Annotated in this window: 91 protein-coding genes and 9 tRNA genes; 31 read left to right on the plus strand and 69 right to left on the minus strand. The window is 62.7% G+C overall.

The features are described 5' to 3' along the window. Positions 1-11: 11 nt before the first annotated feature. Positions 12-88 (plus strand) — tRNA-Met (locus O0879_RS09185). A 60-nt stretch (positions 89-148) separates the two neighbouring features. On the opposite strand, the gene O0879_RS09190 is transcribed toward O0879_RS09185, so the two are convergent. After that, entirely contained in the window at positions 149-817 is a 669-nt protein-coding gene (locus tag O0879_RS09190; RefSeq protein ID WP_289916057.1) for a hypothetical protein, read from the minus strand. 216 nt (positions 818-1,033) lie between these two features. Between O0879_RS09190 and O0879_RS09195 the strand changes: the two genes are divergently transcribed. The 3 genes from O0879_RS09195 to O0879_RS09205 all read left to right on the plus strand — a co-directional run bounded on the left by O0879_RS09195 (position 1,034) and on the right by O0879_RS09205 (position 5,158). Next, positions 1,034-1,552: a sigma-70 family RNA polymerase sigma factor gene (locus O0879_RS09195; RefSeq protein WP_289916059.1), complete on the plus strand. Its 519-nt coding sequence runs from the start codon at positions 1,034-1,036 to the stop codon at positions 1,550-1,552. A 1-nt stretch (position 1,553) separates the two neighbouring features. Further along, complete coding sequence (locus O0879_RS09200; protein ID WP_289916060.1) at positions 1,554-2,561, plus strand: FecR domain-containing protein; 1,008 nt, start codon at positions 1,554-1,556, stop codon at positions 2,559-2,561. A 101-nt stretch (positions 2,562-2,662) separates the two neighbouring features. Next, a complete protein-coding gene (locus O0879_RS09205; RefSeq protein ID WP_289916061.1) occupies positions 2,663-5,158 on the plus strand; it encodes a TonB-dependent receptor in 2,496 nt (831 codons plus the stop codon). Here O0879_RS09205 and O0879_RS09210 read toward each other — a convergent pair. Beyond that, a complete protein-coding gene (locus O0879_RS09210; protein WP_289916062.1) occupies positions 5,149-5,982 on the minus strand; it encodes a helix-turn-helix domain-containing protein in 834 nt (277 codons plus the stop codon). The genes O0879_RS09205 and O0879_RS09210 overlap by 10 nt on opposite strands. A gap of 141 nt (positions 5,983-6,123) precedes the next feature. Beyond that, positions 6,124-7,068, minus strand: coding sequence for a hypothetical protein (locus O0879_RS09215; RefSeq protein WP_289916063.1), 945 nt, complete (start codon positions 7,066-7,068; stop codon positions 6,124-6,126). Between the two features lie 56 nt (positions 7,069-7,124). Between O0879_RS09215 and O0879_RS09220 the strand changes: the two genes are divergently transcribed. From O0879_RS09220 to dbpA, 3 genes are all read left to right on the plus strand, one after another. Further along, on the plus strand, positions 7,125-8,789 hold the full coding sequence (locus tag O0879_RS09220) for an acid phosphatase (RefSeq protein WP_289916064.1): 1,665 nt from the start codon (positions 7,125-7,127) through the stop codon (positions 8,787-8,789). Between the two features lie 205 nt (positions 8,790-8,994). Then, positions 8,995-9,231 (plus strand): hypothetical protein, encoded by a 237-nt coding sequence (locus tag O0879_RS09225; protein WP_289916065.1) that lies wholly within the window; start codon positions 8,995-8,997, stop codon positions 9,229-9,231. A gap of 111 nt (positions 9,232-9,342) precedes the next feature. Then, positions 9,343-10,770 (plus strand): ATP-dependent RNA helicase DbpA, encoded by a 1,428-nt coding sequence (gene dbpA, locus O0879_RS09230; protein WP_289916066.1) that lies wholly within the window; start codon positions 9,343-9,345, stop codon positions 10,768-10,770. On the opposite strand, the gene O0879_RS09235 is transcribed toward dbpA, so the two are convergent. The 4 genes from O0879_RS09235 to O0879_RS09250 all read right to left on the minus strand — a co-directional run bounded on the left by O0879_RS09235 (position 10,757) and on the right by O0879_RS09250 (position 14,675). After that, positions 10,757-11,299: a hypothetical protein gene (locus O0879_RS09235; RefSeq protein WP_289916068.1), complete on the minus strand. Its 543-nt coding sequence runs from the start codon at positions 11,297-11,299 to the stop codon at positions 10,757-10,759. The two genes, dbpA and O0879_RS09235, sit on opposite strands and share 14 nt — an antisense overlap. Continuing rightward, a complete protein-coding gene (locus O0879_RS09240; RefSeq protein WP_289916069.1) occupies positions 11,292-11,825 on the minus strand; it encodes a hypothetical protein in 534 nt (177 codons plus the stop codon). The genes O0879_RS09235 and O0879_RS09240 overlap by 8 nt, the downstream gene beginning before the upstream one ends. 81 nt (positions 11,826-11,906) lie before the next feature. Continuing rightward, on the minus strand, positions 11,907-13,283 hold the full coding sequence (gene cysS / locus O0879_RS09245) for a cysteine--tRNA ligase (protein ID WP_289916070.1): 1,377 nt from the start codon (positions 13,281-13,283) through the stop codon (positions 11,907-11,909). Between the two features lie 240 nt (positions 13,284-13,523). After that, positions 13,524-14,675 carry an MFS transporter gene (locus O0879_RS09250; protein ID WP_289916178.1) on the minus strand — a complete coding sequence of 384 codons (1,152 nt, stop codon included), beginning with the start codon at positions 14,673-14,675 and terminating at the stop codon, positions 13,524-13,526. A 217-nt stretch (positions 14,676-14,892) separates the two neighbouring features. On the opposite strand from O0879_RS09250, the gene O0879_RS09255 reads away from it, so the two are divergent. Next, complete coding sequence (locus tag O0879_RS09255) at positions 14,893-15,723, plus strand: helix-turn-helix transcriptional regulator (RefSeq protein WP_099664735.1); 831 nt, start codon at positions 14,893-14,895, stop codon at positions 15,721-15,723. Positions 15,724-15,760: 37 nt separating this feature from the next. Here the strand turns inward: O0879_RS09255 and aqpZ are convergent, their stop codons facing one another. The 18 genes from aqpZ to O0879_RS09345 all read right to left on the minus strand — a co-directional run bounded on the left by aqpZ (position 15,761) and on the right by O0879_RS09345 (position 26,632). Further along, a complete protein-coding gene (gene aqpZ / locus O0879_RS09260) occupies positions 15,761-16,456 on the minus strand; it encodes an aquaporin Z (protein WP_289899133.1) in 696 nt (231 codons plus the stop codon). A gap of 224 nt (positions 16,457-16,680) precedes the next feature. After that, positions 16,681-17,091 carry a GNAT family N-acetyltransferase gene (locus O0879_RS09265; RefSeq protein ID WP_289916071.1) on the minus strand — a complete coding sequence of 137 codons (411 nt, stop codon included), beginning with the start codon at positions 17,089-17,091 and terminating at the stop codon, positions 16,681-16,683. After that, positions 17,091-17,549: an Ivy family c-type lysozyme inhibitor gene (locus O0879_RS09270; RefSeq protein ID WP_180278591.1), complete on the minus strand. Its 459-nt coding sequence runs from the start codon at positions 17,547-17,549 to the stop codon at positions 17,091-17,093. The genes O0879_RS09265 and O0879_RS09270 overlap by 1 nt, the downstream gene beginning before the upstream one ends. 65 nt (positions 17,550-17,614) lie before the next feature. Then, entirely contained in the window at positions 17,615-18,025 is a 411-nt protein-coding gene (locus O0879_RS09275; RefSeq protein WP_251351828.1) for a hypothetical protein, read from the minus strand. Positions 18,026-18,054: 29 nt separating this feature from the next. Further along, positions 18,055-19,203, minus strand: a complete 1,149-nt coding sequence (locus O0879_RS09280; RefSeq protein ID WP_289916072.1) for an amidase family protein — start codon at positions 19,201-19,203, stop codon at positions 18,055-18,057. A gap of 206 nt (positions 19,204-19,409) precedes the next feature. Then, complete coding sequence (locus O0879_RS09285) at positions 19,410-19,985, minus strand: elongation factor P (RefSeq protein ID WP_034758247.1); 576 nt, start codon at positions 19,983-19,985, stop codon at positions 19,410-19,412. A 135-nt stretch (positions 19,986-20,120) separates the two neighbouring features. Continuing rightward, complete coding sequence (earP, locus tag O0879_RS09290; RefSeq protein WP_289916073.1) at positions 20,121-21,290, minus strand: elongation factor P maturation arginine rhamnosyltransferase EarP; 1,170 nt, start codon at positions 21,288-21,290, stop codon at positions 20,121-20,123. 95 nt (positions 21,291-21,385) lie between these two features. Further along, positions 21,386-21,461: transfer RNA gene (locus O0879_RS09295), tRNA-Glu, on the minus strand. Between the two features lie 57 nt (positions 21,462-21,518). Next, positions 21,519-21,594, minus strand: a tRNA-Glu gene (locus O0879_RS09300). Between the two features lie 123 nt (positions 21,595-21,717). Beyond that, positions 21,718-21,793: transfer RNA gene (locus O0879_RS09305), tRNA-Glu, on the minus strand. A 241-nt stretch (positions 21,794-22,034) separates the two neighbouring features. After that, positions 22,035-23,072: a DUF5694 domain-containing protein gene (locus O0879_RS09310; protein WP_289916074.1), complete on the minus strand. Its 1,038-nt coding sequence runs from the start codon at positions 23,070-23,072 to the stop codon at positions 22,035-22,037. A 378-nt stretch (positions 23,073-23,450) separates the two neighbouring features. Further along, positions 23,451-23,526, minus strand: a tRNA-Ala gene (locus tag O0879_RS09315). A 50-nt stretch (positions 23,527-23,576) separates the two neighbouring features. Beyond that, positions 23,577-23,652: transfer RNA gene (locus O0879_RS09320), tRNA-Glu, on the minus strand. A 38-nt stretch (positions 23,653-23,690) separates the two neighbouring features. Then, positions 23,691-23,766, minus strand: a tRNA-Ala gene (locus O0879_RS09325). A gap of 134 nt (positions 23,767-23,900) precedes the next feature. Next, positions 23,901-23,976, minus strand: a tRNA-Glu gene (locus tag O0879_RS09330). 67 nt (positions 23,977-24,043) lie between these two features. Continuing rightward, positions 24,044-24,119, minus strand: a tRNA-Ala gene (locus O0879_RS09335). A 124-nt stretch (positions 24,120-24,243) separates the two neighbouring features. Then, positions 24,244-25,650, minus strand: coding sequence for a glutamate--tRNA ligase (gene gltX / locus O0879_RS09340; protein ID WP_289916075.1), 1,407 nt, complete (start codon positions 25,648-25,650; stop codon positions 24,244-24,246). A 70-nt stretch (positions 25,651-25,720) separates the two neighbouring features. Next, a complete protein-coding gene (locus O0879_RS09345; protein ID WP_099668160.1) occupies positions 25,721-26,632 on the minus strand; it encodes a LysR family transcriptional regulator in 912 nt (303 codons plus the stop codon). A gap of 101 nt (positions 26,633-26,733) precedes the next feature. On the opposite strand from O0879_RS09345, the gene lysA reads away from it, so the two are divergent. Both lysA and O0879_RS09355 read left to right on the plus strand, forming a co-directional pair. Then, entirely contained in the window at positions 26,734-27,972 is a 1,239-nt protein-coding gene (lysA, locus tag O0879_RS09350) for a diaminopimelate decarboxylase (RefSeq protein WP_289916076.1), read from the plus strand. A gap of 62 nt (positions 27,973-28,034) precedes the next feature. Further along, positions 28,035-29,600: a phospholipase D family protein gene (locus O0879_RS09355; protein ID WP_289916077.1), complete on the plus strand. Its 1,566-nt coding sequence runs from the start codon at positions 28,035-28,037 to the stop codon at positions 29,598-29,600. 15 nt (positions 29,601-29,615) lie between these two features. Here the strand turns inward: O0879_RS09355 and O0879_RS09360 are convergent, their stop codons facing one another. From O0879_RS09360 to apbC, 4 genes are all read right to left on the minus strand, one after another. After that, the gene (locus O0879_RS09360) at positions 29,616-30,548 is read right to left on the minus strand and encodes a hypothetical protein (RefSeq protein WP_289916078.1); all 933 of its coding nucleotides are present in this window, start codon (positions 30,546-30,548) and stop codon (positions 29,616-29,618) included. A 190-nt stretch (positions 30,549-30,738) separates the two neighbouring features. Beyond that, positions 30,739-32,424 carry an alkaline phosphatase family protein gene (locus tag O0879_RS09365; protein WP_289916079.1) on the minus strand — a complete coding sequence of 562 codons (1,686 nt, stop codon included), beginning with the start codon at positions 32,422-32,424 and terminating at the stop codon, positions 30,739-30,741. Between the two features lie 152 nt (positions 32,425-32,576). Next, entirely contained in the window at positions 32,577-32,984 is a 408-nt protein-coding gene (locus O0879_RS09370; RefSeq protein ID WP_289916080.1) for a DUF4399 domain-containing protein, read from the minus strand. Positions 32,985-33,071: 87 nt separating this feature from the next. Further along, positions 33,072-34,160 (minus strand): iron-sulfur cluster carrier protein ApbC, encoded by a 1,089-nt coding sequence (apbC, locus tag O0879_RS09375; protein ID WP_034758315.1) that lies wholly within the window; start codon positions 34,158-34,160, stop codon positions 33,072-33,074. A 160-nt stretch (positions 34,161-34,320) separates the two neighbouring features. On the opposite strand from apbC, the gene metG reads away from it, so the two are divergent. The 5 genes from metG (at position 34,321) to panC (ending at position 39,137) form a co-directional block, all read left to right on the plus strand. Continuing rightward, positions 34,321-36,477, plus strand: coding sequence for a methionine--tRNA ligase (gene metG, locus O0879_RS09380; RefSeq protein ID WP_289906587.1), 2,157 nt, complete (start codon positions 34,321-34,323; stop codon positions 36,475-36,477). Positions 36,478-36,496: 19 nt separating this feature from the next. Continuing rightward, complete coding sequence (locus tag O0879_RS09385) at positions 36,497-36,976, plus strand: GNAT family N-acetyltransferase (protein WP_034778216.1); 480 nt, start codon at positions 36,497-36,499, stop codon at positions 36,974-36,976. Positions 36,977-37,083: 107 nt separating this feature from the next. After that, entirely contained in the window at positions 37,084-37,293 is a 210-nt protein-coding gene (locus O0879_RS09390) for a DUF3460 family protein (protein ID WP_034778041.1), read from the plus strand. A 17-nt stretch (positions 37,294-37,310) separates the two neighbouring features. Then, positions 37,311-38,243, plus strand: a complete 933-nt coding sequence (locus O0879_RS09395; protein WP_289916081.1) for a ScpA family protein — start codon at positions 37,311-37,313, stop codon at positions 38,241-38,243. A 54-nt stretch (positions 38,244-38,297) separates the two neighbouring features. After that, positions 38,298-39,137, plus strand: a complete 840-nt coding sequence (gene panC / locus O0879_RS09400) for a pantoate--beta-alanine ligase (protein WP_289906586.1) — start codon at positions 38,298-38,300, stop codon at positions 39,135-39,137. A 65-nt stretch (positions 39,138-39,202) separates the two neighbouring features. On the opposite strand, the gene O0879_RS09405 is transcribed toward panC, so the two are convergent. Next, entirely contained in the window at positions 39,203-39,655 is a 453-nt protein-coding gene (locus tag O0879_RS09405) for a hypothetical protein (protein ID WP_289916082.1), read from the minus strand. 294 nt (positions 39,656-39,949) lie between these two features. Here O0879_RS09405 and O0879_RS09410 point away from each other — a divergent pair, with 294 nt between their 5' ends. Beyond that, a complete protein-coding gene (locus O0879_RS09410; RefSeq protein WP_289916084.1) occupies positions 39,950-40,702 on the plus strand; it encodes an SDR family oxidoreductase in 753 nt (250 codons plus the stop codon). Positions 40,703-40,775: 73 nt separating this feature from the next. On the opposite strand, the gene cheY is transcribed toward O0879_RS09410, so the two are convergent. From cheY to flhD, 14 genes are all read right to left on the minus strand, one after another. Next, positions 40,776-41,174, minus strand: coding sequence for a chemotaxis response regulator CheY (gene cheY, locus O0879_RS09415; RefSeq protein ID WP_010396677.1), 399 nt, complete (start codon positions 41,172-41,174; stop codon positions 40,776-40,778). A gap of 147 nt (positions 41,175-41,321) precedes the next feature. Next, positions 41,322-42,392: a chemotaxis response regulator protein-glutamate methylesterase gene (locus O0879_RS09420; protein ID WP_289916085.1), complete on the minus strand. Its 1,071-nt coding sequence runs from the start codon at positions 42,390-42,392 to the stop codon at positions 41,322-41,324. 109 nt (positions 42,393-42,501) lie between these two features. Beyond that, the gene (gene cheD, locus O0879_RS09425) at positions 42,502-43,110 is read right to left on the minus strand and encodes a chemoreceptor glutamine deamidase CheD (RefSeq protein ID WP_034758343.1); all 609 of its coding nucleotides are present in this window, start codon (positions 43,108-43,110) and stop codon (positions 42,502-42,504) included. 9 nt (positions 43,111-43,119) lie between these two features. Continuing rightward, entirely contained in the window at positions 43,120-43,992 is an 873-nt protein-coding gene (locus O0879_RS09430) for a CheR family methyltransferase (protein ID WP_289916086.1), read from the minus strand. 71 nt (positions 43,993-44,063) lie between these two features. Beyond that, complete coding sequence (locus O0879_RS09435; protein ID WP_289906584.1) at positions 44,064-45,785, minus strand: methyl-accepting chemotaxis protein; 1,722 nt, start codon at positions 45,783-45,785, stop codon at positions 44,064-44,066. A 180-nt stretch (positions 45,786-45,965) separates the two neighbouring features. Beyond that, positions 45,966-46,472: a chemotaxis protein CheW gene (locus tag O0879_RS09440; protein ID WP_034758356.1), complete on the minus strand. Its 507-nt coding sequence runs from the start codon at positions 46,470-46,472 to the stop codon at positions 45,966-45,968. Between the two features lie 30 nt (positions 46,473-46,502). Then, positions 46,503-48,695 carry a chemotaxis protein CheA gene (cheA, locus tag O0879_RS09445; protein WP_289916087.1) on the minus strand — a complete coding sequence of 731 codons (2,193 nt, stop codon included), beginning with the start codon at positions 48,693-48,695 and terminating at the stop codon, positions 46,503-46,505. 43 nt (positions 48,696-48,738) lie between these two features. Then, complete coding sequence (locus O0879_RS09450; RefSeq protein ID WP_034758362.1) at positions 48,739-49,104, minus strand: response regulator; 366 nt, start codon at positions 49,102-49,104, stop codon at positions 48,739-48,741. Positions 49,105-49,187: 83 nt separating this feature from the next. Next, the gene (locus tag O0879_RS09455) at positions 49,188-49,736 is read right to left on the minus strand and encodes a chemotaxis protein (RefSeq protein ID WP_077401991.1); all 549 of its coding nucleotides are present in this window, start codon (positions 49,734-49,736) and stop codon (positions 49,188-49,190) included. Positions 49,737-49,782: 46 nt separating this feature from the next. Beyond that, complete coding sequence (gene motB, locus O0879_RS09460) at positions 49,783-50,760, minus strand: flagellar motor protein MotB (RefSeq protein WP_077401988.1); 978 nt, start codon at positions 50,758-50,760, stop codon at positions 49,783-49,785. A 58-nt stretch (positions 50,761-50,818) separates the two neighbouring features. Further along, positions 50,819-51,679, minus strand: a complete 861-nt coding sequence (motA, locus tag O0879_RS09465) for a flagellar motor stator protein MotA (RefSeq protein ID WP_077401985.1) — start codon at positions 51,677-51,679, stop codon at positions 50,819-50,821. 219 nt (positions 51,680-51,898) lie between these two features. Further along, positions 51,899-52,660, minus strand: a complete 762-nt coding sequence (locus O0879_RS09470) for a class I SAM-dependent methyltransferase (RefSeq protein ID WP_289916088.1) — start codon at positions 52,658-52,660, stop codon at positions 51,899-51,901. Between the two features lie 121 nt (positions 52,661-52,781). Then, complete coding sequence (gene flhC, locus O0879_RS09475) at positions 52,782-53,345, minus strand: flagellar transcriptional regulator FlhC (protein ID WP_099664754.1); 564 nt, start codon at positions 53,343-53,345, stop codon at positions 52,782-52,784. Positions 53,346-53,393: 48 nt separating this feature from the next. Further along, the gene (gene flhD, locus O0879_RS09480; protein ID WP_034758381.1) at positions 53,394-53,711 is read right to left on the minus strand and encodes a flagellar transcriptional regulator FlhD; all 318 of its coding nucleotides are present in this window, start codon (positions 53,709-53,711) and stop codon (positions 53,394-53,396) included. A 606-nt stretch (positions 53,712-54,317) separates the two neighbouring features. Between flhD and kynU the strand changes: the two genes are divergently transcribed. From kynU to O0879_RS09505, 5 genes are all read left to right on the plus strand, one after another. Then, a complete protein-coding gene (gene kynU / locus O0879_RS09485) occupies positions 54,318-55,568 on the plus strand; it encodes a kynureninase (RefSeq protein ID WP_289916089.1) in 1,251 nt (416 codons plus the stop codon). 26 nt (positions 55,569-55,594) lie between these two features. Then, positions 55,595-56,464: a tryptophan 2,3-dioxygenase gene (kynA, locus tag O0879_RS09490; RefSeq protein ID WP_289916181.1), complete on the plus strand. Its 870-nt coding sequence runs from the start codon at positions 55,595-55,597 to the stop codon at positions 56,462-56,464. Between the two features lie 140 nt (positions 56,465-56,604). Further along, positions 56,605-57,150, plus strand: a complete 546-nt coding sequence (locus O0879_RS09495) for an alpha/beta hydrolase (protein ID WP_289916182.1) — start codon at positions 56,605-56,607, stop codon at positions 57,148-57,150. Positions 57,151-57,256: 106 nt separating this feature from the next. After that, positions 57,257-59,311, plus strand: a complete 2,055-nt coding sequence (locus O0879_RS09500) for a hypothetical protein (protein WP_289916090.1) — start codon at positions 57,257-57,259, stop codon at positions 59,309-59,311. A gap of 2 nt (positions 59,312-59,313) precedes the next feature. Next, positions 59,314-60,339 (plus strand): hypothetical protein, encoded by a 1,026-nt coding sequence (locus O0879_RS09505; protein ID WP_289916091.1) that lies wholly within the window; start codon positions 59,314-59,316, stop codon positions 60,337-60,339. Positions 60,340-60,341: 2 nt separating this feature from the next. Here O0879_RS09505 and O0879_RS09510 read toward each other — a convergent pair whose 3' ends face one another. Then, a complete protein-coding gene (locus O0879_RS09510; RefSeq protein WP_289916092.1) occupies positions 60,342-61,379 on the minus strand; it encodes a hypothetical protein in 1,038 nt (345 codons plus the stop codon). Positions 61,380-61,513: 134 nt separating this feature from the next. Here O0879_RS09510 and O0879_RS09515 point away from each other — a divergent pair, with 134 nt between their 5' ends. Next, positions 61,514-62,245, plus strand: a complete 732-nt coding sequence (locus O0879_RS09515; protein ID WP_289916093.1) for an alpha/beta hydrolase — start codon at positions 61,514-61,516, stop codon at positions 62,243-62,245. On the opposite strand, the gene O0879_RS09520 is transcribed toward O0879_RS09515, so the two are convergent. The 4 genes from O0879_RS09520 to O0879_RS09535 form a co-directional block, all read right to left on the minus strand. Further along, positions 62,222-62,596 (minus strand): hypothetical protein, encoded by a 375-nt coding sequence (locus O0879_RS09520; protein ID WP_289916094.1) that lies wholly within the window; start codon positions 62,594-62,596, stop codon positions 62,222-62,224. The two genes, O0879_RS09515 and O0879_RS09520, sit on opposite strands and share 24 nt — an antisense overlap. Further along, entirely contained in the window at positions 62,593-62,982 is a 390-nt protein-coding gene (locus O0879_RS09525) for a hypothetical protein (protein ID WP_251351884.1), read from the minus strand. The genes O0879_RS09520 and O0879_RS09525 overlap by 4 nt, the downstream gene beginning before the upstream one ends. Positions 62,983-63,130: 148 nt before the next feature. Next, complete coding sequence (gene htpG, locus O0879_RS09530) at positions 63,131-65,050, minus strand: molecular chaperone HtpG (protein ID WP_289916095.1); 1,920 nt, start codon at positions 65,048-65,050, stop codon at positions 63,131-63,133. Between the two features lie 98 nt (positions 65,051-65,148). Then, positions 65,149-66,567: a PLP-dependent aminotransferase family protein gene (locus tag O0879_RS09535; protein ID WP_289916096.1), complete on the minus strand. Its 1,419-nt coding sequence runs from the start codon at positions 66,565-66,567 to the stop codon at positions 65,149-65,151. A 129-nt stretch (positions 66,568-66,696) separates the two neighbouring features. On the opposite strand from O0879_RS09535, the gene O0879_RS09540 reads away from it, so the two are divergent. Both O0879_RS09540 and O0879_RS09545 read left to right on the plus strand, forming a co-directional pair. Then, positions 66,697-67,611, plus strand: coding sequence for a DMT family transporter (locus O0879_RS09540; RefSeq protein ID WP_289916097.1), 915 nt, complete (start codon positions 66,697-66,699; stop codon positions 67,609-67,611). A 176-nt stretch (positions 67,612-67,787) separates the two neighbouring features. Beyond that, positions 67,788-68,981, plus strand: coding sequence for a PLP-dependent aminotransferase family protein (locus O0879_RS09545; RefSeq protein ID WP_289916098.1), 1,194 nt, complete (start codon positions 67,788-67,790; stop codon positions 68,979-68,981). Between the two features lie 140 nt (positions 68,982-69,121). Here O0879_RS09545 and O0879_RS09550 read toward each other — a convergent pair whose 3' ends face one another. Beyond that, entirely contained in the window at positions 69,122-70,513 is a 1,392-nt protein-coding gene (locus tag O0879_RS09550; protein ID WP_289916099.1) for a P-loop NTPase fold protein, read from the minus strand. Between the two features lie 392 nt (positions 70,514-70,905). Here O0879_RS09550 and O0879_RS09555 point away from each other — a divergent pair, with 392 nt between their 5' ends. Next, positions 70,906-72,264 (plus strand): diguanylate cyclase, encoded by a 1,359-nt coding sequence (locus O0879_RS09555; protein WP_289916100.1) that lies wholly within the window; start codon positions 70,906-70,908, stop codon positions 72,262-72,264. A gap of 4 nt (positions 72,265-72,268) precedes the next feature. Here the strand turns inward: O0879_RS09555 and O0879_RS09560 are convergent, their stop codons facing one another. The 4 genes from O0879_RS09560 to O0879_RS09575 all read right to left on the minus strand — a co-directional run bounded on the left by O0879_RS09560 (position 72,269) and on the right by O0879_RS09575 (position 77,427). Beyond that, positions 72,269-73,849 (minus strand): FGGY-family carbohydrate kinase, encoded by a 1,581-nt coding sequence (locus tag O0879_RS09560; protein ID WP_289916101.1) that lies wholly within the window; start codon positions 73,847-73,849, stop codon positions 72,269-72,271. 3 nt (positions 73,850-73,852) lie between these two features. Continuing rightward, a complete protein-coding gene (locus tag O0879_RS09565) occupies positions 73,853-74,080 on the minus strand; it encodes a hypothetical protein (protein WP_289911874.1) in 228 nt (75 codons plus the stop codon). A 159-nt stretch (positions 74,081-74,239) separates the two neighbouring features. Then, positions 74,240-75,820: a glycerol-3-phosphate dehydrogenase/oxidase gene (locus O0879_RS09570; protein WP_289916102.1), complete on the minus strand. Its 1,581-nt coding sequence runs from the start codon at positions 75,818-75,820 to the stop codon at positions 74,240-74,242. Next, a complete protein-coding gene (locus tag O0879_RS09575) occupies positions 75,817-77,427 on the minus strand; it encodes an FAD-binding oxidoreductase (protein ID WP_289916103.1) in 1,611 nt (536 codons plus the stop codon). The genes O0879_RS09570 and O0879_RS09575 overlap by 4 nt, the downstream gene beginning before the upstream one ends. Positions 77,428-77,553: 126 nt before the next feature. Between O0879_RS09575 and O0879_RS09580 the strand changes: the two genes are divergently transcribed. The 3 genes from O0879_RS09580 (at position 77,554) to O0879_RS09590 (ending at position 80,413) form a co-directional block, all read left to right on the plus strand. Continuing rightward, positions 77,554-78,627, plus strand: coding sequence for an AraC family transcriptional regulator (locus tag O0879_RS09580; RefSeq protein WP_289916104.1), 1,074 nt, complete (start codon positions 77,554-77,556; stop codon positions 78,625-78,627). Positions 78,628-78,719: 92 nt separating this feature from the next. Continuing rightward, complete coding sequence (locus O0879_RS09585; protein ID WP_034777971.1) at positions 78,720-79,502, plus strand: 3-hydroxybutyrate dehydrogenase; 783 nt, start codon at positions 78,720-78,722, stop codon at positions 79,500-79,502. A gap of 62 nt (positions 79,503-79,564) precedes the next feature. Then, complete coding sequence (locus O0879_RS09590) at positions 79,565-80,413, plus strand: DUF2071 domain-containing protein (RefSeq protein WP_289916105.1); 849 nt, start codon at positions 79,565-79,567, stop codon at positions 80,411-80,413. On the opposite strand, the gene O0879_RS09595 is transcribed toward O0879_RS09590, so the two are convergent. The 3 genes from O0879_RS09595 to O0879_RS09605 all read right to left on the minus strand — a co-directional run bounded on the left by O0879_RS09595 (position 80,385) and on the right by O0879_RS09605 (position 83,309). After that, positions 80,385-82,037 carry a PAS domain-containing methyl-accepting chemotaxis protein gene (locus O0879_RS09595; RefSeq protein WP_289916106.1) on the minus strand — a complete coding sequence of 551 codons (1,653 nt, stop codon included), beginning with the start codon at positions 82,035-82,037 and terminating at the stop codon, positions 80,385-80,387. The genes O0879_RS09590 and O0879_RS09595 overlap by 29 nt on opposite strands. 248 nt (positions 82,038-82,285) lie before the next feature. Then, the gene (locus O0879_RS09600; RefSeq protein ID WP_099380592.1) at positions 82,286-82,882 is read right to left on the minus strand and encodes a hypothetical protein; all 597 of its coding nucleotides are present in this window, start codon (positions 82,880-82,882) and stop codon (positions 82,286-82,288) included. A gap of 61 nt (positions 82,883-82,943) precedes the next feature. Continuing rightward, positions 82,944-83,309: a helix-turn-helix domain-containing protein gene (locus tag O0879_RS09605; RefSeq protein ID WP_099380591.1), complete on the minus strand. Its 366-nt coding sequence runs from the start codon at positions 83,307-83,309 to the stop codon at positions 82,944-82,946. Positions 83,310-83,423: 114 nt separating this feature from the next. Here O0879_RS09605 and O0879_RS09610 point away from each other — a divergent pair, with 114 nt between their 5' ends. Together O0879_RS09610 and O0879_RS09615 are read left to right on the plus strand one after the other, a co-directional pair. Then, complete coding sequence (locus O0879_RS09610) at positions 83,424-84,131, plus strand: glutathione S-transferase family protein (RefSeq protein WP_289916107.1); 708 nt, start codon at positions 83,424-83,426, stop codon at positions 84,129-84,131. Between the two features lie 160 nt (positions 84,132-84,291). Then, positions 84,292-86,334, plus strand: coding sequence for a S9 family peptidase (locus O0879_RS09615; RefSeq protein ID WP_289916184.1), 2,043 nt, complete (start codon positions 84,292-84,294; stop codon positions 86,332-86,334). An 82-nt stretch (positions 86,335-86,416) separates the two neighbouring features. Here O0879_RS09615 and O0879_RS09620 read toward each other — a convergent pair whose 3' ends face one another. The 8 genes from O0879_RS09620 to O0879_RS09655 form a co-directional block, all read right to left on the minus strand. Further along, positions 86,417-88,471 carry an esterase-like activity of phytase family protein gene (locus tag O0879_RS09620; RefSeq protein WP_289916108.1) on the minus strand — a complete coding sequence of 685 codons (2,055 nt, stop codon included), beginning with the start codon at positions 88,469-88,471 and terminating at the stop codon, positions 86,417-86,419. 72 nt (positions 88,472-88,543) lie between these two features. Further along, a complete protein-coding gene (locus O0879_RS09625; protein WP_099664779.1) occupies positions 88,544-89,470 on the minus strand; it encodes an AraC family transcriptional regulator in 927 nt (308 codons plus the stop codon). A gap of 55 nt (positions 89,471-89,525) precedes the next feature. Further along, complete coding sequence (locus O0879_RS09630) at positions 89,526-90,443, minus strand: AraC family transcriptional regulator (RefSeq protein ID WP_251351900.1); 918 nt, start codon at positions 90,441-90,443, stop codon at positions 89,526-89,528. A 16-nt stretch (positions 90,444-90,459) separates the two neighbouring features. Then, positions 90,460-91,941, minus strand: coding sequence for a mannitol dehydrogenase family protein (locus tag O0879_RS09635; protein ID WP_289916109.1), 1,482 nt, complete (start codon positions 91,939-91,941; stop codon positions 90,460-90,462). After that, positions 91,941-92,990: an ABC transporter ATP-binding protein gene (locus tag O0879_RS09640; protein WP_289916111.1), complete on the minus strand. Its 1,050-nt coding sequence runs from the start codon at positions 92,988-92,990 to the stop codon at positions 91,941-91,943. The genes O0879_RS09635 and O0879_RS09640 overlap by 1 nt, the downstream gene beginning before the upstream one ends. A 23-nt stretch (positions 92,991-93,013) precedes the next feature. Next, positions 93,014-93,832: a carbohydrate ABC transporter permease gene (locus tag O0879_RS09645; RefSeq protein ID WP_034777945.1), complete on the minus strand. Its 819-nt coding sequence runs from the start codon at positions 93,830-93,832 to the stop codon at positions 93,014-93,016. Positions 93,833-93,842: 10 nt separating this feature from the next. Beyond that, entirely contained in the window at positions 93,843-94,703 is an 861-nt protein-coding gene (locus O0879_RS09650) for a sugar ABC transporter permease (RefSeq protein ID WP_289916112.1), read from the minus strand. A gap of 101 nt (positions 94,704-94,804) precedes the next feature. Next, positions 94,805-96,109, minus strand: a complete 1,305-nt coding sequence (locus O0879_RS09655; RefSeq protein WP_099664784.1) for a sugar ABC transporter substrate-binding protein — start codon at positions 96,107-96,109, stop codon at positions 94,805-94,807. 310 nt (positions 96,110-96,419) lie between these two features. Between O0879_RS09655 and O0879_RS09660 the strand changes: the two genes are divergently transcribed. After that, a complete protein-coding gene (locus O0879_RS09660) occupies positions 96,420-97,688 on the plus strand; it encodes a carbohydrate porin (protein WP_289916113.1) in 1,269 nt (422 codons plus the stop codon). Between the two features lie 79 nt (positions 97,689-97,767). Here the strand turns inward: O0879_RS09660 and O0879_RS09665 are convergent, their stop codons facing one another. The 4 genes from O0879_RS09665 to O0879_RS09680 all read right to left on the minus strand — a co-directional run bounded on the left by O0879_RS09665 (position 97,768) and on the right by O0879_RS09680 (position 110,877). Further along, the gene (locus tag O0879_RS09665) at positions 97,768-100,134 is read right to left on the minus strand and encodes a glycosyl hydrolase family 18 protein (RefSeq protein ID WP_289911892.1); all 2,367 of its coding nucleotides are present in this window, start codon (positions 100,132-100,134) and stop codon (positions 97,768-97,770) included. A gap of 112 nt (positions 100,135-100,246) precedes the next feature. Then, positions 100,247-101,734, minus strand: coding sequence for a glycoside hydrolase family 19 protein (locus O0879_RS09670; protein WP_289916114.1), 1,488 nt, complete (start codon positions 101,732-101,734; stop codon positions 100,247-100,249). 288 nt (positions 101,735-102,022) lie between these two features. Continuing rightward, positions 102,023-102,865, minus strand: coding sequence for a sulfotransferase (locus O0879_RS09675; protein ID WP_289916116.1), 843 nt, complete (start codon positions 102,863-102,865; stop codon positions 102,023-102,025). Positions 102,866-103,020: 155 nt separating this feature from the next. Continuing rightward, complete coding sequence (locus O0879_RS09680; RefSeq protein WP_289916117.1) at positions 103,021-110,877, minus strand: YDG domain-containing protein; 7,857 nt, start codon at positions 110,875-110,877, stop codon at positions 103,021-103,023. Positions 110,878-110,901: the final 24 nt, after the last annotated feature.

Here is a 110,901-nt window from a genome sequence, read left to right on the forward strand (position 1 = left end):
TATAATTCGCCTGCGGGGTGGAGCAGTCTGGCAGCTCGTCGGGCTCATAACCCGAAGGTCACAGGTTCAAATCCTGTCCCCGCAACCAATATTTGAAAACCGCTGATTCCTGCAAGGGATTCAGCGGTTTTTTCATTCCTGGCCGCCTTTATACGGCGGCGCTGGCCCTGATCTGCCTGGCCGCCGCATGCAGGCTGGCCGCCACCCGCTCCAGCTTGTCGGCTCCCGCCGTTTCGGCCAGCGCGGCAAAGGCGCTGATATGAAACGTGGCCACCATCGCCGGCGACACTTCCAGTTCCAGCGCGGTCTTGCTCAATTCCGTCGACGCTTCGAGGTAAGGCTCGCTGCCCGCCTCGAACGCCTGCTTCGTTTCCAGCAATTCCTGGCCGCCTTCCGCCTTGGCCAGGCACGCATCGACCTTTTGCTGGAAGGCCGGCAAGGTATCGCGTACGGGGCCGGCGTCCGGCGCCGCTTCGGGTTCCGGCTCCACTGGCGCAGGCGCGGCTGCGGCCGGCTTGTCCGCCGGCGGCATGTCGCGCAGGGTCAGCCAGCGCTCGACGGCGAGGAAATCGGCAAACGGCTCGGCCACCTTGGGATTCATCAGCCAGACCTCGCCCGTGCGCCAGTCGATCCGGGCGCCGCGCTCATTTCTCGCCAACAGAATATCCTTGCCGCCATCGGCATTCGACACCCGGCCGATATCGAGCCAGTTCATCAGTTCCGCCTGGCGCGACATCGCGTTGACCCGGTGGAAAAAGGCCAACCATAAGAATCGGGCGACCAGGAGAACCAGGGCACCGCCAACCATCCACATCATTTTTCGCTCCGCACCACATCGACAGCCCGCATTTTCTCACATGAAAGCTTGCGCCAAGGAAACTTTTACATCTGCCGTGCGCGGGCGCAAATCCACCGCGCGCACAACTTGGAGGGCAGTCGCATTTCAGCAACGCCGCGTTTTCCCAATTGCCTGGCGGGCGCCGCTACGCTATTATGAGAACAATTCTCATTTAGATTAAGCCGCCCCGTACGCATGCTGTCCGCCCCTTCCCCGCCGTCCGATTTCCAGTCTCTGTATGCCGAGCACCACTCCTGGCTGCTGCATTGGCTGAAGCGCCGCCTGCACGATGCGGGGCTGGCGGGCGACCTGGCGCAGGATACCTTCCTGAAGATCTTCGTTGCGCGCAGCAGTGCCGGGATCGCGCAGCCGCGCCCTTTCCTGGCCACCATCGCCAAACGCCTGCTGGCCAACCACTGCCGGCGCGAAGCGCTCGAACGGGCCTACCTCGACGCCCTGCTGCACCAGCCGCAAGCCTGCACGCCGTCGCCGGAAGCGATGTCCCTCCTGCTCGAATCGCTGCAACTGGTCGACCGCGCGCTGGACCAGCTTTCCGCCAAGGCCAGGGCCGCCTTCCTGCTGGCCCACCTGGACGGCATGACCTATGCCGAGATCGCCTCCGAACTGGATACCACCACGCATTCCGTCAAAAAATACCTGAGCAAGGCCAACCTGCTGTGCTTTTTTGCCGTGCCCGATTTTGCCGGCCCCTGACATGCGCGGCGCCACCGTCTACGCCCAGGGCCAGCCCATCGACCTGGCCATCGCCATGCAGGCGGCCGAATGGCTGGCCACCCTGATGAGCGGTGCCACCACGCCGGCGGAAAAAACGGCCTGGCAACAGTGGCGCCAGGCGCATCCCGACCACGAACGCGCGTGGAAACACATCGAAAGCGTCAGCGGCGGCTTGCGGGAACTCGATGCGCAGGCCAGCCGCAAGGCACTGCTGCAACGTCCCACCTCGCTCCCGGTCTCGCGGCGCAGCAGCCTGCGGTTGCTGGCGTGGGCATCGACCATCGGCCTCACGGGCTGGTTCGGCGCGCAGTCGGAATACGCGCCCGACTTTGCCCGCGCCGCGCTGGCAGACCTGTCCACCGGCGTGGGCGAACGCCGCGAGCTGACGCTGCCCGACGGCACCCGCTTGCACCTGAACAGCGGCAGCGCCGTCAACATCCGCTACACGGGTGCGCAGCGCCTGCTGCAACTGGTGCAGGGCGAAATCTTCATTGCCACCGCCCGCGAAACGGGCATGCCCTACCGCCCCTTCCTCGTCGAAACCGCGCACGGCCGCGCGCAGGCGCTGGGCACGCGCTACTCGGTGCGCCAGGCGGACGGCAGCACCGAGGTCGCCGTCGAAGAAGGCGCCGTCCGGCTGCTGCCGCGCCAGGGCGATGGCAATCTGCTCCTCCGCGCTGGCCAGGGCGGCGGCATGACGGCGCAGCAGGTCTTGCCCGCGCACGCCGTTTCGCCCGACATCTGGGCCTGGCGCCAGGGCTTGCTGCTGGCCGACGCCATGCCGCTGCGCGACTTCCTGCATGAACTGAGCCGCTACCGCCACGGCTTGCTGGGCTGCGACGACGCCGTCGCCGGCCTGCGCATTTCCGGCGTCTTCCCGCTGGCCGACCTGGACGCCGTGCTGCTGTCGCTGCCCGACTCCCTGCCGGTAGACGTGCGCCTGCGCACGCGCTACTGGGTGCAGGTGGAAGCGCGCCAGCAGCGCTGACCATTTATTTTGAGGCCGACGCAAAAAAAGGTACCCGCTTTCGCTTCTCGCGTGACCTGTGTAGGCAACGTCCTTTTTGACGACTACACCACAAGGTAACCATGTCTCTTGCCATTCACTACAAGCCGCGCATCAAGCGCATGGCGTATGCCATCCAACTCGTCTTCATCGGTTCGGCCCTGCTGCTGAACGCCCAGGCGCCAGCCCTGGCGCAGGAAAGCGCAGCAGCGCCAGCGGCCAGCCTCGACTTCCAGGTGCCGGCCGGCGACCTGGCGACGGCGCTGCGCCAGGTCGCCAGCCAGTCGCGGGTCATCCTCAGCTTCACGCCGGAGCAGACGCGCGGCAAGACGTCGACCGGCTTGAGCGGCCGCCACGACGTGCTGGCCGCCCTGAACGGCGTGCTGCGCGGCACGGGCCTGAAGGCCGAGCGCAGCGCCAACGGCAGCTATGTGCTGCGCCCGGCCGATGCCGCGGCGGGTGGCGAAGCGCTGTCGATGATGCCGGAAGTGTCGGTCAAGGCGCAGCAGGATGCCACCGAAGGCTCGGGCGCGTATGTCTCCACCCTGCCGATCGCCACGGCCACGCCACTGGGCCTGTCGATCCGGGAAACGCCGCAGTCGGTCAGCGTCATCACGCAGCAGCGCATGCAGGACCAGGGCTTGAGCACGATCGCGCAAGTGATGGCGCAAACGCCGGGCATCACGCTGTATTCGCTGGGCAGCGAACGCACGGGCTTTACTTCGCGCGGCTATTCGATCACCAATTACCAGCTCGATGGCGTCAGCACGCACTCGGAAACCATGGGCCTCAATGCGATACCGTCGCAAAGCCTGGCCGACATGGCGCTGTACGACCGCATCGAAGTGCTGCGCGGCGCCTCGGGCCTGATGACGGGCGCGGGCGATGCCTCGGGCGCCATCAACATGGTGCGCAAGAAGCCGACGGCGCAATTCCAGGCGTCCGTCGAGGGCGAGCTGGGTTCCCACGATGAGCGGCGCGCCATGGCCGACGTTGCCGGCCCGCTCAACGACGCGGGCACGGTGCGCGGCCGCCTCGTGACGGTGTACGAGGAAGGCGACAGCATCGTCGACGGCTACAGCCGCGACAAGAAAGTGGTCTACGGCGTGCTCGAGGCGGACATCTCAAGCGACACGAAACTGACGGCCGGCGTCACGCACCAGCGCAAGCGCTCGAACGGATCCCTGTCCTACCTGGGCTTTCCCCTGTTCTACAGCAATGGCAGCATGACGAACCTGCCCCGTTCCTTCAGCCCGGCGGCCACGTCGAATCGCTTCGACACCAATTCGACCGACGTCTTCGCCACTGTGGAACACGCGCTGGCGAACGACTGGAAGCTGAAAGTCTCGGCCAACCGCGTGCAGTCGTCGCAGGAAGAGCGCTCCGTCTACCTGAACGTCAGCGGAAGCTTGCCCAACCAGGCCACGGGCGATGGCCTGCGCCTGAACGCCGACTACCGCGACTACCAGCTCCAGGTCAACAGCGTGGACGTCAACGTGCGCGGCCCATTCAGCGCATTCGGCCGCCAGCACGAACTGGTGCTGGGCATGGACTACAGCGAATTTCAAAGCACGACGGATGCCCGTTTCGACAATAGCATCGAGCGCACGCCTGTCAACCTGTACCGCTGGAATCGCACGGCGACGCCCGTGTTTGGCGGCACCTATGGCACCAACGACAGCACGCGCCGCCAGGCCAGCGTGTATGCCGCCACGCGCCTCCATCTCTCCGAGCGCCTGAAATTGATCGCCGGGGCAAAAGTGCTGCGCTACGACGAAAATTACATCTCCGACACGCCTGCCGAGTCCTATTACAACGCGGCGCCAGCCTCGGAAAGCCGCGTCGTCACGCCGTATGGCGGTCTGGTGTTCGACATCGACGGCACGCACAGCGCCTACGCCAGTTATTCCACCATCTATCAGCCGCAAGCATCGCAAGACCGCTATGGCAAGCTGCTGGCGCCACGCGAAGGCAAGACCCTGGAAGCTGGCGTCAAGAGCGGCTGGTTCGATGGCCGCCTGAACACGGCCGCCGCGCTGTACCAGATCCGCCAGGACAATCTGGCCGAGTCGGATCCAGGTTACTACGTGCCTGGCACAAAGATTTCCGCCAACCGAGCCATCAAGGGTGCCAAAACCCAGGGCGTGGACCTGGAAGCGACGGGCGCACTGACGCCGGACTGGAACATCTCGGCCTCGTGGTCGTACAGCCAGACGGAAGACAATACGGGCAAGACCATCCTGACCACCTTCCCGCGCCACCTGGTGAAACTGTGGACCACTTACCGCCTGCCCGGCGAATTCAAGCGCCTGACGGTGGGCGGCGGCATGAACTGGCAAAGCCGCGTGTATTCCGACATCGATGCGTGGCAGGTCGACCGCACCCTGCATTGGGAACAGAAGGCGTACTCGGTGGCCAGCCTGATGGCGCGCTACGACGTCAGCGACAAGCTGTCGGCCACCGTCAACGTGGCCAACCTGTTCGACAAGCAGTACACGGCTTCCGTGTCGGACTGGTGGTTGTCGGGCATGCATGGCCCGGCGCGCAAGGTGGCTTTGACCGTGCGCTATCAGTTCTGACCCTTGCCCAGCTTGCGGATCAAGCTGGGAGGCATGCCTGCCGCGGCCTGAAAGGCGCGCGTCATGTGGGCAAGATCGGAAAACCCCTCGTCGGCGGCGATCATCGTCAGGCTATCGGCGGACGGCAGCCGATGCGCGGCACGCACGAGGCGCGCGGCCTGGCGCAACGCCTCCGCCGTCATGCCCACTTCGCGCAATCGGCGTTCCAGCGTGCGCTGATGGCAACCCAGTCTGCCGGCAAGCTGGCCGATAGGGAAGTGGCCTTCGTTTTCAAAGACGAACGCCACTTCCGCCGCCGTCGACGATTCGATGCCCAGCAACAGGGCAAGCGCACCCAGGCTGCGCTTTGGTGCGCCGTCCGGCGCAGCCGCATTGGCGCGCGTGGTCGCCAGCATGGTGTCGATGATGGCAAGGGTGCCATGGCGGCAGCTATCGGGGTCGCTGGCGGCCACGCGGGAAGCGCGCGCCGCGCCGCGCGCCACATTGCCGGCCCCTTGCCCGCCAAGACTGGTCTGCACACCCAGGTTCGCAGACTGGTTATAGGCATTGAACGCGACGAACACGTCGGCTTCGCGCCGGAATGAGGAGAGCAGCAGATAGCTGGGATTGATGTCGGTCGCCAGGAAGTCATTCACCAGGCGTTCGATGACGCCTGGTGCCGATCCTTTGGGACTCCTGGCCATGCCGGCGGCATGGTAGCGCTGATAAGGCAAATGTCCCTGGATCACGTGCGAGACGGCCGAAGCGAAGCGCGCCATGGGCGTCCAGCCGGCCCGCCCTTCCAGTGCATGGACAACCACGTGATACGCAAGCGAGTTCGACATTCCTGGCATCCTGTAGCATCGGTGAAGGGGCCGCAGGCATCTGTCTGCCCGGTCAGGCCTGCATCACGATGCCGCGTTCGTTAGTTGCCATAATACAATGAAAACATCGCGAAATGGTATTTTTGAAAACATTAGAATGTTCTATATGCCCGTCGATGCCTGTCCTGGCGCCGCCGGGCGCTGGCGCTGCATCTCCTGCAGCCGCGCACGGGCCTTTTGCCACTCTTCCTTGACACACACGGCCGTGGCGAGCGGCATGCGGAGAAAGATGGCCGAAAACGGTCCCTGTGCCTCGCTGTCGCGCAAGCGCCGTCCAGCCAATGTATGTCCCGAAAATATGGGCGACGTGATTGTCAAATCAGATTTCCCGGTTCCCTGCGTATGCACTCCGTCCGGCATTTCCACGATCACATGCTCGAAGCCGCGATCGGTGATTTCAACTGAAGGTTTCCATTTCGTCAGGTAATGCTCTACCATATTCTCAGATGCATAAATGAAAATGTTTTCAGCAGGCAAGAACACGTCGAAAGCGCCACGCCGCACCTGACGTTTGGCTCCCGAGGTAACGTAGGAACGCTTGCCCTTGGACCGGATGCGCAGCTGGGCGCTGGCATAATCGAGCTCCATCGTGAAGCGCGCCGATTCCAGGACCCACGTCCGCCCCTCTATCCCCCCGACGCTGACGACTTTGTCCCGCGCGCGCTCCGCGCGCACACGCGACCGCCACCACCACACAAGGCACAGGACAACGGGAATGGAATAGGGTAAAAAAATAAGCGTCAAGCCGAAGGCAAACGGCAGGACAAAAAAGATAAACAGCAATAACTTCAAGACCAGCCACATGAGCGCCTCCCTGCGTATATGGGTGCGCGCAGACGTCCATGCAATGACGCCGGACGTCGCGCCACGAGAATGGCGACCATCGCCATTCGGATGCCCCATCTTTTCATGCGCAGGCCAGGCAGGCTTGAATCCATGCGACACGGATGGATTATTTAGCCTGGTGCAGGACTGCGGCAACGCGAACGGCCATCGCCATGCGGCGACGTCGCCCTCCAGGCAGCCGTGAAATTTCACATTTGCCATGCCACGGTGATACAATTTTCGCGCACCAGCAAACGAATGACACCCAAGGAGAATGTGTGAAGGACCTCGCCCCCGCCCTGCCAGCCGATCCGGCCGACCAACCCGCCAATCCCTCGCGCCGGCGCATTTTCCAGGCCGCTTCCGCAGTCGGCCTGGCCGCCAGCCTGCCCGCGCTGGCCGATGCCGCGCCAGCCAGGAAGACCATCGCCAAGGGGTCGCTCGACGCGAAACTCAAGGCGCACGTCAAGAACGTGGTCGTGATCTACCTGGAAAACCGCAGCTTCAACAACCTGTTCGCCAACTTCCCCGGCACCAGCGCCCCCCTGTCCGCCGTCACGGCCGAACAGGCGCAGCAGCTGGACCGCAACGGCAAGCCGCTGGCCACCCTGCCGAAGATCTGGGGCGGCCTGGTGCCTAACCAGCAGAATATCGGCGGCATCGATTACCTGATCAAGGAAGACCAGATTTCCGGCCTGCCCAACGCGCCCTACAAATTGAGCGACGCGGCCGGCAAGCCCCTGCCCGAGAGCATCATCACGCGCGACCTCGTGCACCGTTTCTATAACAATCAGATGCAGATCAACGGCGGCAAGAACGACGGCTTTGCCGCGTGGGCCGACAGCGGCGGCCTGGTGATGGGCCATTACGGCGAAACGTCGAAAAACCTGAACCTGTGGCAGATCGCCGAACAGTACACCTTGTGCGACAACTTCTTCATGGCGGCCTTCGGCGGCTCCTACATGAACCACCAGTTCCTCGTGACGGGCCGCGCCAACGAATATTTCAATGCTTCCGAGACGGCGGCGAAGAAAAAGATCGCCGTGCTATCCGACGGCCCGCAAGGCGTGCGCCTGGCGATCTCGCCCGACTGCCCCGCCTCCGCGCTGGACGGCAAGCCGAAATACGTCAACGACGGCGCCCTGACTCCGGACGGCTATGCCGTCAACACCATGGCGCCGCCATATCAACCGAGCTACATCCGCCCGGCCTTCGATGGCGACCCGCTGCACGCCGACCCGGCCGACGCGAATACGCTGCCGCCGCAAACCTATGACACCATCGGCGACCTGCTGTCGCGCAAGGGCGTCAGCTGGGCGTGGTATGGCGGCGGCTGGCAAGCGGCGCTCGACCACAAGGGCGGCGGCAGCAAGCCGAACTTCCAGTTCCACCACCAGCCGCTGAACTATTTCAAGCAGTTCGCTCCCGGCACGGCCGCGCGCGCCGAACACCTGCGCGACGGCGGCACGGGCGACAGCCCGATCTCGAACAAATTCCTCGCCGCGGCCGTGGCGGGCAAGCTGCCGGCCGTGACCTTCTACAAGCCGCAGGGCAACCTGAACCTGCATGCCGGTTATTCGGACATCGAGTCGGGCGACCAGCACGTGGCCAACGTCATCCAGCATCTGAAGGAATCGCCGCAGTGGAAAGACATGATCGTGGTGATCACATTCGATGAAAACGGCGGCTGGTGGGACCACGTGGCGCCGCCGAAGGGCGACCGCTGGGGGCCGGGCACGCGCATTCCCGCCATCGTCGTCTCACCCTACGCGAAGAAAGGCGCCGTCGACCACAGTTTTTATGACACGACGTCGATCCTGCGCCTGATCACGCGCCTGCACGACTTGCCGCTGCTCGAAGGCCTGAAGGTGCGCAACGACGCGTTCGCGTCACGCGGCGCGCTGCCGCCAGGCGACCTGACGGGTGCCCTGAGCTTCCGCTGAGCCCCACACAGTGCGGCACGCCTGTGATACACTGCGTGCCGCACTTAAATCCGCAGGACAAGTTTTCCTGCAGGTTATCCCAACAATGAGCCCGACTCCAGTAGCCGGGCTTTTGTTTTGTGGATGAAGTTAAAGCGTATAGACATAGGCGGGCAGCACCTTGCCCGCCCCCTGGCGATCGCAAGCCAGGGACAGAGGTTAGCAAATGAGAGATAAAAAAGACAACGCCACCATCGACTTGCCCGGCTTCGGCCCGCCGCCAGCGCCCGAGGCGCCAGAGCCTGCGCCGGAACCGCAACGCCGCTCGCGCGCGCGCAAGGTGGCCTTGAAGCAGGTGCAGCTCGAACTGCTGGAGCCGACCGATGCCACGGGCCTGCCCGTGTGGACGCGCGACGCCGGCCTCGATCTGACCGGCTTGCCCATCTGGGCGCCCGACAATTAACACCCCATGCCAGCGGCCGTTTGCCGCCGGCTTCCACACCACCATCCGCACAAGGGCGTAGAACGCCTGTAGACTGTGCCCATCCACCCGCTTTTTACCGGCTCCGCCCCTATGAACACCACCACTGACACCACCACTTCCTTTGCCAGCCTGCCGCTGACGCCCGCCTTTTTGGCCAACCTGGATTCGCTCGGCTACCACGAGATGACCACCATCCAGGCGCAAAGCCTGCCGGCGGTGCTCGATGGCCGCGACCTGATCGCCCAGGCGAAAACAGGCAGCGGCAAGACGGCCGCCTTCGGCATCGGCATCCTGCACAAGCTCAATCCGGCCTGGTTTGCCGTGCAAGGCCTGGTGCTGTGCCCCACGCGCGAACTGGCCGACCAGGTGGCCAATGAATTGCGGCGCCTGGCCCGCGCGGCCGGCAACATCAAGATCCTGACCCTGACGGGCGGCGCGCCGATGCGTCCGCAAATCGCTTCGCTGGAACACGGCGCCCACATCGTCGTCGGCACGCCGGGCCGCCTGCGCGACCACCTGGGCCGCGGCACCATCAACCTGAATCACGTGCAGACGCTGGTGCTCGATGAAGCGGACCGCATGACGGACATGGGCTTTTACGAGGAAATCGCCGGCATCGTCAGCGCCTGCCCTGTACGCCGCCAGACCTTGCTGTTCTCGGCCACGTATCCGGAAGACATCCGCCGCGCCACGGCGTCGTTTCTCGTCAATCCGCTGGAAGTGACGGTCGAAGCGCAGCATGACAACGACAAGATCGAGCAGCGCTTCTATGAAATCGGCTTCGACGAGCGCAACAGCGCCGTCGGCAAGCTGTTGAAGCACTTCAAGCCGGAATCGACGCTGGCCTTCTGCAACACCAAGGTGCACTGCCGCGAACTGGCCGAAGAACTGCGCCAGCAGGGCTTTTCCGCGCTGGCCCTGTACGGCGAGCTGGAACAGCGCGAGCGCGATGAAATCCTCGTGTTGTTCGCCAACCGCAGCTGCTCCGTGCTGGTGGCCACCGACGTGGCCGCGCGCGGCCTCGATATTTCCGACCTGGGCGCCGTGATCAACGTCGACGTGTCGAAGGACACGGAAGTGCACATCCACCGCATCGGCCGCACGGGCCGCGGCAGCAAGAAGGGCCTGGCCCTGTCGCTGTGCGCGCCGAACGAGAAAAAATGGGTCAAGCTGATCGAGCAATACCAGAACAGCGCCGCCGAATGGCACGACCTGAAGGAACTGGCGGAAGATGACGGGATGGAAGCGCTGCCGGCGCCGATGGTCACCCTGTGCATCATGGGCGGCAAGAAGGACAAGCTGCGCCCGGGCGACCTGCTGGGCGCGCTGACGGGCGACGCGGGCCTCACCAAGGAGCAAGTGGGCAAGATCAACGTGTTCGAGTTCATGACCTACGTGGCGCTCGACCGCAAGGTGGCCGAAGCGGCCTTCAAGCGCCTCAACGCCGGTAACTCCCTGGGCCGCGACTTCGGCAACATCAAGGGCCGCAGCTTCAAGATGCGCTTTATCGAGGCGTAAGCCGCTGTAATGCCCGTAGGGCCGCCATGGCCCTGCTTCCCGGATAATCGTCCCATGCGGGGTAGCGCCCGCGGTAGTAGCAGTTCCAGTAGCTGACGGCGCGCCGCTCCAGCGTATCCACATACGCGGGGTTCTCCCGCAGGTAGCGCGCCAGCGCCTGCGCATTCCAGGCCGGCAGCGCCGCCCCGATTCTCTCGACGATCTCCAGCACGTATTCGCCGCACAGGTGCACGACGAACGGCACCGTCCACGCCCGCTGCTGCAGCAACAGCTGTTTTAAACACGCTTCGCGCAGATGGCCATCGTGGTGGCGCGTGCCCAGACACAGGGCGATCACGCCCGCGTCGCCGGGCAGCCGCGTACAGGCCAGCAATCGCTGGCGGTCGTAATACGTGCGCGTCGGGATCAGCAAGGCCTCGCCATCCTGGCATACGGCAAATGGCGGGTGTGCCTGGCTACTCCCCAGCGCGGGCAGCAGCTGCGCCACAGGGCCGGCCAATGCCGCCGGAAAGGCGCCTGCTTCAAGCATCGCGCTCCTCCTGGCACACTTTGCGCACGCCCAGCGCAGGTTTATCCACCTTTTCAAAGATCACATTCGAATACCATGCGGCAGGGTCGCCTTCGGTGGGCTTGCCCAGCGAAATATAGTAAGCGCCGTCGGTGAACAGGGCCGTGGTTTCCTTGCCTGGCGTCGCACCTTGCAGGAAGCCGGGCCAAGCCGCCTTGTCGACTTGATTAAAACGCGCGGCCAGCAGCGCCAGCAAGCGCGCGTGCGAGGCCGGCGCATACGGGAACAGATACAGGTATTCGACCAGTTCGCCGCCGTCAGCCAGGCGCGTGACGGCGGCCGTCGCCGCCTCGACCTCACCACCAAAACTGCACAGCACTCCGCCGCTGTAGGCGAAATCGATGACGGTCGCCGGCGCACACGCCTGCCGTTCGCGGTCGACGCCGACGGGCGGCAGTGCGCGCACTTGCGCCAGCAGCGCCTCGCTCGATGTAGCCAGCGCGGGAAAACCGGGGCAGGCACTGGCCGCCTGGACGGAGTTCGACAAGGCAAGGCAACAACTCAATAGCAGCAAACGACGCTTCACGGCATCTCCAGTTTCATCAGGCGGCCATTATGCAGGACATCTTCACAAAAGCCGCGCCTGTTGCCCCTGCGGCGTATCGTCGATCTCATAGCCGGCCGCGCGCGCCAGTGCGCGCAAGCGGTCCGCCTCGGCCCACTGGCGCTCCAGGCGGGCGGCAGCCCGTTCCGCCATCCACGCCTGCACCTGCTGCGGCACTTCCACCTGCGCCAGCTGCCAGGCCAGCAGATCGAGCCCCAGGGCCGTATCGAAGCGGGCCATGGTGGCCTTTTTCACGCCGTCGGGCATCTCGCTTTTCAGCAGCTCCCAGGCCACGGCCAGCGCGCGCGGGTAGTTCAGGTCGTCGTTGACGCAGGCCGCAAAACGCGCCAGCCACGCGGGGTCGGCCTCGCCATCCGCCTGGCCCAGGCCATGCACGGTAGAGCGCATGCGCGCCAGACCGCTGGCAGCAGCGCGCAAGGCATCGTCCGTGAAATTGAGGCTGCTGCGGTAATTGGCGCCCAGGCACAGGTAGCGGTAGGCCAGCGGATCGACACCCTGCTCCACCAGGCTGTGCAAACGTAAAAAGTCGCCCGAGGATTTCGACATCTTCGCCTCCCCGGTTTTCAGGAAGGCGCCATGCAGCCAGAAGTTGGCCAGGCGCGTGCCATGGCGCGCTTCCGTTTGCGCGATCTCGTTGCTGTGGTGGACGGCCACATGGTCTTCACCGCCGCAATGGATGTCGAAATACGCACCCAGGTGTTTTTCCGCCATGGCCGAGCATTCGATATGCCAGCCAGGGAAACCCAGGCCCCAGGGACTGTCCCACTCCATTTGCCGCCGGCCCGGCACGCCGCTGAACTTCCACAGCGCGAAGTCGCAGATATCGCGCTTCTCGCCCAGGTCTACCCTCTTCCCTGCCTGCAGGCCGTCGCGGTTCAGGCGTGCCAGTTTCCCATAGCTGTCCTGGCGCGTCGTATCGAAATAGATGCCGTCGTCCGTGCGGTAGGTATAACCCTTCGCTTCCAGGTCGAGGATGAATGCGATCTGCTCCGCAATGTGGTCGGTGGCGCGGCACCAGACGGTGGGCGGCAGGATATTCAACTGGCGCAGATCCCCCTCGAACGCGCGGGTGAATTCGGCGGCGATATCCCAGGCGGACTTGCCGCTGCGGGCGCTGCGGGCCTCGATCTTGTCGTCGCCGCTGTCTGCATCCGACGTCAGATGGCCCACGTCCGTGATATTCATCACGTGGCGCACCTGTAAACCGTTGAACTCGAGCGCGCGGCGCAAGCCGTCGACGAACAGATAGGTGCGCAGGTTGCCGATGTGCGCGTAGTCATAGACGGTGGGGCCGCAGGCGTACAGGCCCGCCTGGCCGGGGGCGATGGGATCGAACGGACGCAGGCTGCGGCTATACGTATCGTACAAATGAAGTGTCATGCGGGGCTCTCATGCGCGTTGCGGAAAAAGAAAATGGCCACAGGTTTTTCAACACTGTGGCCATCGGAATGAGGAGTAAAAGTTTAACGGCGCCGGGCCGCATCCTCACGAAGCCAGGTACACGGACACAGCGCAGCGGCGGCGCGGCGGTATGCAAGGACTGGATGGAAGATGGAAGAAATCATGATGAGAATATCGCATGCACGCGGGCGGGCCGTCAAGCCCTCCCGCAATGCGCTCTTATTTTTTCGCCTGCTCGATATGCGGCAGCAGCACCGTCAGGATGCCCAGCAGCGGCAGGTAGGAGCAGATTTTATACACATAGGCGATGCCCGACACGTCAGCCAGGTGGCCCATGGCGGCGGCGGCGATGCCGGAGACGCCGAACATCAGGCCAAAGAAGATCCCCGCGATCATGCCCACCTTGCCCGGCACCAGCTCTTGCGCAAACACAACGATGGCGGAAAACGCGGACGAAATGACGAAACCGATGATCACCGTCAATACAGCCGTCCAGAACAGGTCGACATACGGCAGCAGCAGGGTAAATGGCGCGGCGCCCAGGATGGAAATCCAGATCACGCGCTTGCGGCCGATGCGGTCGCCGATGGGGCCGCCCATGAAGGTGCCGGCCGCCACGGCGGCGAGGAAGAGGAACAGGTACAGTTGCGCCGCGCCGATCGACAGGTGGAACTTGTCGATCAAATAAAACGTGTAATAGCTCGACAGGCTGGCCATGTAGATGTATTTCGAGAACACCAGCAAGGCCAGCACGCCCAGGGCACCCATCACCTTGTTGCGCGACAAGTTCGGTCCATGGCCGCCCGCCTTCGGCTTGAAGCTGGCCAGGTGGCCGCTATACCAGTGGCTGACCTTGTACAGCACGCCGATGGCCAGCACGGCAAGCAAGCTGAACCAGGCGATATTGCCCTGCCCGCGATTCACGATGACGGCAGCCGCCAGCAGCGGCCCCAGCGCGGAACCGACGTTGCCGCCCACCTGGAACAGCGACTGGGCAAAGCCGTAGCGTCCGCCCGACGCCATGCGGGCCACGCGCGACGCTTCCGGGTGGAAAGTCGACGAACCGACGCCGATCAGGCCCGATGCGATCAACAGGGTCGGGAAGGTCGAGACGACGGACAGCATCAGCACGCCGGCCAGGGTAAAGCACATGCCGACAGGCAACAGGAACGGCAGCGGACGACGGTCCGTGTACAAGCCGATCCAGGGCTGCAGCAACGATGCCGTGCACTGGAACGTCAGGGTTATAAGGCCGACCTGGGTAAAGCTGAGTGAAAACTCGGCTTTCAGCATCGGATAAATCGACGGCAGTAATGCCTGGATCAAGTCATTGAGCAAATGCACGAAGGCGACGGCGCCCAGGATGTGCATGGCCAGACCGGATTGTTGTTGGGAACTAGGAAGCGAGGGCGCCGCCGGCACGGGCGTGGCCAATGCTGGGGCAGGTGTGGTTGTGTGCATGTGTCATCCGCAATAATCGGGCACGGCGGGCGGCCCGGCAAAGAAGCCAGTATAGTATGGTCACTGAACTGATAACTTCCAATAATCGTCGCCCAAGTGACAACCAAGAGACAAGCCCGCACCCCACATGTACACCCAGCAACCCGCCCAGACCCATCCCGATGGCGTGCCGTTCAGCCGCAGCACCAGCTCGCACGACTACCAGCACGTGCCGCGCCCCGTGACGGCCATGTCCAGGCAATATGCGGCGGGCGACTATACGGCGCCGCACAGCCACGTGCGGGCGCAGCTGCTGTATGCGACGGAAGGCGTGATGCGCGTCTCCACCGAGCACGGCGTGTGGATCCTGCCGCCGCGGCGCGCCTTGCTGATCCCCGTGGGCGTAGTGCATGAAGTCCACATCTTGAGCGAACTGAGCATGCGCACCGTGTATATCGACGCGCAAGTGGCCGCCCCGTATGGCGCCGATTGCAAGGTGCTGGAAGTGAGCCGGCTGTTGCGCGAGCTGATCCTGGCCTTGCTGGCCGAACCGATCGAATATGCGCTGGCGGGCCGCGGCGACTGGCTGGCGCACCTGATCCTGTCGGAGCTGACGGCGGCCGATACCGTACCCATCGCCATCCCCTGGCCGCGCGACCGGCGCCTGGTGGCCGTCTGTTCGGCCATCATGAGCGCGCCCGGCAGCCGGCGCAGCATCGAGGACTGGGCGCAGGACGCGGGCGCCAGTGCGCGCACCCTGATCCGCTTATTCCCCAAGGAAACGGGCTTGCACTACCGCCAATGGCTGCAGCAAGTCCACCTGGCCGAGGCCTTCTGCCGCCTGGACCGGGGCGAAGGCGTGGCGGCCATCGCCTATGCGCTGGGCTACGCCAGCCCCAGCGCCTTCAGCGCCATGTTCCGCCGCATCCTGGGCCGCACGCCGCAGCATTACCTGAGCGAGTGGCGCGCCGCCGACTAAACGAAAAAGCAGCCCGCGGGCTGCTTTTTTTTCATGTTCAAGCTGATTCTTTTTCGCCGGCAATCAAGCGGTAGGCCAGCGCGCCCAGCAAGGCGCCGATGATGGGTGCCAGCCAGAACAGCCACAGCTGGCTGGTGGCCCAGTCGCCCACGTACAGGGCCACGCCCGTGCTGCGGGCCGGGTTGACGGAGGTATTCGTGACGGGAATGCTGATCAGGTGGATCAGGGTCAGCGCCAGGCCGATCGGCAGCGGGGCGAAGCCGGCCGGCGCGCGCTTGTCGGTGGCGCCCAGGATGACGATCAGGAAGAACATCGTCAGCACGATTTCAATGACCAGCGCCGACAGCATCGAATAGCCGCCCGGCGAATGGGCGCCGAAGCCGTTCGAGGCAAAGCCCTTGCTGACATCGAAACCGGCCTGGCCGCTGGCGATCACGTACAGCACGCCGCCGGCCACGATGGCGCCCAGCACTTGCGCAATGATGTATGGCAACAGTTGATTGGCGGGGAAGCGGCCGCCGGCCCACAGGCCGATCGAGACGGCAGGATTCAGGTGGCAGCCCGAGATGTGGCCGATGGCGTATGCCATGGTCAGCACCGTCAGGCCAAAGGCCAGCGCTACGCCGGCAAAGCCGATGCCGAGGCCGGGAAAGGCGGCGGCCAGCACAGCGCTGCCGCAACCGCCGAAGACCAGCCAGAACGTGCCGAGAAATTCGGCGCCATATTGTTTCATGATGTATTCCTTTAAAGTGACGAGAAAACGTGCCAGGGACGACCAATCGGACCGCTCACCACCTTTGCCCCGCCAGGTAGCGACGGCAAAGCACAGCACCAGCAACGCACCGCTGCGTAAGCTGCAGAGCGCGCATAATGACATGATGTCATTATCAATGCAACATTATTACGTACAATAATGTTAATAGTTCTCTTGACACCTAAAGGTTGTTTTGATAATTCTCAAGCTGCAGTACGGCGCATGTACTTGTGTGGCGCCTCCAGTGGCGCAAAACCAAAGCTCGCATACAGGCCATGCGCGTCATCGGTGCCCAGCATCCAGACGACATCGCGCACACGCGCATCGTCGAGCGCGGCAGCCACGATCTGCTTGCCATAGCCGCGCCCCTGGTATTGCGGCAGCACAAACACGTCGCGCAGGTAGGCAAAATCCGTGTAATCGGTGATGACCCGGGCGAACGCCACTTGCTGGCCATCAACATAACCGCCGAAACACAGTGCGTTGGCGATGCCCTTGCGCACCGTTTCCAGCGCCACGCCGCGCTTCCAGTACGACTGCTCGCTCAGGTAGCGGTGGATCATGGCCACGTCCAGCTCGCCGCGTTCGCTGGAAATGCGCAGTGGCGCGTGCATCAGTTCTTGAACAACATATCGGCTTCGGCGATGCTGGGTTCGCCGAAGTAGACGGTGCGCGAGCCGCCCTTGCCATCGCTGCCGATATACACGCCCGTCATGCTGCGCTCGGCCGGGTCGTACAGGATGGAGTAGCGGTGGCCGCAATTGTGCGGTTCGCAGACACTGCTCAGCAGACGCGCCTTGCCGTCGATCTCGACGGGCTTGAGCGGGCTCGCCACACCATTCGGCACCCAGCGCTGCCGCTTCAGGCCTGCCTTCTTCAGGCCGATATTGAAGGCCTTGCGAAAGGCGTAGTCCGCCTTGTAGACGTCGGGGAAGTACGGGCAGGTGTGGCCGCCGTCGCAGCTTTGCGCCTGCTCGATCAGCGACAGTTGCGGCGTACGCGCGTGCGCCGGCAGGGTGGCCAGCGCCACGGCGGCGCCCAGGAACAGGGGCAGGAACAAACGTGCGGACATGCAATCTCCTAAAAGCATACAGTAATGCGGGCAGCATAGCAGAATGGCATGCTTGTGCGCCCGTCTCAGGGAGAACAGCGGATACCGACGACCCCGTTGACCTTGCCTTCCGCCCATCCCGTCTCGCGCCAGCGGTACACGCCGGGCGCGACGATGATCAACTGCCACTCCACCAGCTTGCCAGCGGCATTGAGGCGGGTTTCATTGTCATAGCGCAAAGTCAGGCTGCGCTCCGTTTCCGCCACCACCGTCGCGGCAAAGCGGTTGGTTTCCCCCAGCTTGCTTTTCCACGTCCGGTCGCTGAAGATCGCCAGCCGCTGATGGTCGTCAGACAGCTGCATGCGCGTAAAGTGCCGCGCTTCTTCACAAACGCTATTCGTATTGACGCTGTCGGACCAGCTGCCAGACAATTGCGCGGCATCAAAAGGAGTCGGAATGGCCGTCACGGCCGCAGTCAGCAGCAAGGTTGCAAGCATAGTTTATCGAAAGAAAACGAAAAGAATCATCATGGCAGGCGCAACGCCAGGGTAATGCTCGACGGCAACGCTGGCGTGCGCCGGTGCAAAGTCGCCTGCTCATAGGCATACGCCATCGCAATGAGTTGCATGTCGCCGTGCGCAGGGCCGATGAAGGACAAGCCGACCGGCAAGCCCCCGGCCACGCCGGCCGGCACCGTAATATGCGGCAAGGCCGACGGCGCCTGCGCCACGCCATGGCAGGTGGGCCCCACCAGCGCATCGAGGCTATGCGAGCCCAGCAGCGCTTCGATGCCGCCGGGCCCGGTCGCGGGCGGCATCTCGATCAATTCCGCGCCCTGCTCGCGCAACGCCAGCAGCGCCTGCCCGATCACGGCATCGGTCCCGGCGCACAGGCCGAACAGGCTGCGCGCCACGCCGATGCGGCGCCCATGCAAGCCGGCGGCATCCAACACCACGCCATCGGCCAGGCGTTCGCCGCTCAGGGCCGCGAGCAGCCAGGCCGCCTCGCGCACGCTGGGCGCCATCGGTCCGGCCGTGGCCGGCTCGCCGCCCTGCCCCTCGGCAGCCCTGCCCGTGGGCTTGATGGCGACCAGGCCGCAGTTTGAAGCCGGCGCGACGATGGAACCGTCCGCCGCGCTGTCGACGGCGAGGATGGTCAGCCCGGCCCAGCTGGCACTCGCATGCGGCACGCTGACGGCAGCCCATTGGCGCAAATTGCTTTTGCCGATGATGACGGCGCCGGCTGCGCGCAAGCGCGCCGCCACAAAGGAATCGCAGCTGGCATGCGTGGCCAGGGGCGCCTGCGTGCGCGTCTTCATGCGGTCGCCCGTGGCGATATTGTCGCGCAAGACGACGGGAATGCCATGCAAGGGGCCGCGCACCTTGTGCACCTGCCGTTCGCGGTCCATTTCCAGGGCGATTTTCAGCGCATCGGGGTTGATTTCAATGCCGGGATAGGCGCGCGCGCCGATGCTGCACAGGGAACGGATGCGCCCCAGGTACTGCGACGTCAGCGCATGGGAACTGAGTTTGCCTGCCTGCATCATCTGCTGTTGCGGCAACACGCCCGCATCGAGCAGATGGGCCATGGGGCTGGCGGGCGCCGTGGCACGGGCCAATACGGGACGCGCCACGCCCCGGGACGCGCCACTGCGTAACATCTGACTGCGCTGCATGCTATCTCCAGGAAACTTCAATGTTTCTACCGCAATAATGTTCTAGCCATAGCATAGCAGTCCTTGCAACACAATTGTTGTTGAAGGGAATTATTTTTTAAGCAAAAAAAACGCCGCCCGAAGGCAGCGTTTCTTGGTGATCCAGCACTGAGGCAAACCAGACCGGCATCTGCCGGGCCATGCGCGCAGCGCAGTGCAAGAATCTATCAGTTGCGTACGACACGCTTGTATTCGTTGGTACGGGTGTCGATTTCGATGACGTCGTCCTGTGCCACGAACAGCGGCACTTGCACGGTGTGGCGGTGTGCGTCGATGGCGTTTTCGATCTTGGCTTCTTTCAGGACGTTGCCCGAAGTATTGCCCTTGACCGCTGGCTCCGAGTACACCACTTGACGGGCGATGGTCGTAGGCAGTTCAACGGAGATAGCTTTGCCGTCGTAGAAAATGGCTTCGCATTCCATGCCATCTTTCAGGTAGTTCAGCGCTTCGCCCAGGTTTTCTTCTTCGATTTCGTACTGGTTGTACTCGGTGTCCATGAACACGAACAGCGGGTCGGCGAAGTACGAATACGTCACTGGCTTTTTATCCAGAACAACAACGTCAAACTTGTCGTCGCCGCGGAACACGTTTTCCATCGGGGTGTTCGTCAGAAGATTTTTCATCTTCCATTTGTAGGTGAAGCCCGTGCGGCTCGAACCGTTGACATCAGAACGCAACACGATCATTGGCTTGCTGTCGACCATGATGATATTGCCAACACGAATTTCTTTTGCGGGTTTCATAGGAATGTACGTAAAAAGTGGGTTGCATGAAGACCATCTGCCGCCTGTGCGCCATCGGCGCCGCAAGCTTGCGTTTGATCGGTTAAAAATACGTTAGAAATAACCGGGCATTTTACCTTAATTTTTGGCAAGCGCCTATCTCGTCGCGCCAGCGAACGCCAGCAGGTTACTTGCCAGATCGCCATTGGCCTGCATCTGCCGCTGCCAGGCCTGCGCGCGCGCCCGGATGCGCGGCAGGTTGGTTTGCAAAGCGGGCCACAGCTGCGCCCACGGCAAGGCGTCCGCGCTGGCGCCATTCCAGGCCAGCGCCGCCTGCACCAGACTGTCGATGGCGCCGTCCGCATCCACCGCATAGCGCTGCAGGAAGGCGCGCAATTTTACGTGATGCAAGTTCTCATCCTGCAGATAGATATGCCAGAGAAACGGCTGGCCAGCCCATTGCGCGCGCACGAAGGAATCCTCGCCGCGCACGAGATTGACGTCGCAAGCCCACAGCAGGCGGTCGTAATCGTCTTGCGGCACGAACGGCAACACGCGCACAGTTAGCGCGCCGCGCGTGCGCGCCGCACCGGCCAGCGCCGCACCGTCGCCGATAAACGCCTGAACGGCATCGAACGCGACGCCTTCCGGCACCAGGCATGTCACGGGCTCGCTGCCCGCCTGCCAGGCTGCAAACAGCTCGGCGACCGGGGCGGACGGGTAGCAGAACAGCGACACCTTCAAGGCGGACATTTCCGCCGCCGTCACGCCAAATTGCCCGAGGAATGCCGCCATGGCGCCCGCATCGGCCTGGAACGCCAGTCTTTTCTCGTCCAGCGCCGCTTCGCGCAGCAGGCCGCCCGTCTTGTTCGTGAAGCCGGGAAAGAAGAAATGCTTGATCATGCCGTGGCGCGGCGACGTCAGCGCGTGGCAACCCTCGACCCACTCTTCCGCCGTCAAGCCTTCCAGGTTCAGCCACACGGGATGCGGCGCGCACTGCGCCATGGCGGCGATATAGCCGGGCGGAATGTCGCAGGCAAAAAATTCGATGACGATGTCGGCGATGTCGGCCGGCGCGAATGCGCCATCCTGGTCGCGCCAGTGGCGCACCGTGACGCCGCCGGCCTGCTGCACTGGCGCCGTCACGTCGATTTCCGGGCATATCCGCCGGAAACTCGGCAAATCATCGACCCATAGGGTGACGGCCACGCCATGCTCGCTGCTCAACTGCCGCGCCAGGCGCCAGCAAATGCCGATATCGCCGTAGTTGTCGACGACTTTGCAGAAGATGGCCAAGGTTGGCGCGCGATCGGTAGCTAATGACATATTCAAAGGGGAAGAGAAAAATGTGGCATGGCAGCCCATAACAAAAAAGCCGCACTGTTACCAGGCGGCTTTTTTGTTGGCTGATTCAGCCGGTCTGGCGTCCCCAAGGGGATTCGAACCCCTGTACTCACCGTGAAAGGGTGATGTCCTAGGCCTCTAGACGATGGGGACAGAAAATCTGTCCTGAATGCACTATTCCGCATCCCGACCTGTTACTGCTTGCGAATCTGGCGTCCCCAAGGGGATTCGAACCCCTGTACTCACCGTGAAAGGGTGATGTCCTAGGCCTCTAGACGATGGGGACAGAAATCTGTCCTGAATGCACTAAATGCATCCTGACCCGGTACTGCAGCAATATTGCAGAAACAAAAAAAGCCTGACTTGTCAGGCCCATTCAGCACTGCACTCTTACTTTACAACTAAATCCTGGCGTCCCCAAGGGGATTCGAACCCCTGTACTCACCGTGAAAGGGTGATGTCCTAGGCCTCTAGACGATGGGGACCTGTGCTGGCTTTACTCTCAGCGGACTCTTCGTTGAAGGCTTTGCTTAGCCCCTCAAAAAAGCGTGCGCGAAGTTTAACACGAAGCGATTCACGAAATCAACTGCCGGCCTTCTTTTTTCCACCTTATTTGTATCATCGCTCCCTATGGAGACAGGATGATGGCAGGAAGATATGGAAGCGGCAGCACGCCAGGCACGCAGGAAAAACCGCGCCAACCGTCTGGCGCGGCAAAAGCATTCCTTAACGCAAGATATCGTCCGCATCGGCGATGCGCACGTCATGCATCTGGCCCAGATACGCCTCCAGGTAGCCCTTGTGGGATGCGCCGACGATGACCAGCACGCGCATGCCCGGGCGCGCCGCCATGATTTCGCGGATATTCGACGCCATGCGCAAGTTGCGCACCTCCCAGGAGGCCACGTAGTTGCGGCCATAACGCTGCGGCGAAGGCTCTTCCAGCGCCGCGCCAAAGTCGCCGCGGAAGGCCAGGTCCGCCTCTGCGCGTCCGTTATAGGCGCGGTAGATCGCCAGCACACCGGCGGGCGTATTCCATTGCCCCTCAAACCCGGCATGGATGCGCTTGCGCTCGGCCGAAAAGGAATTATTCCAGGCCGCCCTGATCGCCTTGGCATACGCCTTTTCATCGTCGACAGGCATATCGGACGTATGGTCATCCATGCCATGCACCCGCTCGTGCCCGCCCTTCGCCGCCAGCACGGCAGCAATCTGATAGCTCTCGTTGCGCTGCCCCAGCAAGGAATTGAGGTTCACGGCCAAGGGCTCGCTCACGCCGTCACCGGCGCGCCGCTCATCCGCGGGCAGGCGCAGCCATTGCACCAGCGCCGATGCACGCTCGCCACCGGCCAGGAACAGGGAAGCCAATGCGCGCCGCTGGGCGGCGGACGGCGCCGCCGGCCAGGCGGCCAGCAAACGTTCGGCCTGCGCCGTGGCCGCCACCACATCGAGCCCCGTGGCGGCCCGCGCGGCGGAAGTGTCATAGCAATAGGTTTTCACCGTATCGTCATAGCGCTGCGGATAGGCGCGCAAGTAAGCGCATTGCAAGCCGGAAAGCGCCTCGATCGCGATCGCATCCGGCCGCCAGCCCGCCAGGCGCTCGTTGAGCAAGCTCAATTGAGACGGATCAAACGATGTTGGCAATTGCGCCAAATGAGGCGAACCGAGCACCAGCACGTCATTGAACGGCCCCTTTTGCAACTTCAGCGCACCAGGATCGAATTTCGCCGCAGGCGGCGCCTCCGCGTGCGCGGGAACGTGCATAACGGCAGCAAGAAAAAAACTGGCAAATACGCGGTGCATCCTGTCTCCTCAGTGTAATGGTCCATTTTTTATCCGCGGGCATAATGAAATCAAGCCGCCTGCCAAATGTAACCACTCCGCAAATCACTGTCAGTTATATCCATGCAACCAATAGGCACAAAAAAAGCCGCCCGAGGCGACTTTGATGTATTTCCATTTCCACCCCATTGGCAAACGCAAGCGGGATCAAACACTCGCCTCTTGCCTGCCATACAAACATCCCAACAGTTAAACCATACTTCCCTGAAAGGCATAACAACAAATGCTTCGGAAATAAAAAAAGCCGCTCGAGGCGACTTTGATTTATTCATTACCATTTACCACCTGTTTCTGCGCTGTTGGTGGAGGTAAGCGGGATCGAACCGCTGACCTCTTGCATGCCATGCAAGCGCTCTCCCAGCTGAGCTATACCCCCCGGGCGCAGAAACACTGCTACTTCTTTACAACCACAACACCAGACTGAACTGGCGTCCCCAAGGGGATTCGAACCCCTGTACTCACCGTGAAAGGGTGATGTCCTAGGCCTCTAGACGATGGGGACCTCGGTACTACAGTTTTACCACCTTACTTCTGCGCTGTTGGTGGAGGTAAGCGGGATCGAACCGCTGACCTCTTGCATGCCATGCAAGCGCTCTCCCAGCTGAGCTATACCCCCCGGGCGCAGAAATAATAAAAGCCGCACTTGGCGACTTTGTTCCACTACTTGCTTTCCATCCAGATTCCGCTTTTTACGGCCCTGAACTTACAACAATCAGTACAAACAACTGCCACTACTATACCACAACTACCTGGCGTCCCCAAGGGGATTCGAACCCCTGTACTCACCGTGAAAGGGTGATGTCCTAGGCCTCTAGACGATGGGGACCGCGGAACTTCCAAACAACTACTGCACCACTTCAACGACTAACAAAACCTGACTGCGGTTTTGCTGCTGGTGGAGGTAAGCGGGATCGAACCGCTGACCTCTTGCATGCCATGCAAGCGCTCTCCCAGCTGAGCTATACCCCCGTTGGTGCAGAAACAAGAGTATAGCAAAGAAGTTTCACTCTGCAAATACCCTTTTTCGTCTATGAGCAACTTTTCATAGGGGCGGTTTCCGCACCGCATTTACACGCTCAATTCAGCGCGACGATTACAGCCACTTTGCCAGGCGCGCCAGCACGGTGTCGCGGCCGAACATCACCACCACCTGGTCGATGGCAGGCGTCTGCAGCTGGCCCGTCAAGATCAAACGCAAAGGCATGGCCAGCAGCGGCATCTTGATGGTGTTCGCGGCCAGCACTTCCTTGATCATGGCGGCGACGGCTTCCTTGCTCCACTCCACCGTGGCGATACGCTCGGCAAACTGCGCCAGCACGGGCTTGATGGCATCCGTGATGTGCTGCGCGACCAGTTCCGCTTCCGGCTGCGGTTCGCGGAAGAACAGCATCGAGGCGGCAGCCAGCTCATTGACGGTGTTGGCGCGCTCTTTCATCATGCCCAGCACTTGCGCCAGGTCCGGCGCGCCTTCGAAGACGGCGCCGGCGGCGACCATTTGCGGACGCGCCAGGTCGGCCAGGCGGGTATTGTCGGCCTGCTTGATATAGTGGTTGTTCAGCCAGGCCAGTTTTTCATTATTGAACTGGGCCGCCGATTTCGACAGGTGGTTCAGGTTGAACCACTCGCAGAACTGCTCGGTCGAGAACACTTCATCGTCGCCATGGCTCCAGCCCAGGCGCGCCAGGTAGTTCAGCATCGCTTCCGGCAGGAAGCCCTGCACCGGGTAATCCATCACGCTGACGGCGCCATGGCGCTTCGACAGCTTTTCACCGTCCGCGCCCAGGATCATCGGCAGGTGGCCGTACAGCGGCAGCGGTGCACCGATGGCGCGCAGGATGTTGATCTGGCGCGGAGTGTTGTTGACATGGTCGTCGCCGCGGATCACGTGCGTGATCTGCATGTCCCAGTCATCGACGGCCACGCAGAAGTTGTACGTCGGCGTGCCGTCAGGGCGGGCGATCACCAGGTCGTCCAGCTCGCGGTTGGAAATCGTGATCGTGCCCTTGACCACGTCGTCCCACGTCACGTCGCCGTCGAGCGGGTTCTTGAAACGCACGACGGGCTTGCGGTCGGCCGGCACGGCCGGCAGGGTCTTGCCCGGCTCCGGACGCCAGGTGCCGTCGTAGCGCGGCTTTTCACCGGCGGCGCGCATGCGCTCGCGCATCGCTTCGACTTCTTCCGGCGACGAATAGCAGTGATACGCCGTGCCCTCAAGCAGCATCTGCGCCACCACTTCGCGGTAGCGGTCCATGCGCTGCATCTGGTAGAACGGGCCTTCGTCGTGGTCCAGGCCCAGCCACTTCATGCCTTCGATGATGGCTTGCACGGCTTCCGGCGTGGAACGCTCCACGTCCGTGTCTTCGATGCGCAGCACGAAGGTGCCGCCGAAGTGGCGGGCATACGCCCAGCTGTACAAAGCGGTGCGGGCGCCGCCCAGGTGCAGATAGCCGGTCGGGCTGGGAGCGAAACGGGTACGGACAGGAGTAGCGGTTGTGGTCATCGAAGTAATCAGGCTTGAATAAGTAAAACGCCATTTTACTCTGTTGACCGCCGCCGCTCCACAAGCACCGTCACAGCTGCAGCAAGCGCCTTTTCACCTCCGCCGCCTGCGCATGCAGCGCCTGCTCGAACAGGGCGACCAGTTGCGACAGGGGCCGGTGCAGGGGCTTGACCAGATTCACCGTGAACGGCAGGGAAACGCCGAAGCGGCGGATCTGCAAGCCCTGCCCCGCGTAGTCCAGCGCCGTGAGCGGATTGACGATGGCCAGGCCCACGCCTTCGCGCACCATCGCGCACACAGAGGCAGCACTGTGCGTGTCGAGCGCCATGCGCCGCTCCACGCCCGCCTGCGCGAAGATGGCGTCGATCTGCTGGCGGTAGGGGTCGACGGCGGCCAAGCTGATGAAAGGCTGGCCTGCGAAGTCCGCCGGCTGCAACACGGCCTTGCCGGCGAGCGCATGGCCGTCGGGCAGCACACACACTTCATCGACGGACATCAATGTATCGAGCGCGGTGCCCGGCGGCGCATTGCCCACTTCCGTCAGGCCGATATCGTGGCGCTGCGCCGACAGCCACTCTTCCAGCAGCGGCGACTCCTGCGGCGTGATGCTGATGCTCACCTTGGGAAAATCGGCGACGAAACGCTTGCACGCCTGCGGCAGCAGCGACTGGGAAAACACGGGCAGACAGGCGATCGACAGCTGCCCCTGGTCGAACTGGCGCAAGGCCGCCGCCGTGCTGACGATGCGCTCCAGGCCGAAATACGCGCGCTGCACTTCCTCGAACAGCTGCAGCGCCTGGGCCGTGGGACGCAGCCGCCCCCGCTCGCGCTCGAACAGGGTCAGGCCCGTCAAGTGTTCCAAGCGCGCCAGCTCGCGGCTGACGGTGGGCTGCGACGTATGCAGCATGGCGGCGGCGGCCGTCACGCTGCCCGTCGTCATGATGGCGCGAAAGACCTCGATATGGCGCAGGGAGATAGTCATGGTCATATCATAAATGAATAAGGTAGCCTCAAATAGATATTTTATAGTCGAAGTACAATCAGCCATCATGCGCTATCTCCTCATTCCACCGAAAGCACACGATGAAGCCCGTCACCGACCAGACCCTCGCCCAACTCGCCCAGGAACACGGCACGCCCCTGTGGGTGTATGACGCGGCCACCATCCGCGCGCGCATCGCGCAGCTGGCGCGGTTCGACACGGTGCGCTTCGCGCAAAAAGCCAATTCGAACATCCACCTGCTGACCCTGATGCGCGAAGCGGGCGTGCACGTGGACGCCGTCTCGCTGGGCGAGATCGAGCGCGCGCTGCAGGCAGGCTTTGCGCCGGCGCAAACGAATGGCGCCGCCGGCGTGGTTTTCACCTGCGACCTGTTCGACCGCGCCACCCTGGCGCGCGTGTCAGCGGCGAAGATCGAAGTCAATTGCGGCTCCGTCGACATGCTGCGCCAGCTGGGCCCAGTGTCGCCCGGCCACCGCGTCTGGCTACGCATCAATCCCGGCTATGGCCATGGCCATAGCAACAAGACCAATACGGGTGGCGAAAACAGCAAACACGGCATCTGGCACGAAGAGCTGCCGGAGGCGCTGGCCGTCATCCGCGCACATGGCCTGCACCTGGTGGGCCTGCACATGCACATCGGCTCCGGCGTCGACTACAGCCACCTGGAAATCGTCTGCGGCACCATGGTCGACCTAGTGAAAAACATGGGCCACGACATCGAAGCCATTTCCACGGGCGGCGGCCTGTCCGTGCCCTACCGCGAAGGCGAGCAGCCCGTCGACACGGACCACTACTTCCAGCTGTGGGATGCGGCGCGCAAGCAGATCGAGGCGCACCTGGGCCATCCCGTGCACCTGGAAATCGAACCGGGCCGCTTCCTCGTCGCCGACGCGGGCTTGCTGGTGGCCGAAGTGCGCGCCACCAAGCAAATGGGCGGCAACCACTTCACCTTGCTCGATACGGGTTTCAATGAACTGATGCGCCCTGCCATGTACGGCAGCTACCATGAAATGTCGGTCATCGCGCATGACGGCCGCGCACTGGACACACAGCGCGCCACCGTGGTCGGCGGCCCCCTGTGCGAATCGGGCGACGTCTTCACCCAGCGCGACGGCGGCGTGGTGGAAACCCGGCTGCTACCGGCAGCGCAGGTGGGCGATTACGTCGTCTTCGAAGGCGCCGGTGCGTATGGCGCGTCGATGTCGTCGAACTACAACAGCCGTCCCCATGCGGCCGAATACCTGGTCGATGGAGAACAATCCCGCCTGATCCGCCGCCGCCAGACGGTGGCCGAGCTGATCGCGCTGGAACAACTGTAACACCTTGCCCCGTGCGGGCATGCGCATCTGCTAACATCGGGGCAACCCGATGAAAGCCCGCCATGCCCGCCCAAGCAATTCCCTCCCGCAGCGCCACCCGGCTGCTGCTGCCACTGCTGCTGTCCGCCGTCCTCGCCGGCTGCGTCTCGCTGCCTTCGCTGGAAGGCCGCGTGGCATCCAGCGTCATCGCCGACACAAAGCACACCCAGCTGGCCACGGCCATTGCGCCCATGGTGGCGCAGCATCCCGGCGTGTCCGGCATCTACCCGCTCGCCGACGGACGCGACGCCTTTGCCGCGCGCGCCCTGCTGGCCGCCGCCGCCCAGCGCAGCCTGGACGTGCAGTACTACATCTGGCACAAGGACATCACGGGCACCCTGCTGTTCGACGCCCTGCGCCAGGCGGCCGAGCGGGGCGTGCGCGTGCGCCTGCTGCTCGACGATAACAACACGGCGGGCCTGGAGCAGACCCTGGCGATGCTGGGCAAACAGCACAACCTGGAAATCCGCCTGTTCAACCCCTTTATGCCCCGCTCTCCGCGCGCGCTGGCCTTTGCCACCGATTTTTCCCGCCTCAACCGGCGCATGCACAACAAATCGTTCACGGCCGATAACCAGGCCACCATCGTCGGCGGGCGCAACGTGGGCGACGAATATTTTGGCGCGGCCGGCGACGTGCTGTTTGCCGACCTGGACGTGCTGGCCGTCGGCCCCGTCGTCGACGACGTTTCGCGCGATTTCGACCGCTACTGGAACAGCGCCTCGGCCTACCCGGCCAGCCTGCTGCTGACCAGCCCTGTCGAGGGCGACGCGGCCACCATCGCCGCCGAAGCGGACCGCATCGACGACACCAAGGCGGCCGAGGAATACGTGCAGGCGCTGCGCACCTCGCCCTTCGTCAGACAAATGATGGAGCGCACCCTGCCCTTCGAATGGGCCAGGACGCGCATGGTCAGCGACGACCCGGCCAAAGTGCTGGACAAGGCCAGGCCAGGCACGGGCGTGGCGGACAACCTGAAAAACCTGCTGGGCGTACCGGAAAAGGAAGTGGACCTGGTGTCGCCGTATTTCGTGCCCGGCAAAGCCGGCACCCAGGCCTTCGCCGACCTGGCGAAAAAAGGCGTGGGCGTGCGCATCCTGACGAATGCGCTGGAAGCGACCGACGTGGCGGCCGTGCATGCCGGCTATGCGAAGTGGAGAAAACCGCTGCTGGAAGCGGGCGTGCTGCTGTACGAGTCGCGCCGCTCGTGGGAAGCCGGCGATGCGCGCGAACAGCCGGGCCGCTTCGGCAGCTCCGCATCGAGCCTGCATGCGAAGACCTTTGCCGTCGACGACCGGCGCATCTTTGTCGGCTCGTTCAACTTCGACCCGCGCTCGATCGAATTGAACACGGAAATGGGCCTCGTCATCGACAGCCCCGCGCTGGCCAGCCAGCTGGGGCAAGCCATGCGCACCACCATCCCGCAGCGCGCCTACCAGGTACTGCTGGGCGACGACGGCGCGCTGTACTGGATCGCCCGCGACGCCAGCGGCGCCACCACGCGCTACGACACGGAGCCGGGCACCAGCGTGTGGAAGCGCATCGGGGTGGCGATACTGTCGGTGCTGCCGATTGATTGGCTACTGTAAAGCACGCAGCCTATGTCATTTCCCGCGAAATGGCCGACAATATTTAAGGTCGGGGTATGGTTTCTCACCATCAAAAAATATCATTCTCAAACCAATAACCGTATCTGAGTAGTGACAATAAAAATTGGGATAATCCGGTACTGGCAACAGAGGTGGCGCCGGTGTGGTCTCAAGCCGGAACATCGTGCTCTGTAATCGGACGACCTCGGACAAGCGCACGGTCTTGCGCGTACTTTCATTCGGGAGATCAGCATCCCGTAAAACCGTGCGCGGTTGACCAAAATCTGACTGACCTACCACGCTGGAGCTGAGGTAAAACAGTTTCATCGGTTTACGCAAAATAGCATTAAACTGATCGCTGTCCTCAAAGTTCAATATATCAAGCGGGGCGAAATCGGCCTGCAGATCCTTTCGGCAGTCTGATTCATACTCCGCAAATACCCATATATTATCGGCATCAAAGACAATAAGGCGTGGTACAGGCTCATCCGTTCTACATAATGCGTTTGGCCGCAAATCGATTGCAACAACACCAGCGTCGTTTCCTTCCAGTGATCGGCGCTCATCACCGCCAAACCCAGGCCGAAGCAAATATATTTTGCGTGATTCTTCTTTAACAAGACTAACTGCACGATACGTCGTGTTGGCATAGGCCGAAAGCATTGGTTGAAACTGCAACTTGCCGGGATGCCACACGCTCACTCTGTAGCGACCTATCTCATGCCAATCCGGCTTCTGCGGTCGCTCCATCACCCAAAAACCCGGCGGGTCACATTTTGGCGGCACTTCACTATGCTCACATTTGTTATAGGCATGCAGATCAAGCCCGTTGCTCAGACTTAGCCACGGCTTGTCGGCCTTCAAGGGAACGGCATAATAATAGTCATATGAGGCATGATCGAAGTGTGGCACGACGCACCCCGGCAGCAAAATCCACATCAATGCCATACAACAACATTTGAATAGTGAACTGTTCATTGACGTCCTCATCGTGAAATAAAGAAATTTCACTATCCGTCAAGAACTTTGCGTGCCTATTGATATTTGTCGACTTACAACTCTTAAATCAATAAAAAAACAGGCTTCCGTGAAAACGCAAGCCTGGCCTTTACATCAACGATACACCTCTATGCCTGAACTACCGCACCACCTCCATCAACACCCGCCCTTCCGACGCCGACGGTTGGCGCACGCGCAGCAGGTGCGCCAGGGTCGGGGCGATATCGACCACTTCCGCATACTGGCCATAGGCGCCCGGCTTGATCCAGCGGGGGCCGAACACCATCAGCGGCACGTTGGTGTCATACGTGTACGGCGTGCCGTGCGAAGTGCCGCCCGCGCCCTTGCCGAAGTACCAGGCCGGCTTTGTCACGACCATCAGGTCGCCCGACAGCTGGCGATTCCAGGCGCGGCGCATCAGGGTGTCCATGCGCGTGGCAACGGCACCCGCTTCCATCTGCGTGCGCGTATAGACTTGCGCCAGGCCGTCCTGCTGCAGCAGGAAGCGGGCCGCCGCGTCTTCCAGGGCGGCGCGATTGACGCCGCCCTTCTCCGCCAGCGCGTAATCAAGGTAGATATTCGGCAGCGACGACGTCGTCACCAGTTTATCGATACCCATGTTAGTCGCCAGGTGCTGGTTCAAGGCATCGACCAGTTTGGCGCCATCGATGCGTTTGGCCGAGAAGCCCCGCGTTTCGGCAAATTCCGGCACGTTGGCAAAACCATGGTCGGCCGTCAGCACCACCAGCACGTTATCCATGCCGACTTTTTTATCGAGGTCGGCAAAGAAGCCGGCCAGCATGCGGTCCAGGCGCTGCAGGTGGTCGTGCGACATCTTGCTTTCCGGGCCGTAGGCGTGATTCACGTAATCGTGCGCGGACAGGCTCACGCCCAGGATATCGGGCACGCCGGCCGGGTTGTGGCCCAGGTTTTCGCCATCGATGGCGGCGCGGGCGAATTCCAGGGTCAGTTCATCGAGGAAGGGACCGGCCTTCAGGCGGCTGTAGTACTCGCCATCGAGCTTGCCGCCGTCGCTGTAATAGGCGAACGGGAAGGTGTTGCGCGTGCCCGGCTTGGCCGGCACCAGATCATCGCGGGCATCGCGCGCATAGGCGGAATCGGCCAGCAGCGGCGTCCAGCTCTTGCCATAATAACGGTCTTGCGGCTTGGCGGCCTGGTAGCGCTGCACCCATTGCGGGTGCTGCTGCATGTAATAGGTGCTGCTGGCAAAATTGCCCGTCTTTTCCATGTACATATACGCCGTGCCCGTTTTCCCGGCCAGCAGGATGGCGCCCCGATCCTTGCCCGACACCGTGACGACCTTGGCCTTGTCGCCCGTGGAATAGCGCAACTCGTCGCCCAGGGTGCTCACGCGAAGCTTGGTCGGCGCAGTGCCGTCGTCGGGCTGCGTGTCTTCGCCGATGTAATGGAAATTGCCATCTTCGGTGCAGTACACGGATTTTTTCGTGACGGGATCGATCCAGTTATTGCCGATCACGCCATGCTGATAAGGGTAAGCGCCCGACAGCACGGCCGAGTGGCCGATGGCCGTGACCGTGATGCCATGCGCCTGGTGCGCGTCGCTGAACCACGCGCCCTGCTCCAGCAGGCGGCGGAAGCCGCCTTGGCCGAACTGGTCGCGGTAGCGCGTCACCTGCTCTTGCGGCAAGCCGTCCACTACCAGCACCACCACCAGCTTCGGCTGCGCCGCACCGGCAGCAACAGCAGGAACGGCCTTGGCCGCATGCGCCTGGCTCGCCGCCACGCCAGCCGCCAACAGCAGCGCCTGCGCCAGTTGCCGGGAAAGGGAGAAATGTTTCGTCATATCCGCTCATCAAAAGTTAGGCCACCGGCCAGCATACGCCGACTATATGACACAATAATGACAAGAGGCAACAATATGAAAAAGGCCAGGCTCCATCGCTAGAACCCGGCCTTTACTGGAACGGATGAATTTGCCTGACTTATTTGCCTGGCTTACTTGACCGTCACCTTGATGCTTTTGCTCAACTCCGGCCCATACGACTGGTGCGCGCCGTTGGCAAACTGCATCGTCAGGGTGTACTGGCCCGGCGGCAAGGTGACGTCCGTTTCCGTTTGTCCTTTGCCAAAATGCAAATGTTTGTCATCCATGGGCATCATTTCGCCCGCCTTCATCGGCCCCATATTGATGAGCAAATGATGGTGGCCCGTCTTGGCCGTCATGTCGCCGGCCGGCTTGACGTCCATGCCGCTGACGGCAAATTTCACTTTGAACGGGCTGCTCACTGTCGCGCCATCGACGGGCTCGACGAACGAAACGGATTGCGCAAACGCGCTGGCGGCCAGCAGGCTGCCCGCGATCACGGCTGCGGCTTGGCGCAGGAATACGGTGGTCAATTGCATGATGTCTCCTCTTGTTTAATAACAACACGGACTGCATGAAACCATATTCCTGCTGACAATGGCGCATGCAAGCGCCAGGCCTGACGTTTAATCGTTCTTGATGACGATCGACGGGAACTTGCTGGTCATATCCTTTGCCTTTTCCGCCACCTTGATCGCGATGGTGCGGGCGATCTGCTTGTAGATGACGGCGACGGGGCCTTCCGGCTCGGCCACGACGGTCGGCGTGCCGGAATCCGTCTGCTGGCGGATCGCCATGGTCAGCGGCAAGGCGCCGAGGAATTCCACTCCGAAGTCCGCGCACATCTTCGCGCCGCCGCCGGCGCCGAAGATTTCTTCCGCATGGCCGCAGTTCGAGCAGATGTGCGTGCTCATGTTTTCCACCACGCCGAGGATCGGGATGCCGACTTTCTCGAACATTTTCAAGCCCTTGCGCGCGTCCAGCAGCGCGATGTCCTGCGGCGTCGTGACGATCACGGCGCCCGTGACGGGCACTTTTTGCGACAGTGTCAATTGAATATCGCCCGTGCCAGGCGGCATGTCGACGATCAGGTAATCGAGGTCGCGCCAGTTGGTCTGGTCGAGCAATTGCTGCAAGGCTTGCGTGACCATCGGGCCGCGCCATACCATCGGCTCGTCCGGATCGATCATGAAGCCGATCGACGACACTTGCAGGCCGTGATTTTCCATCGGTTCCATGCTCTTGCCGTCGAGGGTCTTCGGCTGGCCGCTGATGCCCAGCATCATCGGCTGTGACGGGCCATAGATATCGGCGTCCAGCATGCCGACGGTGGCGCCTTCGGCCGCCAGGGCCAGGGCCAGGTTGACCGCCGTGGTCGATTTGCCAACGCCGCCCTTGCCGGAAGCGACGGCGATGATGTTTTTCACGTTGCTCATCGGCTTCAAGCCGCGCTGCACCGTGTGCGAAATGATTTTCGACGACACGCCCACGCTGACGTTGCCCACGCCCGGCAGCACGCGCAACGCGGCCAGCACGGATTTGCGGATCAGGTCAATCTGGCTTTTGGCGGGGTAGCCCAGTTCGATGTCGAGCGAAATATCATCGCCATCGACCTTCAGATTCTTGACGGTTTTGCTGGAAACGAAATCTTTATGTGTATTTGGATCAATAACCTGGGCCAGCGCGGCCTTGACGTCTTCTACTGTGATGCTCATGTAAATCTCCGTGTGTACTACATATGTGCAATACGCGCAGTCTAGCGCAAATTTGCATGGCGCGATGGCGGCAAAAGCATCACTTGCCAGCGCTGCATCTGCTCATATTGCCTTTCCGCTGTTAAAATGACCTATTATCCATCCCAAAAGTGCATCAATCATGACTCGCAAGCTGTTCGTCACCACTGCCCTGCCTTACGCAAACGCCGCTTTTCACATTGGCCACATCATGGAATACATCCAGGCCGATATCTGGGTCCGGTTCCAGCGAATGCAACGCGATGGTGCAGCCGGCCGTGAAGTGCACTTTGTGGGCGCCGACGATACACATGGCACGCCCATCATGATCGCCGCCGAAAAGGAAGGCATTACGCCGCAGCAATTCGTCGCCAACATCGCGGCCGGCCGCGCCCAGTACCTCGATGGCTTCCATATCGCCTTCGACAACTGGTATTCGACCGATTCGCCGGAAAACGTTGATCTGTCGCAATCGATCTACCGCAAACTGCGCGATACGGGCCTGATCGTCACGAAAACCGTCGACCGCTTCTTCGATCCAGTCAAGGGCATGTTCCTGGCCGACCGCAACATCAAGGGCGAATGCCCGAAATGCGGCGCCAAGAACCAGTACGGCGACAATTGCGAAGTGTGCGGCGCGGCCTACCAGCCGACCGACCTGGTCAACCCGTTCTCCGTGTTCACCAACGCGACGCCCGTGATGAAGCCGTCGGAACAGTACTTCTTCAAGCTGTCCGACCCGCGCTGCTTCGAATTCCTCAAGGATTGGCTCAACACGCCAGGCCGCCTGCAGCCTGAAATGGTCAACAAGGTCAGCGAATGGCTGGGCGAAGCGGGCGAAAAGCTGGCCGACTGGGATATCTCGCGCGATGCGCCCTATTTCGGCATCCCGATTCCCGATGCGCCGGGCAAGTTCTTCTATGTGTGGATGGACGCGCCCGTCGGCTACCTGGCCAGCCTGAAAAACTATTGCGACAAGAAAGGCCTCGATTTCGACGCCCTGCTGAACGATCCTGCCACGGAACAAATCCACTTCATCGGCAAGGACATCGTCTCCTTCCATTTGCTGTTCTGGCCCGCCATGCTGAAATTTGCCGGCCACCCGGTGATCGACAAACTGAAAGTCAATGTGCATGGCTTCCTGACGGTCAACAACGAAAAAATGTCGAAGTCGCGCGGCACGGGCATCTCGCCGCTGCGCTACCTGGACCTGGGCATGAACCCGGAATGGCTGCGCTACTACATCGCTTTCAAGCTGAACTCGAAAGTGGAAGACCTGGACTTCAACGGCGACGACTTCGTGGCCCGCGTGAACAGCGACCTGATCGGCAAATACGTGAACATCGCCAGCCGCTGCGCCGGCTTCATCGCCAAGCGTTTCGACGGCAAGCTGGCATCGACGCTGTCGGAAGGCGCGCAAAGCTGGATCAACCGCGCGCTGACGGTGGACGCCAACGGCGTCATCGTCGAGCGCCAGGCCAGCATCGCCGCGCACTTCGAGAACCGCGAATTCGGCAAGGCCTTGCGCGAGATCATGGAAATCGCCGACATCACCAACCAGTACGTCGATGAAAACAAGCCGTGGATCCTCGCCAAGGATGCGGACAAGACAGCCGAACTGCACGACGTGTGCACGACGGCCCTGATCCTGTTCCGCCAGTTGACGATCCTGCTGTCGCCGGTCTTGCCGGGCGTGGCCAAGAACGTGGCCTCGTTCCTCAACGACGAGCAATTCACCTGGGCCGATACGCAAGTGTTCGGCGACGCCGTCTCGAACAGCATGCTGGGCCGTACCATCGGCGCCTACAGCCACTTGATGACGCGCATGGATGCAAAGATGATCGAAGCGCTGTTTGACGCACCGCAAGCTGCCGCCATCGCGGCGCCGGCTGGCGATGCCGCGAACGACGCCGCACCGGTCGCTGAAACACCGGCCTCCGCCATCGAGGAACTGGCGCCCGAGATCAAGATCGACGACTTCCTCAAGGTCGACCTGCGCATCGCGAAAATCGTCAACTGCGAACTGGTCGACGGCTCCGACAAGCTGCTGCGCCTGACCCTGGACGCGGGCGAAGGCCGCTTGCGCAATGTCTTCTCCGGCATCCGTTCGGCCTACCAGCCGGAAGAGCTGGTCGGCAAGCTGACGGTGCTGGTGGCCAACCTGGCGCCGCGCAAGATGAAGTTCGGCATTTCCGAAGGCATGGTCATGGCCGCATCAAGCGCCGACGAGAAAGCCAATCCAGGCATCTACATCCTGAACCCTTGGCCAGGCGCCGAACCTGGCATGCGCATCCGCTAAGCCCGCACAAGGACCGATGATGAATATCGTGGTGCGCGAAGCAACGAATGCCGATGCACAACTGATGGCCGAACTGACCCGCGCCGCGTGGGCCGGCAAGGTGGCGGCCTCGTCCAGTGGACACCACGAGACGGCGCAGCAGGTGGAAGAGCAATTGCGCCACGGCGGCGGTTTTCTGTTGCTGATCGACGACATTCCGGCCGGTTCGCTGCGCTGGATGCCGCTCGACAGCGATCCCGCCATCTGGAAGATTTCACGCATGGGCGTGCTGCCCGCCTACCGGGGCAGCCACGTTTCGCAACATTTGCTGGAAGCCATCATTCATCACGGCCTGTCGTGCCAGGCGGAGGAATTGCGCCTGGCCGTGCGGCGCGACCAGCGCAAGCTGATCGATTTTTATGCGGCCTTCGAATTCGACCTGGCCGAAGAACTGGAATATTCGCACGCCAACCCCGCCGAACCGGCGCCGATGGTGATGCGGCGTTTGTTGCGTTATTGATTTTTAGCAATTTCGCCCCGGACTTGCCGATACAACAACCCGCCAGGCGGCACGGCGCGGTAAAATACGGCCGGCTGACCTTACCTATAAGACACTCAGAAGAGAATATGAAACTGCCTGCAAAACACAACAACTACGTATCCGACCACACCTTGTTCATCGCCGAACTGAAGGCCAAGAATCCTGGCATGGAAGCGGGCCAGCAAGCGGGCCGCGCCCTGCTGTGGGACAAGCCGGCCGTCAGCATCGATGAGCAGGAGCGCCAGCTGGCGTCGGCCGTCAAGCAACAGGCTTACGTTTACCAGAACAAGAACTAAGATCTGGAACCGGCACGATGTTGCCTGAAGAGTCTGCAGTCACGCCGGAAGCCGACGCTTCCGGTGCCGGCGCAGTCATCGAGTCGCCCGACCCCGCCGCTGGCGGCGACGGCAGCGGCGACCCTGCAGCATCCGCCACGGCAGTAACGGACGAGGCGCCCGCCGCCGACCCGCTGGGCATCGCCCGCCTGTATGGCGAGCCGATGATGCGCATGCCGACGGATTTGTACATTCCGCCGGACGCGCTGGAAATCTTCCTCGAAGCCTTCGAAGGCCCGCTCGACTTGCTGCTCTACCTGATCCGCAAGCAAAATTTCAACATTCTCGATATCCCGATGGCGCAGGTGACCCTGCAATATCTGAAATATGTCGACCAGATCCGCGTGCGCAACCTGGAACTGGCCGCCGAGTATTTGTTGATGGCGGCCATGTTGATCGAGATCAAGTCGCGCATGCTCTTGCCTTCGCGTAAGAGCGACGTCGAGGAAGATGGCGGCGATCCCCGTGCCGAACTGGTGCGCCGCCTGCTCGAGTACGAACAGATCAAGCTGGCTGCCTACGACCTGAACGCCATCCCGCAGTTCGAGCGCGATTTCGTGCGCACGCAGATTTTCATCGAGCAAAGCCTGACGCCCACCTGGCCCGACGTGGAACCGGTGGACTTGCAGCAGGCGTGGCTCGACGTGCTGAAACGCGCCAAACTGACCCAGCATCACCGCATCAGCCGCCAGGAACTGTCCGTGCGCGAGCACATGTCGAGCATCCTGCGCCACTTGCAATCGTCGCGCTTCGTCGAATTCAGCGAGTTGTTCGACATTGCCGGCGGCGTGCCCGTGGTGGTGGTCAACTTCGTGGCCCTGCTGGAACTGGCCAAGGAAACCCTGATCGAAATCACACAGGCAGAACCGTTTGCCCCCATCTACGTCCGGCTGGCCTATTCGCCCGCCTGACTCCTTCCCTTTGTCACTGACCACCGTACAACGGGGTTTTAGCGAAAGCAATCCATGAAAATTATTTCCGACATCGAAGAATTGCGCGACCAGCTCAGCGGACAGCTGCGCACGGCGTTCGTCCCCACCATGGGCAACCTGCACGAAGGCCACCTGTCGCTGATGCGCCTGGCGCGCAAGCATGGCGACCCCGTCGTCGCCTCGATCTTCGTGAACCGCCTGCAATTCGGCCCGAACGAAGACTTCGAGAAATATCCGCGCACCATGGCGGCCGACATCGCCAAGCTGGAAAAGGAAGGCGTGTACGTGCTGTTCGCGCCCACGGAAAAGGAACTGTACCCGGAGCCGCAGGAATACCGCGTGCGCCCGCCCGATGACCTGGGCAATACCCTGGAAGGCGAATTCCGTCCCGGCTTCTTCGAAGGCGTGTGCACGGTCGTCACCAAGCTGTTTTCGTGCGTGGGTCCGCGCGTAGCCGTGTTCGGCAAGAAGGATTACCAGCAGTTGATGATCATCCGCAACATGGCGCGCCAGTTCGCGCTGCCGACGGAAATCATCGCCGCCGAGACCTACCGCGCAGACGATGGCTTGGCCTTGTCCTCGCGCAATATGTACCTGTCGGAAAGCGAACGCGCGGAAGCGCCGGAACTGTACAAGGGCCTCAATTTCGTCGCCGAGGAAGTGCGCAAGGGTAACCTGGCCGTCGGCGAACTGGAACAGGCGGCCATGCAGCTGCTGGACGGCCGCGGCTGGAAATCGGACTACATCGCCGTGCGCAAGCGCGCCAACCTGCAGGCGCCGAACGCGGCAGAGCTGGCTGCCGGCGAACCGCTGGTGGTGCTGGCCGCCGCCAAGCTGGGGCAGACTCGCCTGATCGACAATCTGGAAATTTAAGCGCCATCTCCAAGCGTCACCTCGACGGGGCCATTCGGTCCCGTTTCTGTTTCTGTTTCTTTTCCTTACTTCTCCATCCCTACCAGCTTGAGTTCGGCAAACAGCGGCCTGTTGCTGCCGCGTGCCGCTTGCAACATGTCATAGCTGGCCGCATCGAGCACGATTTCTTCTCCCGCCCACAGCTTGCGCTGGTTCGCAGGCAGCCTCAGGCTGCGCAGGATGGCCCGCGCCTGAGCCGGATCGGCCGCCAGCAGGCGGATGGCGTGCGCATGGCGCTGCGTACCCGTGAGTATCGGCAAGCCGCCCTGCGGGCCATGCTTGCTCAGGCTGACATAGTCATGGCCGCCCACGCGGTGCAAATAGGCATGCCGGCCATCGGCTTCGGCTACCGGCTGCGCGGCAGGCTCCTGCATCTCGACCGACGCGACGGGCGCAACGGCCGTTTGCTCCAGGCTCACGCCGCAGGCCGTTAACAGGGCCGTGCCCAGGGCGAAAAATAATACGGGTGCTCGGCGCATCGTGCGCTCCTTCTTGTCGGGGTCGGGGACAAAGGGGAAATACTGCAGCGATCATGGGCCAAATTATTTGACGTGTAAAGTTAACTTTGGGAAATATTTCATTCCTTTGCGCAATTATCTGCAGACAGTGGGATCATCTCTGCCCGTACCCGGCAAGCCTGGGACAATTGTTAATGCAATTTGCACACTGAAATCATCAAACCCATCTTTATCCAACAATCAATAAAGATGACAATGGCTGCACTGGTTCGCAGCGACAACATGCGGGCCTCCCACCACAACAGGAGAACACCCATGAACACAGCAGCTATACCGGCCAAGGTCGCCATCGTCACGGGCGCTTCGCGCGGCATCGGCGCGGCCATCGCCCGCCGCCTGGTGCGCGACGGCATGCAGGTCGTCGTCAATTACGCCAGCGGCAACGTGGAAGCGGAGCAGCTGGTGGCGGCCATCGTGGCCGACGGCGGCGCCGCCATCGCCGTCAAGGCCAACGTCGCCGACGCGGGCCAGGTGCAAGCCCTGTTCGATGCGGCCGAGGCGGCCTATGGCGGCGTCGACGTGCTGGTCAACAATGCCGGCATCATGCCGCCCGCGCTGCCGGCCCTGGCCGACACGGACGACGCCACCTTCGACAGCCTGTTCGCCATCAACGTCAAGGGCAGCTTCAACACCATGCGCCAGGCGGCGACGCGCTTGCGCCACGGCGGCAGCGTCGTCAATTTCTCCACCAGCGTGATCGGCCTGGCCCTGCCCGGCTATGCCGTCTACGGCGCTACCAAGGCGGCCATCGAGACGATGACGAATATCTTTGCAAAAGAGTTACGCGGCAAGAACATCACCGTCAACGCCGTCGCCCCCGGCCCCACGGCCACGGCGTTGTTCTTGAACGGCAAGACGGAAGAAACGATACAGCGCATGGGCAAGATGGCGCCATTGGAGCGCCTGGGCACGCCGGACGACATCGCCGCCGCCGTGGCTTTTCTGGCAGGGCCGGATGGCCGCTGGGTGAATGGCCAGACCCTGCGCGCGAATGGCGGGCTGGTCTGAGTTTTTTGCGGACGAAAAAAAACGCTGCCAATTCGCATTGGCAGCGTTTTTCTTGATCGGTATCAAGCCGTGATCAGGCGCCGGCTTTTTCCAGCTTCTCGAAAATCTTGTTCAGCTTTTCATCGAGGGTCGCGGCCGTGAACGGCTTGACGACATAACCGCTGGCGCCAGCCTGGGCGGCGGCGATGATGTTTTCTTTTTTCGCTTCGGCGGTGACCATCAGCACGGGCAGCTTGGCCAGTGCGGGATCGGCGCGGATATGCTGCAGCATCGTCAGGCCATCCATGTTTGGCATGTTCCAGTCCGACACGACGAAATCGTACGATTCCGCGCGCAGCTTGGCCAGGCCCATCACGCCGTCTTCCGCCTCATCGACGTTGGCATAACCCAGTTCCTTCAACAGATTCCGGACAATGCGGCGCATCGTCGAAAAATCGTCAACGACTAAAAATTTCATCTTTGGATCAGCCATGAATAACTCCGTTGTTTCTGTAGCGGTTTGTTAATAATATCGACATGAATGCCGACATTATGGTCGACACTACGGCAGCAAGTTGTAGGATAGCATTTTCGTTGCTTTTAGGCGAACAAACTTGCCTCAGATCATATAAAACGTGGCTTACACGCGCAAAGCACGCATGCCATGCGCAGCCAGGTGTCCCAGCACCATGCCAGGCAGCGCCGTCAGAGCGCCGATCTCATGCGTAGCACCGACGGCGATCGCCTCGCGCGGCATGCCGAACACCACGCAACTGGCTTCATCCTGCGCAAAATTATACGCTCCTGCAGCCTTCATCTCCAACATGCCTTGTGCGCCATCCTTGCCCATGCCGGTAAGGATCACGCCGACGGCATTTTTACCGGCCGATTGCGCGGCCGAACGGAACAGCACGTCGACGGACGGGCGGTGGCGGTTCACCGGCTCACCCTGGTCGATCTTGGTCATGTAGTTGGCGCCGCTGCGCGTCAGGGTCAGGTGCGAATGGCCGGGCGCGATGTAGGCGTGGCCGGGCAGTACCCGTTCGCCGCCCGCCGCTTCCTGCACCGATATCTTGCACAGCGAATCGAGGCGGCGCGCAAACGAGCGCGTAAAGCCTTCCGGCATGTGCTGCGTGATCAGGATGCCGGGACAATCGGACGGCATCTGCATGAGGAATTCGCGGATCGCTTCCGTGCCGCCCGTGGAGGCGCCGACGATGATCAGCTTTTCGCTCGACGTCAACGGGCTGCGCAGCGCAGGCAGCGGCGCGGCCACCTTGTCGCTGGCCGACGGCAGGGTGCGCGCGCGGATGCGCGCCTTCGAGGCGGCGCGGATCTTGTCGGCGATCATGTCCGTGTACTCGCGCATGCCGCTCTGGATGGAAATCTTCGGCTTGGTGACGAAATCGACCGCGCCCAGCTCCAGCGCGCGCATGGTGATTTCCGAACCGCGCTCGGTCAGCGACGACACCATCAATACCGGCATCGGGCGCAAGCGCATCAGTTTTTCCAGGAAGTCGAGGCCATCCATCTTCGGCATCTCGACGTCGAGGGTCAGCACGTCGGGGTTGGTCTGCTTGATCATCTCGCGCGCCACCAGCGGATCGGGCGCAGCGCCCACCACTTCCATGTCGGGCTGGCTGTTCACGATTTCCGTCATCACGCTGCGGATCAAGGCCGAATCATCCACGATCAATACTTTGATCTTCATAGTTATCCTTCCAGGCCTTGCGGCCCTTATTCTTTATTAAATTAGTACACCGGACAAAATCGCCGCAAGCCGCACGGCGCGACGCGCAGCAGGTTTGGTCTGGTGTTTGTCAGAACAGCTCGACTTCGCCACCCACCGGCGCGACTTTGAGACGGCTTGCGTAATCGAGTTCGCGGCGCACCAGCGTATCGTTATGCGTCTGCATCAGCTTTTTCACCAGCACCTTGCCGCTGCGGGGGAAAAAATACACCTTGCGCGGGTGGATGTCATTGAGGTCTTCCGCCACCACGCGCATCTTTTCCGCCTTCAGGTAATTGATGACGAAGGCCGCATTGCGCTCGCCCACGTTGATCGCCGTGAAGCCGCGCAGCACGGCGCCGCCGCCGAACACTTTCGCTTCCATGTTCTCGCGCCGCGCGCCCGCCTTCAGCAAATCGTTGATCAGTATCTCCATGGCGTAGGTACCATAGCGCATCGACGCGGAAATCGGGCTATTCGGATCGCTGCCGCCATCGGGCAGCATGAAGTGGTTCATGCCGCCCAGGCCCGTGACGCGGTCGCGGATGCAGGCCGAGACGCAGGAGCCGAGCACGGTGACGATCAGCATGTCCTTATTGGTAAAGTAATACTCACCAGGCAAGATCTTGGCGGCGTCACAATTGAACGTCCTGTCGTAATAGACGTTAGTGGCGAATTGCTCTTTGGATTCCAGGCTCATATTTCACTCTCATGTACGATGCGACGATGCCCTGGGCGCGGTGCCCCGAGGCTGATCGAGCTCATAGACTGTTTTACCGCGCAGCTTCAATGAATCCGACACGTACAGAAAATTCTCCGAATGGCCCGCAAACAGCAGGGCATCCGGCTTCATCAACGGCACAAAGCGCGACAGGATCTTGCGCTGCGTCGCCTTGTCAAAATAAATCATCACGTTACGGCAAAAGATGACGTCGAACTGGCCCGTCACCGGCCAGCTGTCGGCCAGCAGGTTGAGCGGCTTGAAGGTGATCATCTGGCGCAGTTCCGGGCGCACCCGCACCTGCCCCTCGCGATCACCCTTGCCGCGCAAGAAAAAGCGCCGCGCACGGTCGGCCGGCATCTTGTCGAGCCGGTCCAGGTTGTAGACGCCATTGGCGGCCGTGGCCAGCACGTTCGTGTCGATGTCCGTGGCGATGATGGTGACGGGCGGCGTGAGCGTATTGAATGCCTCGCACACCGTCATGGCGATCGAATACGGCTCCTCGCCTGTGGAACTGGCCGAACACCAGATGGTGATCGGCCCGCTCAGTTTTTTCACATGCTCGGCCAGCAGCGGAAAGTGATGCGCCTCGCGGAAGAACGACGTCAGGTTGGTCGTCAGCGCATTAGTGAACGCTTCCCACTCGTCGCCCATGCGGCCCGCTTCCAGGTCGTCCAGGTAGCGGACGAACGAGGAGATGCCGGTCGCGCGCAGGCGCCGCGCCAGACGGCTGTAGACCATCTCCTGCTTGCTGTCGGCCAGCGCGATGCCGGCCCGCTTGTAAATCATGGCGCGGACCCGTTCAAAGTCCTTGCCAGTGAAATCAAATTCCTTGACCGAATCCGTTTTAGTTTGCGGCATTTTGTTTTTACCTCTCTATGACTACTCTGACCAATGCCTTTGCAAGTATAACTAGCGGGACCGGGTTGGCGTCAGAACTCTTCCCAATCGTCGCCGCCGGCCGCCGCCAGCTTTTTCGCGGGCGGTGGCGTGCCGGCTTGCGCCGTCTTTGCCAACCGCCGTGTATTTGCCGCCACACTCGGTGCCGGCCGTGCAGCCATCTTGACTACTGGCGCGGGTGCAGGCATGGCCGCCTGCGCCCCGCTCTCGCCATCGAGCTTGAAGATGCTGACGGCATCGGCCAGTTTCTGCGCCTGATCCTGCATGCTTTCGGCCGCCGCCGCCGCTTCCTCGACCAGCGCCGCGTTCTGCTGCGTCATCTGGTCCATCTGCGCGATGGCCTGGTTCACTTCCTCGATGCCATGGCTCTGTTCCTGCGTTGCCGCCGTGATCTCGCCCATGATGTCGGCCACCTGCCGGATCGACGTAACGATCAGGCCCATGGTCTGCCCCGCCTCGTCCACCAGGCGGCTGCCCGCGTCGACCTTGTCGACCGAGTCGCCGATCAGGCCCTTGATCTCTTTCGCTGCACCAGCCGAACGCTGCGCCAGGTTGCGCACTTCCGACGCCACCACCGCAAAGCCGCGTCCCTGCTCGCCGGCGCGTGCCGCTTCGACGGCCGCATTCAAGGCCAGGATATTCGTCTGGAACGCGATGCCGTCGATGACGCCGATAATGTCGACGATCTTGCGTGAACTGTCCTTGATGGAACCCATGGTATCGACCACTTGCGCCACCACCTTGCCACCCTGCTCCGCCACCGACGACGCCGACACGGCCAGCTGGTTGGCCTGGCGCGCGTTGTCCGCGTTCTGCTTCACGGTCGACGTCAGTTCTTCCATGGACGATGCCGTCTCTTCGAGCGAACTGGCTTGCGTTTCCGTGCGCGCCGACAGGTCCGCATTGCCGCTGGCGATCTCGCGCGACGCCACGGTAATCGTATCCGTTCCCTGGCGCACGTCGCTGACCGTCTGCACCAGGCTCGCGTTCATGTCCTTGAGCGCCTGCTGCAAGGCGCTCGTTTCATCCTTGCCTTCGACCACCACGCGCGCTGTCAGCTCGCCGGCAGCCACCTTCTGCGCCACGGCCAGGGCGCCGGACAACGGCACCGTGATCGAACGCGTGATGAAGATGGCGCACCAGGCGCCGATCGCCACCGCCGCGCCGCCCAGGATGAACAACACCGTCATCAGGCGCGCATCGGCCGCCAGCGAGTCGTCCATGAAGCTTTGCTGCGCCACATGCTGCAAGTCGAGCAGCTTGTTGATGTCGGCCAGGGTCGTCTTGTTCAAGGGATCGATGCGGGTGGCAATAACCTTCGCCGCTCCCTCGCTGTTAAACGCCAGTACCTGCCCCATCGCTTCCTTGAAGGCCGCATCGACTTCGCCGTCAACCTTGGCGATATTAGCCAGCAGCGCTTTCTCGCCCTCGGACAGCCCCAGGCTGGCCAGTTTTCCGCGCGCGCCGTCGTACAGCTTGCGCTGCTCGCGCACCTTGCCCTCTTCCACCTGCATCAGCCCCACATCGCCCTGCAGGCCGATATTGCGCATGGCGATACCCGTTTCCAGCATCGCGCTTTTCATCAGCGACGCCTGCGTATTCTTTTCGCTTGCCAGCTCCAGACCCGTGAGCAACTGGGCCTTGTTACGGTAATTCAGTGCATTCGCCGAAACGATCACTACCACCAGGATGGCGAGGATACTGCCAAAACCTATCCCCAGCCGGGTGCCTATCTTGAAATCGCGCAAACTCATTACAGTCTCCAATATTTATGTGAACGGCGCCCGTTCAACCGGACGGCGCCGTGTTGTGGCCTGGTCTCTGACGGACCTTGCAGCCTACCGGCGCGCCTCTAGTCGCACCGGTACATGCATATCTGTAGTGATTCTTTGCGTGCCAAAACGGCGGCGCACCGGGCGCCGCCTTGCTGCCGCTTACGCCGCCAGCTTGTCGATCAGGCCCATCTCGCTGCTCGACATCAGCTTGTCGATATCGACCAGGATCAGCATGCGCTCGTCGATGGTGCCCAGGCCGATCATGTAGTCGGTCGAGAAGGCTGTGCCCATTTCCGGCGCCGGCTTCACCTGCTCCGGCGTCAAGGTGGTGACGTCGGAAACGCTGTCGACCACCATGCCGACGATGCGTCCGCCGATGTTCAGGATGATCACCACCGTGAACTGGTCGTACACGGGCGTGCCCAGGTTGAACTTGATGCGCATGTCGACCACGGGGATGATGATGCCGCGCAGGTTGATCACGCCCTTGATGAATTCTGGCGCGTTGGCGATGCGGGTAACCGCTTCATAGCCGCGGATTTCCTGAACCTTCAGGATATCGATGCCGTACTCTTCGGAGCCCAGGGTGAAGGCCAGGAATTCACGGCCGGCGATGTCCTTGCCGTCGCCCGCATTGCTTCCGGATGTTTGTTGAGTATCTGACATGGTGCGTTTTCCTATCTTTATCTATCGGTATTACGAAAAAATGGACTCGTCGGCCAGCTGGCGAGAGGAACGGATCAGGGCGGCGACATCGAGAATCAGCGACACGCCGCCATCGCCCAGGATGGTGGCGCCGGAAATGCCCACCACCTTGCGGTAATTCGATTCGAGGTTTTTCACCACGACCTGCTGCTGTCCCACCAGGTCGTCGACAAACAGGGCCGCCTTGCGCCCTTCCGTCTCGAGGATCACGCAGATGCCTTCCGAGGGACTGGTAAAGCGCGGCGCGATGTCGAACATCTGGTACAGCGGGATCAAGGGCAGGTATTCGCCGCGCACTTTCACCACCTGCCCCTTGCCACTGATGTCCTTGATATCCTCAACGGCCGGTTGCAGCGATTCGATGACAAAGCCCAGAGGCAAAATATACACTTCGTCGCCGACGCGAATCGACATGCCGTCCAGGATGGCCAGGGTCAGCGGCAGCGAGATGGAAATCGTCGTGCCGAAACCCTTCGCCGAACGGATGTCGACGACGCCGCCCATGGCGCTGATGTTGCGCTTGACGACATCCATGCCCACACCGCGGCCCGACACGTCGGTGACCGCTTCGGCGGTGGAAAAGCCGGGCGCGAAAATCAGCTGCCACACGTCGGCGTCGCTCATCGTCTCGGACACATCCAGGCCCTGCTGCGCGGCCTTGGCCAGGATGCGCTCGCGGTTCAGGCCCGCGCCGTCATCGGATACTTCGATGATGATGTTGCCGCCCTGGTGGCTGGCCGAAAGGAACAAACGGCCAGCCTCGGTCTTGCCGGCGGCCACGCGGGCGGCCGGCATTTCCACGCCATGGTCGATACTGTTGCGCACCAGGTGCGTGAGCGGATCGACGATGCGCTCGATGAGGCCCTTGTCCAGTTCCGTGGCGGCGCCATTGGTGATGAAGTCGACCTTCTTGCCCAGTTTCGTCGCCAGGTCGCGCACCATGCGCGGGAAGCGCGAAAAGACGAAATCCATCGGCATCATGCGGATCGACATCACCGCTTCCTGCAAGTCGCGCGTATTGCGCGTCAGGTGGCTGACGCTGTCGAGCAGTTTTTCATGCAGCATCGGGTCGAGCGCGCTGGCGCGCTGCTCGATCATCGCCTGCGTGATCACCAGTTCACCCACCAGGTTGATCAGCTGGTCGACTTTTTCGATCGAGACGCGGATCGACGACGATTCGGCGCCGGCCTTGTCGCCCTCTTTCTTGGCCGGTTTCTTTTCCTGCTCCGCTTCGGCCACGGCGCTGGCCACGACCGGCGTGGCCGCGGCGCCGGCGTTGCTCGCCTTGGCCGCGTCGGCGCGAATCTGTTCGAGCGGCTGGAAGAAACCGTAGCCCTGTTCGGCCTCGCTCTGCACGCCTGCGGCGGCGCGGATGTCCTCGAGCGGCTGGAAGAAGCCGTAGCCGGGATCGGCCGCGCCCTGCGCGCCCGGCAGCGGGTCGAAGAAGCCGTAGCCCTGGGCTTTTTCCTGCGCCGCGCGGGCCGCTTCGGCTTCGCCTGGCGCCAGTGGCGGCGCCTGCGTGATCACCATGTCGTCCGGATTGAGCACGAAGGAGCAGATGGCCAGGATATCGTCCAGGCTTTCATGCGTCGTCACTTCCAGCACCTTGCGCGCGTCGGGCAGGCTTGATACCACGACGTCGCCCAGCAAGCCCAGTTCGGCCGCCAGCGCATCGACTTCGCGCGGCTCCATGGCCGGCAGCTCCAGGCGGATGCGATGGCCGCCGGCATGACTGACGGCGGCCTTTTCCGCCGTATGGAAAGCCGGCGCGACGGGCGTGAGCGCGGCCACGGGCACGTCCTGCGAGAACGACTGCAGCATCATGCGCACATTGGCCACGGCATCCTGGTCGACGGCGCTGCCCAGGCGGTGGCCGTCGAGCTGCATCTTGAGGATATCCTTGGCCGCCAAGAAGGCGTCGACGTGTTCCGCTGTCAGGGCCATCTGGCCCTGGCGGATGCGGTCGAGCAGCGACTCGAGGATGTGCGTTACCTCGCTCATGTCGCTCAGGCCGAACGTCGATGCACCGCCCTTGATCGAATGGGCGGTGCGGAAAATGGCATTCAGGTCTTCGGCGTCGGGCGCCGCAATATCAACGGCCAGCAGCAGCCGTTCTTTTTCAGCCAGCAGTTCTTCGGCCTCATCGAAAAAGACCTGAAAAAACTGGCTAATATCGATGGTCATAGGGTGACTCCGTCAATTGCATCGTTGTGCTGCGCGGCTGGCATCAGCCGATCACCTTCTTGACCACTTCGATCAGGCGTTGCGGATCGAACGGCTTGACCAGCCAGCCATTGGCGCCGGCGGCACGTCCCTTCGATTTCATCTCGTCCGACGACTCCGTCGTCAGCATGAGGATGGGTACCTTCTGGTAGGTCGGCAGTTCGCGCAGCAGCTTGATCAGCTCCAGGCCATCCATGCGCGGCATGTTCTGGTCCGTCAATACCAGGTCCACGGTTTGCAGCTTGGCTTTTTCCAGTCCATCCTGGCCGTCGACGGCCTCCACCACCTGGTAACCGGCGGCTTTCAGGCTGAACGCCACCATCTGGCGCAATGAGCTGGAATCGTCCACTGCAAGTATCGTTTTGGCCATCTTTGCTCCCACTTATTCCGGGCATCCTGCCCGAGTATTTGATTAATCAATCCATGCAACCACAAGCGTTCCGCACTGGCATGCTAGAACAGCTCGATGTCGCCACTTTCCAAATGCTGTTGACTGACAGCCTTGCGCAGCACGCTGCGCAACTCCAGGCTTTGAATCGCCAGCGCCATGCTGACCCGCCCCAGCAAGGCGACAATTTCTTCATTGTCGCTCTCCGGCAACATCTCCGCGCCATGCGAGCCCAGGGTTCCGAGGAACTCGCGCAAGCCCGTCACGCGCTTCAAGGTGCGCTCGATCAGCTGGCTGGTCATGTCCTGGAACTGCAGGCTGGTGATGGCGGCATTCACGTAGCCCCCCACCTCATCCTGCAATGCCAGCAGTTTTTCCCGCTGCTGCTCGGCCGGAATACCGCCGTCGAGCAGCAAGGCGATGGTATCTTGCTGCGCAGCAACAGCTGCGTGTATCGCCATGAAATTGAAGGACAGCTTCTCGATCGCCTCTTCCAGCAAGATGCCGGTCTGCACCAGGTCGGTTTCCACCTCCGTCAAGTGCTTGCGGCCATGGTCCGACACGCCAGACAGCAGGCGCTTTACATGCGAGCCAAGTATTTTCTTTCTTGTCATAAAGGTCTCATTGTTTCAATACACCACGCGTCGACAGCCTTGCGTGTTATTTTTTCGCCGCTACCGGGCTGGGGGCTGGCGCCGCCGCGGGCGGCGCACCGGCCGCCAGCCCTGAAGCGACAGCGGCGGCAGCGGCATCGGTCACCGGCAGCTCGATCGCCGAGCCATCGCGCAGGACATTTTCTTCCGTGCGTTTGTTCATGACGATGATGCTGATGCGCCGGTTGATCGGATTGAAGGGGTCGAGCTTGTCCAGGTGGGCGGCCGAGCCCAGTCCCACCACGCGCAATACTTTCTCTTCCTTCATGCCGCCAATCACCAGTTCGCGCCGCGACGCGTTCGCGCGGTCGGCCGACAATTCCCAGTTGCTGTAGCCGGCATCGCTCATGTAGGGCGTCGAATCCGTATGGCCGGACAGGCCGATGCGGTTCGGCACTTCATTGAGCACGGAGCCGATGGCGTGCAGGATTTCCTTGGTGTACGGTTGCAGATTCGCATTGGCGAGCGCAAACATCGGACGGTTCTGCTCGTCGACGATCTGGATGCGCAAGCCTTCGCTGGTGATATCGAGCAGCAACTGGTTCTTGTATTTTTTCAGCAGGGGATTGGCGTCGATGGTCGCTTCGATGCGCGCCTTGAGCGCCTGCAGGCGCTTGCCCTCTTCGCGTTCCAGCGCGGCCTTGGCGGAATTGAGGTCGAACGACTTGCGCTGCTGCTCTTCCTGCGCCTTGCGCACTTGCCCATCCTGGCGCGACAAGTCCTGGCCGCCGCCCTGGATCACGGAATTGCTTTCGCCGCTGCCGGAACCGCCCGCCATGGCCACTTTCAAGGGGGTCTTGAAGAATTCGGAAATGCCGTTCAAGTCGCCCTTCGAGGTGGAGCCCAGCAGCCACATCAGCAGGAAGAAGGCCATCATGGCCGTGACAAAGTCGGCGTAGGCGATTTTCCACGCCCCGCCATGGTGTCCGCCAGCCGTCTTCTTGATACGCTTGACGATAATCGGGCGCATGCCTTCATCGGCCATGGCGTCCCCCTTCCGTGTGCTGCAAATGACTCATGGTGTCCAGGCGTATATTCACTGCTTACTTCGTTTTCGATTTCTTGATGTGGTCTTCCAGCTCATTGAACGTCGGGCGCTCGGTCGAGAACAGCACCTTGCGGCCGAACTCCACGGCCAGCGCCGGCGCATAGCCGTTCAGGCTGGCCAGCAGGGTCACTTTCACGCACTGGAACATCTTGCTCGACTCTTCCAGCTTCTGCTCCAGCAGGCTGGCCAGCGGTCCGACGAAACCATACGCCAGCAAGATGCCGAGGAAGGTGCCGACCAGCGCATGCGCGATCAGCATGCCCAGCTCGGCCGGCGGGATGCCCACCGATTCCATCGTGTGCACCACGCCCATCACGGCGGCGACGATACCGAAGGCGGGCAAGCCATCGCCCACCTTGGCGATCACGTGGGCCGGCACGGCGCCTTCGTGATGGTGCGTTTCGATTTCGTTGTCCATCAGGTTTTCGATCTGGAACGCATCCATATTGCCCGACACCATCAGGCGCAGGTAATCGGTCATGAATTCAACGATGTGGTGGTCGGCCAGCACGGCCGGATACTTGGAAAACAGGGGGCTTTCCTCGGGCTTGTCGATATCGCCTTCGATCGACATCAAGCCTTCCTTGCGCACTTTGCTGAGCACTTCAAACAGCAGCGACATCAGTTCCATGTACAGTTCTTTGGTATAGCGCGAACCCTTGAACAGGCTGGGCAAGGCGGCGATCGTCGCCTTGATGGCCTTGTTATTGTTACCAACAAGGAAGGCGCCCAGGGCGGCGCCGCCGATCATCAGCAGCTCCAGCGGCTGGAACAGCGCCGCCAGATGGCCGCCGGCCAACGCGAAGCCGCCAAAGACCGAGGCGCAGACGATGATGTATCCGATTATGACTAACAAGTGCCCTGACTCCCAATAATGGCCGGGGCTGTATGCCCGGCGTGTTCAAACCTGTTCCTGTCTTCTGGCGGCTGCGCCGCCGGCAAAGACAGCGGCAAAAAAAGCAACCGGAAGTTAATTGAAATGCGCTGCTTTTCAATGCAATTCCGAGAAAATGCCGTGTGGAACTACAATAACGTGAGATTGCCCGACGGGCAAGCAAATAACGCAGACAATTGCTTAAAAGCACCATATGTAAAGTAAAGGGCCACCCTCTGTGGCGGCGATGGTCTTATCGGGCTCGCGTGCCGCAATCTGGAATTCGTAACTAAGAAGCATGCTACCGGGCAACATTTCCCTTTCCGCCTTGCGCCACAGGGCCGCCATCGCCGCCGGCGACAGGTAGGCAAAGACGACATCGTAGCGGCCGAAATCGAGCGCCTCGTAGTCGCCGCGCAGGAAGCGCGCGCGGCTGCCCGCCAGTCCTGAGCGCAAGCGGCTTGCCAGCCACGGCAGCGGCGCCAGCTCGATGCCGGAAAACTGCCCGTCGGGCCGGCGCCGCGCCAGGTCCAGCACCAGGCCGCCCAGGCCGCTGCCGATATCGACCAGGCGCACGCCGGGACGGTCCGCGATCAGCTCGGCCACCGCCTGCCACACCTTCGGCCCCGACGGATAAAACGGCACTTGCGTGCGAAACGTCGACCAGTACAAACTCAGCAGGAAGACAAAGGCCGCCAGGAACACGGCCGGCGGCAAATCGAGCAGGCTGGCCGCCAGCAAGGCGGGCGCAAACAGCAGGCCGATGGCGCACCACCAGCGCGCCAGCCCCGCGCGCCACGTGATGAGTGCCGCCAGCACGCCCTGCACCAACGCCACCGCCGGCAACGACATGGCCACGCCGGCACGCGCCAGAACATATACAAATAGCAACATCAAGGGAAAGGCCAGCACCTGGATCAGGATGGCCTTGAGCGCGGGCGCGCGCAGGATTTGTTGCAGCATGGGGCAGTCAAAGGAGGAAAACGCCAGTGTAAGCGAAAGCACCATGAAAAAACCGGAGTCCGGTCTGGCGACCGCTCCGGTTTTCACTGAGGCTATTATTCGGGCAGCTATTGAAGCAGCATCAGGCGGCGACGCCCGGCGGCGCGACAGCGGCCGCTTCATCGCGCGCCTTCTTGGTCTTGCCGGCACGCGAAGGCATGTGGCACAGGCCGCACACATAATCGGCGTTCAGGTCGAGGCAGTTGACGACAAATTTGCCGCCGCACTTGCCGCAGGGCGCCATGTCCAGCATCTTGCTGCTGAAAAAGCGCACCAGGGTCCAGGCCCGCGTCAGCGACAGCAGGGGCTCTTCACCCGCTTCGGGCGGCATTTGCTCCAGATACAGCTTATATGCCTTCATCACGGCTTCGATACCGGTGGCGCCGGCGTGGTCGACGAGGAATTTGTGGATATTGATGAACAGCGAGGAATGGATATTCGGTTGCCAGGTGATGAACCAGTCGGTGGAAAACGGCAGCATGCCCTTGGGCGGCGAGACACCCTTCAATTCCTTGTACAGATTCAGCAGGCGTTCGCGCGACAGCGAGACTTCCGTCTCCAGCAGTTGCAAACGGGCGCCCAGCTGTATCAATTCGATGGCCAGCTGGATTTCCTGCGCTTCCGATACGACACTTTTCTTGGCCATGCTGTGTACTCCACTACTGACTGATACTGACTGATAAGGTCGGAAACCTTAAGCGATTTCTTCGACGCCCTGGCCGGCCATCAGGATGGCAGCATGCGACTGGGCCAGCGAGCGGTCTTTATTGTAGTTCGTCAACATGCCCAGGATGGCGCTGTCGTCGAAGCGGAAGCGGGCCAGCATCATGTTGCCACCTGCCAGTTTCAGGATCTGCGCATTGCTCATGCCCTCGATCAGTTCGGCGATTTCGGCGGCAATGCCCAAACGGAAGATGGCCGTTACTTTGTCCGCACGAATCATTTGCTGGGCCAGCATCAGGTAGCTCAGGTTAGCGTCGCGAATCTCAGCCATCATGTCGTTAGCAGTCATTTCCATCTCCTCAATCCGTTGAATTCAGCTGGCGTTGTGTGTTGCCAGTGAGATACATTCTGCAGGAGCAACATTAAACGCAACAGAGGCAAAGCGCTGTATTTTTGGTCGGGGAATAGCGGATGGGATCGTAGGTGTTTGTCTGACAAACACTGCTCGATCATGGTCGCACGCCAGCAACGGCGCGGATATGGGAGGTTGGCTCTGTGCCGGATTTGCCCGACTTTTGGCCTGTAAAAAATATCACTTTTTTACAACAACTTGATAAGAATCAAGCCTGTCTACTGAGATAACGGCTGCCTTGGCAGGAACTTTAGGGCTTTTTTGAAAAATATTTAAAAAAGCTGCATTCTTTTTCCGTCGGTTTAACGCCGTTCATGTAATCGTTGACGGCGGCGCCTGGCAAAACTTTAGGGCTATTTGAAAATATTTTTAAAAATCGTGATTTTTTTCGTTGACGCCCCACAAGCGGGCATTTTTTCGCCGCCTGCCCATGCCAGGAAACACGTTTTGCGACGGGGATTTGCTACACTGCCACTTCCGCGTGATACTTTAAGCCTCAAGCAATATCATGCTATTCAGACAAGTATCAATATGAAAGCCACCATGATTTCTCGACATGACTGCAGCGCGCGCGACCTCGACGATCCCCTGGCGCCCCTGCGCCAGCAATTCGACTTGCCGCAAGGCGTGATTTACCTCGATGGCAATTCCCTGGGCGCGCGGCCGAAAGCGGCCCTGGCCCGCGCCCAGCACGTCATCACGGCCGAATGGGGCACGGACCTGATCCGCAGCTGGAATACGGCCGGCTGGTTCGACCTGCCCAAGCGCCTGGGCGACCGCCTGGCACCGCTGCTGGGCGCCGGCACGGGCGAAGTGGTGATCACAGACACCACCTCCGTCAACCTGTTCAAGGCCCTGGCCGCCGCCCTGCAGATGCAGGCCGGCGATCCGGCGCAGGCCGCGCGCAGGAACATCGTCAGCGAACGCAGCAACTTCCCCACCGACCTGTACATGGCACAGGGCCTGGCCGTCTGGCTGGACCGCGGCTACCAGCTGCGCCTGGTCGACAGTCCCGAGGAGCTGGCGCAAGCCATCGATGCCGATTGCGCCGTCGCCATGCTCACGCACGTCAACTACCGCACCGGCTACCAGCACGACATGGCCGCCATCAGCAGCCATTGCCACGCGCACGGCGCGCTGGCGCTGTGGGACCTGGCCCATTCGGCAGGCGCCGTGCCGCTGGACCTGAATGGCGCCGGCGCCGACCTGGCCGTCGGCTGCACCTATAAATACCTGAACGGCGGCCCCGGCTCGCCCGCCTTCATCTGGGTGCCGGAAAAACACCAGGCGCGCTTCCGCCAGCCTTTGTCCGGCTGGTGGGGCCACGCCACGCCGTTCGCCATGGATCCGGGCTTCGCGCCCGCCGACGGCATCGCCCGCGCCCTGTGCGGCACGCAACCGATACTCTCGCTGGCCCTGGTCGAATGCGGCCTCGATATCTTTGCGCAAACGAGCATGGAAGCCATCCGCCGCAAGTCGCTGGCCCTGACCGATTTGTTCATCGCGCTGGTGGAACAGCGCTGCGCCAGCCATCCGCTGGGCCTCGTCACGCCGCGCGAACATGCGCGGCGCGGCAGCCAGGTCAGCTTCACGCACCCGCACGGCTATGCCGTGATGCAGGCGCTGATCGCGCGCGGCGTGATCGGCGACTACCGCGAACCGGCCATCATGCGCTTCGGCTTCACGCCCCTGTACACGAGTTTTGCCGACGTATGGGATGCCGTGGAGATCCTGCGCGACATCCTCGACACGCAAGCCTACGACATCGCCGCCAAGCGCGATGCGGTCACCTGAACCATCCCATGAGCGACGACAAGACTATGAACAAGGAAAACACCAGCGGCTGCCCCATGCATGCCGGCGCCCAGGACGCGCAGTGGCATGGCGCACAGATAGATTTCAGCGAATCTATGAGCTACGGTAACTACCTGGCGCTGGACCGCATCCTCACGGCCCAGCATCCGCTGTCGCCGAACCACAACGAAATGCTGTTCATCGTGCAGCACCAGACGAGCGAATTGTGGATGAAGCTGATGCTGCACGAAATGCACGCCGTGCGCGCCAACCTGCAAAGCGGCGATTTGGCGCCAGCCTTTAAAATGCTGGCCCGCGTGGCGCGCATCATGGATCAATTGGTGCATGCCTGGGACGTGCTGGCCACCATGACGCCGCCCGAATATACGGCCATCCGCCCCTACCTGGGCGCCTCGTCCGGCTTCCAGTCCTTCCAGTACCGCGAAATCGAATTCATTTTGGGGAACAAGAACGCCGCCCTGCTCAACGTGCATACGACGGCGCCGGAAACCTATGCGGTGCTCGACGCCGCCCTGCGCGCGCCCTCCGTCTACGATGAAGCCATCAAGCTGCTGGCGCGCAGCGGCTTGCCCATCTCCGCCGAACGATTGAACGCCGACTGGACCCTGCCGACCGCCTCCGACGCCTCGGTCAAGGCGGCGTGGCTGGAAGTCTACCGCGACCCGTCGAAACACTGGGCCCTGTACGAGCTGGCCGAAAAGCTGGTGGACCTGGAAACGGCCTTCCGCTTCTGGCGCTTCCGCCATGTGACGACGGTGGAGCGCATCATCGGCTTCAAGACGGGCACGGGCGGCACGGCGGGCGTGAGCTATTTGCGCAAGATGCTCGACGTGGTATTGTTCCCGGAGCTGTTCGCCCTGCGCACGGAGCTATAAAAATGCCAGACCAAATCTACTGCGCGGCGCGCCTTGCGGCCTGCGATGCTCACTGTGCATGCGCACAGCTGCGCGTCTCGGCCACAATACGTTGCCGCTCGCTACGATTTTGTCTGGCATTTTATTTATAAGGAGAAATGATGTCGCCTCTCGTCTTGACCCTGGCCGGCCTGTGGAATTCGGGGCCGCAGCACTGGCAAACCCATTGGGAAGCGCGCCACCCGCAATGGTCGCGCGTGCCGCACGGGGAATGGCAGACGCCGGACAAGGACGAATGGGTGGCGGAGCTCGACCGCGCCATCGCCGCCTGCGAGCGCCCGCCCGTGCTGGCGGCGCACAGCCTGGCCTGCACGCTGGTGGCCCACTGGGCGGCCAGCGGCTCGCCGCACAGGATCGCCGGCGCCTTCCTCGTCGCCCCCAGCGATGTGGAAGCGCCCTCCTACCCGTCCGGCACGACGGGCTTTGCGCCGATGCCGCTGCAAGCCTTGCCATTCCCCAGCCTGGTGGTCGCCAGCGGCGATGATCCCTACGTCAGCTTCGCGCGCGCACGCGCATTTGCCACCGCCTGGGGCAGCGATTTCACCCTGATCGGCGACGCCGGTCATATCAACGGCGACGCCGGCTACGGCCCGTGGCCGGATGGCGAGCAACTGCTGCTGGACTTCTGCGCCGCGCACCAGCCCTGACACGCAGGGCGCGCACCTGCGCACGATAGGCGCATATTTGCCCACAAGTAAGAACGCAGGCAGAATCGTGGCCTTTCCATTGCGGCGCCCCGGCGCCAGCCACACGATGAAACGTCTGCTTCTGCCCTTGCTCCTCTGCTCCGCGCTGGCCCACGGCGCGCCCTTTTATGAAGGCAAGAGCCTCGCCCATCCCGCCATCAGCGCCTCGCAGGACAGCGGCTTCGACATCGCCTTCCTCAAGGAAAAAGATGGCGTCAACGGCTATTACTGCGAGTGCAAGAGCGGCAACGCGAAACCGATTTTGCTCGACCAGTTCGGCAATGCCGTCATTCGTTCCGTCTTCTACGCCTCGCTGGACAAGGAGACGGACGACAGCGTGCAAACCATGCTGGTGCTGTTCCGCCAGGGTGGCAAGGACGGCTTGCGCGCCTACCGCTACCACCGCAGTTCCGGCAAATACCGGCGCCTCGATGGCTTGCAGCCGGCCCTGAACCGCATCGCGGCGCAAAGCGCCAGTCCCAATGCGGGCCAGGTCAAGGCCGCGCTGGCAAAACTGGCGCCGATGGACTACAGCGTCGCCCGAGGCAAGAGCGGCAATGCGGACTTCGACGCCATCGACCATACGCAAGGCACCATCGTCGGCTACTACAGCGATGACGGCAAACCCGTGGCCGCTGGCGGCAAGGACGCCATCACCTACAAGAAAACCTTCCTGAAAAAAGGTGACCACTACCTGACGGCCAGCTACACCCTGTACAGCGACGCGGGCGCGGGCATCCTGCCCAACTACCGCCTGTGGCAAGTGACATGGGAAACGGCGCCGCGGCAGTTCACGGGCAGCGCAGACGGCCCGTCCATCATTTACAGCCTGGCCTGGGACGACGGTTCGGTGGTCGAACGGGGCCAGTACGTGAAGGGCAAGCGCCAGGGACTGTGGGTGCGCGAAGGCATGCACGAAGGCAGCGAAAAGGGACATTTCGTCAACGGCTTGCAAGAAGGCCTGTGGCGCTTCGATTATCCAAGGCAGAGCGAGAGCGGCATGTACCGGGCCGGCAAGCGCGAAGGCCGCTGGACGGTCGTCAACTATGCCGATGCAGAGGAAGTGACGGGCTTCGACACCTACACGGGCGGCCAGCTCAATGGCCCGCACGAGCGCAGCATGGGCGGCAAGCTGCAAACGCGCGGCAACTACGTCAACGGCGCGCTCCATGGCGCGTGGATCACGGAAGACGGCGACGGCAGCTTTATCGACGGCTTGCGCGACGGGCCGTGGAAACTCAGGCTCAAGGACAAGGTCACGCAAAGCGTCACTTTTGTGCAAGGCAAGAAACAGGGCGAGGCGGTCGACACGGATGCGCAAGGCGCGCTGCGCGTGCGCGACCACTACCAGGCCGGCGTGCTCGATGGCAGCCGCACGCGCTATCTGGGCCCGGCGGGCAAGGAATACGTGGTCTACACGGCCACCTACCGCAACGGCCAGCTCGATGGGCGCGAACAGGCGTTCGACGACAGCGGCAAGATCCTGCGCCTCGACACCTTGTGGGACAACGGCAAGAAGCAGGGGCTGGACGCGCGCTACTACCCGAACGGCAAGCCGGAACGCCTGGCCGTCATCGATCAGGGCCGCCTGCTCACGCACCTGCGCGAATACTATGAAGACGGCCAGCTGCTCAACGACATCCACCGCTGCACCTTCCAGGAGTACGGCAGCACGCGCGACGACGTGTGCGAGTACCACCACATGTACTACCCGGACGGCAAGCCGCAGTCTTACTACGCCTTCCAGTACGGCCAGCGCCAGGAAGGATACGAGAACTACCCGAACGGCAAGCGCAAGGACGAACTGCTGGTCGACCGCGCCGCCGACACCTCCGTCTTCAATGTGTATTACGAAAGCGGCCAGCTCAAATGCACGGAGCCGCGCAGCGGCCACAGCACGCGCACGGTGAATGGCCAAACCATGAACAGCTACGCGTCGGCCGACCGCGACGGCGACTATATCTGCTACCACCCGAACGGCAAGGTGGCCAGCATCTACACCTTCCGCAAGCGCGTGCTCGTCGATTGCGGCAAGCGCTACGATGACACGGGCAAGCAGACGTTCCCGGGCCCGGAAGGCTGTCCGCCCCCCAGGCAGGTAACCTACCCCATAGGATTGTGACGATGACGCAAGCAGAACGGCCACAGTGCATCCAGAACCCCGAGCACATAGACGCCGCGGCGATCCGCGCCGCCATTGCCGCTGGCAAGCAGGTGCTGGTGCAGTTCAATACCCTGGCCAAGCCGGAACCGCTGCTGGCCGACCTCGACGCCCTGGCCGCCACCTGCGGCACGGCGCTGACCATCCGCATCTACGGCTACGACCCGAGGGTGTTCGATGCCAGCATCCTGCGCGCGCTGCCGCATGTAGCCAGCCTGTCCATCGATTACCACCGGCAAGCCATCCATCTGGAAGCGCTGGGCGAGTTGCGGCATCTCAAGCGCCTGAGCCTGGGCGTGTACGAGCTGGCGCAAGCCGACATCCTGCAGCTGGAGAGTTTGCGCGGCCTCGAATACCTGCATCTGGGCGAGTCGGCCAAAAACAATATCGACCTGGCACCCCTGCGCCACTATACGCACCTGGCCAGCCTGGTCCTCGAAGGCCACCACCAGCGCATCGACACCCTGACCGGCCTGCCGGCGCTGAACGAGCTGTCGCTGTACCGCATCAAGAACAAAGTGCCGCTGGATTTCATCTCGGAGATGGGCCGTCTGGACAGGCTGCTGTTACAGCTGGGCGGCCGCGAATCGCTCGCGCACATCGAGGCGCCGCTGTTGAAGAAGCTGGAAGTGATACGCGTGCGCGGCCTGGAAACGCTGGGCGACATCGGCCGCTTCCCGTTGCTGCAGGCGCTATGGGTGGAAGACCAGATCAAGCTGCGGCAGATCGCGCTGGGGGCCAATCCCGTGCTCGAACGCCTGAACCTGCACACCTGCAAGACGCTCGACAGCCTGCCCGGCCTCGCCACCTTGCCCGCCCTGCGCCAGTTGTCGGCATCCGAGACCATGCTCGACATCGACGCATTGCTGGCGCATGGCTTGCCCCCGTCCCTGACGCATGCGCGCCTACGCACCGGCAGGAAAACACGCGACGACGCCATCGCCGCGCAGCTGGTGCAACTGGGCTACGAACCGGCGCGCCCTGCCTGAAATCAGCGACCGGCCGCCAGCTTGCGCTGCCACAAGGCCACGTCGATCATCACGCCGTCGGCGCCCGTGTTGCGGATGTAGACGCGGTAGCTGCCCTGCCCCATGTCGCCATCGAGGTAGGCCGTGCGCTCGTTGCGCTGCAGCCTGGCGCCCTTGGCCAGCTGGCGGTAGCGCTCCACCACCGTGTCGAAACTGGCATAGCTGCGCAGCGCCACTTCCAGGTCGCGCGGCGGGCGGCCTTCGGCATGGTCCAGCACATTGTTCTGTTTCTTGCCCTTCAAGGTGAGCGGATAGGCAAACACGCCGGCGCCGGCCGACGTCAGCACCGTGGACTTATCGAGCAGCAGCGCCAGCAGCGCCGGCGGATAGGCGGGCGGCAACTGGGCACGGTTCCAGCCCGGCAGGGCCGGCTGCGCCAGCACATATTCGACGCTGGCGATCTTTTGCCCATCGGCGCCCGCTTCCTTGTCGCCCGCGATCAGCGCCAGCATGGGCGGCAATTGCCGGGCCCAGGCCAGCAAGGGCGCCGCTTCGCCGACCAGCATGCCCTTGCGGTGGAACACAGTCAACACCGCGTTCGGATCGGGATTGCAGACTTTTGCCAGCGGCTGGCCCTCGAGGTGGCAATGCCCGTTGACGAGGCCAAAAGCGATGATGGCGCCGCGCTTGTCGAGCAGCATGGCACCCCGTTCGCGGCCCTGCTTGCGGTCATTCATCGACGCCAGCAACTGGCGGCCATCGGCCAGCACGCTGCGCGTGGCGTCGCGCTTTTCGCTGATCGCTTCGAGCGCCTGCGCCAGCAGCAATTCATCGTCTTCCGTGTAACTGCCGCGCGCGTAACCGAAGAAGTCGAACAGGGCGGCCCGCACCTGCGCATCGTCGCTCAGGCGCGGCAAGGGGCCGCCGGCCAGCAAGGAGGACAGGCTTTTCCCGGCCGGCGCGGAGGGTGCCGCCGTGGCGCCGGCGGACTGGGAAAGGACGCAGGCCGCTGCCAGCAAGGCGCCGCCCAGAGTACGGTAATTCGAAAAAATGATATGCATGATTCTGTCTGTCGGGGATTTGGCCGCAATTGCGGCCACGCAGGGCGCGCTGGCGATTCTAGCATGGCGCCAGCGCCCATGCGGTGCGGCTGGCGGACGGCCCATATGCCGGCGCGGCTGCTATGATGGCCGCAATGACGACACCAACCCACGCCTCGCCCCTGCTTGTCCTCCTGCCCGGCATGGATGGCACGGCCCGGCTATTCGACCGCTTTGACGCCGCCTTGCGCGCGCAGGCCGCCATCGATACCCTGGCCATCGCCTATCCGGCCGCGCCACTCGATTACGCGGCGCTGGAAGCGTTCGTGCGCGAGCGCTTGCCGCAGGAACGCCCTTTCGTCGTGCTGGCCGAATCGTTTTCCGGGCCGCTGGGGGCCGCCCTGCGCGCCGATCCGCCGCCCGGCATGCGCGCCCTGATCCTGTGCTGTTCATTCGTGCGCAATCCGCGCCCGATGCTGGCGCCACTGCGCCACCTGCTCGGCCTTGTGCCCTTTGGCGCCATGCCCGGCTTCGCCCTGCGCCAGGCGCTGCTGGCGCCCTGCTCCACGCCGCAACTGCAGGCGGAACTGGCGGCAGCGCTGGCGCAAGTGCCTCCCAGCGTGCTGCGCCAGCGCCTGCGCGCCGTGCTGGAAACCGACGCCTCGCGCAGCTTCGCGCGCGGCAGCTTGCCCGTGCTGTATCTGCGCGCCCGGCACGACCGCCTGGTGCCGCCGGCGAACGCCCTGCAGATACTGCGCCTGGCACCCGGCGCGCAACTGGCCGACATCGCCGCGCCGCACATGCTGCTGCAGGCGGCGCCGGAAGCGGCCGCCGTCGCCGTCGCCGCCTTTGTCAACGCCCTGTCAGCCGCGCAGGTATCCGCTTAAACGCGTGCCGGCCAGCACGGCCAGCACGGCCAGCCAGCTCAAACCACCCGCCAGCGCGCTGAAGTAAATGGCCCGCAGCGGATGCTGGGGCAGCAGATACGCGAGCACGGCCGCGCCCAGCAAGGCGCACAGCACCTGCTTCCACCTGCCGGGAGGAAGCAGCGCCAGCAGCAGATTCGTGCCCGCATACACGTAAAACACCAGCAGCAGCGCCAGGCCGCCGGCCACGCCGCGCGAGCCGAGGCTGCCGAACAGCTGCGTGTACAGGAAGAAACCCAGCCAGCTCAAGGCAATAAACAGCAGGCAGCCCAGCGCATGCGCGCCCAGGCCCGCCATCAGGCGAATTTTCACGGTTGCTTAAGTACAGGAATGAAGCGGTGGCCGCAGGCATGGCACATGAAGGTACGCGCATATTTGTCCTGCAAGGCGGCAGCCTCCTTGTCCCAATTGGCGACGAAGGTCGTTTGCGACAAGGCGATGGAGACGACGCCCCCTGCCACGAAGATCCAGAACAGGCCATTCGCGCCGGCCTGGTAAAAGACGACGGCGGCGATGACAAAAATGATCACGCCCAACACGATCAGCCCTGCCTTCTGGTGGGTCTGCATCGTCGGCCCGGCGGCCTGGCGTGACAGCAAGGTCTGGCTGCGCGTATGCGCATGACCGTGGATGAAATCGCCATCGATCCTGCCCGACATATGGGTAGAGGTGCCGGAAATGCCGGAGGCATGCACCATGGAGAGGCGTTGAACGTTGGAACTGTCACATGCCGGGCAATGCGCCATTGCTTTTTCCATAAAATAAAATAATCGCGCACTGTAGCATAAAAAAAGCCGGCACTTTCACGAGGAAAGGGCCGGCTTGATTACATCTGCAGCGAGGCGATTACTTCGCCGAATTGAGCAGCAATTCGTTGAGGCGTTTCACAAAACTGGCCGGATCGGCAAGCGAACCGCCTTCGGCCAGCATGGCCTGGTCGAACAGGATGTTGGCCCAGTCGCCAAACTTGCCGCCTTCCGCATCTTCGTACTTCAAACGCGTCACCAGCGGGTGGTTCGGGTTGATTTCCAAAATCGGCTTCGATTCCGGCGCGCTCTGGCCAGCAGCTTTGAGCATGCGCAGCAGGTTGCCCGACAATTCGTTTTCATCGGCCACCAGGCAGGCTGGCGAATCGGTCAGGCGGAACGTCACGCGCACATCCTTGGCCTTGTCGGCCAACACGGCCTTCATCTTGCCCACCAGGTCGGCGTACGAGGTTTCCGTTTCTTCGTGCTCTTTCTTTTCCGCTTCATCTTCCAGCGCGCCCAGGTCCAGGCCGCCTTTGGCGACGGAGACCAGTTCCTTGCCTTCGAAGTCCTGGATAAACGACAGCATCCATTCATCGACACGGTCCGTCAGCAGCAGCACTTCGACGCCCTTCTTGCGGAAGATTTCCAGGTGCGGGCTGTTCTTGGCGGCGGCGTAGTTGTCGGCCGTGACGTAGTAAATCTTGTCCTGGCCTTCCTTCATGCGCGCCACATAGTCGGCGAACGAGGTGATTTGCTCGTCGCTGTCGTTGGCCGTCGAGGCAAAGCGCAGCAGCTTGGCCAGGCGCTCCTTGTTGGCCGCGTCTTCGCCGATGCCTTCCTTCAGCACCTGACCGAATTCCTTCCAGAAGACGGCGTACTTGTCCTTCTTGTCCTGCTCATCCGCGTTCGCCAGTTCTTCCAGCATGCCCAGCACGCGCTTGGTCGAGCCTTCGCGGATCACTTTCACGTCACGCGATTCCTGCAGGATTTCGCGCGATACGTTTAGCGGCAGGTCGGCCGAGTCGATCACCCCGCGCACGAAGCGCAGGTAGGTCGGCATCAGCTGCTCGGCATCGTCCATGATGAAGACGCGCTTGACGTACAGCTTGATGCCGCCGCGCTTGTTGCGGTCCCACATGTCGAACGGCGCCTTGGCCGGGATGTACAGCAGCTGCGTGTACTCGCTGCGGCCTTCCACGCGGTTGTGCGTGTGCGTGAGCGGCGACTGGAAGTCGTGCGACACGTGCTTGTAGAATTCGTCGTACTGTTCCGGCGTGATGTCGGCCTTGTTGCGGGCCCACAGGGCGCTGGCCTGGTTGACGGTTTCGAATTCGTCTTTCAGGACAGTTTCTTTTTTCTCGTCGTCCCACTCTTCCTTCTGCATCACGATCGGCAGCGAGATATGGTCCGAATATTTGCGGATGATGGACTTGATCTTCCAGCTCGACAGCAATTCGTCTTCGCCTTCGCGCAGGTGCATGATAATGTCCGTGCCGCGGCCCGTTTTTTCGATAGTCTCGATGCTGTAATCGCCTTCACCGGCCGATTCCCAGCGCACGCCCTCGGAGGCGTCCACGCCGGCACGGCGCGTTTCGACGGTGATCTTGTCGGCGACGATGAAGCCGGAATAGAAGCCCACGCCGAACTGGCCGATCAGGGCCGCGTCCTGCTGCTGGTCGCCCGACAGCTTGCCGAAGAATTCCTTGGTGCCCGACTTGGCGATGGTGCCCAGGTGCGAGATTGCCTCGTCGCGGGTCATGCCGATGCCGTTGTCGGAAATGGTGATGGTGCGCGCATCCTTGTCGAAGCTGACCTTGATCTTCAATTCGTGATCGTTGCCGTACAAGGCGTCGTTATCGATCGCTTCAAAGCGTAACTTGTCGGCCGCGTCGGACGCGTTCGAGATCAATTCGCGCAGGAAGATTTCCTTGTTCGAGTACAGGGAATGGATCATCAGGTGCAGCATTTGCTTCACTTCGGTCTGAAAACCCAGGGTTTGCTTTTCGGAGACAGCCATTTTTACCTCATAGTCTTGTGGATGGGACGGATTCTACGGAGTTGGGGATGGTCCAAGCGATTTCAAGAGCCCCAGCCGAATGTCCTGCAATGCCCAGTTTACCCCAGTGCGCGGTCGAAAAACGCCCAGATGCGCTCGTCCTGCACCGTGGCCAGGTTCAGGCGCATGCGGGTCGACGGCAGCTGGCGCGGCGAAAACAGGCTGCCCGGCGCCAGCACCAGGCCCTGAGCCAGCGCCTTTTCGGCCAGTACATTCGTGTCGCAGCCCGCATCGGCCCACACGAACATGCCCGCCGACGCCGGGTCGAAGCGCAAGCCCGCCTGCTCGACCTTGCGGTACGTGCCCTCGCGCACCTTGTCGAGCCGCGCGCGCAGGCGCTCCGCATGCTTGCGGTACAGCCCCTGCGAGAGGATTTTATACACCACGCGCTCGCCGATGTCGCTGGTGGTGAGCGTTGCCAGCATCTTGCGGTCGGCCAGGCGCTGCGCCCGCTCCGCAGAGGTGGCGATGAAGCCCACGCGCAGGTTCGCCGCCAGGCTCTTGGAAAAGCCGCCCAGGTAAATTACGCGGCGCAGCTGGTCCAGCGCGGCCAGGCGGGTGGCCGGCTGCACCGCGCCGCCCGGGTGCATGTCGCAATAAATGTCATCCTCGACGATCAGGAAATCGTGCTGTTCGGCCAGGCGCAGCACCTGGAAAGCCTTGGCCGCCGACAGCGACGTCGAACTGGGATTGTGCAGCACCGAATTGATCACGTACAGCCTGGGACGGTGCAGCGCCGCCAGCTCGGCCAGCACGGCGATATCGGGGCCGTCGGCCAAGCGCGGGATGCCGATGACATTCATGCCCATGGCGGCAAAAGCGCCGAACATCAGCCAATACGCGGGATCGTCGACGAAAATCGTTTCACCGGGACGGGCAAACTCGCGCGCCACCAGATCCAGCGCCTGCATCACGCCCACCGTGGTGACGATCTGCTCGGGCGGACAGCCGATTTCCAGCCCCGCCAGCTTCAGCTGCAACTGCTGGCGCAACGGCAGGAAACCCTGCGGCGCGCCGTAGCCCAGCAGCAAACTACCAGGCTGGCGGCTGACGTCGCGCAAGGCGCGCGCCACCAGGTCGCCATCGAGCCACTCGGCGGGCAGCATGCCGGAGCCTGGCGCGGGGATGGCCGGCGTCTGGCGGAACATGTTACGGATCAGCCACACCACGTCCATCGGCTGCGCCGCCGCATCCTGCGCGCCAGCGGGCGGCAAGGGGGTGTTCAACGGCGAGCGCTCGCACACGAAAAAGCCGGCGCCGCGCCGCGATTCCAGGTAGCCGCGCGCCACCAGCTTGTCGTAGCTGGCCACCACCGTGGCGCACGACACGCTCAGGCTGGCCGCGCACTGGCGGATCGACGGCATGCGCGCACCGCCGCGCAGCAGCTTATCGTCGATGCGCGCCGCCAGCGAGCGCACGATCTGGTCGATCAGGGTTTCGCCCGAGACGCGCGACAGCAAAGGGAGTGTATTGCTCATATGACCATCACAGTATGTGAAATTATGCGTGGAAGTGTATTTGTACTGTATTGCTATTGCACCCTAGGATAGCAGTATCGGGCAGTTTAATCCATGCCCATACCTTGTCACGCCAGCCTCGGGAATCCCATGTCTTCGCACACCAGCACCATCGTTTCCAACCATCCACCGCGCCTCGGCGCCGACCGCACCGGCCTGTTGCTGGGCTTGATCGCCGTCGCCCTCTTCAGCCTGACCCTGCCTTTTACGCGGCTGGCGGTGGCCGAACTCGACCCCACCTTCGTCGCCCTGGGCCGCGCCTTGGTGGCCGCCGTCCTGGCCGGCCTGTGGCTATGGCAGCAGCGCGCGCCGATGCCGCGCCGCGAACAATGGCTGCCGCTGGCGCTCGTGTCGCTGGGCTGCGTACTGGGCTTCCCCTGGCTGACGTCGATCGCCATGCGCAGCCTGCCCGCCTCGCACGGCGCCGTGCTGGTGGGCATCCTGCCGCTGGCCACCGCCGTGTTTGCCGTATTGCGCGGCAAGGAGCGCCCATCGCTGGGCTTCTGGCTGATGGCCCTGCTCGGCACGGCGCTGGTGGTGGCCTTCGCGCTGCGCCAGGGCGGCGGCAGCTTCCACCTGGCCGACTGGCTGATCTTTGCCGCCGTGCTGCTGGCCGCGCTCGGCTATGCCGAAGGCGGGCGCTTGGCGCAAGCCATGCCGGGCCAGCATGTGATTTCCTGGGCGTTGCTGCTGGCCGTGCCATTTGTCTTGCCCGTGGTGCTGTGGAACGCCTGGCCGCAACGCGCGCTCATGGCGCAGGCCAGCAGCGCGGCCTGGCTGGGCTTTGCCTACATTTCCGTGTTTTCCATGTTTATCGGTTTCTTTTTCTGGTACCGGGGCATGGCGCTGGGCGGCGTGGCGCGCGTGGGACAGACGCAGTTGCTGCAGCCTTTCCTCACCCTGGTGGGCGCGGCGGTGCTGCTGCACGAACCCCTGACAGGTGAAAGCCTGCTGTTTGCGGGCGCCGTGATCGCCGTGGTGGGGATCGGGCGCAAGCTGAAGTAACGCTCCTTGACGCCCATTTGCAACGCCGTTGCGCGTGCGGATGGGCAGAGCGGCGTGCAAGCCGTACAATACCGCAGCACCATGGCGACGCCTATCCGGCGCCGCTTGCGCACGCACCGCCACAAGCGGGCCAACAAATCCAGCCGGCGCAGCTCGGCATCTTCTGTGAGACTCGTATGAAAATTGAAAATCCGAATCCGATCCAATGGCGCTTTGCCGAACGCGCGGAACAGCTGCAAAGCTCGTTCATCCGTGAAATCCTGAAGATCACGCAGCGTCCCGAGATCATCTCGTTTGCCGGCGGCCTGCCCTCGCCCGCCACCTTCCCCGTGGAAGAAATGAAAACCGCCTTCGACAAGGTCCTGTCGAACAATGGCAAGGTCGCCCTGCAATACGGCCCGACCGACGGCTATCTGCCGCTGCGCCAGTGGATCGCCGACTCGCTTTCCAGCAATGGCAGCACCATCCTGCCGGAACAAGTGCTGATGACGTCCGGCTCGCAGCAGGCACTGGACTTGCTGGGCAAGGTCCTGATCGACGAAGGCAGCAAGGTATTGGTGGAAACCCCCAGCTACCTGGGCGCCCTGCAGGCGTTTTCCGTCTACCGTCCCGAATTCGTTTCCGTCGATACCGATGACGAAGGCCTGGTGCCGTCGTCTGTCAACCCCGTCGCCGATGGCGCGCGCCTGCTGTACGCGCTGCCGAACTTCCAGAACCCGACGGGCCGCAGCCTGTCCGTGGCGCGCCGCGTGGAACTGGTGGAAACTTGCGCCCGCCACGGCCTGCCGCTGATTGAAGATGATCCGTACGGCGCCCTGAGCTACAGCGGCGAACCGTATCCGAAGATGATCAACATGAATCCGGACGGCGTGATCTACATGGGCTCGTTCTCGAAAGTGCTCACGCCCGGCATCCGCCTCGGTTACGTGGTGGCGCCGATGCCACTGGTGCGCCGCCTGGAACTGGCCAAGCAGGCGGCCGACCTGCACACGTCGCAGCTGACGCAGATGGTCGTGCATGAAGTGATCAAGGATGGCTTCCTGGACCGGCATATCCCCAGCATCCGCAGCCTGTACGGCAACCAGTGCCAGGCCATGCTGTCGGCGCTGGAAGAGCACTTCCCGGCAGGCGTCACGTGGACCAAGCCTGAAGGCGGCATGTTCATCTGGGTTACTCTGCCGAAGCACATCGATGCGATGAAACTGCTCGATGAAGCCATCGCCAACAAGGTCGCCTTCGTGCCGGGCGCGCCGTTCTACGCCAACACGCCGGAAACGCACACCTTGCGCCTGTCGTTCGTGACGGTACCGCCGGAACGCATCCGCGAAGGCATCGCCATCCTCGGCAAACTGATCGCCGCAAAAATGTAATAGTTAATAATAAGGAGGCAAAAAACGCCTCCTTATTATTTAAAAAACAATAATTTTCAAGAAATACATTAAAACCCTCATTAAGTAATGGCGCCATTTATTTTTATTGCCAATAAAATACCAACATAATCATAAAATTTCTAATCTCTAATTTGCGCAGCAATATCAATTTTACGTGCAATAATTGGGAAAATTTTTCCATCCATCCCAAATGAATCAAGAAGATTTAGCATCTCACCTGCCTTATTAGCCTCATCCCGAGTATAAGAATTTGCATTCATTACATCAATCAATTTCTTTTTAAATTCTTTCTTACGCTCATCATTTCTATCCTCTGTTACGAGAAGTGCATGAAGAATTCTACCTTCTGTAGAATTGAGTGCAATTTCGCCCTCCGGCTTAGCACGGAAGAAATTCAAAACTTCATCTGGAGACAAAATTCCTTTTACTGTCTGATAGAAAAATTCTTGATCAACAGCTCTTAGCACGACAAGTAATGCTACATGTATCGGATTCGATGAATGACCCATTGGTGTTTGATCAAGCACGAGTTTCATTCTAGTTATACAACGTTCCTGAGTCCTTAACGTCAACCGTAAAATTCGGGAAAGCAATGTTAAAAAACGAGTAAATTGACCGCACTGATATGCTCCCCCGTCCTGCGAATGCAGGGAAAACAACGCACTTAGGCCACATCTAGCCACTGCCATTTCTACAAATTTCTTATTATGAGGAAGCGGTAGTCCGAATTCCAAATCGATGAATTTACGCAAGTATTCTGCTGCGTTTATACGTTCACCATACACTGCAGCAGTTGCGGCCTCAAGTTGGCGTTTATCAACAGAGAGAATAAATGCAATGTTTGGCACATCAAACATATGCTTTACACGCTCCAGAAGAGATATTGCAAAATCGGGGCGACATCTATCCAATTCATCAATGAAAAATACCAAAGTAGAATTTTTTTGTGCAAGCTCAAGTTGGCTAACGGCATGTTCCAGTTCACTTCGAAATGAAATATTAAGTTTAGTTTCATTTTGAAATATCTCCACGATATCACTGACTGCATCCCCTGCTGCATCACGGACAATCTCGTCCAAACCATCTTCAATGTCAAGTACTCCTGCCGTCCCGACCTTCACCCCAGCAACAAGAACACGCCTCGCAATTTTCCCTGTTATATTTCTAACTTTGGCCAGCCCGGCTTTCAACTTACCGGTCTTATCTTCAGCCTTAGGCAGTGCTTCATCTAAAGCTGCCACCATCGCCACAAGCGGATCACTAACATGATCCGCTTTCCATGCATTAAAATTTACCGTTTGATAATTTTTATTAATTAGAACAGCATTTAACATTCCAATAAAAGTTGATTTCCCAGAACCATATGGGGCATCTACAGCTATAACAAGTGGCTTACCACTCGCCTTTTCAATAACGTTCGCCATAAACTCTACCATTACAGCACGATCTAGAGCGTCATTCTTGAAAGGCTCACTGAGTGGAATGTCAATTTCAGATATTCGAAAGCTCATGATATTTAACAATTATTTGAATATAAACAATGTAGATTATCACAATCCGGCTAGTGAATTTCATAACTCAACTAAAATACTTTCCGCGCCAAACTGCGACAACTCATCCTCTCACCGGGAGACTTTTCCCGCCACATTACACCGGGAGGTGCAGCGGCACAGCAAGCGTCTTTTTCGCCCAAAAACCGCCTTCACGACAGCAATTGCGTGTATTTATTTCCAAAAATAGCATAAAAATAATGTTTTACCACCTCGCACAACGTCGATTTTTTTACCCAAAAAATTGGCAAGGCGGTATGATTTGACCGCTGTCGCAGATTTGAACCCGGTCAGCATCACCGAAAGTGCAGCAAACGCTGGCATCGCAAAGTACATCGAGAAGGCCGGAAGCAATGAGTCCAGGCAGTGTGGAGCATTCCCAGCGGCGCGAGGCCGCCATTTTGATTGTCGACGATGCGCCGGCCAACCTTGAGCTGCTGCGCAAACTGATGAGCGAGCAAGGCTACCAAACCTATGTCGCCACGTCCGGCGAACGGGCGCTGGCGATCGCCCAGCGCGCCCACCCCGACCTGATCCTGCTCGACGTGCTGATGCCGGACATGGACGGCATCGAAACGTGCCGCCGCCTCAAGCAGCACCCGCTGACGCAGGGCATCCCCGTCATCTTCATGAGCGCCAAGACGGAAACGGAAGACGTGGTGGCCGGCTTCGACTGCGGCGCCGTCGATTACATCAGCAAGCCGCTGCGCATGGCCGAAGTGTGCGCGCGCGTGCGCGCCCAGCTGCAAATCCGCAGCAACAATGAAACCCAGCAGGAACAGGCCGAGCGCCTGCGCACCATCGTCAACAACATGGCCGAGGGCTTGCTGATCATCGAAGCCGATGGCCGCATCCAGTACACCAATCCCGCCTGCGACCAGTACCTGGGCTACCGCGAAAACGAACTGGCCGGGCGCTCCATCGGCGAGTTGCTCAGCCCCCTGGTGACGCAGGAATACCTCGATTACTTCACCATGCACGCGGCCAATCCGGAAAAAGCGCACAACCACGGCACGCGCGAAGTGGCGATCCGCCACCGCAACGGCGAGGCGCTGAGCATGGACCTGACCCTGACGCCCATGTATCTGCGCCAGCCCCTGTATATCGGCCTGCTGCACGACATCACGCACCACAAGCAGTCGGAAGACGCCTTGCAGCGCGCCGCCTATCTCGACCCGCTGACGCAGATCGCCAACCGCCGGCATTTCGACAGCTTCCTGGAAAAGGAATGGCAGCGCGCCGTGCGCGGCGGCGGCGTCCTGTCGCTGGTGGTGCTCGACGTCGACCACTTCAAGCTGTACAACGATAGCCTGGGCCATCCGGCCGGCGACAGCTGCCTGCAGCAGGTGGCGCAAGCCATCGCCTCGCACGCCGCACGCCCCGGCGACCTGGCGGCCCGCTACGGCGGCGAGGAATTCGTCCTGCTGTTCGCCGACACGGATGCCGAAGGCGCCCTGCACCTGGCCGCAGCCATCCGCGCGCACATCGAGGCGCTGCAGCTGCCGCACCCGCGATCGATCACCTCGCCGTGGATCACCGTCAGCATCGGCGTGGCGACCATCCGCCCGCACCAGCTGGACGACCGCGAAGCGCTGTTCGTCGCCGCCGACCGCGCCCTGTACGTGGCCAAGGAAGGGGGCCGCAACCAGGTGCGCGTCACGCAATCGGGCAGCGCGGCCTGGGAAACGGTGAAAGCGCTCGTCCTGCGCTAGCCGGTCACTTTTCAGGATAGCCGGTGATGTCGGCGATTTCGCGGTACAGGGGCTGCAGCCGCGCATACATCTTGCGGTACACGCGCCGGTACAGTTTTTCATAGACCTTGCTGTGCCCGGGATCCGGCTGGAATACCCTACCCTTGCGCGTCATGGCTTGCACGGCGGCGGGAAAGTCCGCATGCCAGCCCAGGCCCACGCTAGCGGCGATGGCCGCGCCCAGGCCCGAACTTTCATACACGTGGGCGCGCGCGGCGGGCAAGCCGAAGATGTCGGCCGTCAGCTGCATGGCCGCATCGCTTTGCGAACCGCCGCCCGCGATGCGCAGCTCCGTGATGGCGATGCCGCTGCGCTGCTCGATGCGCTCCTTGCCTTCGCGCAGCGCATACGCGAGACCTTCGAGGATGGCGCGATAGATGTGCGCGCGCGTGTGCACGTCGCCAAAGCCGATCATGGCGCCCTTCGCTTCCGGCCCCGGCACCTTGATGCCGGGACTCCAGTACGGCTGCAGCATCAGGCCCATGGAGCCGGGCGGCACGGCCTCGACCAGGCGGTCGAACAGCGCTTCGGCGGACAAGCCCGTGCCATCCTCGGCCGCCGCCGCCCGTTCGCGGTCGCCGAACTGCTCCTTGAACCAGTTGACCATCCAGTAGCCGCGGAAGATCTGCACTTCCGTGCTGTAGGCACCCGGCATGGCGGCCGGATACGGCGGAATGAAGCGCGTCACTTCCACGTATTTGCGGTTGGTCGTGTTGATGGTGGCCGTGGTGCCGTAGCTGAGGCACGCCACGTGCGGTTCGACGCAGCCGGCGCCCAGCACCTCGCACGCCTTGTCGGCGGCGGCCGCCAGCAAGGGCGTGCCTTCCAGGATGCCCGTCGCCGCGGCGGCGGCCCTGGTGATGGCACCCATGCGCGTGCCCGGCGTTACCAGCTCGGGCAGCATGGCGCGTCGAATCGCCAGCGCCTGCCATTTCCAGTCGAAGCGCCCGGCCCAGGCGTGGCGCTTGTAGTCGAAGGGAATATACGCCACTTGCGAGCCCGTCGAATCGACGTAGTTGCCGCAGAGCCGGTGGTTCAAAAAACCCGACAGCAGCAGGAATTTGTGCGTGCGACGCCAGATGTCGGGCTGGTGCGCACTGATCCAGTTGATCTCGGCCTCGCGGCGGAAGTAGCGTATCGTGCCGTCAAGACGCGTGGCGCGGAAGGCAGCGCGCCACCATGGCGCCAGCCGGGGAATGTCGCGCGTGCTGCGCTGGTCCAGCCAGGTGATGGCGGGCCGCAACGGTGCGCCATGTTCATCCACGTTGACCACCGTGCCGCGCTGCGTGGTCACGGCCACGCCGGCCACCGAGGATTTGGCTATGTCCGTGCCGCGCCACAGCTGCTGGCACGCTTCGCATACGGCTTGCCAGTAGCCGTCGGCGTCGTGCTCGGCCCAGCCGGGGTGGTCGGAGTAATACGCTTCCAGGAAGACTTGCGCCTTGGCCGCCAGCTTGCCGTCGCGATCGAACAGCAGCGCGCGCACGCTTTGCGTGCCATTGTCGATGGAGAGGATATACGGGCCATCGCCCGCTGCGGAGGTCATGGCTCAGGCCACGCTGGCCAGCGCGGCGCGCAGCGCCTGCAGCAGCGCCTGCGGATCCTTGTCCGGCTGCGCGCTGAACACGGGCGCGTCCCAGTCCTGCCCCCGCACGGCCACCACGCGCAAGCGTCCCTGCGCATTCCAGGCCGGATACCAGCCCACGTCGACGATGTCGCCATTCGCGCACGTGATTTGCAGCAGGTCTTCGCCCAGGTCGTCGGCGAGGGCATCCACGGGCAGGCGCAAGTCCAGCGGCGACAGGCTGTCGTAGCTGATGCGGGCGTCGCCCAGCGCCAGGAGCTGGCCAAACAGGGTAGTTTCGATGATGCTCTCCTCTTTTATATTCTTATCGCTGCTTGTATCGCCGCATTTATCGCTGTTTTTATCATTGCTTCATTCGCCTTGCGGCACGCTGTAATGGCGGCGCCACAGGGCCAGGTAGCGCTGCTGCTCTTCCTCCCAGCGCACATCGTCCCAGCCCAGTTCCTGCTGGCAGACGGCGCGCAGGCGCGGCATGATAGCAAGCGCGCCGCCGGCCAGCTGCAAACCGAGGCGCGTGCGCCGCAGCAGCAAGTCGTCCAAGTGCTGCACGTCCTCGTTGCGCGCGCCCCAGCGCAGCTGCGCCCATAAGGTCTGCGTGCCGGGAACCGGCGCCAGTTCGCCCTCCTGCGCCGCATCGCACAGCGCTTGCGCGGCCGCGCCATGACGGCCCAGCAGGCGTTCGCGCTGCTCGCCATCGAGCGCCAAGGCCTTGCCCGACAAGGGCGGCGACGGGTCAAAGATCGGCAAGGGGCGCAAATCCGCCTGCCAGCCCGGCAGCAGCGGCGCGGCGCGGCGCAATGCGTCCAGGGCAATCACGCGAAACGTCGTCAATTTGCCGCCCGCCACCGTCAGCAAGCCGTTTTCCAGCCATAGCGCATGTTCGCGCGCTTCCTTCGACGGGTCAAGCTGGCCGCTGTCGATCACGGGGCGCACGCCGGCAAACGTGGCCAGCACATCGTCTTCGCACAGCGCCAGCTGCGGAAACTGCCAGCGCAGCGCCGCCAGCAGATAATCGAGTTCGCCGCGCGTGATGGCCGGCTCCAGGTCCAGGCTGGCGCCATGGTCGACATCGGTGGTGCCCACCAGGGTCACGCCCTCCCAGGGATACGCAAACACGGGGCGGCCATCGTGCGGGTGCATCAGGCTGACGGCTTGCGCCAGCGGCAGGCGCCAGGCCGGCAACAGCAGATGGCTGCCGCGCAGGGGCCGCAGTTTCGGCGGCTCTCCCACCTGGCCGCGCAAGCCGTCGGCCCAGGCGCCCGTGGCGCTGATCACCAGGCGCGCGCGCACAGTGAGTGCCCTGCCATCGACCGCATCGTTCAAGGTGGCGCCGGCGACCTTGCCATCGTCGCGCAGCAGCGAGTCCACGCCCAGGTAATTGACGGCCACGCCGCCATGGCGGCGCGCCTCCTGCAGCACGCGCAGCACCAGGCGCGCATCGTCCGTCTTGGCGTCCTGGTACAGCATGCCGCCCCGCAGGCCATCGCGGTTGACATGCGGCGCCAGCATGGCGAAATCCGCCGCATCGACATAGCGGCGCGCGCGCCGGCCCGCCATCACGTCATAGATGGCCAGGCCCAGCATGAACTGGCGCCGGCCCGGCTTCCGGCCCGTGTAATCGCCAAAGGCAAAGCCCTGCGGCTCGACCAGCCCCGCCGCATCCGTCAGCAAGGCTTGCCGCTCATGCACCGATTCGCGCGTCAGCGCGAACTGTCCCTGCTTCAGGTAGCGCAAGCCGCCGTGCACCAGCTTCGAGGAGCGGCTCGACGTGCCCCAGGCGAAATCGCGCTGCTCCACCAGCAGCGCCGTCAAGCCGCGCCGCGCCGCTTCCAGCAGGATGCCGGCGCCCGTGATGCCGCCGCCGACGATCAAGATATCCCACTCGCGCGCCAACAGCGCGGGCAGCCCGTCGCGGCGCCTTGCCCCGTTCACAAGCCGCCTCCCGCTTCGGGCAGCAGTTTGCCGGGATTCATCATGCCCTGCGGGTCGAACTGGCGCAGCAGCGCGCGCATGGCGGCGATGCCCAGCTCTCCCTTTTCCGCCGCAAGCCACGGCGCGTGGTCCGTGCCCACGCCATGCTGGTGGCTGATGGTGCCGCCGTTGGCGACGATGGCGGCGCTGGCCGCGTCTTTCAAGGCACGCCAGCGCGCCATGTTTTCCTCGAACGTGGCGGCCAGCCGGTACACATACGTCGTGTAGACGCTGGCGCCCTGTGCGTACACGTGCGACAAATGCGTGTACGCGTGCACCTGCTCGCCATGCTGCGCCAGCGCTTTGGTGCCCGCCTGCTCCAGCGCCGCCATCATCGCCGTGACGCGCGGCCAGTCGACGGCCGTTTCCACCGTGTCGATGACATAGCCGTGTTCCCACGCGCCGTTGCGCAGGTAAACGTTGCGAAAACGCCCCTGCTTCCATTTGTCGCCCATGTGCCGCCCCACGTGCACGCCCTTGTGCCGCCGCGCCAGCGCCAGGGCGCCGCGCAGGGCCGCGCGCGCCGGCCCGGTTTCGCCGCTGACGCCCAGCATCAGCATGCACTTGCCTTCGCCGCAGCCGCGCAGCGACAAATAGCGCTCCAGCAAGCCCACCAGCTTCTTGTGCCCGGCCAGGGTCAGCATGGTCTGCGTTTCGAGCGCATTCGACAGGCGCAGCATGCACAAGGACAGCCGCGACTGGGCCAGCGCCCGCACGGCCGCTTGCGCCTGGCCCCAGTCGGCGAAAAACACGGCGTGGAACGCTTCATACGGCGGCAGCGGCGAAACGCGCACCGTGGCCTGCGTCAGGATGCCCAGCCGCCCTTCGGAGCCAAGCACCATTTCGCGCAGGTCGATACCAGCCGCGGAAGCGGGAAACGTGGGAATGCTCAAGGTACCGGCCGGCGTTTCCACTTCGCCGCCCGCAAACAGCTGCTCGATGCGGCCATAGCGCAGCGATTGCTGGCCCGACGAGCGCGTGGCGATCCAGCCGCCCAGGGTCGAATACTCGAACGACTGCGGGTAGTGGCCCAGGGTGTAGCCGTGCGCGCGCAACTGCGCTTCCAGGTCGGGGCCATACACGCCCGCGCCGAACGTGGCCAGCTGCGCTTCGCGGTCCAGGTGGCCCAGCGCGCACAGGCGCACGAGGCTGAGCGCCAGCACGGGGCGCGGCCCCGCCGCCACCGTCAAATGCCCGGCCACGCTGGTGCCGCCACCGTGGGGAATCACGGCCACGCACGCCTGGCGCGCATACGCGAGCAGCTGGCGCACCTGCAGCGCGCTGCCGGGAAAGGCCACGCCATCGGGTACGGCGCCGATGCGGCCATGGCGCAATTTGAACCAGTCGGGCAGACTTTGGCCGAGCGCATGGCGCACGCGCGTGGCAGGCAGGGTGTCGATCAGCGGATGCGGCGCCAGGCGCGAAGCGGGCACCTGCGCGCAGGCGTCGTCGAAGGTGGCATCGGCAATGGCGCTGCCCGGCCCCAGGCGCTTGCCCAGGAAGGCCAGCGCGTCCTCGCTCAGCGCATACGTGATGCTCTCGTCTCCCCAGCCATTCCAGCGTTGCATCGACATCCCCTGTGTTCGGCCAGTTGCGCGCCACGGCGGCTTGCTATACTGTTCTTGCCTGTTCAACAGCATATGCCGCCACAGGCCAAGGGTATTGGTTTTTCATGACAATCGCATTGTTCCATCATGACAAGCACTGACGGCCGGGTCGCCGGCGCCTATCTGCAGCCGCTGCTGGAAGCGGCCGGCGCGCACGGCATCCCCATTGCCGCCCTGGCGCAGGCGGCCGGCGTGGCGCCGCACAGCCTGGAAGCGTCCGCAGCCAGCCTGGCCGCGCGCGACTACGTGCGCCTGCTCGATGCGGGCGCGCAACTGGCGGGCGATGCGCATTTCGGCCTGCACGTGGGCCAGCGCGTGCGCATGGGCACCTACAGCGCCTACGGTTTGATATTGCTCAGTTGCAGCAACGTGGGCCAGGCGCTGGAACAGACGGCCCGCTATGAACGGCTGGCGCACGACCTGGGCCGCTCGACCCTGCAGCGCGACGGCGCCGTCGCGCACTACCGCTGGGCAAGCAATTACCCGGGCGCCAGCCGGCACCTGGTCGACAGCGTCTTTGCCGGCATCCGCGTGTGCGGCGACTGGCTGGCGGGCATGCCGCTGCCGCCGGCCCGCCTGGCGTTCACGCACGATGGCGGCGGCGACCTGCTGCGCCACGCGGCGCACCGCGACGAATATGTGCGCGTGCTGGGCAGCCTGCCCGCCTTCAATGCCCCTGCCAACACGGCCACCTTCGATGCGCAATTGCTGGACTGGCCCGTGCCGAACGCCGACGTCAGCCTGTACCCCGTGCTGTGCCAGCATGCGGAACAACTGCTGGCGCAGCGCCAGGCTGAAAACGACACTGGCGGCGCCATCGACGCGCAAGTCCACGCGGCCATCGTCGCGGGCTTGCGCCACGGGTCGGCGCGGCTGGCCACCGTTGCCGCCACCTTGGCCGTCACGCCGCGCACCCTGCAGCGCAAGCTGGCCGACGCGGGCACCAGCTTCCAGGCCCTGCTGGACCAGGCCAGGTACGGCCTGGCGCGCGATTATCTGCGCGCGCCGGATTTGTCGCTGGTCGACATCGCCTTCCTGCTCGGCTACCAGGAGCAAAGCGCGTTCAATCACGCGTTCCGCACCTGGGCGGGTACCAATCCCGGCGCCTGGCGCTTGCAGGAAATGCAAGAGAGGCAGCTTGACCGGCAGCAAGCCCCATAGGCGTGCGCGGGGCATGCGCGGCGCGTTTTCTGGCTATACTGGCATAGTCAGGTTTTCCACGATCACTCCAACCCGCAATGCAAAGGATTAATATGCAACTCAAAGACAAAGTCGCACTGATTACCGGCGCCGCCAGTGGTATCGGCAAGGAAATGGCTATTGAATACGCGAAACAAGGCGCCAAGGTCGTCATCGCCGACCTGGCCCTGGAAGCGGCCAGCAAGACGGCCGAGGAAATCAAGCAGTCGGGCGGCCAGGCGTTTGCCGTCGCCATGGATGTCTCCAGCGAAGAACAAGTGGACAAGGGCGTGGCCGATGCCGCCGCCCACTTCGGCGGCATCGATATCCTGATCAGCAATGCGGGCATCCAGATCATCAGCCCCGTCGTCGACTACCCGTTCGATCAATGGAAAAAGATGCTGGCCATTCACATGGACGGCGCCTTCCTCACCACGCGCGCCTGCATGCGCGAAATGATCAAGGCGGGCCGCGGCGGCGCCATCATCTACATGGGTTCCGTGCACTCGCACGAAGGCTCGCCCTTCAAGAGCGCCTACGTTGCCGCCAAGCACGGCTTGCTGGGCCTGGCCAAGGTGGTGGCCAAGGAAGGCGCCAAGGATGGCATCCGCGCCAACGTCATCTGCCCCGGCTTCGTGCGCACGCCGCTGGTGGACAAGCAAATCCCCGAACAGGCGGCCCAGCTGAACATCAGCGAAGAAGACGTGATCAAGAAAGTCATGCTGAAAGACACCATCGACGGCGAATTCACCACCACGCAAGACGTGGCGCAAACGGCCGTCTTCCTGGCCGCCTTCCCGTCGAACGCCCTGAGCGGCCAGTCGATCGTCGTGAGCCACGGCTGGCACATGCAATAAACACGTGACGTATCCGGCAGGCGGCGCCGTCCGCCTGCATCACCGCATCTGAAAGTTCCTAATTGCAAGACAACACTTACCGCCACCCGCGCGCGGGCTGGCCGGGGCGCCTGTTTGCCGCGCTCGCCAATTCCACGCGCTTTGCCAACGCACGCCAGGCGATCATGTCCCGCCTGCCCTTCCTGACCCTGCACAGCGACGTGCGCGACGTCGTCTACGTGAGCTGGCTCGTCGACGCCGCTGCCGCGCAGCAACTGCTGCCCCCCGGCGTGACCCTGTGGCAGCGCGACGGCAAGACGCCGTTTACCGTCCTGACCTACCGCCACGGGCATTTCGGCCCGGCCCTGCTCGGTCCCCTGCGCCGGATGCTGCCGTCTCCGTTGCAAAGCAACTGGCGTGTATATCTGGACCACACGCCAGCGGGCGCACCGGCCGTGCCCTGCGTGTACTTTCTGAAAAACATCATGGACAGCTTGCCGCATGCGCTGGGCACGCGGCTGTTCAGCGACATCCTGCCGACCCACCTGGCCGCCGGCATGACGCTGGAAGTCACGGCCACGCAAGCCCGCTGCAGCATTGCCAGCGGCGCCGGCAGCGCGCCATCGCTGGACGTGCAGGCGGACATCGCAACCGACCATGCCCTCGATGCCGACTGGCAAGCGCTGTTCGGCAACTGGCGCGACGCCGTCGCCTTCCTCGCCTGCCAGGATGCGGCCATCGCGCACGTGCCGCGCAACGGCAAGCTGGTCTTCGGCGAAATCGACTTACCTGTTGATCTGGATCAAGTACAAGCGCTGACAGCCTTGCGCGCCGACTGCGGCTTGCTGGGGCAGTTGCCGCCCGTCTCCCAGCCGTTTGCCTTTCTCGTGCCCAAGGTTCCCTTCAAGGCGTTGTCAGAGCGCCTGCTGTAGCACGCCGGCGCTCCCCCGTGCGCGGGGGCGTGGCGGAGCCTGTCTGGCCGCCGCGCCGCCGTTCCAGCTTGAACAAGGCCATCGCCTGCTCCAGCTGCAAGGTCTGGTCTTGCAGCGACGCCGAGGCGGCCGCCGATTCCTCCACCAGCGCCGCGTTCTGCTGCGTGACTTCATCCATCTGCGTGACGGCCATGTTGACTTGCCCGATGCCGTGGCTTTGCTCGCGCGAAGCGGAGGCGATCTCTTCCATGATGCCGTGCACGCCCTGCACGGCGCCCAGCATTTCGGCGCTGCTGGCGCCCGCCTGCTGGGCCAGCTTCGCGCCCGCCTGCACCTGCGCCAACGACGCCGTGATCAATTGCTTGATTTCCGTGGCCGCCGCCGCGCTGCGATGGGCCAGGCTGCGCACTTCGCCCGCCACCACGGCAAAGCCCCGCCCCTGGTCGCCGGCGCGCGCCGCTTCCACGGCCGCGTTCAGGGCCAGGATATTCGTCTGGAAGGCGATGCCTTCGATAATGCCCGTAATGTCGCCGATCTTCTTCGATGAAGCGTCAATATCGGCCATCATGCTCACCATCTGACCGACGATCTCGCCGCCGCGCCCGGCCAGGCCGTGGACCTTGCCCGCCATGTCGCTGGCCTGCACGGCGTTGCCGCTGTTTTGCTGCACCGTGGCCGCCAGCTGCTCCATGCTCGACGCCGTCTGCTGCAGGGCTGACGCCTGCGCTTCCGTGCGGCCCGACAAGTCCATATTGCCGGCGGCGATTTCCTGGCTGGCCATGCTGATACGCAAGAAATTGCCGCGCACGTCGCCGACGATGGAATGCAAGTTTACGCGCAGCTGGCGCAGGGAGCGCAGCAGTTGCCCCATTTCGTCGCGCCGCGTGGTGTCGAGCTCGCCCGTCAGATCGCCGCCCGCCATCACGTCGCAAGCCTGGCGCGCCTGCTGCAACGGTTGCAGCACGGCGCGGTGCAGGCTGTGCCAGAAATACAGGGTCGCGCCCAAGGCCGCCACGGACAGCCCCGTCAGCCAGCCAGCCGCGCCGGCCGGCAGCAGGCCCGCATTCCACGCCAGTTGCAGCAGCAATACCAGGCTCAGCAAGCCCAGATTCCAGCCGATGCGCTTGCCCAGCGGCAAGTCACGCAGGCGCGCGAACCTGGCCAGCCAGTCAGTCCGCACGGCTGCGCCCTGGCTGATGACGATGCCGTCGGCCTGCCCCGCCTTGATGCGCGCGTACAGGGCCGAGGCCTGCGCCACCTGCTGGCGCGTGGGCTTGGTGCGCACGGACATGTAGCCGACGGCCACGCCGTCTTCCACCACCGGCGTCACGTTCGCCAGCACCCAGTAATAATCGCCATTCTTGCAGCGGTTTTTCACCATGCCGCTCCACGAGCGCCCCGAACGGATGGTGGCCCAGAAATCGGCAAACGCTTCGACCGGCATGTCGGGATGGCGCAGGATGTTCTGCGGCGCACCGATCAATTCTTCCGCGCTGTAACCGCTGACGGCGATGAAATACGGGTTGGCATAGGTGATATTGCCTTGCAAGTCGGTAGTCGAGACGATGGTCTCGGTATCGCTCAGGTTGATTTCGGTATCGCTGACGGGAAGATTGAGTCGCATGGTCACATCCTCAAAGGTAGCCCGTGGAAGCACGGGGAAGCGGGCAAATGCAAGGCGGCAGGAAGCCGGCGGCAATCTGCACCGATACATTAATTTTAATATCTAATTATTAATTTAAATCGGCAATTTTCACTGGCGAAATTGCCTTGCGAATCTGCAAATATTGCAGGCGGCAGCGCGGCCGCAGGGGAATGGCGGGAACGGTGCCGGAACAGCGTGACTGTCCCGGCGGCAAACAACGCGGCGGCTTAGCGCGGCACGTAGCGCCAGTTGGCGTTTTCCAGCATGAAGGTCAGTTCCGTCTTGATGGCTTCCGGACGGCTCGGCACGCTCAATTCCGTATCGCATACCAGATAGCCCGTCTTGCGCTTGACCTCGCACTCGTTGATGGCCTTGACCTGCATGGTGCTCTGCGCTTCCTGCATCTGCACATCCTTGGCCGCTTCCGGATTGCGCGCCACTTCTTCCTTGGCCCAGGCGCGTATCATCGCTTGCGCCTCGGCCGGCGACGGTCCCGCGAACTTGGCGTCCTTGCGCTCGACGCCCACCCAGGTACCGTTCTCGTTGCGCAACGGCAGCACCATGAAAGCATCGCGCATGCCCCCGCTCATGGCGACCAGGCACACCACTTCGCCCGGCACTTCCTGCGAATCCTGGCAGCCGGTCAAGCTGGTGACCTTGACGGCGATCGGTACCGTCACAGTCGATTGCATTTTGGCCCGGGTCTTGGCCACGCCCACCTGCACGGCGGCGTGGATTTGTTCGAGCGTCGGCATGGTGGCCGCCTGGGCCGGCAAGGCGGCAAACAGGGCGGCGGCGGTCAGGGCGAGGGAAGTCAGGCGCATGGGAATCGAGAGTAGTGAGCAAAGGCCGGCAGTCTAGCACTTTACATAAAGACAGTTGTTTCTATTGAGAATGATCGTCGCCATCGGGCGCGAGAAAGGCGCCGCCCCCGTCCGCCTGTCCGCGCAGGCGCAAGCCGATGGCGCGCAGCATCTCGACCAGCTCCCGCAAGCGCAAGCCCTCGTCCGTCAGCCGGTATTCCACCTTGACGGGCACTTCCGCGTAAATCGTGCGCGTCAGCAAGCCCGCCTCTTCCAGCGCGCGCAAGTCCAGGGTCAGCATGCGCTGCGAGATATTCGGCACGGCGCGGCGGATTTCGCTGAAGCGCTTCGGCCCCGCCATCAGATAGCTGAGCAGCACGATGCGCCAGCGCCCGCCCAGCAATCGCATGGCTTCTTCCACGGCGCAGCCGGAGACATTGTCTTTCATGGTTGGCTTCCCACCTGGTATAAAAAATGTACCTATACCACATTATTCTGCCTTCTTCCAAATAGTAACCATCACGATTAGACTGCCCTTCTTTCCTCTCACCGGAGTTCCAGCATGGAAACCACCCTGATCTACAGCGTGCCGTTCGGCTGCTCGTTTGCCGCCATCGCCGCCCTCGAATGGAGCGGCATGCCGTACCAACTTGCCCGCGTGGAAGCGCGCGACCCGGCCAGCAAGCTGCATCCCGCCTTTCTCGCCATCAATCCCCTGGGCCAGACGCCGGCCCTGCTCACGCACGCGGGCGCGCCGCTGCTGGAAAGCATGGCGATCCTGCTGCATATCGCCGCGCGCGCACCCAATAGCGGCCTGGGGTTTGCGCAGGGCACGCCGCAATACGACCGCCTGAACAGCGTGCTCTCCTTTTTGCACACGACCTTCCACGCGGCCTTCATGCCCGCCTTCCAGGCATCGCGCGCGCCGGAAACCGACGCGCGCGCGGCCGTCTGGCGCGAGATGGCCGTCGAGAAGGTCAACAAAAGCCTGGCGCACCTGGAGCGCCTGCTCGCCGGCCGCACCTGGCTCGCTTCCGATACCGGCCCCACCATCGCCGACGCCTACCTGGCCGCCACGGCGCGCTGGGCCGAACCGCTGCAGCTGGCGCGCCTGGCAGACTATCCGGACACGGCACGCGTGCTGGCGGCGCTGGAACAGGACCCCGGCATCCGCTTTGCCCACGCCATCGAGGACGGCTTGCCGGCCATCAGCCAGGGCGGCTTCCTGGGCCACGTGGCGCTCGACCAACTGGCAGTGCTGGCCGGCTAACCGGCGGTCAACTCCCGCAGCAGGCGCGTCTTTATTGCTATGATGTCGGGCTGCCGGCGGTACAGCCGGCCACATCAATACCATATCGATAACGTCGTCATAAAAATCGGGAGTTTGAATGAGTTTACGTCTGCTGCTCTTGGGAGCATTCAGTGCCGCCATGGCCACCACCGCCGCCGTGCCGGCCCTGGCTGCGCCGCGCGGTTTCACCGTGGAAGACATGGTTGCCATGGAGCGCGTGGGTAGCCCCGTGCTGTCGCCGGACGCCACGCGCGTCGTCTACACGGTGCGCACCACCAACCTGGACAAGAACCGCGGCAACACGCAGCTGTGGATGATCGACCTGCGCGCGCCGAACGCGGCGCCGCGCCAGCTCACGCGCGGCGAAGCGAGCGCCAGCGACCCGCAATGGTCGCCGAACGGCGACGCCATCTACTTCCTGTCCGGCCGTTCCGGCTCCTCGCAAGTGTGGCAGCTGCCCCTGAACGGCGGCGAAGCGGCCAAGGTCACCGACCTGGCGCTGGACGTCGACACCTACCGCCTGTCGCCGCAGGGCGACCGCCTGGCCTTCAGCATGGGCGTCTTCCTCGATTGCGCGGACCTCGCCTGCACGAAGAAGCGCCTCGATGAAAAAGCGAAAAACAAGGCCAGCGGCATGGTCTACGACCAGATGTTCGTGCGCCACTGGGATACCTGGGCCGATGGCCGCCGCAACGCGCTGTACTCGGCGCCGATCGACGCCACGGGCAAGGTCAGCGCCGCGCCCGTGAGCCTGAGCGGCACCCTCGACGGCGACGCGCCATCGAAACCGTTCGGCGACAATGGCGAATACCACTTCAGCCCGGACGGCAAGACGGTGGCCTTCTCCGTGCGCGTGGCCGGCCGCACGGAATCGTGGTCGACCAACTTCGACGTCTACACGATTCCTGCTATCGGCGGCCAGGCGCCGCGCAACCTGACGGCCGACAATCCGGCCTGGGATGCGAAAGCCACCTACTCGCCCGATGGCCGCACCCTGGCCTATGTCGCCATGACCAAGCCGGGCTTCGAAGCGGACCGTTTTCATCTGGTGCTGATGGATGTCGCCACCGGCAAGAAACGCACCCTGGCCGATGACTGGGACCGTTCCGTGGCCGACTTCCGCTGGACGCCGGACAGCAAGGCGTTCCTCGTCGCCGCCGATGACGTGGGCCAGCACCGCTTGTTCCACATCGACGCGGCCAGCGGCAAGGTCGCTGCGCTGACGGGCAAGGGCGCCGTGGGCGACTTCGACGTGCGCGGCAATACCATCGTGCTGGCGCAAGCCAACCTGGCCTCGGGCGCGCAGCTGTACACGCGCAAGCTCGATGCGAAGTCGGAAAACGCGCCGATGGTGCAGCTGACGAAGCAGAATGCGGCGGCCCTGGCCGACGTGCGTTTCGGCGAATATGAACAGTTCTCGTTCGCGGGCGCGAATGGCGAAACCGTCTACGGCCACGTCATGAAGCCGTGGAACGCCAAGGCCGGCGAAAAGTATCCGGTCGCCTTTTTGGTGCACGGCGGCCCGCAAGGCAGCTTTGGCAACAGCTGGAGCTACCGCTGGAACCCGCAAGTGTATGCGGGCGCCGGCTACGCCACCGTCTTCATCGACTTCCACGGTTCCACCGGCTATGGCCAGAAATTCACGGACTCCATCAGCGGCGACTGGGGCGGCAAGCCGCTGGTCGACTTGCAGAAGGGCCTGGAAGCGGCCACCAAGAAGTTCCCATGGCTGGACCGCGAGCGCAGCTGCGCGCTGGGCGCGTCCTACGGCGGCTACATGATGAACTGGATCGCCGGTAACTGGCCGGACGGCTTCAAGTGCCTGGTCAACCACGACGGCGTGTTCGACAACCGCGGCATGGCTTACGCGACGGAAGAACTGTGGTTCACCGAGTGGGAAAACGGCGGCCCGTACTACGACGCGCCGGCCAAGCACGAACAGTTCAACCCCGTCAACTTCGTGAAGAACTGGAAGACGCCGATGCTGGTGGTACAGGGCGACCTGGATTTCCGCATCCCTACCGCGCAAGGCCTGGGTACCTTCACGGCGCTGCAGCGCCAGGGCATCCCGAGCAAGCTGCTGGTCTTCCCGGACGAGAACCACTGGGTGCTGAAACCGGCCAATTCGCTGCTGTGGCATCACACGGTGCTCGATTGGCTCAACACCTACACTAAAAAGTAAGCCTGTTCCAGCGTAAAAAAGCCGCACAGTTCGCACTGTGCGGCTTTTTTTCATCCATCAATTAAGCCAAATCAATACGCCATCAATATGTATTGAGCGCCTTGGCGAACTTCACGATCCACAAGCGGCTAGGCCGCTCGCGGTCGTCGCCGCGCGCCACGCGGATGGTGTTGGCGGCGTTGCAGCCGGCCGCGCTGCTGGTGACGATGGTGCCGTTGGCGTCGACCGTGCACTTGGTGACGTCGGCGCCATCGACTTCCACGCCGTTCGCGTCAAAGATCTTCGTCTTCAGGCCGAAGTCATTGTCGTTGGCCAGCGCGATGGTGGAGTCGTCGATCAGGGTCAGGCCTTCCGCCTTTTCCGCCGCCCAGCCGATGGCGTTCAAGTCCAGCAGCAGGGTTTTCTTCAGCGGCGTGACGGCGGCCCAGTCGGCGCCGTTGACGCCAGCGCCGCCCATGCTGCTCTTCTCCAGGTCGGACGTCGTCGCATTGAAGGCGGCGGAGGAAATGTCCGTGGCGCCCTTCAATTCGACCAGCATCAGCTTGTTGAAGACCTTGCCCGACGGCGCGGCGCCCTGCTCGATGACGAGGAACTTGCCGCCGCCCAGCGCCACCATGTCGCCCAGCTTGGCATTGCCCGTGCGGCCATCCTGGTAGTCGGCCGCATTGAGCGGATACGCATACATCTTGCCGCTGGTGCCCGTCACCGGGTCGAATTCGATCCAGCGCGTGAAGCGGGCGAAGCGCTCCACCTGCTCCGCCTTCTTCGTCACCGAATACATGGCCGTGCCGTCGCTCAAGGGGCTTTGCAGGAAGGCGTACAGCTTGTCGTTGCTCGTGTCGAGGGTCATGCCTTCCATGCCGCGGTTCGCGCGGCGCTTGGCGAACAGCGCCGGCAAGCCCTTGCCCGGCTCGTACTTGGCCTGGATGATGCCCGTGGCCGCATCGATCTTGATGATGAACGGGCCGTATTCGTCCGATACCCACAGCGCATTGCGCTTCGCATCGACGACGATGGCTTCCGAATCGAGGCCGCCCGCGTTGAAGACGGCCTTGCCGGCGGCATCGAACTTCATCGCATCCATGACGGGAATCTCGGCCGAATTGCCGACCGCGCCCACGGGCACGGGCAAGCCCGAGCTGTTGACGGCGGCCGACACCTTGATCGGCGTGCTCGATGCCAGCACGGCGCCGGTCTTGCCCACCGTGATCACGCCGAATGACGGAGTAAAACTGGGCGACGGGAAGATCTTGCTGCCGATGGTGCCCTTGCCCGAGGGATCGGGTACCAGCGGGCCGTCGCCGTTCGGGCCGCGGTCCGTCAAGCCATAGAATTCCAGGTCGCCGGCCGCATTCTTGCCCTTGTAGGCCAGGCCCGAGCCGTACGACGGCAGGAAGCCGTTCGGGAATTCGCCCTTGATCTTCGCGTTCGCGCCTTCGTACGGCACGTAGAATTTGTCGGCCGCCTGGATCTGGTAGCGCGTCACGGTCACTTTCACTTCGCCCAACGGATTGGCTTGCGTCAGCGCTTCGTTGACGGGCGCGCCCGCTTTCGAGGCCAGGGTGTCTTCGAAATGCTCGCGCACGAGGGCGCGGCGCTCCGCATCGACCGTGCGGCCGGCGAATTTCGCGCCCACCGTTGCCAGATGCGCGGCCAGGGCCGCGTTGAAAGCTGCCGGGGCGGCGGCGAAGTCCAGGGTCTTGCCGGCCAGCGCAGCCTTCACTTCGGCCGTCAGCCTGATGCCGTTCGACGGATCGCTGTCATCGTCCAGCAATTGCAGCGCCAGCAGGCGGTTGACGACCTTGTCGTCCGCCACGTTGGTGCTGGCGGCCAGCGCCAGCGGCGTGACGACGGCGCCGCACGGCGCCGAACCCAGGGCCAGGCCGCCCACGCTGAAGGCGACCGTCTCGCCCGGATTGCAAACGAACTCGCCCTTGGCATTGGTGCTGGCCTTGGCCGCGCTGCCCGCAACGTAATCGAGTCCTTCCACCGCGCCATCGAGGAACACGCCCGTCTGCGCCACGGGCTTGGAAGGCTCCGCCGGCGGATTGTCGCTGCCGCCGCACGCGGCCAGGGCCAGGCCGGCGGCGATGGCCAACAGGGTCAGTTTCGGGATCGGCGTTACGGCAGTATTCATGCATTCCTCGGCTAAGGTGGGTGGAGTAACCGTGGAGCATAACTAATCAAAGTGACAAGGTAATGACAGCGGCTAGGCCTGTGGCATATCCGCCACGGGCCCGCCGATGCCGCCAAAACGGCCATCGGCCTGGCGCCGGAATTCCTTCGGCGTGACGCCCTTCACCTGCAGGAAGCGGCGGTTGAAATTGGCCACGTTCTGGAAGCCCACGTCGTAGCAGACGTTCGACACATACTGGTCCGTATCCATCAGCAGCTGGCACGCCTTGTTGATGCGCAGCCGGCTGATGAAATCCGTAAAACTGTTGCCCGTCGCCTTGCGGAAGAAGCGCGAGAATTTGCTCAGCGACATGCCCACCTGCTCGGCCAGCATTTCCGCCGAAATCGGCTCGCGGTAATTGTCCGTGATGTAGTTGAGGACGGAATTGACCTTGGCCAGGGTCGCATCGTCGTCGTACGAACGCAGGGAGGCGCTCGACAGCAAGCGGTAATTGGCGGTGCGCGCCAGTTTGCTCATCAGTTGCACGAATTCGGCGAAACGCTCGGCGCCATGCGTGACGCGGATGCGCGCCAGGTGCCGCTCCGCTTCCGCGCCCATGTCGAAAAACTCCACGCCATAGCTGGAGCGCTCCAGCAGCGGCAGCAACTCGCGCAATTCGGGAATGACGCGCGCGGCGCCCGCCAGCGGCGCGTGGGCGAATTGCACGATCATGTCGCGCAGGGCCACGCCGCCTTCCGGCATCACGTTGGAAATCCAGTTGTGCGGCAGGCGCGGGCCCGTCAGCACCAGGTGGCCGGGCGAAAACTCGCCGATATAGTCGCCCACGAACAATCGCCCGCTGGTGGCGACGATCAGGTGCAGCTCGTATTCCTCGTGGCAGTGCCAGCGCACGCGCGAGCTGGGATAGCCGTGTTCCAGGTAATTGATGATGCCGTCATAGCTTTCGCGTTCCAGTTCGGGCGCCTTGCGCTCGCTGTCCTTCTGCCACAGGTGTTCCATGCTCGTCTCTCCCAGGCTGTCCCCGCCTGTGCCATCCAATGTACCTCAAAAAGCCTCACTCGCCAAAACGGCCCAGCGCCTGCTGGCGAAACTCCTTCGGCGTCATGCCCTTCAATTCCAGGAAGCGCCGGTTGAAATTGGCCACGTTGTTGAATCCCGCCTCGTAGCAGATGTTGCTGACATAGCGCTCCGTCTCCATCAGCAGCTGGCACGCCTTGTTGATGCGCAGGCGGTTGACGAAGTCCGTGAAGCTGTTGCCCGTGGCGTGGCGAAAGAAGCGCGAAAACGTCCGCTCGGGCATGTCCACCTGCTCGGCCAGCTGTTTCAGCGAAAACTGGCTGCTGTAATTGTGCACGATGAAGTTGATGGCGGAGCTGATGCGCGCCAGGGCCACGTCGTCGTCGCTCGACTGCATCGGCACCGTCGACAGCAGCTGGTAGTCGCTGGTCTGCGCCAGTTCGCCCAGCAGGCTCAAAAATTCGATCAGGCGCGGCAAGCCGCTGCTGTCGCGGATGCGCCGGAAGCGCCGCAGCGACTGTTCGCTGACGCCAAAGAATTCCACGCCGTGCAGGGCGCGCTGCAGCAGCGGGAAAATATCCTTCAACTCGGGCATGGCGGCGGCCATCGACGCCAGCGGCGCGTGCGAAAACTGGATCACCATGTCGCGCAAGGCCACGCCTTCCGGGGGCGTGCCGAGCGACACCCAGTTGTGCGGCACGCGCGGCCCCGTCAGCACCAGGTGGCCGGGCGCGAACTGGCCGATGTAGTCGCCGACAAACACCTTGCCGCTGCTCTCGACGATCAGGTGCAGCTCATACTCGTCGTGGTAATGCCAGCGCACCAGCGAATTCGGAAAGCCGTGCTCCAGGTAGCGGATGAAGCCGAAACTGCCTTTCGGCTCGAAGCCGGGCGTCGCGTCGCGCTGCTGTTCCAGCTCCATCTGTGGTTGCGGATATTCGGCCTTGCGTTGCATGGCACGCCCTCCCCCGTCAGGCGACGATCTGTTCCAGCGCCGCGCGCGCGCCCAGCCCATACAGGCTGGCCAGCGACTGCCCCACCGCCTGCGTGAAGGCCGGTGTGTCGCTCAAGTCGCCGAACAGCTCGCGCAAGGACAGCAGCGCCGCGGCGTCCGACCCGCCCTGCAGCGCCAGCGCGCGCAGGCGCACCGCGTACGGATCGCTCAAAGGCATCTCGCGTCCCTGCTCGTCGTGGCCTTCCAGGTAGCGGAACCAGCACGCCACGGTAAACGCCAACAGCGTGATGGCGCCGCCCCGGGCCAGCGCTTCGCGCACGGACGGCAGCACGAATTTCGGGATGCGCGCCGAACCTTCCGTGCCGATGCGCGCCAGCTGGTCGCGCACGGCCGGATTCGAGAAGCGCTCGATCAGGGTGTCTTTGTAGCTGTCCAGATGTATGCCTTCCACTTCGCCGAGCAAGGGCGTGACCTCGTCATCCATCATGCGGCGCACGAGCGCGCGGATGCCAGGGTCACCCATCGCTTCATGCGCAAACGTGTAACCGAGATGCATGCCAATGTAGCATAGGGCCTGGTGGCTGGCATTGAGCAAGCGCAGCTTCATCTTTTCATACGGCAGCACGTCGTGCGTCATCTGCGCGCCCACCTGTTCCCAGGCCGGCCGGCCCTGCGGGAATTCGTCTTCGATGACCCACTGGCGGAACGGCTCGCACACGACGGGCCAGGCGTCGACGATGCCGAAGGTCTCGCGCACGAGCGCCCGGTGTTCATCCGTGGTGGCCGGCGTGATGCGGTCGACCATGCTGTTGGGGAAGCTGCCATGCGTGGCCAGCCAGCGCGCCAGCTCCACGTCGCGCAGGGCGACAAAGGCCAGCAGCATCTTGCGCGTCACGTCGCCATTGTTTTGCAGGTTATCGCAGGACATGATGGTAAACGGTGCCAGGCCACGCTGGTGGCGCAGGGCCAGCGCCGCGGCCAGGTAGCCGAACGAGCAGCGCGGCGCCTCCGGGTGCGCCAGTTCGTACGCAATGTCGGCATGACCGGCGTCAAACTCGCCCGTGCCCTGGTTCACGTAATAACCGCCTTCCGTGATGGTCAGCGCGACGATGCGCGTGCCGGGGTCGGCCAGCTTATCCAGCACGGCTTGCGGCTCGTCGGGCGCATACAGGTATTCGGCGATGCTGCCGATGATGCGCGCGCTATCGCCGGCCGCGCTGCGCTCGACCACCGTGTACAAGCCATCCTGCGCCTGCATGGCGTCGCGCATGGCCGCGTCATGCGCCAGCAAGCCCACGCCGCAATAGCCCCACTGCGCATGCTCCTGGCCTTGGAGCGCCAGCAAGTCGTCGAGGTACACGGCCTGGTGGGCGCGAAAAAAACCGCCCACGCCGATATGCACGATGCTGGGCACGAGCGCGCCGCGCGCAAACGCTGGCACGGCCACGGTCCCTGGCAACTGCGCCAGGTTTGCCTGGTTCAAGGCGATGGCGTCCATTACAGCACTCCTTTCGCCGCCGCGTAGGTCTTGCCGGCGCGGTCGAAATAATGCACGAAGCCCGGCTCGAACGTCAGGTGCGTCTGCTGGCCCGGCTGCAGGCTGCTGCGCTCCGCGCCGCGCGACACCACCTGCACATTGTTCGGCAGGCGCACATAGGTGAGGGTTTCCACGCCCAGCGATTCGACCAGGTCGACGGTGACGGGCACGCTGCCCGGCTGCGCCGCTCCCAGGTGCACGTGTTCGGGACGGATGCCGACAAAGCCGTCGGCCTGCGCCGCGCTGCCCGCCTGCGCCAGCAGCTGCGGCGCCGCGTCGGCGGGCACCACGTTCATGCTGGGCGTGCCGATGAATTGCGCGACAAAGCGGTTGGCGGGACGGTCATACAGTTCCAACGGCGAGCCATGCTGCTCGATCTGCCCGTCGCGCAGCACCACCACGCGGTCGGCCAGGGTCATCGCCTCGACCTGGTCGTGCGTGACATAGATGGTGGTGGCGCCCAGCTCGCGGTGCAGCTTGGCGATCTCGATGCGCGTCTGCACGCGCAGGGCCGCGTCGAGGTTGGACAACGGTTCATCGAACAAGAACACTTTCGGGTCGCGCACGATGGCGCGGCCGATGGCCACGCGCTGGCGCTGGCCGCCCGACAATTCTTTGGGCGTGCGTTCCAGGTACTTCCCCAGGTCGAGGATGGCGGCCGCCTTGTCGACTTTTTCGCGGATGATGGCCGGATCGACGCCGGCCAGCTTCAGCGCGAACGACATGTTCTGGAACACCGTCATGTGCGGGTACAGCGCATACGACTGGAACACCATCGCCAGGTCGCGCTTGGATGATGGCAGCGCCGTGATGTCGCGCCCGTCGAGCGACAGCTTGCCGCCGTCGATCGGTTCGAGGCCCGCGATCAGGCGCAGCAGGGTTGATTTACCGCAACCCGACGGTCCCACGAAGACGACGAACTCGCCCTGCCGGATTTCCAGGTCGATGCCCTTGATGGCGCGGTGCTCGCCAAAGAATTTCTCGATATTGCTCAGTTGAAGGTAAGCCATGATGTGTGTCTCTATTCTGTAGTTTATTTGACTGCGCCGAAGGTCATGCCCTGCACCAGTTGTTTTTGGCAGAACCAGCCCAGCGCCATGATGGGCGCGATGGCCATCAGGGAAGCGGCCGACAATTTCGCCCAGAACAAGCCTTCCGGGCTGGAATATGAAGCGATGAGCCAGGCCAGGGTGCCCGCGTTGGACGCGCCCAGGTTCAGCGACCAGAACGATTCGTTCCACGACCACACCATGCACACGAGGGCCGTGGAAGCGATGCCGCCCACGGACAGGGGCAGCACGACGTGGCGGAATTCGTCCCACACGGTGGCGCCATCCATGCGCGACGCTTCCAGGATTTCACGCGGCAACTCCTTCATGCTCGTGTACAGCAGCCAGATCATGATGGGCAAATTCATCAGCATGAACATGATGGTCAGGCCGATGCGCGTGTCGAGCAGGCCGAAGTACTGGTAGCAAATATAGATCGGCATCAAGGCGCCCACGCCAGGCATGTAGCGCGAGCTGAGCATGAATTTCAGCAAGCCGATGGTGCCGCCCGTGGGAAAGAAGGCCATCGAATACGCGGCCGGGATGGCGATCAAGAGGCCGATGGCCGTCGAGAGCACGCTGGTAAACAGCGAATTCCACGCGTAGCCGAAGTAATTGTCGCGCGCCAGCACTTCGCGGAAACTGTCGAGCGTGGGCGTGAAAAACAGCAGCGGCGGCGTGGAAATGGCTTGCCCTTCCGTCTTGAAGGCCATCAGGCCCAGCCAGAAGATGGGGAAGAACAGCAGCAGCGCGAACAGCCAGGCGGCAGCCGTGCGGCCATATAAGTTAAGTTTGCTATGCATCAAGGTCTCCTTATTTCGACAGATTCTTGCCGATGACGCGCATCAGGAAGAAGGCGGCGATGTTGGCGATGAGCACGGCGAACAGGGCGCCGGCCGAGGCCGCTCCCACGTCATAGGACAGCAGTGCCTGCTGGTAAATCATGAAAGTGATGGTGGTCGTGTCGAAGCCGGGACCGCCGCCCGTGGTGGTAAAGATTTCCGCAAAGATCGACAGCAAGAAGATCATTTCGATCATCAGCACCACCGAGACGGCGCGTCCCAGGTGGGGAATGTAGAGGTAGCGCAACTGCTGCAGATACGTGGCGCCATCCATGCGCGCCGCTTCCAGCTGTTCCCGGTCCATCGATTGCAGCGCCGTCATGAAGATCAGGCAGGCAAACGGCAGCCATTGCCACGAAACCATCATGATGATGGAAAACAGGGGGTGGGCCGACAGCCAGTCGACGGGCGTGGCGCCAAAGAACAGGCTGATCTGCGCAAACAGGCCGTAGATCGGGTTGAGCAGCATGTTCTTCCACATCAGGGCATTCACGGCCGGCATGACGAGAAACGGCGAAATCAAGAGCACGCGCACGACGGCGCGCCCCGGAAACGCTTCATTGATCAGCAAGCCCAGCGCCGTGCCCAGCACCACCGTGATCAGCATGACGGAAAACAGCAGGGTAAACGTGTTCTGCAGGGCCGGCAGGAACGAGGCATCCGTAAAGAAAAAGTGGAAATTGGCAAGGCCATGGAAAGGATGGCCGCTGGGATCGAGCATCGAATAGCGCACGAACGAGTAATACAGGGTGATCAGCAGCGGGATCACGGAAATGACGGAGACGGCGACCACGGCCGGCGTCAGCAAAGTCCGGGGGATAATGCGTTTCATAGGATACTCTTGGGACGTGAGGGAGTGACGGCCCGCTGAACAGCAAGGCCGATCACATCACCTGTTGACAAAGCAAATGGCACAGCAAGACCGGAGACGTCTTATTTGTAGTACCCGCCTTTACGCATTTCTCTTTCAGCCGTCTGCTGCGACAATTCCAGCGCCTGGTCCACCGTCACCTTGCCCAGCAGCGCCGCCGCCATCTGCTGGCCGGCGGCCACGCCGATCACCTGGAATTCGGGAATCGACGCAAATTGCACGCCCACGTACGGCGACGGCGGCAAGGTGCTTTGCACGGCGCGCGTGGTGGCCAGGGCCTTGCCTTCGGCGGCGGCAAATTTCGCCACTTTCTGGAACTCGGGGCTCGCATACGTCGACTTGCGCGTGCCCGTCGGCACGTTGGCCCAGCTCGTTTCCTTGGCAACCAGTTTCACGTAGTCGGGCGAGGTGGCCCAGTTGATGAAGCGCTGCGCCTCGTTCGGGTGCTTCGAGCTGGACGGGATGGCCAGCGACCAGATCCACAGCCAGTTGGCGCCCCGCTCCGTCACGCCCACGGGCGACTGGGCGAACGCCACCTTGTCGGCCACCTTGCTTTGCTTTGGGTCGGTGATGAAGGAGGCGGCGATGGTCGCATCGATCCAGATGCCACATTTGCCCTGGTTAAACAGCGCCAGGTTTTCATTGAAGCTGTTGGCGGCCGCGCCCGGCGGGCCGTATTTCTTCATCAGGTCGACATACATATTGACCGCGTCTTTCCACGGCTTGCTGGTAAATTGCGGCTTCCATTGCATATCGAACAACTGGCCGCCATAGGAATTGGCCATGGTGGTGATCAGCGCCATGTTGTCGCCCCAACCCGGCTTGCCGCGCAGGCAGATGCCGTACACGCCGTTGGCCGGATCGTGCAGCTTGGCCGCCACGTCACGCAACTGGTTCCAGGAAGGACGGTCCTCGATCGTCACGCCGGCTTTTTTCACCAGGTCGCTGCGGTACATGATCATCGAGCTTTCGCCATAGAACGGCGACGCGTACAGCTTGCCGTCGCCGGAGAGGCCTTCGCGTATGGCGGGCAGCAAGTCGTCGATATCGTATTTGGCGTCAGGCTTGATGGGGATCAACCAGTTTTTCTTGCCCCAGATGGGCGTTTCATACAGGCCGATGGTCATCACGTCGAACTGGCCGCCCTTGGTGGCGATATCGGTGGTCATGCGCTGGCGCAAGACGCCCTCTTCCAGAGTCACCCATTTGAGCTTGATGTCGGGATTGGCTTGCTCGAAGAACTTGCTGAGCTTTTGCATTTCGATCATGTGGCCATTGTTGACGGTGGCGATGACGAGGTCGGTTGCGGCGAAGGCGGACGAACTGAGGAAGCCGGCGCACAGCGCGGCAATGGCGGAACGTTTCATTGTGTGTCTCCAGTGTTTTTTGTCGTTGGCAATGCTCAGGTACTTAGCACCACGACCACAATGTAGCACCAGACTTTGATACTTTCTGATACTCCAAAACCGCAATTCGATACTCCTTTGCAAGCCCACTATGCGCAAGAGTATCGACATTGGATAAAAACAACACTTTGAAAGAAAGTATCGTCACTTGTTCGTTTTGTATCAGGGTGGTTAAAAAAGCGCTGCTAGACTTGGTTTTCGGCATTAGACCGTGTGCGGTGACAGCCTTCCGGGGTGCCACCGCTACCACCTACATTTTTCTGGAGACCGCATGAACCGCACTGCCTTGAAAACCTTGCCTGCCCTGCTCCTCGCCATCGCCAGCGCTTCCGCCATGGCCGACCCGATGTACCCATCCGACTCCGAAGGCTTCCACGGCTACCTGCGCGCAGGCGCCGGCAGCAATACGTCGGGCGACGGCGGTTCGCAAGGCTGCTTCGGCCTGGGTGGCAATACCATGAAATACCGTCTGGGCAATGAGTGCGACGCCTACACGGAATTCGGCTACACAAAATCCGTCGCCAAGTCCGGCGGCGTGAACTACCTGGCCACCATCTGGGTCAACGCTTATGCGCCAAACTCGGATTTCGGCGACAACAAGCTGGGCATCGTCAAGGCCTACGTCGAAGCGCAGGGACTCGATTTCCTGAACGGCGGCACGGCCTGGATCGGCAAACGCTTCTACTACCGTCCTGACATCCACATGCTGGACTTGCAATACATCAATATGAACGGCACGGGCGCCGGCCTGGACCGCATTCCTGCTGGTCCTGGTAAATTCTCGTATGCCTTCTTCAAGGACAACGACGTCAAGGTCGCGTTACCGAACGGCGGCGTCAACACCAAATCGGCCGTACGCCAGAACTTCATCTACGGCGAGATTCCCGTCAATGAAAACGGCACCCTGGACCTGGCCGCGACCTACATCATCGGCGAAGGCAAGGATGACGTCGCCACTGGCAAGCGCAATAATGGCTGGCAGCTGTCGGCCTTCCACCGTCAAGGTAAAGTGTTTGGCGGCGGCAATACCTTCGGCGTGCAGTACGGCGTCGGTCCCGGCACCGGCCAGGGTGCGCAGTTCGGCGCTTCGGGCGACACCAATTTCGGTTCGGACGTGAAACGCACGCGCATCTTCAATGACATGGCGATCCAGCCGATGGCCAACTTCGGCATGGAATTCGTCGCCCTGTGGCAAAAAGACGAGTCGAACGCCAAAGGTTCGTCGACCTGGACCTCGGTCGGCGTGCGTCCCGTGTACGCGTTCACCGACAACTTCAAGCTGGTGGGCGAACTGGGCACGGACCGCGTGACGCAAGCGGGCGGCCTGCCGGCCAAGCGCCTGACCAAGCTGACCATCGCGCCGACGATCTCGGCCGGTCCTGGCCTGTGGTCGCGTCCTGAGCTGCGCGCTTTCGTGACCTACGGCAAATGGAACGATGCGGCCACCGCCTCGGTCAACGCGTCGAACAACGGCGGCCCGATCTACAACAACAATACCAGCGGCACGTCCTACGGCTTCCAGGTCGAGACGTGGTTCTAAGCCAGCTTAACTAACGCCAGAAACTAAAAAGGGCGGAACCGCGGTTCCGCCCTTCTCTGTTTACACTACCGGATTCAACTTATGGCAAGGCCACCGGCAATTCCGGATACTCTTGCGTCAGCGCATACTTGGTGCCGCCCACGGTGACCGTGTAGTTGGCAGGTCCCGAGATCGGCAAGCGGTAATTCAAGGTCAGCGCCACGGAGCCGCCCGGCGCCAGCGATTGCCAGGCGGGAATCGCAAAGCGGGCCCGGTTGTAGTTCTTCGTGAAGCCGCCGATATTGTTCGGCCCCGTGTAGCCGGCATTGATCACCGTCAAGCCGAAGCCGGACTGGTCGCTCATGTCCGACGGCGCCGAGACGGGATAGTCGAACTCCACCACGGTGCCGCCCGGCAAGGTCGAAGCCGTGTTGTTCTTCACCGTCATCACCGGATTGATGGGGAAGTTGTTGTCGCCCAGCTTCCAGCCGCCCAGGGTGATGCTGACATTGGCCGCCGTGCCCGGCATGGCGATTTCGGCGCGCTTGTTGCCATACGCGCCAGCCGTGCGGAAGGCCTGGTACAGCACGTCCGTCAGGGTGGTACCCATGAAATACTCGCCCTTGCCGCCATTGCGCGTGGCATCCCAGGCATAGTCGCCCGCCATTTCCCAGATCATTACGCCGCCGATATTGTTGTTGACAATGTACTGGGCCTTGGCCGCGATCGACTGCGTGGTTTCCGTGGAAATGAACACTTTCTTGGTCGCATTCCACAGCCACGGCGCCACCATGGTGCTGCTGTAATACGGCACATACGTGCCCACCAGCGCCTTGTCCGTGACTTTATACGCATCGAGGTAGCTCGGCACGATACCGTTCTGCAAGTTCAGCGCATGCCAGATGGGGTTGCCGCCGCCTGGCGTCGGTTTGCCCTGCGAATCCAGGTCGTACCACACGTTGTCGATGCCGGTGGCCCCCGTGCCGCACGTCTTGGTGCCGGCGCACGTGACCGTGGAACTGATCAACGGCGTCGTGCCCCACAAGCCATTCGTGCCACCCGTCACATCCTTCCAGCCCCGCGTGTAGAACGGCACGCCGATATTGATGCGCCCCGCCTGCATGGCGCCACGGTAATAGCGGTAGGCCCAGTCCGTATTCAGATAGCCGATGTTCTGGAACTGGTAGGCGTTACCGGCGCGCAACTCACCGTCGTTGCCGTCGTCAAACAGCGCCGCGTTCGGTCCCACGTACTGGTTCCACGCGCCGTGCAAGTCATACGACATCAGGCTGGCGTAATCGAGATATTTCAATCCCGACATGTTTTCCTCGCCCCGCAAGACCCAGCCCGAGGCGGAGCCGGCGATGGTCAGCAGGTAATATTTATTGTCCTGCACGGCCGCTTCGTCGAGCTTCTGGCGCAGCACTTTCAGCAGCACGTTGTAGCTCGTCATCAGGCCGGCCAGGCGCGGTTTCGAGACGGCGAAGTCGTTCGGATTGCCTGCTTCATTGTTGGTCGTCGGATGTTCGTAATCGACATCAACGCCATCGAAGAAGTTGTACTGGCGCACGAAGGCCACCATGGAATCGGCCAGGGTGTTGATGCCGGCCGTGTTGATGCTGCCGTCCGCGTTTGTCGTGGCCGTGTAGAAGCCGCCGCTGCCGGCCCAGCCGCCCACGGAAATCATCAGTTTCACGCCCGGATACTTCTTCTTGTATTGCGACAGCAAGTTGAAGTGGCCCTTGTACGGCAGCGACGGGTCCATGGCGGCGGCAGGCACGTTCGGCCACGTGAGGCCCGTATCGGGATTGGCCGCGCCGCTGCCGATGGCGATTTTTGACGTGGCCGGATCGACGGAGGCAAACGCATAGTTCAAGTGGGTGATCTTGTCCCACGGCAAATTGTTCACCAGGTAAGTCGGGCTGCCATCGGCGCCCGTGCGCCAGCTGGCGAAATAGCCGACGATGCGCCGGTTCAAGCCATTGCCCAGCACTTCGCGGCCATTCGCGTCGTACACCTTGCAATACGGCACATTCGGCACGGCCGAGATCAAGCCGTCCGGACGGCAAGCCGTGGGGGTTGGCGTCGGTGTGGGCGTTGGGGTTGGGGTTGGCGTCGGGGTCGGTGTCGGTGTCGGTGTCGGGGTCGGTGTCGGTGTCGGCGTTGGTGTCGGCGTTGGCGTTGGCGTTGGCGTTGGCGTCGGTGTCGGGGTATCCGTCACGGCCCATGGGCCCCACTGGTCGGTGGCGCTGGGGACATTGCCCTGCGTCCACCACTTGGCCTTGTAGGTGACGCCCTGGTACAGCACGCATTGGCCGCCCGTGTAGACGGTGGCGGCATCCCAGACGGCGCACGCTTCCGCGGCGGCCAGCAAGGTGTTGGGCGTGGCGGTCGTGCCTTCCTGGCCGCCGCCGCAAGCGACGAGCACGCCGCTGAGCAGGGCCATCAATAATGCATTCGATTTCATGTTGTATTGGTCTCCGTTATGGTTGTACAGGTTGTACGTTGTAAGCTGTTGCAGGCCCCTGAAGGGGCTCTTGTCAACTGTTATCCCTGGCCGGCTATTCCTGCATTTACTGCTACTGCAACTTCACATTCCAGTTGGCTTCCACGCATTTCACGTAGTTTCCGGCCAGCAAGGCGCTGTACGGGGTTTGGTAACTGACCAGCTGGCATTGGTTCTCGCCACCCGCGCTCCAGTTCTTTTCCCAATAGATGTTGTAGGAGGCGGAACTGGCCGGGGTAAAGCGCTGCATGTTGGCGCAAGACAATTGTTCGCCGGAATAATCCCAGCCCATGTCGGCGGCAAATTGCTTGTAGTAATCGATGCGGTTTTGCGCGGCCTGCTTTTCCGTGCCCTGTCCGCATTCGGCGTTGATGATCATGATGGTGGTGGCAAAGTTATTGCCCGCGCCAGCCGTCGTATCGGCCGCGTTCGGCACCCACGTGCCATCGAGCACGTGCAGCATCGACGGTTTCGGCGGTTGCGGATAAACGAAGAAGAAGGTGGCCGACGCCAGGTTCAGCCACGTCGAGGCCACCAGGTCCGGATTTTTCAGCAGCACGGATTGATCGCCGTCATGCATGGCTTGCGAAAACGGCCCATAGTTGTAGTTGTACGACAGTTGCTTGGCGCCACGGCCGAAATACTTCTTGAAGCTGCCGTCGGCGTTCTTGCCGCAGGTCCACACCTTGTTGAAGACGGGATCGGCGCACTCGATGTTGTAACCGCAGCCGGCGCCCGTTTCGTCGCAGCCCAGTTCGCGCAAATACTTCAAGCCCTGGCGCCATTGCGGCAGCGGGCTGCTGGCGTTGTGGTCGCCCGTTTCCTGCCCGAAATGGGCGAACATGGTCGCCAGGCTGTGGCGGCAGATGGCGTCCGCATTGCGCCCGTCGCTGTAGTCGTCGCACACGGCGGGGAACTTGGCCACCGCTTGCAGGAAGCGCTGGTACGTATAGCTGGCGTCGCGCGCGGCAAAATAGTAATCCCACTTCGCCGCCGGCAACAGGCGCTCGACGCGCTTGACATTGAGGGGATTGCTGGCCAGGCCGGGCTGCACGGCTTCGACGGCCGCATTGCCCAGGGTACGGATCGATGCCTTGACCTTGCGGAAGAAATCGTTATTCGTCAGCGCCGCCTCGTTCGCTTCGGCCTGGGCCTTGGTGGGAATGCCGGGCGTAGGCGTCGGTGTTGGAGTGGGCGTCGGGGTGGGAGTCGGTGTCGGTGTCGGGGTCGGGGTCGGGGTCGGGGTCGGGGTCGGGGTCGGCGTGGGAGTCGGCGTCGGCGTGGTGCTATCGAGGCTCCACGGTCCCCACTGGTCGTTGTTCGGCGCCGTGCCCTGCACCCACCATTTGGCCCGGTACACCTTGCCGTCGTAGACGGCGCACTGGCCCGCCGTGTAGACGGCAGCGGCGCTCCAGGCCGCGCAACTGTCGCTGGCGGCCGTGGCGGCCAGCAGGGTCGATGGGGGTTCGGTGGTGGAATTGCCGCCGCAAGCGAGCAGCGCGCTGCCCAGCAGGCCAGCCATCAAAGGCGAGGCCAGCCGGCTAATTTGCCGTGTCTTCACAATGTCTCCTGAACGTTATACGAAAACTATCAAAGTAGCTTTTATGTTGTACGTAAAGAAAGCACAGCGAAGCGTCGGCTTTCTGCACAGAGAATGCGACGCTAAAAATTGGTAGTCAAGTGGTTTTATATAACGGTGTTTTTTACAATACCAGTGACTTCAGGCGGTCTGGCCACGCTGTGGCAGGCGAAGAATGAGGAAAGGAAAAAAAGAAGATTCTGCGAGCGGTAGCGGCAATACCGCGCAAGCGATGGCGCGGCAAGTGGTATTAGCACTGCCGCGCCAGAATCAGGCCGGTTTCGGCGTCGCCTGCACTCTTTCCGGATAATACAGCTCATAAAACCAGCCGTACGCACTTTCGATTTGCGCCTGGATGCGCGGCGGAATCGCATGCTGTTTGGGCGCACTGATGGTGGCTTGCTGGCGGTGCGTGTATTTCATGCGGTAGTGGCTGTCGCTTTCCTGGATGCCGACCGCCAGCGCCTGCGGGTCGATCTGGAAGGGCGACAGCCCCAGCCATGTATACAAGTGCGACATGCATTCCACGGGCCGCGCCATCAAGTCCTCGAAGCGCACGAAATACAGTTTCTGCTGCACCTCGATGGGCAGGTCCAGCACGGCATGCAGCGAACTCAATGGGGCACCAATGGTGCGGTCCTTGGCAAACAGCATGTCGGCCCGCCCCAGGCGGTCGAAGTCGGCCAGGTGATCGACGAAGTCGAGCAGGATGGTGCGCTGGTGCTGGGCCTCGATGGAGCCGTAGACTTGCCCCAGTTCGCGCACGCAAACGATGATTTTCGCTTCCGGCGCCAGTTGCAGCAGCATTTCCACGCAGTGCAGCCAGGCGCGGTTCTTGTCGACCACACCCTGCTTGCCGCAGTCCTGGTACCAGCCGCGCAAGAAACCCTGCATGGCCGTTTTCAGGTGACCGTAGCTGGTCTCGAATGTCGTATCGAGTTGCGACAGGAAGAAAGCATCGTCGCTGACCATGCGCCGCATGCCCAGCAAGGCGTTGCACAGAGGCGAACTATTGCCTTCGCAATGCAGGTCGGGATGCTGCGCCAGCAACTGGCACAGCAAGGTGGAACCGGCGCGCGGCAGGCCGGCCACGCCGATGAAATTGGATGTCATGCGATTGTACTTTCAGTTCGGCGCTGCGCTTCTGATGGAAAACAACGATGGTGCAGCAATTATATGAGCGTTGCAACGGCGCGGTGGCATAAAAAATGCCGCTTCGAAACACGAAGCGGCATTTCCGGCGTCCCCGCAAGGAGACGCAGCGTGCTTTACTGGCTATCCTGGCGCGTGTTGCCGCCAGCTTCGACCGGCAGGCGCAGCCCGCTATCGACCACGCTCAGGCGCAAGCCTGGCAGGACATTGTTGACGACATTGCCCGCCAGCTGCACCACCGGTGCGCTGCCCGCGGCGCCCTGCTCTGCCTCGCGCGGCGCATCCTGCGTGGCGGCGGACTTGCCTGGCGCCGCCTCGCCGCTGGCGATCATGTCGGCCTGCACCATATTGCCCTGCGACGGCGCCACGGCAACAGCCGCAATCACGTTCGCGACCGCGCTTTGCAGCGCTTCCGTCGGCTTGACTGTCAGCACGCCGTCAACATAGTTCAGCGCGTAGTTGGTCGACGCCTGGCCCGATGCCGACACCAGATAACTGCCTGCCGCGGAAGCCGTCGTCGCTGGCGTGCCGAACACCAGCTTGCCGCTCACTTCAGCGGCCAGCGTATCGCCACCGAGCAAGCCGCTGTAGCCGGCGCTGAAGTCGGGATTGGCGCGTCCCTGGTCTTTTTCAGCGTTATCGACCTTCACCGTCAACGCTGCCTGCGTAATCGTGGCCGTGGTGCTGGCGGTGCCGTTGACCACGTAATTGCCCGCGTCCGCGCCGCTCAGGCGTATGCCTGCCACCGTCACCGTCTTGCCCACGCCCGCATTCTTGTCGCCGAAGCTTGCGCCATTGCTGGCAATACTCAGCTGATCATTGCCGATACGGTTGTCGCGCAGGGAGACGACGGCATTCGTCGTGGCGTCATACACCTTGTTGACGCCGCTGGCGCTCACCGTCAGGGTGGCTGGCGTGATATCCGCCGTGGCACTGGCCATGTTGCTGGCCAGCACATAGTTGCCTGCATCGGCGCCGCCCAGGCCCAGACCGCTGATGGTCACGGTCTTGCCCGTTGCGGCATTCTTGTCGCCGAATGCGCCAAGGACGGGGCCGCCAGCCAGGCTCAAGGCGTCGCCAGCCACCATGCCATTGAAGCTGGCGCCCGCCAGGTTCAGGCTGGCTGCCGTGCTGCCGTCGTACACCTTGTTCGCTGCCACGATGCCGGAAATGGCGCTGATGGACGCCGGCGTGATGTTGGCCGTCAAGCCTGTGGGATTGCTGACCGTGTAGTTGCTGGCCAAGCCGGAGCCGTCCAGCAAGGTGGTGCCGCTGACCGTCACGGCCTTGGCATTGCCCGCGTTCTTGTCGCCAAACGCTGCCGTCTGTCCGGCGATGGCCAGGGTTTCGCCCGCCACCAGGCCGGCCAGGCTGCTGCCGCTCAGCTGCGCCAACGCATTGCCGTCATACACCTTGTCGCCCGCCAGCTGGCCCACGACCGTCAGGGCTTTTGGCGTGATATCGGCCGTGCCACTGGCGGTATTGCTAACCAGAATGTAGTTGCCCGCATCGGCGCCAGCAAGCGTGATGCCGCTGATCGCCACCGTCTTGCCCGTGCCCGCATTCTTGTCGCTGAAGGCACTGGTGCCGGCCAGCGCCAGCGTATCGCCGCCGATCTTGCCATTGAAGGTCGCCGCGCCGTTCAGCGTGGCCGTGCTCAAGCCATCGTAAGTCTTGCTGTTCACGCCCACGTCCGTCACGCTGCCGATAGTTGCCTTGCCGATATCGGCCGTGCCGCTGGAGGCATTGCTGACAAGATTGTAGTTGCCCGCATCAGCGCCACCGAGGGTGATGCCGCTGACCGTCACCGTCTTGCCCGTGCCCGCATTCTTGTCGCCGAAGGCGCCGCTGCCGGCCAACGTCAGCACATCGCCGCTGATCTTGCCGTTGAAGATAGCCGCGCCATTGAGCGTGGCCGTGGTCAAGCCATCGTAGATCTTGTTGTTGACGCCCACATTCGTCACGCTGCTGATGTCCGCCTTGGCGATGTCGGCCGTGCTGCTGGCAACAGTGCTGACAAGGTTGTAGTTACCCGCATCGGCGCCAGCGAGGGTGATGCCGCTCACATTGACAGTCTTGCCGGTACCCGCATTCTTGTCGCTGAAGGCGCCATTGCCGGCCAGCGTCAGGCTGTCGTTGCCAATCTTGCCATTGAAGGTCGCCGCGCCGGTGAGCGTGGCATCCGCCAGGCCGTCGTAAGTCTTGTTATTGACGCCCACGTTCGTCACGCCGCTAATGCTTGCCTTGCTGATGTCGGCATTCACATTGCCCGGGCTGCTGAAGGTGTAATTGCTGGCCAGGCCAGTGCCGTCCTGCAAGACAGTGCCGCTGATCGTGACCAGCTTGCCCGTGCCCGCGTTCTTGTCGCTGAACGTGCCGACGCCGCCGCTGAAGCCCAGCGTTTCACCCGCGACCATGCCGCTCAAGGTTCCGCCCGACAACACGGCCGCCGTCGTGCCATCGTAGACCTTATTGCCTGCCGTCACGCCGGAAAGCGTGACGGCCTTGGGCGTGATATTGGCCGTGGCAGTGGCAGAATTATTAGTGAAAATATAATTTCCCACGTCGCTGCCGGACAAGGCGATATTGCTAATATTGACGGCCTTGTTGCTGCCCACGTTTTTATCCGTAAATGCGCCGCTCGCACTGAACAGCCGCACATCGTCGCCAGCAATCTTGCCATTAATCACGGCCGAGCTGGGGCTGAGACTGACGTTGAGGTTGCCGTTATAGACCTTGTCCAGGGCAGTCAAACCGCTAATGCCGGAAATCGTTGCCTTCGCGATATCCCCCGTCAGGCTGGCAGGCGCACTCAGCGTGTAGTTGCTGGCCAGACCAGTGCCATCGCTCAAGGTCACGCCGCCAACCGTAATGGTCTTGCCCGTGCCCGCGTTCTTGTCGCTGTAGCTGGCGCCCTGGACGATAAAGGCCAGGGTTTCCGAGTTGATCAGGCCATTCAAGGCGCCGCCGGCCAGGCTCGCATTGGCCGTGCCGTCGTAGACTTTATTGCCGCCACTCAAGCCCGTCAACGTCAACGCCTTGGCGCTGATATTGGCGCTGCTGGCGGCCGTGTCGCTGGCCAGGTTGTAATTGCCGGCATCCGTGCCGCCCAGCACGATGCCGCTGACATTGACGACCTTGCCATTGCCGGCGTTCTTGTCGCTGAACGTGCCGACCGCGTTGGACACTGTCAGGTTGTCGCCGGCCACCATGCCGCTGAAAGCGGCGCCTGCCGTGTTCAGGCTGGCGGCCATGCTGCCGTCATACACTTTGTTGCCGGCCGCCAAGCCGCTCACGCTGGCGATGGTGGCCTTGGCGATATCGGCGCTGCTGCTGGCCGTGCTGCCGGTCAGGTTGTAATTACCCGCATCCGTGCCGCCCAGCGCGATGCCGCTGATGCTGACCGTCTTGCCATTGCCCGCATTCTTGTCGGCAAAGCTACCGCTGGCGCCCGACACGCTCAAGCTGTCGCCGGCCACCATGCCGGCAAATGCGGCGCCCGCCGTATTCAGGCTGGCAGTGGCATTGCCGTCATACACTTTATTTTCAGCAACGATGCCGGTCACGCCATTGATGGTGGCCTTGCTGATATTAGCGCTGCTGCTGGCCGTGCTGCTGGTCAGGTTGTAGTTGCCCGCATCCGTGCCGCCCAAGGTGATGCCGCTGACATTGACCGTCTTGCCGTTGGCGGCGTTCTTGTCGACGAAGCTGCCGCTGGCGCCCGACACCGTCAGGCTGTCGCCGCCCACCATGCCCGTAAACGAGGCGCCCGCCGTATTCAGGCTGGCGGCAGCGCTGCCGTCATACACCTTGTTGCCGGCTACGATGCCGGCCACGCCGCTGATGGTGGCCTTGCCGATATCGGCTGTGCTGCTGGCCGTGCTGCTGGCCAGGTTGTAGTTGCCCGCGTCCGTGCCACCCAGCGCGATGCCGCTGATGCTGACGGTCTTGCCGCTGGCGGCATTCTTGTCGGCAAAGCTGCCGCTGGCGCCCGAGACCGTCAGGCTGTCGCCGCCCACCATGCCGGCAAATGCGGCGCCCGCCGCGTTCAGGCTGGCAGTGGCATTGCCGTCATACACTTTATTTTCAGCAACGATGCCGGTCACGCCATTGATAGTGGCCTTGCTGATGTTGGCAGTCGTGCTGGCCGTGCTGCTGGCCAAAGTATAGTTATCGGCGTCCGTGCCGCCCAAGGTCATGCCGCTGATATTGACCGTCTTGCCGTTGGCGGCATTCTTGTCGACGAAGCTGCCGCTGGCGCCCGACACCGTCAGGCTGTCGCCGCCCACCATGCCCGCAAACGTGGCCCCTGCCGTGTTCAGGCTGGCGGCGGCGCTGCCGTCATACGTCTTGTTGCCGGCCACGATGCCGCCCACGCTGGCGATGGTGGCCTTGCCGATATCGGCTGTGCTGCTGGCCGTGGTGCCGGTCAGGTTGTAGTTGCCCGCGTCCGTGCCGCCCAGAACAATACCGCTGATGCTGACCGTCTTGCCGTTGCCCGCATTCTTGTCGCCGAAGCTGCCGCTGGCGCCCGATACGCTCAGGCTGTCGCCGCCCACCATGCCCGCAAACGTGGCGCCCGCCGTGTTGAGGCTGGCGTTGGCGCTGCCGTCATACGTCTTGTTGCCGGCGACGATGCCGGTCACGGCGCTGATGGTGGCCTTGCTGATATCCCCCGTCAAGCCAACGACAGGCGCGAGCGCATAATTGCCGCCGGCGCTGCCGCCCAGGGCGGCGTCGATCGTCACGGCAATGCCGTTGCCCGCATTCTTGCTCGCATACGTGCCATTCACGGTCGAGCTCACATTGGCCAGGTCGCCGGCCAGCACGCCGCTCAGGGTGCCGCTGATGGAAGCCGTGGTGGTGCCGTCGTACACCTTGCCGCTCACGGCCGCGCCATTCAGGGTGACGGACTTGGGCGTGATCACCAGGCCGCCATCGATATAGCTGATCGCATAGCCGGCCTGCCCGCCCGAAGAGTACAGGCCGCTGGCCGACACGCCATACGTGCCCGCATTCACGGCGCCAGCGGCATTGCCCGCATACACGGGCGTGCCCAGCAGGCTGGCGCCTGCCACCGTGTTCGAGTAGCTGACGCTGTTGCTGCCTCCCGCGTAGGCCACGCCGTCATACACCTTGCTGTCGTAGGAAACGCGCACGGTGATCTGCTTCATGAACGAGCGCAGGAAAGGCGCGCTCTGGCCATCGTAGACCACCCACATCTGCGCCAATTCCCAGCCGGCGCCCGTGTAGTTCGACAGCGTCTTGAGCCCGCTCGTGGTCAGGTCCGTGCCGCCCGCACTCGTTGCCTTGCCGCTGGCCGTGGTATCCCAGTAACTGCCCGTGACGCTGCCCGCGCCCGCGCCGACCAGGCCGCCGCCAGCGCCGCTCACGCTGCCATTCGCATAGCTGGTGGCGACGGTGCCGCTGTTGCTGCCCACCAAGCCGCCCGCGCCACTGCTGCCAGTCACCGCGCCGCTGGCATAGCTATCCTTGAGCGTGCCCGTACTCGTGCCCACCAGGCCGCCAACGTTGTTGGCGCCCGTGACGGCGCTGGTGGCAAAGCTGCCGCTGATCGTGCCCGCATTGCTGCCGGCCAGGGCGCCCGTGTTGTCGCCGCCGCTGATTGCGCCGCCAGACAAGCCCACATTGGCGATCACGCCGCCGCTACCGACGACGCCAAACAAGCCCACGCCCGCCACGCCCGACTTGATAATATTGAGGTTGGAAACAATATGCCCGGTGCCATCGAGGCTGCCCGTGAAAGCCGAACCTGCCGTACCGACCGGGATGAAGCCAGTGCTGCCCCACACGTCGTTGCCGTTCGCGGCCGTGCTTGCCGCGCTAAAGCTGCTGCCCAGCGTGTAGCTGGCTGCCTTGTTCATTGCCATCAATTGCAGCTGGTGCGTGGAATTGATGGTGTTCGACCACTCCGACGCCAGCATGGGGCGCGTACCGGCGCTCGCGCCATTGATGGAACCGTCGCCGCTGACGATCACCCAGTTGTTGCCCGCCGCACCGGCCGTGTTGGTGAAATTGAAACCTGCGAAATTACTGCCTTGCAACATCTGCGCGCTGGTCAGGCCCAGCGCGTTCGAAGTGGCCGCGTTGCCAGTCACGCCGATGGCGGCGATCGCGCCATTCAAGCTCTTGTCGAAATAGGCATTCGTCACCGTGCCGCCGTTGTTATCGCCGACGATCATGCCGACGCTGGCGCCCCCCGCCGTGAGCTTGCCAGAGTAATAGACGTTCGTCATTGTCGATAGGTTGTAGCCGACGACACCACCCACGGTGGAATTGGCAGTCACATTGCCGGTGGCGTAGCTGTTGCGTATCGGGCCATACGACAAGCCGACCAGGCCGCCGATGTTATTGCCAGTGCCTGTCACATTGCCGGTGGCATAGCTGTTATCGACCGTGCCACCCGACTCTATCCGGCCCAGCAGGCCGCCCAGGCCGGATACACCCGTGACATTGCCCGTGGCATAGCTGTTCGTCACCACGCCGGTGGCGTCGTTAATGGCGGCCAGGCCGCCGCCATAGCTGCCGCCAGCACTGCCGACGCTGATGGCGCCCGTGGCGTAGCTGTCGCTGATCGTGCCTCGGTTGAAGACCGCCAGACCGCCGGCGAAATAATTGGCCGAGGTGGTGGCCACGGCGCTGGAACTGCCCTTGATCAAGCCGCCTGCCGCATTCACGCCCACCAGGCCGCCGGCGGCGCCATACGCGCCGGCAACGACGGTGCCGGCGGCGCGGCTGTTGCTGAGCGTGCCGGCATTGGTGCCCACCAGCGCACCCATGTTGATATAGCCGGAACCATGCACGGCGCCGCTGCTGGACACGTTCTCGATGGTGCCGTTGTTGCGCCCCGCCAGCGCGCCGATGTCGGTATACGCGGCGCTGAACACGGCTTGCGAACCCGACATATTGACATTGCTCAAGCTCAGATTGCGCACGCTGCCGGCGGTACCGATGTTGCCGAACATCCCCACAGGCATCTCGGCGCGGTTGATGGTCAAGCCATACAGCTCATGCCCCAGGCCGTCAAACTTGCCCGTGAAGGGCGTCCCGGCGCTGCCGATCGGTACAAATCCCTTGCCAATGTCCCAGCTGGCCGTGGCGCTGGCATCGATATTACTGCCCAGCACATAGTTGCCGGACAAATTGCCCTGCATGCCCTGCACATCGTTGCCGCTCGTGCTGTTGAAAGCGCCCAGGCTGTTGATGACCTGATACACGGTCACGCTGCCGTTACTGCCCAGCTTGGTGCTGAAATTATTGCCCGATGGCAAATCGACTTCCGCCTTGACGTTATAGGTGGACAGATTGCCGGCCGCGAGCGCGCTCTGGCCATATTCGAGGGCCAGGCTGGCCGTGCCCGCGCCGCGCATGGCCTTGTTGATGTTGATATTGTTTTGCGCCGTCAGGGTCAGCTTGTTGGCCGTCCAGTTGATATTGTCGTTGACGTTGATATTGCCTTGCGTGCCGCTGCCGCCCGACACGCTCTGGATCTGCACATTGCCCGACTTCAAGGAGTTGCTCAGGAAGGCGCCCGTCATGTCGCCGCCGGAAACGGCGATATTGAAGTCGGTCGGATCGATCAGCCAGGTGCCGGACAAGCCCTTGGCCGACGCCGTCGTCACCTTCAACGCATCGTCGATCTTCACGTGCGCGGCCGAGGTGTCGATGAAGCCGCCATTGCCGCCCGCAGGCGCGCTGGCGTCCAGGGTGCCGGCCGCGTTCACCGTGCCGCTTTGCATATCGCCCAGCAACTTGATCGTGCCGCCGCGCGTGTCGATGCTGTGCGCCTCGATCACGCCCGTGTTGTTGACGACGGTTTTCAGCAAGTCGCCCGCCGCCTGCGCCGTCAGGACGACGCTGCCGCCATCGGCCTGGATCAAGCCGCCGTTATTCACGAGAGCGCCCACGGCGCCCCGGTCCACCGCCACGTTCAGCAAGCCGTCGCCCGCCACGTCCAGCGTGATGGCGCGGCCCGC

Source organism: Janthinobacterium sp. SUN120 (assembly GCF_030397735.1).
GTDB classification, from domain to species: domain Bacteria; phylum Pseudomonadota; class Gammaproteobacteria; order Burkholderiales; family Burkholderiaceae_D; genus Janthinobacterium; species Janthinobacterium kumbetense.

Excerpts from the sequence above, each read along its gene's own strand:
- O0879_RS09190 (WP_289916057.1), bottom strand. The coding sequence starts at position 817 with ATGATGTGGATGGTTGGCGGTGCCCTGGTTCTCCTGGTCGCCCGATTC.
- O0879_RS09195 (WP_289916059.1), top strand. The coding sequence starts at position 1,034 with ATGCTGTCCGCCCCTTCCCCGCCGTCCGATTTCCAGTCTCTGTATGCC.
- O0879_RS09200 (WP_289916060.1), top strand. The coding sequence starts at position 1,554 with ATGCGCGGCGCCACCGTCTACGCCCAGGGCCAGCCCATCGACCTGGCC.
- O0879_RS09205 (WP_289916061.1), top strand. The coding sequence starts at position 2,663 with ATGTCTCTTGCCATTCACTACAAGCCGCGCATCAAGCGCATGGCGTAT.
- O0879_RS09210 (WP_289916062.1), bottom strand. The coding sequence starts at position 5,982 with ATGTCGAACTCGCTTGCGTATCACGTGGTTGTCCATGCACTGGAAGGG.
- O0879_RS09215 (WP_289916063.1), bottom strand. The coding sequence starts at position 7,068 with ATGGCAAATGTGAAATTTCACGGCTGCCTGGAGGGCGACGTCGCCGCA.
- O0879_RS09225 (WP_289916065.1), top strand. The coding sequence starts at position 8,995 with ATGAGAGATAAAAAAGACAACGCCACCATCGACTTGCCCGGCTTCGGC.
- dbpA (WP_289916066.1), top strand. The coding sequence starts at position 9,343 with ATGAACACCACCACTGACACCACCACTTCCTTTGCCAGCCTGCCGCTG.
- O0879_RS09235 (WP_289916068.1), bottom strand. The coding sequence starts at position 11,299 with ATGCTTGAAGCAGGCGCCTTTCCGGCGGCATTGGCCGGCCCTGTGGCG.
- cysS (WP_289916070.1), bottom strand. The coding sequence starts at position 13,283 with ATGACACTTCATTTGTACGATACGTATAGCCGCAGCCTGCGTCCGTTC.
- O0879_RS09250 (WP_289916178.1), bottom strand. The coding sequence starts at position 14,675 with ATGCACATCCTGGGCGCCGTCGCCTTCGTGCATTTGCTCAATGACTTG.
- O0879_RS09255 (WP_099664735.1), top strand. The coding sequence starts at position 14,893 with ATGTACACCCAGCAACCCGCCCAGACCCATCCCGATGGCGTGCCGTTC.
- aqpZ (WP_289899133.1), bottom strand. The coding sequence starts at position 16,456 with ATGAAACAATATGGCGCCGAATTTCTCGGCACGTTCTGGCTGGTCTTC.
- O0879_RS09265 (WP_289916071.1), bottom strand. The coding sequence starts at position 17,091 with ATGCACGCGCCACTGCGCATTTCCAGCGAACGCGGCGAGCTGGACGTG.
- O0879_RS09270 (WP_180278591.1), bottom strand. The coding sequence starts at position 17,549 with ATGTCCGCACGTTTGTTCCTGCCCCTGTTCCTGGGCGCCGCCGTGGCG.
- O0879_RS09275 (WP_251351828.1), bottom strand. The coding sequence starts at position 18,025 with ATGCTTGCAACCTTGCTGCTGACTGCGGCCGTGACGGCCATTCCGACT.
- O0879_RS09280 (WP_289916072.1), bottom strand. The coding sequence starts at position 19,203 with ATGCAGCGCAGTCAGATGTTACGCAGTGGCGCGTCCCGGGGCGTGGCG.
- O0879_RS09285 (WP_034758247.1), bottom strand. The coding sequence starts at position 19,985 with ATGAAACCCGCAAAAGAAATTCGTGTTGGCAATATCATCATGGTCGAC.
- earP (WP_289916073.1), bottom strand. The coding sequence starts at position 21,290 with ATGTCATTAGCTACCGATCGCGCGCCAACCTTGGCCATCTTCTGCAAA.
- O0879_RS09310 (WP_289916074.1), bottom strand. The coding sequence starts at position 23,072 with ATGCACGTTCCCGCGCACGCGGAGGCGCCGCCTGCGGCGAAATTCGAT.
- gltX (WP_289916075.1), bottom strand. The coding sequence starts at position 25,650 with ATGACCACAACCGCTACTCCTGTCCGTACCCGTTTCGCTCCCAGCCCG.
- O0879_RS09345 (WP_099668160.1), bottom strand. The coding sequence starts at position 26,632 with ATGACTATCTCCCTGCGCCATATCGAGGTCTTTCGCGCCATCATGACG.
- lysA (WP_289916076.1), top strand. The coding sequence starts at position 26,734 with ATGAAGCCCGTCACCGACCAGACCCTCGCCCAACTCGCCCAGGAACAC.
- O0879_RS09355 (WP_289916077.1), top strand. The coding sequence starts at position 28,035 with ATGCCCGCCCAAGCAATTCCCTCCCGCAGCGCCACCCGGCTGCTGCTG.
- O0879_RS09360 (WP_289916078.1), bottom strand. The coding sequence starts at position 30,548 with ATGGCATTGATGTGGATTTTGCTGCCGGGGTGCGTCGTGCCACACTTC.
- O0879_RS09365 (WP_289916079.1), bottom strand. The coding sequence starts at position 32,424 with ATGACGAAACATTTCTCCCTTTCCCGGCAACTGGCGCAGGCGCTGCTG.
- O0879_RS09370 (WP_289916080.1), bottom strand. The coding sequence starts at position 32,984 with ATGCAATTGACCACCGTATTCCTGCGCCAAGCCGCAGCCGTGATCGCG.
- apbC (WP_034758315.1), bottom strand. The coding sequence starts at position 34,160 with ATGAGCATCACAGTAGAAGACGTCAAGGCCGCGCTGGCCCAGGTTATT.
- metG (WP_289906587.1), top strand. The coding sequence starts at position 34,321 with ATGACTCGCAAGCTGTTCGTCACCACTGCCCTGCCTTACGCAAACGCC.
- O0879_RS09385 (WP_034778216.1), top strand. The coding sequence starts at position 36,497 with ATGAATATCGTGGTGCGCGAAGCAACGAATGCCGATGCACAACTGATG.
- O0879_RS09390 (WP_034778041.1), top strand. The coding sequence starts at position 37,084 with ATGAAACTGCCTGCAAAACACAACAACTACGTATCCGACCACACCTTG.
- O0879_RS09395 (WP_289916081.1), top strand. The coding sequence starts at position 37,311 with ATGTTGCCTGAAGAGTCTGCAGTCACGCCGGAAGCCGACGCTTCCGGT.
- panC (WP_289906586.1), top strand. The coding sequence starts at position 38,298 with ATGAAAATTATTTCCGACATCGAAGAATTGCGCGACCAGCTCAGCGGA.
- O0879_RS09405 (WP_289916082.1), bottom strand. The coding sequence starts at position 39,655 with ATGCGCCGAGCACCCGTATTATTTTTCGCCCTGGGCACGGCCCTGTTA.
- O0879_RS09410 (WP_289916084.1), top strand. The coding sequence starts at position 39,950 with ATGAACACAGCAGCTATACCGGCCAAGGTCGCCATCGTCACGGGCGCT.
- cheY (WP_010396677.1), bottom strand. The coding sequence starts at position 41,174 with ATGGCTGATCCAAAGATGAAATTTTTAGTCGTTGACGATTTTTCGACG.
- O0879_RS09420 (WP_289916085.1), bottom strand. The coding sequence starts at position 42,392 with ATGAAGATCAAAGTATTGATCGTGGATGATTCGGCCTTGATCCGCAGC.
- cheD (WP_034758343.1), bottom strand. The coding sequence starts at position 43,110 with ATGAGCCTGGAATCCAAAGAGCAATTCGCCACTAACGTCTATTACGAC.
- O0879_RS09430 (WP_289916086.1), bottom strand. The coding sequence starts at position 43,992 with ATGCCGCAAACTAAAACGGATTCGGTCAAGGAATTTGATTTCACTGGC.
- O0879_RS09435 (WP_289906584.1), bottom strand. The coding sequence starts at position 45,785 with ATGAGTTTGCGCGATTTCAAGATAGGCACCCGGCTGGGGATAGGTTTT.
- O0879_RS09440 (WP_034758356.1), bottom strand. The coding sequence starts at position 46,472 with ATGTCAGATACTCAACAAACATCCGGAAGCAATGCGGGCGACGGCAAG.
- cheA (WP_289916087.1), bottom strand. The coding sequence starts at position 48,695 with ATGACCATCGATATTAGCCAGTTTTTTCAGGTCTTTTTCGATGAGGCC.
- O0879_RS09450 (WP_034758362.1), bottom strand. The coding sequence starts at position 49,104 with ATGGCCAAAACGATACTTGCAGTGGACGATTCCAGCTCATTGCGCCAG.
- O0879_RS09455 (WP_077401991.1), bottom strand. The coding sequence starts at position 49,736 with ATGACAAGAAAGAAAATACTTGGCTCGCATGTAAAGCGCCTGCTGTCT.
- motB (WP_077401988.1), bottom strand. The coding sequence starts at position 50,760 with ATGGCCGATGAAGGCATGCGCCCGATTATCGTCAAGCGTATCAAGAAG.
- O0879_RS09470 (WP_289916088.1), bottom strand. The coding sequence starts at position 52,660 with ATGCTGCAACAAATCCTGCGCGCGCCCGCGCTCAAGGCCATCCTGATC.
- flhC (WP_099664754.1), bottom strand. The coding sequence starts at position 53,345 with ATGGCCAAGAAAAGTGTCGTATCGGAAGCGCAGGAAATCCAGCTGGCC.
- flhD (WP_034758381.1), bottom strand. The coding sequence starts at position 53,711 with ATGACTGCTAACGACATGATGGCTGAGATTCGCGACGCTAACCTGAGC.
- kynU (WP_289916089.1), top strand. The coding sequence starts at position 54,318 with ATGATTTCTCGACATGACTGCAGCGCGCGCGACCTCGACGATCCCCTG.
- kynA (WP_289916181.1), top strand. The coding sequence starts at position 55,595 with ATGAACAAGGAAAACACCAGCGGCTGCCCCATGCATGCCGGCGCCCAG.
- O0879_RS09495 (WP_289916182.1), top strand. The coding sequence starts at position 56,605 with ATGTCGCCTCTCGTCTTGACCCTGGCCGGCCTGTGGAATTCGGGGCCG.
- O0879_RS09500 (WP_289916090.1), top strand. The coding sequence starts at position 57,257 with ATGAAACGTCTGCTTCTGCCCTTGCTCCTCTGCTCCGCGCTGGCCCAC.
- O0879_RS09505 (WP_289916091.1), top strand. The coding sequence starts at position 59,314 with ATGACGCAAGCAGAACGGCCACAGTGCATCCAGAACCCCGAGCACATA.
- O0879_RS09510 (WP_289916092.1), bottom strand. The coding sequence starts at position 61,379 with ATGCATATCATTTTTTCGAATTACCGTACTCTGGGCGGCGCCTTGCTG.
- O0879_RS09515 (WP_289916093.1), top strand. The coding sequence starts at position 61,514 with ATGACGACACCAACCCACGCCTCGCCCCTGCTTGTCCTCCTGCCCGGC.
- O0879_RS09525 (WP_251351884.1), bottom strand. The coding sequence starts at position 62,982 with ATGGTGCATGCCTCCGGCATTTCCGGCACCTCTACCCATATGTCGGGC.
- htpG (WP_289916095.1), bottom strand. The coding sequence starts at position 65,050 with ATGGCTGTCTCCGAAAAGCAAACCCTGGGTTTTCAGACCGAAGTGAAG.
- O0879_RS09535 (WP_289916096.1), bottom strand. The coding sequence starts at position 66,567 with ATGAGCAATACACTCCCTTTGCTGTCGCGCGTCTCGGGCGAAACCCTG.
- O0879_RS09540 (WP_289916097.1), top strand. The coding sequence starts at position 66,697 with ATGTCTTCGCACACCAGCACCATCGTTTCCAACCATCCACCGCGCCTC.
- O0879_RS09545 (WP_289916098.1), top strand. The coding sequence starts at position 67,788 with ATGAAAATTGAAAATCCGAATCCGATCCAATGGCGCTTTGCCGAACGC.
- O0879_RS09550 (WP_289916099.1), bottom strand. The coding sequence starts at position 70,513 with ATGAGCTTTCGAATATCTGAAATTGACATTCCACTCAGTGAGCCTTTC.
- O0879_RS09555 (WP_289916100.1), top strand. The coding sequence starts at position 70,906 with ATGAGTCCAGGCAGTGTGGAGCATTCCCAGCGGCGCGAGGCCGCCATT.
- O0879_RS09560 (WP_289916101.1), bottom strand. The coding sequence starts at position 73,849 with ATGACCTCCGCAGCGGGCGATGGCCCGTATATCCTCTCCATCGACAAT.
- O0879_RS09575 (WP_289916103.1), bottom strand. The coding sequence starts at position 77,427 with ATGCAACGCTGGAATGGCTGGGGAGACGAGAGCATCACGTATGCGCTG.
- O0879_RS09580 (WP_289916104.1), top strand. The coding sequence starts at position 77,554 with ATGACAAGCACTGACGGCCGGGTCGCCGGCGCCTATCTGCAGCCGCTG.
- O0879_RS09585 (WP_034777971.1), top strand. The coding sequence starts at position 78,720 with ATGCAACTCAAAGACAAAGTCGCACTGATTACCGGCGCCGCCAGTGGT.
- O0879_RS09595 (WP_289916106.1), bottom strand. The coding sequence starts at position 82,037 with ATGCGACTCAATCTTCCCGTCAGCGATACCGAAATCAACCTGAGCGAT.
- O0879_RS09600 (WP_099380592.1), bottom strand. The coding sequence starts at position 82,882 with ATGCGCCTGACTTCCCTCGCCCTGACCGCCGCCGCCCTGTTTGCCGCC.
- O0879_RS09605 (WP_099380591.1), bottom strand. The coding sequence starts at position 83,309 with ATGAAAGACAATGTCTCCGGCTGCGCCGTGGAAGAAGCCATGCGATTG.
- O0879_RS09610 (WP_289916107.1), top strand. The coding sequence starts at position 83,424 with ATGGAAACCACCCTGATCTACAGCGTGCCGTTCGGCTGCTCGTTTGCC.
- O0879_RS09615 (WP_289916184.1), top strand. The coding sequence starts at position 84,292 with ATGGCCACCACCGCCGCCGTGCCGGCCCTGGCTGCGCCGCGCGGTTTC.
- O0879_RS09620 (WP_289916108.1), bottom strand. The coding sequence starts at position 88,471 with ATGAATACTGCCGTAACGCCGATCCCGAAACTGACCCTGTTGGCCATC.
- O0879_RS09625 (WP_099664779.1), bottom strand. The coding sequence starts at position 89,470 with ATGGAACACCTGTGGCAGAAGGACAGCGAGCGCAAGGCGCCCGAACTG.
- O0879_RS09630 (WP_251351900.1), bottom strand. The coding sequence starts at position 90,443 with ATGCAACGCAAGGCCGAATATCCGCAACCACAGATGGAGCTGGAACAG.
- O0879_RS09635 (WP_289916109.1), bottom strand. The coding sequence starts at position 91,941 with ATGGACGCCATCGCCTTGAACCAGGCAAACCTGGCGCAGTTGCCAGGG.
- O0879_RS09640 (WP_289916111.1), bottom strand. The coding sequence starts at position 92,990 with ATGGCTTACCTTCAACTGAGCAATATCGAGAAATTCTTTGGCGAGCAC.
- O0879_RS09645 (WP_034777945.1), bottom strand. The coding sequence starts at position 93,832 with ATGCATAGCAAACTTAACTTATATGGCCGCACGGCTGCCGCCTGGCTG.
- O0879_RS09650 (WP_289916112.1), bottom strand. The coding sequence starts at position 94,703 with ATGAAACGCATTATCCCCCGGACTTTGCTGACGCCGGCCGTGGTCGCC.
- O0879_RS09655 (WP_099664784.1), bottom strand. The coding sequence starts at position 96,109 with ATGAAACGTTCCGCCATTGCCGCGCTGTGCGCCGGCTTCCTCAGTTCG.
- O0879_RS09660 (WP_289916113.1), top strand. The coding sequence starts at position 96,420 with ATGAACCGCACTGCCTTGAAAACCTTGCCTGCCCTGCTCCTCGCCATC.
- O0879_RS09665 (WP_289911892.1), bottom strand. The coding sequence starts at position 100,134 with ATGAAATCGAATGCATTATTGATGGCCCTGCTCAGCGGCGTGCTCGTC.
- O0879_RS09675 (WP_289916116.1), bottom strand. The coding sequence starts at position 102,865 with ATGACATCCAATTTCATCGGCGTGGCCGGCCTGCCGCGCGCCGGTTCC.